The organism is Salipiger marinus (assembly GCF_035481585.1).
GTDB lineage: Bacteria > Pseudomonadota > Alphaproteobacteria > Rhodobacterales > Rhodobacteraceae > Salipiger > Salipiger marinus.
This window is the reverse complement of record NZ_JAYKSL010000001.1, coordinates 100,200-195,051: the sequence shown is the minus strand read 5'-3', so window position 1 is coordinate 195,051 and position 94,852 is coordinate 100,200. Positions and strand designations below refer to the sequence as shown.

95 protein-coding genes and 1 tRNA gene (1 of these 96 running past the window's edge) are annotated in these 94,852 nt (G+C 67.3%); 46 read left to right on the top strand and 50 right to left on the bottom strand.

The annotated features are described in order from the left end of the window. Positions 1–85 precede the first annotated feature (85 nt). Together fmt and VK682_RS01000 are read left to right on the top strand one after the other, a co-directional pair. A complete protein-coding gene (gene fmt / locus VK682_RS01005; RefSeq protein ID WP_324781318.1) occupies positions 86–994 on the top strand; it encodes a methionyl-tRNA formyltransferase in 909 nt (302 codons plus the stop codon). Between the two features lie 103 nt (positions 995–1,097). Then, positions 1,098–2,078, top strand: coding sequence for a glutathione S-transferase family protein (locus VK682_RS01000; RefSeq protein WP_324781317.1), 981 nt, complete (start codon positions 1,098–1,100; stop codon positions 2,076–2,078). Here VK682_RS01000 and VK682_RS00995 read toward each other — a convergent pair. After that, a complete protein-coding gene (locus VK682_RS00995; RefSeq protein ID WP_089842312.1) occupies positions 2,075–2,458 on the bottom strand; it encodes a response regulator transcription factor in 384 nt (127 codons plus the stop codon). The two genes, VK682_RS01000 and VK682_RS00995, sit on opposite strands and share 4 nt — an antisense overlap. 217 nt (positions 2,459–2,675) lie before the next feature. Here VK682_RS00995 and VK682_RS00990 point away from each other — a divergent pair, with 217 nt between their 5' ends. Together VK682_RS00990 and VK682_RS00985 are read left to right on the top strand one after the other, a co-directional pair. Further along, a complete protein-coding gene (locus tag VK682_RS00990; RefSeq protein WP_324781316.1) occupies positions 2,676–3,851 on the top strand; it encodes a lytic murein transglycosylase in 1,176 nt (391 codons plus the stop codon). Positions 3,852–3,887: 36 nt separating this feature from the next. Beyond that, complete coding sequence (locus VK682_RS00985) at positions 3,888–4,283, top strand: hypothetical protein (protein ID WP_324781315.1); 396 nt, start codon at positions 3,888–3,890, stop codon at positions 4,281–4,283. 6 nt (positions 4,284–4,289) lie between these two features. Here the strand turns inward: VK682_RS00985 and ade are convergent, their stop codons facing one another. Beyond that, entirely contained in the window at positions 4,290–5,987 is a 1,698-nt protein-coding gene (ade, locus tag VK682_RS00980) for an adenine deaminase (protein ID WP_324781314.1), read from the bottom strand. A gap of 143 nt (positions 5,988–6,130) precedes the next feature. On the opposite strand from ade, the gene choX reads away from it, so the two are divergent. The 3 genes from choX to choV all read left to right on the top strand — a co-directional run bounded on the left by choX (position 6,131) and on the right by choV (position 8,991). Beyond that, positions 6,131–7,051 (top strand): choline ABC transporter substrate-binding protein, encoded by a 921-nt coding sequence (gene choX, locus VK682_RS00975; RefSeq protein ID WP_324781313.1) that lies wholly within the window; start codon positions 6,131–6,133, stop codon positions 7,049–7,051. 93 nt (positions 7,052–7,144) lie between these two features. Next, on the top strand, positions 7,145–7,975 hold the full coding sequence (choW, locus tag VK682_RS00970; RefSeq protein ID WP_230794691.1) for a choline ABC transporter permease subunit: 831 nt from the start codon (positions 7,145–7,147) through the stop codon (positions 7,973–7,975). Next, the gene (gene choV, locus VK682_RS00965; protein WP_230794690.1) at positions 7,972–8,991 is read left to right on the top strand and encodes a choline ABC transporter ATP-binding protein; all 1,020 of its coding nucleotides are present in this window, start codon (positions 7,972–7,974) and stop codon (positions 8,989–8,991) included. Before choW ends, choV begins: the two co-directional genes overlap by 4 nt. Positions 8,992–9,071: 80 nt before the next feature. Here the strand turns inward: choV and VK682_RS00960 are convergent, their stop codons facing one another. Beyond that, positions 9,072–9,680, bottom strand: a complete 609-nt coding sequence (locus tag VK682_RS00960; RefSeq protein WP_230794689.1) for an enoyl-CoA hydratase/isomerase family protein — start codon at positions 9,678–9,680, stop codon at positions 9,072–9,074. Further along, positions 9,677–10,426, bottom strand: coding sequence for an SDR family oxidoreductase (locus VK682_RS00955; protein WP_230794688.1), 750 nt, complete (start codon positions 10,424–10,426; stop codon positions 9,677–9,679). Before VK682_RS00955 ends, VK682_RS00960 begins: the two co-directional genes overlap by 4 nt. Before the next feature lie 136 nt (positions 10,427–10,562). On the opposite strand from VK682_RS00955, the gene VK682_RS00950 reads away from it, so the two are divergent. Next, complete coding sequence (locus VK682_RS00950) at positions 10,563–12,125, top strand: DUF2125 domain-containing protein (RefSeq protein WP_230794687.1); 1,563 nt, start codon at positions 10,563–10,565, stop codon at positions 12,123–12,125. Between the two features lie 54 nt (positions 12,126–12,179). Here the strand turns inward: VK682_RS00950 and VK682_RS00945 are convergent, their stop codons facing one another. Then, complete coding sequence (locus tag VK682_RS00945; RefSeq protein ID WP_230794686.1) at positions 12,180–13,397, bottom strand: UbiH/UbiF/VisC/COQ6 family ubiquinone biosynthesis hydroxylase; 1,218 nt, start codon at positions 13,395–13,397, stop codon at positions 12,180–12,182. 82 nt (positions 13,398–13,479) lie between these two features. On the opposite strand from VK682_RS00945, the gene VK682_RS00940 reads away from it, so the two are divergent. The 4 genes from VK682_RS00940 (at position 13,480) to VK682_RS00925 (ending at position 20,417) form a co-directional block, all read left to right on the top strand. Further along, positions 13,480–14,808, top strand: coding sequence for an amidase (locus VK682_RS00940; RefSeq protein WP_089842279.1), 1,329 nt, complete (start codon positions 13,480–13,482; stop codon positions 14,806–14,808). Positions 14,809–15,013: 205 nt separating this feature from the next. Then, positions 15,014–16,195: an aminotransferase class I/II-fold pyridoxal phosphate-dependent enzyme gene (locus VK682_RS00935; RefSeq protein WP_230794684.1), complete on the top strand. Its 1,182-nt coding sequence runs from the start codon at positions 15,014–15,016 to the stop codon at positions 16,193–16,195. A gap of 19 nt (positions 16,196–16,214) precedes the next feature. Continuing rightward, on the top strand, positions 16,215–19,568 hold the full coding sequence (locus VK682_RS00930) for a DNA translocase FtsK 4TM domain-containing protein (RefSeq protein WP_324781312.1): 3,354 nt from the start codon (positions 16,215–16,217) through the stop codon (positions 19,566–19,568). A 261-nt stretch (positions 19,569–19,829) separates the two neighbouring features. Further along, positions 19,830–20,417, top strand: coding sequence for a LolA family protein (locus tag VK682_RS00925; RefSeq protein ID WP_089842270.1), 588 nt, complete (start codon positions 19,830–19,832; stop codon positions 20,415–20,417). Positions 20,418–20,438: 21 nt separating this feature from the next. Here VK682_RS00925 and VK682_RS00920 read toward each other — a convergent pair whose 3' ends face one another. Beyond that, entirely contained in the window at positions 20,439–21,029 is a 591-nt protein-coding gene (locus VK682_RS00920; RefSeq protein WP_230794682.1) for a transglycosylase SLT domain-containing protein, read from the bottom strand. A 238-nt stretch (positions 21,030–21,267) separates the two neighbouring features. On the opposite strand from VK682_RS00920, the gene hspQ reads away from it, so the two are divergent. Further along, positions 21,268–21,594, top strand: a complete 327-nt coding sequence (gene hspQ / locus VK682_RS00915; protein WP_089842265.1) for a heat shock protein HspQ — start codon at positions 21,268–21,270, stop codon at positions 21,592–21,594. 32 nt (positions 21,595–21,626) lie between these two features. Here hspQ and VK682_RS00910 read toward each other — a convergent pair whose 3' ends face one another. From VK682_RS00910 to VK682_RS00880, 7 genes are all read right to left on the bottom strand, one after another. Further along, the gene (locus VK682_RS00910) at positions 21,627–22,670 is read right to left on the bottom strand and encodes a threonine aldolase family protein (RefSeq protein ID WP_230794681.1); all 1,044 of its coding nucleotides are present in this window, start codon (positions 22,668–22,670) and stop codon (positions 21,627–21,629) included. Then, a complete protein-coding gene (locus VK682_RS00905) occupies positions 22,670–23,146 on the bottom strand; it encodes a YcgN family cysteine cluster protein (protein ID WP_089842260.1) in 477 nt (158 codons plus the stop codon). Before VK682_RS00905 ends, VK682_RS00910 begins: the two co-directional genes overlap by 1 nt. Next, positions 23,143–24,075: a bifunctional riboflavin kinase/FAD synthetase gene (locus VK682_RS00900; protein WP_230794680.1), complete on the bottom strand. Its 933-nt coding sequence runs from the start codon at positions 24,073–24,075 to the stop codon at positions 23,143–23,145. The genes VK682_RS00905 and VK682_RS00900 overlap by 4 nt, the downstream gene beginning before the upstream one ends. 11 nt (positions 24,076–24,086) lie before the next feature. Next, positions 24,087–25,556: an aminotransferase-like domain-containing protein gene (locus tag VK682_RS00895; protein ID WP_230794679.1), complete on the bottom strand. Its 1,470-nt coding sequence runs from the start codon at positions 25,554–25,556 to the stop codon at positions 24,087–24,089. Positions 25,557–25,760: 204 nt separating this feature from the next. After that, positions 25,761–26,414, bottom strand: a complete 654-nt coding sequence (locus tag VK682_RS00890) for a YggS family pyridoxal phosphate-dependent enzyme (protein ID WP_230794678.1) — start codon at positions 26,412–26,414, stop codon at positions 25,761–25,763. Then, entirely contained in the window at positions 26,405–27,865 is a 1,461-nt protein-coding gene (locus VK682_RS00885; RefSeq protein ID WP_089842955.1) for a tetratricopeptide repeat-containing sulfotransferase family protein, read from the bottom strand. The genes VK682_RS00890 and VK682_RS00885 overlap by 10 nt, the downstream gene beginning before the upstream one ends. A 67-nt stretch (positions 27,866–27,932) precedes the next feature. Then, entirely contained in the window at positions 27,933–28,964 is a 1,032-nt protein-coding gene (locus VK682_RS00880) for a porin (RefSeq protein ID WP_230794676.1), read from the bottom strand. A gap of 270 nt (positions 28,965–29,234) precedes the next feature. On the opposite strand from VK682_RS00880, the gene VK682_RS00875 reads away from it, so the two are divergent. Next, positions 29,235–29,744: a DUF3576 domain-containing protein gene (locus tag VK682_RS00875; protein ID WP_089842243.1), complete on the top strand. Its 510-nt coding sequence runs from the start codon at positions 29,235–29,237 to the stop codon at positions 29,742–29,744. Between the two features lie 20 nt (positions 29,745–29,764). Here VK682_RS00875 and VK682_RS00870 read toward each other — a convergent pair whose 3' ends face one another. Beyond that, entirely contained in the window at positions 29,765–31,024 is a 1,260-nt protein-coding gene (locus VK682_RS00870; protein ID WP_324781311.1) for a glycosyltransferase family 4 protein, read from the bottom strand. A gap of 187 nt (positions 31,025–31,211) precedes the next feature. Between VK682_RS00870 and leuS the strand changes: the two genes are divergently transcribed. The 4 genes from leuS to VK682_RS00850 are packed head-to-tail and all read left to right on the top strand — an operon-like array spanning position 31,212 to position 36,216. Continuing rightward, positions 31,212–33,779, top strand: coding sequence for a leucine--tRNA ligase (gene leuS, locus VK682_RS00865; RefSeq protein WP_230794674.1), 2,568 nt, complete (start codon positions 31,212–31,214; stop codon positions 33,777–33,779). Next, positions 33,766–34,254, top strand: coding sequence for an LPS assembly lipoprotein LptE (gene lptE / locus VK682_RS00860; RefSeq protein ID WP_089842235.1), 489 nt, complete (start codon positions 33,766–33,768; stop codon positions 34,252–34,254). Before leuS ends, lptE begins: the two co-directional genes overlap by 14 nt. After that, the gene (holA, locus tag VK682_RS00855) at positions 34,251–35,279 is read left to right on the top strand and encodes a DNA polymerase III subunit delta (protein WP_089842232.1); all 1,029 of its coding nucleotides are present in this window, start codon (positions 34,251–34,253) and stop codon (positions 35,277–35,279) included. The genes lptE and holA overlap by 4 nt, the downstream gene beginning before the upstream one ends. A 1-nt stretch (position 35,280) precedes the next feature. Beyond that, on the top strand, positions 35,281–36,216 hold the full coding sequence (locus VK682_RS00850; protein WP_230794673.1) for a LysR family transcriptional regulator: 936 nt from the start codon (positions 35,281–35,283) through the stop codon (positions 36,214–36,216). On the opposite strand, the gene VK682_RS00845 is transcribed toward VK682_RS00850, so the two are convergent. The 6 genes from VK682_RS00845 to pyk form a co-directional block, all read right to left on the bottom strand. After that, positions 36,213–36,509 (bottom strand): YrhK family protein, encoded by a 297-nt coding sequence (locus tag VK682_RS00845; RefSeq protein WP_230794672.1) that lies wholly within the window; start codon positions 36,507–36,509, stop codon positions 36,213–36,215. The genes VK682_RS00850 and VK682_RS00845 overlap by 4 nt on opposite strands. Positions 36,510–36,546: 37 nt before the next feature. Beyond that, positions 36,547–37,617 carry a phenylalanine--tRNA ligase subunit alpha gene (gene pheS / locus VK682_RS00840; protein WP_230794671.1) on the bottom strand — a complete coding sequence of 357 codons (1,071 nt, stop codon included), beginning with the start codon at positions 37,615–37,617 and terminating at the stop codon, positions 36,547–36,549. 236 nt (positions 37,618–37,853) lie between these two features. Next, entirely contained in the window at positions 37,854–38,219 is a 366-nt protein-coding gene (rplT, locus tag VK682_RS00835; protein ID WP_089842220.1) for a 50S ribosomal protein L20, read from the bottom strand. A gap of 15 nt (positions 38,220–38,234) precedes the next feature. Further along, positions 38,235–38,435: a 50S ribosomal protein L35 gene (gene rpmI, locus VK682_RS00830; RefSeq protein WP_089842216.1), complete on the bottom strand. Its 201-nt coding sequence runs from the start codon at positions 38,433–38,435 to the stop codon at positions 38,235–38,237. 121 nt (positions 38,436–38,556) lie between these two features. Then, positions 38,557–38,781, bottom strand: coding sequence for a hypothetical protein (locus tag VK682_RS00825; RefSeq protein ID WP_230794670.1), 225 nt, complete (start codon positions 38,779–38,781; stop codon positions 38,557–38,559). Positions 38,782–38,852: 71 nt separating this feature from the next. Then, positions 38,853–40,298: a pyruvate kinase gene (gene pyk / locus VK682_RS00820; RefSeq protein WP_230794669.1), complete on the bottom strand. Its 1,446-nt coding sequence runs from the start codon at positions 40,296–40,298 to the stop codon at positions 38,853–38,855. 157 nt (positions 40,299–40,455) lie between these two features. Between pyk and VK682_RS00815 the strand changes: the two genes are divergently transcribed. Both VK682_RS00815 and VK682_RS00810 read left to right on the top strand, forming a co-directional pair. Further along, entirely contained in the window at positions 40,456–41,193 is a 738-nt protein-coding gene (locus tag VK682_RS00815; RefSeq protein ID WP_230794668.1) for an N-formylglutamate amidohydrolase, read from the top strand. Positions 41,194–41,205: 12 nt separating this feature from the next. Continuing rightward, positions 41,206–41,520, top strand: a complete 315-nt coding sequence (locus tag VK682_RS00810) for a DUF1244 domain-containing protein (protein WP_089842202.1) — start codon at positions 41,206–41,208, stop codon at positions 41,518–41,520. 75 nt (positions 41,521–41,595) lie between these two features. Here VK682_RS00810 and VK682_RS00805 read toward each other — a convergent pair whose 3' ends face one another. Beyond that, positions 41,596–42,720 carry an aromatic ring-hydroxylating oxygenase subunit alpha gene (locus VK682_RS00805; RefSeq protein ID WP_230794667.1) on the bottom strand — a complete coding sequence of 375 codons (1,125 nt, stop codon included), beginning with the start codon at positions 42,718–42,720 and terminating at the stop codon, positions 41,596–41,598. A gap of 189 nt (positions 42,721–42,909) precedes the next feature. Between VK682_RS00805 and VK682_RS00800 the strand changes: the two genes are divergently transcribed. Then, entirely contained in the window at positions 42,910–43,515 is a 606-nt protein-coding gene (locus VK682_RS00800; RefSeq protein ID WP_324781310.1) for a glutathione S-transferase family protein, read from the top strand. Here the strand turns inward: VK682_RS00800 and VK682_RS00795 are convergent. After that, positions 43,512–44,303 carry a helix-turn-helix transcriptional regulator gene (locus VK682_RS00795; protein WP_089842194.1) on the bottom strand — a complete coding sequence of 264 codons (792 nt, stop codon included), beginning with the start codon at positions 44,301–44,303 and terminating at the stop codon, positions 43,512–43,514. The genes VK682_RS00800 and VK682_RS00795 overlap by 4 nt on opposite strands. Positions 44,304–44,390: 87 nt before the next feature. Between VK682_RS00795 and VK682_RS00790 the strand changes: the two genes are divergently transcribed. The 7 genes from VK682_RS00790 (at position 44,391) to VK682_RS00760 (ending at position 50,773) form a co-directional block, all read left to right on the top strand. Then, positions 44,391–45,461: an ABC transporter ATP-binding protein gene (locus VK682_RS00790; RefSeq protein ID WP_324781309.1), complete on the top strand. Its 1,071-nt coding sequence runs from the start codon at positions 44,391–44,393 to the stop codon at positions 45,459–45,461. After that, on the top strand, positions 45,461–46,384 hold the full coding sequence (locus tag VK682_RS00785; protein ID WP_230794663.1) for an ABC transporter permease: 924 nt from the start codon (positions 45,461–45,463) through the stop codon (positions 46,382–46,384). Before VK682_RS00790 ends, VK682_RS00785 begins: the two co-directional genes overlap by 1 nt. Beyond that, entirely contained in the window at positions 46,381–47,178 is a 798-nt protein-coding gene (locus VK682_RS00780; RefSeq protein ID WP_324781308.1) for an ABC transporter permease, read from the top strand. The genes VK682_RS00785 and VK682_RS00780 overlap by 4 nt, the downstream gene beginning before the upstream one ends. Before the next feature lie 24 nt (positions 47,179–47,202). Next, positions 47,203–48,228 (top strand): extracellular solute-binding protein, encoded by a 1,026-nt coding sequence (locus tag VK682_RS00775; protein WP_089842185.1) that lies wholly within the window; start codon positions 47,203–47,205, stop codon positions 48,226–48,228. Positions 48,229–48,230: 2 nt separating this feature from the next. Continuing rightward, positions 48,231–48,992 carry a carbon-nitrogen hydrolase family protein gene (locus tag VK682_RS00770; protein WP_230794661.1) on the top strand — a complete coding sequence of 254 codons (762 nt, stop codon included), beginning with the start codon at positions 48,231–48,233 and terminating at the stop codon, positions 48,990–48,992. Between the two features lie 3 nt (positions 48,993–48,995). After that, positions 48,996–50,360: an aminotransferase class III-fold pyridoxal phosphate-dependent enzyme gene (locus tag VK682_RS00765; protein WP_089842181.1), complete on the top strand. Its 1,365-nt coding sequence runs from the start codon at positions 48,996–48,998 to the stop codon at positions 50,358–50,360. An 89-nt stretch (positions 50,361–50,449) separates the two neighbouring features. Next, positions 50,450–50,773 carry a phasin family protein gene (locus VK682_RS00760; RefSeq protein WP_230794660.1) on the top strand — a complete coding sequence of 108 codons (324 nt, stop codon included), beginning with the start codon at positions 50,450–50,452 and terminating at the stop codon, positions 50,771–50,773. A 6-nt stretch (positions 50,774–50,779) separates the two neighbouring features. Here the strand turns inward: VK682_RS00760 and VK682_RS00755 are convergent, their stop codons facing one another. Next, entirely contained in the window at positions 50,780–51,607 is an 828-nt protein-coding gene (locus tag VK682_RS00755) for a DUF6473 family protein (RefSeq protein WP_324781307.1), read from the bottom strand. A 155-nt stretch (positions 51,608–51,762) separates the two neighbouring features. Here VK682_RS00755 and VK682_RS00750 point away from each other — a divergent pair, with 155 nt between their 5' ends. Then, complete coding sequence (locus VK682_RS00750) at positions 51,763–52,638, top strand: 3-hydroxybutyryl-CoA dehydrogenase (protein WP_230794658.1); 876 nt, start codon at positions 51,763–51,765, stop codon at positions 52,636–52,638. 94 nt (positions 52,639–52,732) lie between these two features. On the opposite strand, the gene VK682_RS00745 is transcribed toward VK682_RS00750, so the two are convergent. The 7 genes from VK682_RS00745 to VK682_RS00715 are packed head-to-tail and all read right to left on the bottom strand — an operon-like array spanning position 52,733 to position 58,148. Then, complete coding sequence (locus tag VK682_RS00745) at positions 52,733–53,608, bottom strand: lysophospholipid acyltransferase family protein (RefSeq protein ID WP_230794657.1); 876 nt, start codon at positions 53,606–53,608, stop codon at positions 52,733–52,735. A gap of 37 nt (positions 53,609–53,645) precedes the next feature. Further along, positions 53,646–53,927 carry an HPr family phosphocarrier protein gene (locus tag VK682_RS00740; protein WP_089842168.1) on the bottom strand — a complete coding sequence of 94 codons (282 nt, stop codon included), beginning with the start codon at positions 53,925–53,927 and terminating at the stop codon, positions 53,646–53,648. A gap of 33 nt (positions 53,928–53,960) precedes the next feature. Next, complete coding sequence (locus VK682_RS00735; RefSeq protein ID WP_089842167.1) at positions 53,961–54,359, bottom strand: PTS sugar transporter subunit IIA; 399 nt, start codon at positions 54,357–54,359, stop codon at positions 53,961–53,963. Beyond that, positions 54,356–55,279, bottom strand: a complete 924-nt coding sequence (gene rapZ, locus VK682_RS00730; protein ID WP_089842163.1) for an RNase adapter RapZ — start codon at positions 55,277–55,279, stop codon at positions 54,356–54,358. Before rapZ ends, VK682_RS00735 begins: the two co-directional genes overlap by 4 nt. Further along, positions 55,276–55,713, bottom strand: coding sequence for an HPr kinase/phosphorylase (locus tag VK682_RS00725; RefSeq protein WP_230794656.1), 438 nt, complete (start codon positions 55,711–55,713; stop codon positions 55,276–55,278). Before VK682_RS00725 ends, rapZ begins: the two co-directional genes overlap by 4 nt. Before the next feature lie 3 nt (positions 55,714–55,716). Then, the gene (locus tag VK682_RS00720; protein WP_324781306.1) at positions 55,717–57,444 is read right to left on the bottom strand and encodes a sensor histidine kinase; all 1,728 of its coding nucleotides are present in this window, start codon (positions 57,442–57,444) and stop codon (positions 55,717–55,719) included. 2 nt (positions 57,445–57,446) lie between these two features. After that, on the bottom strand, positions 57,447–58,148 hold the full coding sequence (locus VK682_RS00715; RefSeq protein ID WP_089842151.1) for a response regulator transcription factor: 702 nt from the start codon (positions 58,146–58,148) through the stop codon (positions 57,447–57,449). A gap of 367 nt (positions 58,149–58,515) precedes the next feature. Between VK682_RS00715 and VK682_RS00710 the strand changes: the two genes are divergently transcribed. From VK682_RS00710 to VK682_RS00685, 6 genes are all read left to right on the top strand, one after another. Continuing rightward, entirely contained in the window at positions 58,516–60,114 is a 1,599-nt protein-coding gene (locus VK682_RS00710) for a phosphoenolpyruvate carboxykinase (RefSeq protein ID WP_324781305.1), read from the top strand. A gap of 120 nt (positions 60,115–60,234) precedes the next feature. Next, positions 60,235–60,756, top strand: coding sequence for a DUF3859 domain-containing protein (locus tag VK682_RS00705; RefSeq protein ID WP_230794654.1), 522 nt, complete (start codon positions 60,235–60,237; stop codon positions 60,754–60,756). A gap of 250 nt (positions 60,757–61,006) precedes the next feature. Next, entirely contained in the window at positions 61,007–61,507 is a 501-nt protein-coding gene (locus VK682_RS00700) for a type III secretion system chaperone family protein (RefSeq protein ID WP_089842144.1), read from the top strand. A gap of 183 nt (positions 61,508–61,690) precedes the next feature. After that, complete coding sequence (gene proC / locus VK682_RS00695; protein WP_230794653.1) at positions 61,691–62,503, top strand: pyrroline-5-carboxylate reductase; 813 nt, start codon at positions 61,691–61,693, stop codon at positions 62,501–62,503. Then, the gene (locus tag VK682_RS00690; RefSeq protein WP_089842140.1) at positions 62,496–62,834 is read left to right on the top strand and encodes a tRNA-binding protein; all 339 of its coding nucleotides are present in this window, start codon (positions 62,496–62,498) and stop codon (positions 62,832–62,834) included. Before proC ends, VK682_RS00690 begins: the two co-directional genes overlap by 8 nt. Beyond that, positions 62,831–63,784 (top strand): 2-hydroxyacid dehydrogenase, encoded by a 954-nt coding sequence (locus tag VK682_RS00685; RefSeq protein ID WP_230794652.1) that lies wholly within the window; start codon positions 62,831–62,833, stop codon positions 63,782–63,784. Before VK682_RS00690 ends, VK682_RS00685 begins: the two co-directional genes overlap by 4 nt. A gap of 19 nt (positions 63,785–63,803) precedes the next feature. Here VK682_RS00685 and VK682_RS00680 read toward each other — a convergent pair whose 3' ends face one another. Then, positions 63,804–64,400, bottom strand: coding sequence for a thymidine kinase (locus VK682_RS00680; RefSeq protein ID WP_230794651.1), 597 nt, complete (start codon positions 64,398–64,400; stop codon positions 63,804–63,806). Positions 64,401–64,631: 231 nt separating this feature from the next. On the opposite strand from VK682_RS00680, the gene VK682_RS00675 reads away from it, so the two are divergent. Then, positions 64,632–65,516 carry a helix-turn-helix transcriptional regulator gene (locus VK682_RS00675; protein WP_089842133.1) on the top strand — a complete coding sequence of 295 codons (885 nt, stop codon included), beginning with the start codon at positions 64,632–64,634 and terminating at the stop codon, positions 65,514–65,516. 389 nt (positions 65,517–65,905) lie between these two features. Here VK682_RS00675 and rimO read toward each other — a convergent pair whose 3' ends face one another. From rimO to VK682_RS00660, 3 genes are all read right to left on the bottom strand, one after another. Then, positions 65,906–67,303 carry a 30S ribosomal protein S12 methylthiotransferase RimO gene (gene rimO / locus VK682_RS00670; protein WP_230794650.1) on the bottom strand — a complete coding sequence of 466 codons (1,398 nt, stop codon included), beginning with the start codon at positions 67,301–67,303 and terminating at the stop codon, positions 65,906–65,908. A 324-nt stretch (positions 67,304–67,627) separates the two neighbouring features. After that, positions 67,628–69,409 (bottom strand): SLC13 family permease, encoded by a 1,782-nt coding sequence (locus tag VK682_RS00665; RefSeq protein ID WP_230794649.1) that lies wholly within the window; start codon positions 69,407–69,409, stop codon positions 67,628–67,630. Between the two features lie 130 nt (positions 69,410–69,539). Next, on the bottom strand, positions 69,540–70,202 hold the full coding sequence (locus tag VK682_RS00660; RefSeq protein WP_230794648.1) for a GcrA family cell cycle regulator: 663 nt from the start codon (positions 70,200–70,202) through the stop codon (positions 69,540–69,542). Positions 70,203–70,322: 120 nt separating this feature from the next. Between VK682_RS00660 and VK682_RS00655 the strand changes: the two genes are divergently transcribed. After that, complete coding sequence (locus VK682_RS00655) at positions 70,323–71,132, top strand: ABC transporter permease (RefSeq protein WP_230794647.1); 810 nt, start codon at positions 70,323–70,325, stop codon at positions 71,130–71,132. Here the strand turns inward: VK682_RS00655 and VK682_RS00650 are convergent. The 4 genes from VK682_RS00650 to dapF all read right to left on the bottom strand — a co-directional run bounded on the left by VK682_RS00650 (position 71,086) and on the right by dapF (position 75,108). Further along, a complete protein-coding gene (locus tag VK682_RS00650; protein ID WP_089842110.1) occupies positions 71,086–72,000 on the bottom strand; it encodes a DMT family transporter in 915 nt (304 codons plus the stop codon). The genes VK682_RS00655 and VK682_RS00650 overlap by 47 nt on opposite strands. Before the next feature lie 41 nt (positions 72,001–72,041). Further along, positions 72,042–72,737 (bottom strand): CDP-alcohol phosphatidyltransferase family protein, encoded by a 696-nt coding sequence (locus tag VK682_RS00645; RefSeq protein ID WP_089842105.1) that lies wholly within the window; start codon positions 72,735–72,737, stop codon positions 72,042–72,044. A 287-nt stretch (positions 72,738–73,024) separates the two neighbouring features. Beyond that, positions 73,025–74,278 carry a tRNA (N(6)-L-threonylcarbamoyladenosine(37)-C(2))-methylthiotransferase MtaB gene (gene mtaB, locus VK682_RS00640; RefSeq protein ID WP_230794646.1) on the bottom strand — a complete coding sequence of 418 codons (1,254 nt, stop codon included), beginning with the start codon at positions 74,276–74,278 and terminating at the stop codon, positions 73,025–73,027. Further along, complete coding sequence (gene dapF / locus VK682_RS00635; RefSeq protein ID WP_089842099.1) at positions 74,275–75,108, bottom strand: diaminopimelate epimerase; 834 nt, start codon at positions 75,106–75,108, stop codon at positions 74,275–74,277. The genes mtaB and dapF overlap by 4 nt, the downstream gene beginning before the upstream one ends. 129 nt (positions 75,109–75,237) lie before the next feature. On the opposite strand from dapF, the gene VK682_RS00630 reads away from it, so the two are divergent. Beyond that, positions 75,238–75,313 (top strand) — tRNA-Lys (locus tag VK682_RS00630). 385 nt (positions 75,314–75,698) lie between these two features. Here the strand turns inward: VK682_RS00630 and VK682_RS00625 are convergent. From VK682_RS00625 to VK682_RS00600, 6 genes are all read right to left on the bottom strand, one after another. After that, entirely contained in the window at positions 75,699–77,363 is a 1,665-nt protein-coding gene (locus VK682_RS00625) for an ABC transporter ATP-binding protein (RefSeq protein ID WP_230794645.1), read from the bottom strand. 5 nt (positions 77,364–77,368) lie between these two features. Then, a complete protein-coding gene (locus VK682_RS00620; protein ID WP_230794644.1) occupies positions 77,369–78,214 on the bottom strand; it encodes a metallophosphoesterase family protein in 846 nt (281 codons plus the stop codon). 83 nt (positions 78,215–78,297) lie between these two features. Further along, entirely contained in the window at positions 78,298–79,848 is a 1,551-nt protein-coding gene (locus tag VK682_RS00615; RefSeq protein ID WP_230794643.1) for an ABC transporter substrate-binding protein, read from the bottom strand. A 60-nt stretch (positions 79,849–79,908) separates the two neighbouring features. Next, positions 79,909–80,793 carry an ABC transporter permease gene (locus tag VK682_RS00610; RefSeq protein WP_324781304.1) on the bottom strand — a complete coding sequence of 295 codons (885 nt, stop codon included), beginning with the start codon at positions 80,791–80,793 and terminating at the stop codon, positions 79,909–79,911. A gap of 11 nt (positions 80,794–80,804) precedes the next feature. Next, a complete protein-coding gene (locus tag VK682_RS00605; RefSeq protein WP_324781303.1) occupies positions 80,805–81,731 on the bottom strand; it encodes an ABC transporter permease in 927 nt (308 codons plus the stop codon). After that, a complete protein-coding gene (locus VK682_RS00600; protein ID WP_324781302.1) occupies positions 81,728–82,474 on the bottom strand; it encodes an HAD hydrolase-like protein in 747 nt (248 codons plus the stop codon). The genes VK682_RS00605 and VK682_RS00600 overlap by 4 nt, the downstream gene beginning before the upstream one ends. 143 nt (positions 82,475–82,617) lie before the next feature. On the opposite strand from VK682_RS00600, the gene VK682_RS00595 reads away from it, so the two are divergent. The 3 genes from VK682_RS00595 (at position 82,618) to VK682_RS00585 (ending at position 84,550) form a co-directional block, all read left to right on the top strand. Next, positions 82,618–83,502, top strand: a complete 885-nt coding sequence (locus tag VK682_RS00595) for a LysR substrate-binding domain-containing protein (protein ID WP_324781301.1) — start codon at positions 82,618–82,620, stop codon at positions 83,500–83,502. A 134-nt stretch (positions 83,503–83,636) separates the two neighbouring features. Further along, a complete protein-coding gene (locus tag VK682_RS00590) occupies positions 83,637–84,119 on the top strand; it encodes an RNA pyrophosphohydrolase (protein ID WP_230795114.1) in 483 nt (160 codons plus the stop codon). Further along, on the top strand, positions 84,116–84,550 hold the full coding sequence (locus tag VK682_RS00585; protein ID WP_089842064.1) for a hypothetical protein: 435 nt from the start codon (positions 84,116–84,118) through the stop codon (positions 84,548–84,550). Before VK682_RS00590 ends, VK682_RS00585 begins: the two co-directional genes overlap by 4 nt. Here VK682_RS00585 and VK682_RS00580 read toward each other — a convergent pair. Both VK682_RS00580 and rnr read right to left on the bottom strand, forming a co-directional pair. Next, complete coding sequence (locus VK682_RS00580) at positions 84,547–85,824, bottom strand: lytic murein transglycosylase (RefSeq protein WP_230794639.1); 1,278 nt, start codon at positions 85,822–85,824, stop codon at positions 84,547–84,549. The genes VK682_RS00585 and VK682_RS00580 overlap by 4 nt on opposite strands. 93 nt (positions 85,825–85,917) lie before the next feature. Beyond that, positions 85,918–88,236 carry a ribonuclease R gene (rnr, locus tag VK682_RS00575; protein ID WP_230794638.1) on the bottom strand — a complete coding sequence of 773 codons (2,319 nt, stop codon included), beginning with the start codon at positions 88,234–88,236 and terminating at the stop codon, positions 85,918–85,920. A gap of 210 nt (positions 88,237–88,446) precedes the next feature. Here rnr and dapE point away from each other — a divergent pair, with 210 nt between their 5' ends. Then, entirely contained in the window at positions 88,447–89,592 is a 1,146-nt protein-coding gene (gene dapE, locus VK682_RS00570; RefSeq protein ID WP_324781300.1) for a succinyl-diaminopimelate desuccinylase, read from the top strand. A 153-nt stretch (positions 89,593–89,745) separates the two neighbouring features. Here dapE and VK682_RS00565 read toward each other — a convergent pair whose 3' ends face one another. The 4 genes from VK682_RS00565 to dapD form a co-directional block, all read right to left on the bottom strand. After that, positions 89,746–90,096: a DUF8846 family protein gene (locus VK682_RS00565; protein WP_089842049.1), complete on the bottom strand. Its 351-nt coding sequence runs from the start codon at positions 90,094–90,096 to the stop codon at positions 89,746–89,748. A 53-nt stretch (positions 90,097–90,149) separates the two neighbouring features. Next, entirely contained in the window at positions 90,150–91,181 is a 1,032-nt protein-coding gene (locus VK682_RS00560) for a sodium:calcium antiporter (RefSeq protein WP_230794636.1), read from the bottom strand. A 15-nt stretch (positions 91,182–91,196) separates the two neighbouring features. Further along, positions 91,197–91,442 carry a GlsB/YeaQ/YmgE family stress response membrane protein gene (locus VK682_RS00555; protein WP_230794635.1) on the bottom strand — a complete coding sequence of 82 codons (246 nt, stop codon included), beginning with the start codon at positions 91,440–91,442 and terminating at the stop codon, positions 91,197–91,199. Positions 91,443–91,540: 98 nt separating this feature from the next. Then, positions 91,541–92,368: a 2,3,4,5-tetrahydropyridine-2,6-dicarboxylate N-succinyltransferase gene (gene dapD, locus VK682_RS00550; protein ID WP_089842038.1), complete on the bottom strand. Its 828-nt coding sequence runs from the start codon at positions 92,366–92,368 to the stop codon at positions 91,541–91,543. Positions 92,369–92,561: 193 nt separating this feature from the next. On the opposite strand from dapD, the gene VK682_RS00545 reads away from it, so the two are divergent. From VK682_RS00545 to VK682_RS00530, 4 genes are all read left to right on the top strand, one after another. After that, a complete protein-coding gene (locus tag VK682_RS00545) occupies positions 92,562–92,852 on the top strand; it encodes a ribbon-helix-helix domain-containing protein (protein ID WP_089842035.1) in 291 nt (96 codons plus the stop codon). Positions 92,853–92,952: 100 nt separating this feature from the next. After that, on the top strand, positions 92,953–93,348 hold the full coding sequence (locus VK682_RS00540; protein WP_324781299.1) for a VOC family protein: 396 nt from the start codon (positions 92,953–92,955) through the stop codon (positions 93,346–93,348). A gap of 67 nt (positions 93,349–93,415) precedes the next feature. Beyond that, entirely contained in the window at positions 93,416–93,940 is a 525-nt protein-coding gene (locus VK682_RS00535; protein ID WP_230794633.1) for a twin-arginine translocation signal domain-containing protein, read from the top strand. A 14-nt stretch (positions 93,941–93,954) separates the two neighbouring features. Further along, positions 93,955–94,852, top strand: partial view of a GMC family oxidoreductase gene (locus VK682_RS00530; RefSeq protein WP_230794632.1) — the 5' portion only. Its footprint extends 674 nt past the window's final position; only the first 898 of its 1,572 coding nucleotides appear in the window; it begins with the start codon at positions 93,955–93,957; the stop codon falls past the right edge of the window.

Below are 94,852 nucleotides of genomic sequence, written 5' to 3'. Positions count from 1 at the left end.
GTGGCGGCGAGGGGTAGGGGGGGGGGCTTTGCCCCTCCCGCTCCCCGGGATATTTGGGGTCAGAAGAAGAGCGGAAGGAGCCGGCATGCGCGTGATCTTCATGGGAACGCCCGAGTTTTCGGTACCGGTGCTGGACGCGCTGGTGGCAGGCGGGCACGAGATTGCCGCCGTCTACTGCCAGCCGCCGCGCCCCGCGGGCCGGGGCAAGAAGGACCGCCCCTCGCCGGTGCAGGCGCGGGCCGAGGCGCTGGGTCTGCCGGTGCGGCATCCGATCTCGCTGAAAGGTGCAGAGGCGCAGGCGGAATTTGCGGCATTTGGCGCCGAGGTGGCGGTGGTGGTGGCCTATGGGCTGATCCTGCCGCAGGTCGTGCTGGACGCGCCCGCGCGCGGCTGTCTGAACATCCATGCCTCGCTGCTGCCGCGCTGGCGCGGGGCGGCGCCGATCCATCGCGCCATCCTGTCGGGCGATGCCGAGACCGGCATCTGCATCATGCAGATGGAGGCGGGGCTGGATACCGGCCCGGTGCTGCTGCGGCAGGCGGTGGCGATCGGCGCCGAGGAGACCACGGGCGAATTGCATGACCGGCTGTCGGCGCTGGGGGCGGATCTGATCGGGGTGGCGCTGGCGCGGCTGGACGATCTGGTGCCCGAGCCGCAGCCGGAGGCGGGGATCACCTATGCGCAGAAGATCGACAAGGCGGAGGCGGCGCTGGACTGGACCCGTCCGGCGGCAGAGGTCGACCGGCTGATCCGGGGGCTGTCGCCCTTTCCCGGCGCATGGACCACGCATCAGGGCGAGCGGATCAAGCTGCTGGGGGCGAGGCAAGCTGCAGGCGCTGGCGCGCCGGGGGCGGTGCTGGACACGGGCTTTACCGTCGCCTGCGGCAGCGGCGCCGTGCAGGTGACGCGGGCGCAGCGCGCGGGCCGGGGCGCGCAGGAGGCGGAAAGTTTCCTGCGGGGGCTGCCGCTGAGGCCGGGGGACGTGCTGGGCTGACCGGCATCTGTGCGCTGCTGCGGGGGCTGCTGCGCGCGGGGCGCGGTTGCGGGTGGGCCCGAGGGCGCTAGCTTGCCCCTCGACACCGGAAAAGGAGCACGTCATGGGCCAGCTGATCGACGGCCGCTGGAGCGACCAGTGGTATGACACCGAAAAGACGGGCGGGAAATTTCTCCGGTCCGACACCGCCTTCCGCAACTGGGTGACGCCGGACGGCGCGCCGGGGCCCTCGGGCGAGGGCGGCTTTGCCGCCGAGGCGGGGCGCTATCATCTTTATGTCAGCTATGCCTGCCCTTGGGCGCATCGCGCGCTGATCTTCCGCGCCCTCAAGGGGCTGGAGGATCTGATCGAGGTCAGCGTGGTGCATCCCGACATGCTGTCCGACGGCTGGACCTTCGATCTGGATTTCCCCGGCACCACCGGCGACCGCCTGCACGGGCTGCGCTTCCTGCGCGAGGTCTATCTGCGCGCCGATCCGCAGATCTCGGGGCGGGTGACGGTGCCGGTGCTCTGGGACAAGAGCCGCGGCACCATCGTGTCGAACGAAAGCGCCGAAATCATCCGCATGTTCAACAGCGCCTTTGACGGGCTGACCGGCAATACCGATGATTACTGGCCCGAAGCGCTGCGCGCGGAGATCGAGCCGGTCAATGACCGCATCTATGACACCGTGAACAACGGCGTCTACAAGGCGGGCTTTGCCACCACGCAGGAGGCTTATGACGCCGCCGTGGTGCCGCTGTTCGAGACGCTGGACTGGCTGGAGGCGCGGCTTGCCGGCCAGCGCTATCTGATGGGCGACAGGCTGACCGAAGCGGACTGGCGGCTTTTTACCACGCTGATCCGGTTCGATATGGTCTATCACGGGCATTTCAAATGCAACCGGGCGCGGATCGTGGATTACCCCAGCCTGTGGGGCTATCTGCGCGAGCTGTATCAATGGCCCGGCGTGGCCGGGACGGTGCGGTTCGACCACATCACCCGGCATTACCATTACAGCCATGACACCATCAATCCGCACCGGATCGTGCCCATCGGACCGGATCTGGATCTGGAGGCGCCGCACGGGCGCGGCGGGCTCTAGACGGAGCGGCCCGCCGCCACGCGCTGCCCGGCGTAATGTTCGACCATGGCGGCCAGATCGGCGGGTTCGGTCTGGCTTTGCAGATAGGCGCAGGCATTGGCGCAGTGCCGGAAGATCGACCCGTCCGAAAAGAACGAGGTGTTGGTGACAAAGATCACCCGGCAGTCGGGGCGGCGGTAGCTGGCAAAATCGGCCACGGCCAGCGCGCTGCCGTGGTCCAGCACCAGATCCAGCACCATGATGGAAAAATCGCGCCGCTGCAGCAGCGTGGTGGCGCTGTCCTGATCATGGGCAATCGCCACGACCGCTCCCAGCCGTTCAAGATGCCGACGCCAGAGCGCCGACAGCTCCTTGCTGCTCTCGACGATGAGCACCTTCATTCCGACCTCCGCCGTCCCACAACCCCGTTTTCGCCCCAGCCTCACGTCTATTTCTTTTCGTCGCCAACCCTAAACAAATGATTAATACTCTCGTAAACTTCGTGAACGAAATGCAAACAGCGCCTTCCTGCCGGTGCATTGGGCGGCACCCCGCCTGCCCGTTGCGCGCAGAAAGAGCGGTGTTAGGTTGCGGCACAACCAAGCAGATAGGTGGTCCATGCGCGCCCTGATCCTGAGCCTTGCCCTTGCGCTGCCTGCTCCCGCTCTGGCGCAGACGGTGCCCTGTGGTGGCGATTTTGCCGCCTTTCTGGACGGGGTGCGGGCCGAGGCGGTGGCGGCGGGCATCGATCCGCAGGCGGCGCAAAGCTTTGTGGCGGGGCTGCGGCCCGATCCGGCGGTGCTGCGCGCGGATCGCGGGCAGGGCATCTTTCAGGCGCCGTTCATCGAGTTTTCGCGCCGCCTGATCAGTCAGGACCGGCTGGACCGGGGCCGCCGCAAGGCGGAGGAGTGGGATGCCGTCTTTGACCGGATCCAGACCGAACTGGGCATAGCCCCGGGGGTGCTGCTGGCCTTCTGGGCGTTCGAGACCGATTACGGCGCGGTGCAGGGCGAGTTCAACACCGCCAACGCGCTGGCGACGCTGGCGCATGACTGCCGCAGGCCCGGCCTGTTCCGGCCGCAGCTTCTGGCCGCGATGCAGCTTCATGCGCGCGGCGAATTCGACCCCGCCACCACCCGCGGCGCCTGGGCCGGAGAGATCGGCATGGTGCAGATGCTGCCGCGCGACATTCTGGAGCATGGCACCGATGGCGATGGCGACGGGCAGGTGCAGTTGAAAACCTCGGTGCCGGATGCGCTGATGTCGGGGGCGGCGATGCTGTCCTCGCTGGGCTGGCGCCCGCGCGAGCCGTGGCTGCAGGAGGTGGTGCTGCCTGCCGATCTGGATCTGCGGCTGACCGGGCTGGAGGTGACGCGCAGCGTGGCCGAATGGGAACGGCTGGGCGTGGCGGCGCGGCAGGGCGCGCTGGATGACGGACGGCTGGAAGCCTCGGTGATCCTGCCGCAGGGGCGGGGCGGACCCGCCTTTCTGGCCTATCCCAACTTCCGGGTGTTTTTCGACTGGAACCAGAGCTTTACCTATGTGCTGACCGCCGCCTATTTCGCCACGCGGCTGGAAGGAGCGCCGGTCTATGACGCGGGCAGCCCGCAGCCGGGGCTGGACGGCGCGCAGATGAAGGCGCTGCAGCAGCGCCTGCAGGCGCGCGGCCATGACGTGGGCGAGGTGGACGGGATCCTTGGCGCGGGCACCCGCGCCGCCGTGCGGGCGGTGCAGGCGGATCTGGGCCTGCCGGTGGATGGCTGGCCCACCCCGGCGCTGCTGTCGGCGCTGTAGGGTGGAACTTTTGCGCGGGCGGGAGCGTTGAATAAGATGAAGAAGTTTTTGATACCCGCCACCGTCATTGCCCTTGCCGCCGCCTGCCTGCCGCAGGACCGCCCCTCCGCCGCCGTGCCCGAAGGCACCATTCCTGCCGCGCTGCAGGGCCAGTGGGGCCTTGTTGCCGCCGATTGCGAGCCGGGCCGCGACGATGCCAAGGGGCTGCTGACGGTGGAGCCGGAGCGGCTGGTGTTCTACGAATCCCGCGCCACCTTGGGCGAGGTGACCGAAGCCACCCCCAGCCGCATCGCCGCCCGGTTCAACTTCAGCGGCGAGGGCATGACATGGTCCCGCGACATCCTGCTGGAGCAGAGCGGCGACACCCTGACCCGCCGCGAAACCGGCGAGGGCGCGATCCCCGAGCCGCTGGTCTATACCCGCTGCCCGTGACGCGGCCTAGCCGGGGATGATCTCGAATTTCGTGACATCCACCATGCCGCGGTCGGTGATCTTCAGCGCGGGGATCACCGGCAGCGCCAGAAAGGCCAGCTGCAGGAACGGCTCTTCCAGCGTCACGCCAAGGCTGCGGGCGGCGGCGCGCAGATCGGTCAGCCGGTCGCGCACCGCCTCGAACGGTTCAAGGCTCATCAGCCCCGCCACCGGCAGCGCCAGTTCCGCCAGAATCTGCCCGGCCTCGGCCACGACAAACCCGCCTTCGATCTCGGCCAGCCGGTTGGCGGCCAGCGCCATGTCGGCATAATCCGCGCCGACGCAGGCGATGTTGTGATGGTCGTGACAGACGGTGGAGGCGATGGCGCCGCGCTGCAGCCCGAATCCCCGCACGAAGCCGGTGGCGATGTTGCCGTTGCGCCCGTGGCGTTCCACCACCGCGATCCGCATCAGGTCGCGCGCGGGATCGGGGCGCTTGTCCCCGTCGCTGAGCGCGATGTCCTCGTGCAGATGGTCGGTCAGAATCTGCCCCTCGCGGATGCCGATGACATCCGTGGCGGTGCGGTTGGCGGTGCTGCGGAAATCCTCCGCCCGCAGGCGCGGCGCATGCACGGACTGCCGCCCGACCTCGGGGATATGGCCACGCGCGGCAAAGGCCGCCTGATCCACCCGCACCCCGCCCGCCAGAACCAGCTGCGCATGGCAGCCCTCCAGCGAGTCGAGCACCACGATGTCGGCGCGCTTGCCGGGCGCGATCATGCCGCGATCCTTCAGGCCGAAGGCTTCGGCGGCGGACAGCGTCGCGGCGCGATAGGCGGCAAGCGGCGGCGTGCCAAGGGCGATCAGGGTGCGGATCATGTAATCCAGATGGCCATGCTCGGCGATGTCCAGCGGGTTGCGGTCATCGGTGCACAGGCACATGTAGGGCGAGGTCCGTTCGTCCAGCAGCGGCTGCAGCGCGTGCAGATCCTTGCTGACCGAGCCTTCGCGGATCAGCACCCGCATGCCCTTGCGCAGCTTTTCCAGCGCCTCCTCGGCGCTGGTCGCCTCGTGTTCGGTGCGGATGCCCGCCGCCACATAGGCGTTCAGATCCCGCCCCGACAGCAGCGGGCAGTGCCCGTCCACATGCCCGCCCTCGAAGAGCCGCAGCTTGGCCATGGCCTGCGGATCGCGGAAGATCACGCCGGGATAGTTCATGAACTCCGCCAGCCCGATGCCCGAAGGGTGCCCGCGCAGCGCCGCGATGTCTTCGGCCAGAAGCTCTGCCCCTGCCGTTTCCATATGCGTCGACGGCACGCAGGACGACAGCTGCACCCGGATGTCCATCAGCGTGTGTTCAGAGGCCTGCTGGAAATAGCGGATGCCCGCCGCCCCGACCACATTGGCGATTTCATGCGGGTCGCAGATGGCGGTGGTTACCCCGCGCGGGGTCACGCAGCGGTCGAATTCGAACGGCGTGACCAGCGAGCTTTCGATATGCAGATGCGTGTCGATGAAGCCGGGCACAAGGATCTGGCCCGTTACGTCGATCACCTCGCGCCCTTCATAATGGTCGAGGATCCCCACGATGGTGTCGCCGCAGATCGCCACGTCGCCCTCCAGCAGCGCGCCGGTGACAAGGTCGAACAGCCGTCCGCCGCGCAGCACCAGATCGGCGGGGGCATCGCCCCGGCCCTGTGCGATGCGTGTTTCAAGCTCGGCCATGGCAGTCTCCTTCTGACGTCGCCGCAGCATGCCATGGCCCAAGGGGCGAAGGCGAGGGGGCTTGGCCCGGCGATTGGTTGCAAAACGGGGAATTTCCGCGCTTACTGGCGGCCATAAAGACCAACATCACCGGGGAGATCACCATGACCACATCCCGCCTTGCCCTCGCGGCGGCGCTGCTGTCCGCAGGGGCCGCCCATGCGGACTGCGACTCCGTCACCTTTTCCGATGTGGGCTGGACCGACATCACCGCCACCACTGCCGCCACCACCGTGGTGCTGCAGGCCATGGGCTACGAGACCGATGTGAAGGTGCTGTCGGTGCCGGTCACCTATACCTCGCTCGCCAATAACGACATCGATGTCTTCCTTGGCAACTGGATGCCGACGATGGAGGCCGACATCGCCCCCTATCGCGAGGCGGGCACCGTCGACAGCCTGCGCGCCAACCTGACCGGGGCGAAATACACGCTGGCCACCAATGCGGCGGGCGCCGCCGCAGGCATCGCTGATTTTGCCGACATCGCCGCACAGGCCGAGGCGCTGGACCAGACCATCTATGGCATCGAGCCCGGCAATGACGGCAACCGCCTGATCCTCGACATGATCGGCGCCGATGCGTTCGGCCTGTCGGAATTCGAGGTCAAGGAAAGCTCCGAACAGGGGATGCTGGCGCAGGTGGGCCGGGCGACCAACCGCGACGAGCCCATCGTGTTTCTGGCATGGGAGCCGCATCCCATGAACGCCAATTACGACCTGACCTATCTCACCGGCGGCGATGACTGGTTCGGCCCGGATCTGGGCGGCGCCACCGTGCACACCAACACCCGCGCGGGCTATGTGGAGGAATGCCCCAATGTCGGCCAGTTCCTGACCAATCTGGAATTCTCGCTCCAGATGGAGAACGAGATCATGGGCGCCATCCTTGATGACGGCGCCGATCCGCAGGAGGCCGCGCGCGACTGGCTCGCTGCCAATCCGCAGGTGCTGGATGGCTGGCTGGTCGGCGTCACCACCAAGGACGGCGCCGAGGCGAAGCCCGCCGTTCTGGCCACCCTGCAGTAATCCAAGGCAGGCGCGGCGCGGGGGCTGACCCGCGCCGCCGCTCCGGCATCTCATGGCGCCCGGTTTTGCGGGCGCGCGGCACAGGGTCTGCGCATGGACTGGCTTACCGCCTACAAACTTCCCGTCGGGGATGCCGCAGAGGCCGGGTTCGGCTGGCTGCAGCGCCACGGCACATGGGCCTTTGACGGGCTGGCCGAGGCCATGGAGGCGCTGATCGAGGCGATCCTCTGGGTGCTGCAGACGCCACCCGAACTGCTGGTGATCGCCGTCTTCGCCGCCCTGACATGGGCGCTGCACCGCAGCTGGAAGGTGCCCGCGCTGGTGGGCTTCGGCTTTCTCTTCATCGTCAATCAGGGCTATTGGGAAGAAACCACCGAAAGTCTGACGCTGGTGCTGTCGGCCTGCGTGGTCTGCATGGGCTTCGGCGTGCCCATCGGCATCGCCGCCGCCCACCGGCCCCGGCTTTACCGGACGCTGCGCCCGGTGCTCGACCTGATGCAGACCCTGCCCAGCTTCGTCTATCTGATCCCCTCCATCGTGTTCTTCGGCATCGGCATGGTGCCGGGCCTGATCGCCACGGTGATCTTCGTGCTGCCCGCACCGATCCGGCTGACCCATCTGGGCGTCACCTCCACCCCGTCCGCGCTGATCGAGGCGGCAGAGGCCTTCGGCGCCACCCCGCGCCAGAAGCTCTGGAAGGTGGAACTGCCCTGCGCGCTGCCGCAGATCCTTGCCGGGCTGAACCAGACCATCATGCTGTCGCTGTCCATGGTGGTGGTGGCGGCGCTGGTCGGCGCGGACGGGCTGGGCGTGCCGGTGCTGCGCGCGCTCAACCGCGTCGATACCGGGCTCGGGTTCGAGGCGGGGCTGGTCATCGTCGTGCTGGCCATCCTGCTGGACCGCGCGCTGCGGGGCCGCACATGACGCGGGCGGTGATCTTCGACGAGGTCTCCATCGTCTTTGGCGATGATCCCCATGGCGCCCTGCCGCTGGCCGATGAAGGCCGCAGCCGGTCCGAGATCGGCAAGGAAACCGGGCAGGTGCTGGGCGTGCATGACGCCTCGCTGGAGGTGGACGAGGGCGAGATCGTGGTGCTGATGGGCCTCTCCGGCTCGGGCAAATCAACGCTGCTGCGCGCGGTCAACGGGCTGAACCCGGTGACGCGGGGCAGTGTCCGGGTGCATGACGGCAGCGCCATGGTCGATGTCACCACGTGCCGCCCCGCCACCCTGCGCCAGCTGCGCCAGACCCGCGTCGCCATGGTGTTCCAGCAGTTCGGCCTGCTGCCATGGCGCAGCGTCGCCGAAAATGTCGGCTTCGGGCTGGAACTGGCGGGGGTCCGCCCCGCCGACCGCGCCCGCCGCATCGCCGAGCAGCTGGCGCTGGTCGGGCTGGACGGCTGGGCCGACCGCCCGGTGGCGGAACTGTCGGGCGGCATGCAGCAGCGCGTCGGCCTTGCCCGCGCCTTTGCCACCGACGCGCCGATCCTGCTGATGGACGAACCTTTCTCGGCGCTGGATCCGCTGATCCGCACCCGGCTGCAGGACGAACTGCTGGATCTGCAGCGCAAGCTCCGCCGCACCATCCTCTTCGTCAGCCATGATCTGGACGAGGCGTTCAAGCTCGGGGGCCGCATCGCGCTGATGGAGGGCGGGCGCATCGTCCAGACCGGCACCCCGCGCGAGATCTTCTCCGATCCCGCCTCGCCCTATGTCGCCGAATTTGTCGCCAACATGAACCCGCTCGGGGTGCTGACCGCCCGCGACGTGATGACCGCCGCGCCGGGCGCCGACCCCGCCGCCCCCGAGGTCGCGCCGGAAACCCCGGTGCGCGCGCTCATGGCGCAGCTGCAGCAGGCGCGCCACCTCACCGTCACCGACCAGGGCCGGACGCTTGGCCAGATCACCGCCGAAAGCATCGTCGCCCGGCTCTGCCGCTAGGCGCCTTTCATCTTGCCCCTAAACTCCGGGGGTGAATTGGCGCAAAGCGCCAAGAGGGGGCAGAGCCCCCTCCCTTCACCTCAGGGGATCAGCGCCTTGATCGCCCGCACATGCGCGGCCTCCGCCCCCAGACAGTCCGCCGCCAGCGCCCGCGCCGTGGGCAGCAGCGCCTCGGCGGGCACCACCCGGTCGACCAGCCCCCAATCCCGCGCCTCCTCGACCGGCACCTTCTGCCCGGCCAGCAGGATCATCTTGGCGCGGGCGGGCCCGACCAGCCGCGCCAGCCGCACCGGATCAGACGGCTGCGGCAGAAAGCCCAGCTTCATCACCGGATAGAAAATCCGGGCGCCGGGCACCGCCAGCCGCAGGTCGCAGGCCAGCACCATGCCAAGCGCGCCCCCCGCCGCCGTGCCGTTCAGCGCCGCGATGCTGAGCCCCGGCAGGGCGGCGATGGCCGCCGACAGCCGCTCCCACAGCGGCGAGGTGGCAAGCCCGCTCCGCACCGCCTCCAGATCGGCGCCGGCGGAAAACACCGGGCCCTCTCCGGTCAGCACCAGCGCCCGCGCTTCCTGCGCGTCTTCGGCGATCTCGCAGAGCCGCTCCAGCATCTCCGGGGTCAGCGCGTTCGCCCGCTCGGGGCGGGTGATCCGCGCGGTCCAGAATCCGCCGCAGCGGTCCAGCGCGATCATTCCAGACCCAGCCTCCGGCGCAGGTCGGGATCGCGCAGCGAGGCTTCGCCGCCCAGATAGCCGTCGGCCTCGGCGCCGCACATCCAGACCAGCGCGCGCGCCACCCAGTCGGGCGGGATGTGATCCTCCCAGTCCAACTGGCTGACCGGGTTGATGCCAGAGGCCTTGATCTCGCGCTGCATCTGCGTGGCCACCGTGCCCGGCGACAGCGACAGCGCGCGGATGCCCTGCGCGCGGTTTTCGGCATCAGCCATCTTGGTCAGCATCAGCGCCCCCGCCTTGGAGGCACAGTAATGCGACCACGCCTCCACCGGGTTCTGCGCCGCGCCCGATCCGATGGTCAGGATGGTGCCGCCGCCCGCCGCCAGCATCACCGGCAGCGCCGCGCGCATGCCGTGGAACACGCCTTTCAGGTTCACGTCGATGACCTGCCCCCATGCGTCGGGATCGGCTTCGGCCAGATGCGCGATCGGCTCGATGGCGCCCGCGTTGTTCACCAGCACGTCCAGCCGTCCGAAGGCGGTCAGGCAGGCCTGCACCGCCTGCGCCATTTCCCAGTAGCGCGAGATGTCGCAGGGGATGGCCACGGCGCGCGGCCCGATTTCGCCCGCCAGATCGGCAAGGGCGGAACGGCTGCGCGCCACCAGCGCGACATTGGCGCCCTCTGCGGCAAAGGCGCGCGCGGCGGCGGCGCCGATGCCACGGCTGGCGCCGGTGATCAGCACGCTTTTTCCGGTCAAATCCATGTGCAAGCCTCGTCAGTCAGGGTTTCCTCCTTGGTAAAGGCAGGAATACCCCCGGTCCAGCCCCTTGACCCCGGGGGCGGGCGGACCGAAGTTGACGGCAGCACAACCGCTTTTGGCGATGAGGAAAGGAACGATGATGCGGGTTCTGACAGGGCTTCTGGGGGCCGGAGCCACGGCGCTCTGCCTCGCCGCTCCGGCTGCAGCCGATGTGACACCGGATCAGGTCTGGTCCGATCTGCGCAGCTATCTTGAAACCTTGGGCTATGAGATCGAGGTTGAGGAAACCGCCAGGGGCGGCTCCCTGACGCTGAGCGGGCTGTCGGTCACCTCCGATCTGCCCGAGGAGGGCGGCACCTCCGAGGTGACGCTGGGCACGCTGATCCTCGAGGATCGCGGCGATGGCACGGTCGAGGTGATCCTGCCCGAGATGCTGCCCATCGACACCATCGTCCGCCCCACCGGGGAGCAGCCGGTGGAAATCGGGCTGCATTACACCTCGCAGGGCGGCGAGATGATCGTCTCGGGCACCCCCGAAGACATGCGCTACAGCTATTCCGCCGCCTCTGCCGCGCTGGATCTGGTGCGGCTGGTGGCCGAAGGCCGCGAGGTGCCCCGGTCCGAGGCCAGCGCCCGGATCGAGATGGGCCAGACCGACAGTGAAACCCGCGTCACCACGGCTGACGGGATGCGCGGCTACAGCCAGTCCAGCAGCATCGAGGATCTGGCCTATGACATCACCCTGACCGATCCCGAAACCGGCGGCAGCGGCGCCTTCAGCGGACGGTTCGTGGATGTGACCACCACCTCCGGCTCCGAAGTGCCGGAAGATGCAAGCGGCGAGGATATTGCGGCGCTGGTGGGGGCGGGCTTTGTCTCGGAACTGGCGTTCCGGCATGAAGGATCCGAAGGCACCTTCAGCTTCACCGAACCCGCCGCCCCGGGGCCGGAGGGCACAGCGCCCGGCGCGCCGCAGACCAGCAGCGGCACCAGTTCCAGCACCGGCGGCACGCTGTCGGGCGCCCTGTCGGACAGCGGCTTCCGGCTGGAAACCTCCGGCACCGGCGTCGCCTATGCCATGACGGGCGGCGATCTGCCGTTCCCGATCAGCGTTTCCGCCGAAGAGATGGGGTTCTCGCTGGACCTGCCGCTGGCCGCCGATGGCAGGTCGCAGGACATGGCGCTGGGGCTGACGCTGGACGGGCTGACGCTGTCGGACGAGATCTGGGGCGTTTTTGATCCCGCTGCGGTGCTGCCGCGCGATCCGGCCACGCTGCAGATCGATCTGGCGGGCAAGGTCACGCCGCTGGTCAACGTCTTCGACCCCGAAGAGATGGCCACGCTTGAAGCAGGCGACCAGCCGCCCGCGCAGCTGGACGCGCTGACCCTGCGCAACCTGACGCTGGATGCCGCAGGCGCCCGCGTGACCGGCGAAGGCGCCTTCACCTTCGACAATACCGACCTGCAGAGCTTTGACGGCATGCCCCGCCCCGAAGGTCAGGTGGAACTGCGGGTGCAGGGTGCCAACGCGCTGCTCGACCGGCTGATCGAGATGGGCCTGATGACCAACGAGGATGCCATGGGCGCGCGCATGATGATGAGCATGTTCGGCGTGGCCGGATCCGAGCCCGACAGCCTCTCCTCGCGGATCGAGGTGAACGGGCAGGGGCAGGTCTTTACCAATGGCCAGCGCATCCGCTGACCCAAGCCGAGGGGCGCGGGCCTTCGGGCCCCGCCCCCCTTAGGGTCCCGCGCCTCAGCGCGCCATCAGGTCGGGCAGGTCGCCGGTCAGGCCCGCCGCTTCGCGCAGGAATCCCCGGCGCAGGTCGGGCAGGCGCTGCACCAGCGACATGCCCAGATCCCGACCCAGCCGCAGCAGCGGGTTGTCATTGGAAAACAGCCGGTTGAACAGATCGGTCGCGGTGGCGAGCGTGGCGGTGTCAAAGCGCCGCCACTGCTGGTAGCGCGCCAGAACGGCGGCAGAGGCCACATCCTCGCCGCGCCGCTGCGCATGGGACAGCACATGCGCCAGCGCCGCCACGTCGCGCAGCCCGGCATTCAGCCCCTGACCCGCGATCGGGTGCATGCCATGCGCGGCATCGCCCACCAGCGCCAGACGGTCGGCGACGAAGGCATTGGCCAGCGTCAGCCCCAGCGGATAGGTGTAGCGCGGCCCGGCCAGCGTGATCTGCCCGAGGAAATCGCCGAAGCGCGGGCGCAGCACCTCCAGATATTCGGCATCGGGCAGGGCGTTGATGGCTTGGGCCTGCGCGTCCCGCTCGCTCCAGACGATGGAGGAGCGGTTGCCGGTCAGCGGCAGGATCGCCAGCGGGCCGGGCGGCAGGAACAGCTGATGCGCCGTGCCCTCATGCGGCTTCTCATGGGCGATGGGGCAGACCAGCGCGGTCTGGCCATAGCTCCAGCCGGTGCGGCGGATGCCTGCGCGCGCGGCGGTGCCGCTTTGCCGCCCGTCCGCGCCGACCAGCAGCCGTCCGGTCAGCGTGCTGCCATCCTCCAGCGTCACCGACACGCCCGAGGCGGTGACGGTCTGCGCGGTGACGCGGGCGGCGGGGCGGTGGGTGACCTGCGGCGCGGCCTCCATCGCGTCGAGCAGGGCGCGGCGCAGATAGCGGTCTTCGACCATATGGCCCATCGGGCCTTCCTCGATCTCTGCCGAGGAGAAATCGAGCCCCAGAAACACCTCCGCCTCGCCGACGCGGCCATCGCTGACGCGGATCCCGGTCATCGGCTGCGCGTCCGGGGCCAGCCGGTCCCACAGGCCCAGATTGGCCAGCAGCCGCACCGAGGCCAGCGCCAGCGCATAGGCGCGGCCATCAAAATCCGGCTCGGCCCGCGTGTCGGCGGGCAGGGCGTCAATCACGATGGAGCGCAGCCCGGCCTCAGCCGCGGCAAGCGCCAGCGCGGGGCCGTTGAGCCCGCCGCCGATGATGAGAAGATCGCTGTCCTGTGTCATGCTCCAACTATGGCGCTGTGCGCGGGATTGTCCATGCGCCGCTCTGCCGCTACCGTTCGCCAAAACCAGAAAGGGACGGGTCATGACGGACTGGACAAGCAGAAGCGCCGCGGCGCTGGGACGTGGCATCGGCAGCGGCGAGATCGATCCGGTGGCGCTGACGCAGGCCTTTCTGGACCGCATCGCGGCGCATCCGCTGCGCGACCGCATCTATGCCCGCCTGACCCCCGACCGCGCGCTGGCCGAGGCCGAGGCGGCGCAGCGCCGCGCCAAGCTGGGGAGGCGGCTGTCGCCGCTGGATGGCGTGCCGGTCAGCTGGAAGGATCTGTTCGACACGGCGGGCGTGGCCACCGAAGCGGGCAGCGCGCTGCTGAAAGGCCGGGTGCCCGAGGCCGACGCGCCGGTGCTGCGCACCGCCACCGCCATGGGGCTGGTCTGTCTGGGCAAGACCCATATGTCGGAACTGGCGTTTTCGGGGCTGGGGCTGAACCCGGTCACCGCCACGCCGCCTTCGGTCAATGATCCCGAGGCGGTGGCGGGGGGATCCTCCTCGGGGGCTGCGGCCTCGGTCGCCTTTGGCCTTGCCGCGGCGGCGGTGGGGTCGGATACCGGCGGATCGGTGCGCATCCCGTCGGTCTGGAACGATCTGGTCGGGCTGAAGACCACCTCGGGGCGGATCAGCATCGAGGGCGCGGTGCCGCTGGCCGCGCGCTTTGACACGGTGGGCCCGCTCTGCCGCACGGTGGAGGATGCGGCGCTGATGCTCGCTGCACTTGAAGGCCGGGCGGCGCCCGACCTGCAGGGCGCCTCGCTGAAGGGCGTGCGCTTTGCCAGCCTGTCGAACGTGGTGATGGACGACATCCGCGATGCGCCGCGCGCCGCCTATTGCAGCGCGCTGGACCGGCTGGCCGATGCCGGAGCAGAGATCGTGCCGCTGACCGTGCCGGAACTGGAGATTCCCATGGGCGATGCGGGAATCCTGTTCACCACCGAAGCCTGGGCCACATGGGGTGATCTGATTTCGCGCCACGGCGAGGTGATGTTCCCGCCGATCCGCGCCCGGTTCGAATCCGGCAAGGCCTTCGGCGGCGCCGACTATCTGGCCGCGTGGGAGCGGATGATGGGCGCGCGCGCCGCATGGGCGCAGGCCACGGCAGGGTTTGACGCCGTGCTCTGCCCCACCGCGCCGATTCTGCCGCCCAAGATCGACAAGCTGATGGAGCAGGGCGAATATTACGTCACCGCCAACCTGCTGGCGCTGCGCAACACCCGGGTTGCGAATGTGATGGGGCTTTGCGCCACCTCGCTGCCCACCGGAGTTGCCTCCTGCGGGGTGTCGGTCATGTGTGCGCCCATGGCCGAAGACCGCCTGCTGCGTCTGTCTGCTGCCGCCGAAACCGCTCTGTCCTGACGGCGGGGCAGGGGGGCTGTCCCCGGGGATCACCCGCCAAAAGCGGGCGATCCGCCACCGGTCCGGAGGGTTTTCGAGAGTCTGAGGCTTTCGCGCCACAGCCCCTGTGTGGCTTGGACTTCCGGTAGACGAAGCGGCCCGCCTTGCGTATCCTTCAAGCCAAACGGGGCGTCCATGATCCCGGATTGACAAAGGCAGTGCAGGCATGTTTCCCGACCGGTTCTCCAACCTTCCGGCCTATGCGTTCCCGCGCCTGCGGGCGCTTCTTGACGTGCATGCGGCGGGCGGCTCGGTGGTTCACATGACCATCGGCGAGCCGAAGCATCCGTTCCCGTCCTGGGTGGGGGAGGTGCTGGCCGAGAATGTCGCCGGTTATGGCGTCTATCCCCCCAATGACGGCACGCCGGAACTGCGCGGCGCCATCGCGGACTGGATCGCGCGGCGCTATGGCGTGCGCGTCGATGCCGACACGCAGGTGATGCCGCTCAACGGCACGCGCGAGGGGCTTTACAACGCCGCCATGGCGCTGTGCCCGGAAGCCAAGGGGGGCAGGGCGCCGCTGGTGCTGATGCCGAACCCGTTCTATCAGGTGTACGCCGTGGCCACCGCCTCTGTCGGGGCGGAGCCGATGTTTGTGCCCGCCACCGCCGAAACCGGCCATCTGCCCGACTTTGGCGCGCTGCCCGCCGAGGTGCTGGACCGCGCCGCGCTGGTCTATATCTGCTCTCCGGCCAATCCGCAGGGCGCCGTGGCCGACCGCGCCTACTGGACCAGCCTTCTGGCGCTGGCCGAACGGCACGATTTCCGCATCCTTGCCGATGAATGCTATTCCGAGATCTACCGGGGCGAGGCGCCGGTGGGGGCGCTGCAGGTCGCGCAGGAAACCGGCGCCGATCCCGAACGGGTGGTGATCTTTCATTCGCTGTCGAAGCGGTCCAACCTGCCCGGGCTGCGCTCCGGCTTTGTGGCGGGGGGGCCTGAAAGCCTGCGCCGCATCCGCCAGCTGCGCGCCTATTCCGGGGCGCCGCTGCCGCTGCCGATCCAGCGGGTGTCGGAACGGCTCTGGGCCGACGAGGCGCATGTGGAGGAAAACCGGGCGCTCTATCTGGAGAAGTTCCAGATCGCGGATCGCATCTTTGGCAATGTGCCGGGCTATCTGCCGCCGCGCGCAGGGTTCTTCCTGTGGCTGCCGGTCGAGGATGGCGAGGCGGCGGCGCTGAAGCTGTGGCAGGAAACCGGCGTGCGCGTGCTGCCGGGCGCGTATCTGTCGCGCGAAACGGACGCGGGAAATCCGGGAAAGGGATATATCCGGGTCGCTCTGGTGGCCCCGAAACACGAGACCGAACAGGGGCTGACCCGGATCCGGGACTGCCTTTACGGGCAATAAGAAAAAGACGAGGCGAGCGATGGCATATCAGGTGCGGGGGCGTGATCCCCTTTTCGACAGCAACATGCAGGCCGCGATCGAAAAGCGGGGCAAGGAGCTGGCCGGACTGGCCCTGGTTGTGCTTGGCCTGATGGCGGCGGCGATGATCGGGTCTTATACGCCCGATGATCCCAGCTGGCTGTCGGCCACCGATGCGCCGGTGAAGAACTGGCTGGGGCGGCTTGGCGCCTCGATCTCGGCGCCGCTTTACATGATCGTGGGTCTGGGCAGCTGGGGGCTGGCCGTGGTGCTGGTGGCATGGGGCCTGCGCTTCGCCCTGCATCAGGGCGAGGACCGCGCGCTGTCGCGCGTCGTGTTCGCGCCGATCTGGATCGCGCTGGCCTCTGTCTATGCGGCGGGCATCGCCGTGGGTCCGACCTGGCCGCACAGCTTTGGCATGGGCGGGCTGTTTGGCGACATGATGATGGGCTCGGCGCTGGGTCTGCTGCCCTTTGGCGCAGGCTTCGGGCTGAAGCTGCTGATGGTGGTGCTGGGTCTGGGCCTGCTGGCGCTTGGCGCCTTCGTCACCGGCTTTACCCGGGCGGAACTGGGCAACATCGCGCGCTTCCTGCTGGTGGGGCTGGTCATGGTCTATGCCACCATGCTCAACCTGCTGGGCCGGGGCGCGGGCAATGCGCTGAGCGCGGCACAGGGCCTGCAGGCCGCCCATTCCGAACGCCGTGCCCGCCGCGCCGAAGAGGCCGCCGAAGCCGCCGCATGGGCCGCAAGCCAGCAGGGCGCCGTGATGCCCGAGGCAGTGCAGGCCCCGGTCACCCGCGTGCACCGTGCGGCGCCGCCGCCTGCCGTGCCGCCCGCGCCGCAGCCGCGCCTGCGCCATCCGGAACCCGAACTGGATCTGGATGTGGAGCCGATGGGCCTGCTGGACGAGGACGACGCGCCGCAGGTCTGGACGCCGCAGCTGCAGGCGCAGCCTCAGGCCCATCACGTCAAGAAGCCGGGGCTGCTGGGGCTGGTGCCCGCGCTCATCAAGCGCGCCGACCCGATGCCGGAGCCCGAGCTTTATGCGCCGCACAACTTCGAAGACTATGTGGATCCGCCCGGCGAGGACCGGATCCGGGCCAAGATCGCGGATGTGGTCAAGGCGCGCCGCCGGGTTCAGCCCGCCTTTGCCGCGGCACCGGCCTTTGACCCGACCAAGCCGCTGACAAAGGGCCGTGGCCGCGGGCCGGATCCGCTGATCTATCGCGCCGCCCCCGCCGCAGCAGGGCCGATGCGGGCCGAGCCGCCGGTCACCGCCGCACAGGCGCAGCCCGCGCAGCGCCGCACCGAACCGCCGCTGACCGCCGCGCGGGCCGCTGTGCCGCCCGTGGCCCCGGTCGGGCCCGCCCGCCGCGATCTGCCGCCCGCGCCCGAAGCGCTGCGGCCCGAGCCGCAGCAGGACTGGGCGCAGCAGCACTGGCCGGAAGAGGACGGCTTTGCCCCCGAGGCGGGCTGGCTGCCGGAACCCGACCTGCCGCCCGCGCCGCCCGCAGCCCCGGTGCAGAGCTATGCCGCAGCGCCGACCCCGGTGCTGGAGCGTCCGCGCGCCGTCCCCCCTGCCCCGGTGGAGGAGGATCTGGCCGAGGAAGAGGGCTATGACGATCTGCGCGATTTCGACGATTACGGCGACGAGGACAGCTACGGCTATCGCGAGGAGGAGGAAGACGACCTGCCGCCGCTGCCGCGCGCGGCAGAGTCCGAGCCGGTGATCGCGCGCCGGGCGCCGCCGCCGCCGCCCGAGGCGATGCCGCCGCAGCCGCCGCGCCCCGCCGCCCGGCAGGAAGCCCCCGCGCCGCGCAGCTTTGACGCGCGGCAGGTGGAGTATGAACTGCCGCCGCTGCATCTGCTGGCCAGCCCCGAACATATCGAACGCCACATCCTGTCCGACGACGCGCTGGAAGAAAACGCGCGGATGCTGGAATCGGTGCTGGAGGATTACGGCGTGAAGGGCGAGATCGTGTCGGTCCGGCCCGGTCCCGTGGTCACCATGTATGAACTGGAACCGGCGCCCGGTCTGAAGGCCAGCCGGGTCATCGGTCTGGCCGATGACATCGCGCGGTCCATGTCGGCGCTGTCGGCGCGGGTGTCGACCGTGCCGGGCCGGTCGGTGATCGGGATCGAACTGCCCAATGAAAAGCGCGAGATGGTCAGCTTCCGCGAGATCCTGTCCAGCCGCGATTATAGCGACGGTACCCACAAGCTGCCGCTGGCGCTTGGCAAGGATATCGGCGGCGATCCGATGGTGGCCAACCTTGCCAAGATGCCCCACCTGCTGATCGCGGGCACCACGGGCTCGGGCAAGTCGGTGGCGATCAACACGATGATCCTGTCGCTGCTCTACAAGCTGACCCCGGATGACTTGCGTCTGGTGATGATCGACCCCAAGATGCTGGAACTGTCGGTCTATGACGGCATCCCGCATCTGCTGAGCCCGGTGGTGACCGACCCCAAGAAGGCGGTCGTGGCGCTGAAATGGGTCGTGGGCGAGATGGAGGACCGTTACCGCAAGATGTCCAAGATGGGCGTGCGGAACATCGACGGCTATAACGGCCGCGTCGCCGAGGCGCTGAAAAAGGGCGAGATGTTCAAGCGCACCGTCCAGACCGGCTTTGACGACGAGACCGGCGAGCCGGTGTTCGAGACCGAGGAATTCGAGCCGAAGAAGATGCCCTATATCGTCGTCATCGTCGACGAGATGGCCGACCTGATGATGGTGGCGGGAAAGGAGATCGAGGCCTGCATCCAGCGTCTGGCGCAGATGGCGCGGGCCAGCGGCATTCACCTGATCATGGCGACGCAGCGGCCCTCGGTCGACGTCATCACCGGCACGATCAAGGCGAACTTCCCCACCCGGATCTCGTTTCAGGTGACCTCGAAGATCGACAGCCGCACCATTCTGGGCGAGATGGGCGCCGAGCAGCTTCTGGGCATGGGCGACATGCTGTACATGGCGGGCGGCGCGCGCATCACCCGCTGCCACGGTCCCTTCGTGTCGGATGAAGAGGTCGAGGAGGTGGTGAACCATCTCAAGGCCTATGGTCCGCCGGAATATGTGGGCGGCGTGGTGCAGGGGCCGGATGACGACAAGGCCGAGGACATCGACGCGGTGCTGGGCCTGAACACCGGCGGCAACACCGATGGCGAGGACGCGCTTTACGATCAGGCGGTGGCCATCGTCATCAAGGACCGCAAATGCTCCACCTCCTATATCCAGCGCAAGCTGGGCATCGGCTACAACAAGGCCGCGCGTCTGGTGGAGCAGATGGAGGATGAGGGCGTGGTCTCTGCCGCCAACCATGTTGGCAAGCGCGAGATCCTCGTCCCCGAGCAGTGACCCCCCTGCCCCGCCGGGGTGGGGCACACATGCCCCGGCGGGGGGCGGGCGGCACGGGCCGGCCTGCCTCCGGCGGGGATATTTTCAGCCAATGGAAGCCGGCAGGGCAGGCGGGCGGCATCAATCCGCCGTGGCGGCGCCGTGAGCGGGCTTTGAAGAGGGCCCTCGCGGCCCTAGATAGCCGGAAACACGGCGCTGCTATCGCATGACCGCGCGCGGAATGCGACAAGGCCGCAGACTTGCACCACGAAGGACGCACATATGATCCGATTCCTTTCCGCCGCGCTGCTGGCGCTTGCCGCATGGGCGCTGCCCGCACAGGCACAGCAGCTGTCGCTGTCCGAACTGTCGCGTTACCTGAACACGATCCAGTCGGCGCAGGGGCAGTTCACCCAGATCAACGGCGACGGCACGATTTCCACCGGCACGATTTCCATCAAGCGGCCCGGCAAGGTGCGGTTCGAATACAACCCGCCGGATCAGGCGCTGGTTCTGGCATGGTCGGGGGCGGTCTATGTCTTTGACCGCAAGCTGGGCGGCCAGCCCGAGACCTATCCGCTGAGCCAGACGCCGCTGTCGATCATTCTGGCGCGCAACGTCAATCTGGGGCAGGCGGGCATGGTGACGGGTCACAGCTATGACGGCACCGCCACCACGGTGACGGCGCAGGATCCGCGCCGTCCGGAATATGGCTCCATCCAGATGAAGTTCACCGGCAACCCCACCCAGCTGCGTCAGTGGGTCATCACCGATGGCAATGGCAGCCAGACCACGGTGGTGCTGGGCGCGCTGGATGACGCGACCCTGCCGAACCGGCTGTTCGACGTGGATCAGGTGGCGGGGCGCTGAGCGCCCCACCCATCGCGGCGGTCAGCGCGCCGCGCGGCAATTGGCGAGCTGCACCTCGTAGATGACCGCGCGGTTGCCCACTTCCTGCGCGACGCGGACCAGCCATGCCTTGCTGTTGTAGCTGCCGCGCAGATAGCCGGTGCGGCCCTCGTGATAGGCCAGATACTGGTTGCGCGCGTCGCGGGTGGTGATGCCGAGGCTGTCGCGGGTGCCCGCCATATACCAGCCCATGAAATCCGTGGCATCGCGGATGTCATCGCGGCGGGCGCGGTTCTTGCCGGTGGCGGCGAGATATTCATCCCAAGTGCCGTCCAGCGCCTGACTGTAGCCGAAGGCCGAGCTTTGCCGGCCATAGGGAATCACCCCCAGCGCGTAGCGGAACGGTGTCCGCGCGTCCGAGATGAATTTGCTTTCCTGATAGATCGTCGCCATCTGCACATGCACCGGCACGCCCCAGCGCCGTTCCACATCGCGGAAGGCCCGGAAGTAGCCGGGCCGCTGTTCAAGGATGGAACACGCATCGTCTAGATTTCTGGGCGACTCTCCGCCGCCCCCGCCGCCGCAGGACGCTGCCAATAGAACAAGTGCTGCCGCGCGAAGCCATCTGCTCATCTGCCTCTCGCTTTTTCTGGTTTTTTTGTGGTTCTTGCCTCCGGTCAAATTACCCGATTGTGACCGTGGTTGGAATCACATTTCCTCGGGGTGGGGGCTGCGGCGGGAAGATGCCGGTGCCGGTGCCCGCGCGGCGACGGGCCCTGACGCATAAGGTTTACACAGTGTTTCCGTGGACCGTCTGGATGTGGTTGGACAAACCGCCTAGAAAACGGCTAAAATCGGCCCAGAGGTGACCATGCACACACAGCGCGCGAAATACCATCTGGGACAGGTCGTCCGCCATCGGAAGCATCCCTTCCGTGGCGTGATCTTTGACGTCGACCCGGAATTCAACAACACCGAAGAATGGTATGAGGCCATTCCCGAAGACGCGCGGCCTTCGCGGCAGCAGCCGTTCTATCACCTTCTGGCCGAGAACGAGCAGAGCTTTTACATCGCTTATGTGTCAGAACAGAACCTGATCGCCGATTATTCCGGGGAGCCGGTGGATCACCCCGACATCCCCGATCTGTTCGGCGCGTTTCAGGACGGCAGCTACGAGCTTCATTTCCAGATGAACTGAGCCGTGCTGCCGCAGGGCAGGGCCGGGGGCGGTCAGCCCGCCGCCTGCACCGCCGCCAGAAAGGCGCTGACCGCCTCGGGCTGCACCGACCAGTCGCAGACCAGCCGCCCCATCAGCATTTCATCCGCCGGGCCGTCAAGGCTGCCCCAGACGTGATAGGTGGCGCCCGCGGCCATCACCGCGCGATGCGCGCCGCGCGGCAGGTCGAAAAACACCATATTGGCATGGGTGTCGTTATGGACCCGCACCCCGGCCTGCGTCAGACCCTGCACCAGCTGCGTGCCGCGGGAATTGGCCCGGCCCGCCAGATCGCGCCACAGGTCGTTCTGCAGATAGGCCTCCATCTGCGCGGCCAGATAGCGGTGCTTGGAAAACAGATGCGCGGCGCGCTTGCGGCGGAATTCGAACTCCTGCGCGCGGGCGGGATCGAAGATCACCACCGCCTCCACGCCCATCAGCCCGTTCTTGGTGCCGCCAAAGACGCAGACATCGACGCCGATCTTCCAGCTCATCTCTGCCGGGGTCACGTCCAGCTTGACCGCGGCATTGGCAAAGCGCGCGCCGTCCAGATGCACGGGCAGGCCGAACTCCTTTGCCACGGCGGTCAGGGCGCGCAGTTCGTCCATGCTGTAGACATTGCCGCGCTCGGTCACCTGCGTGATCGAGACCGGGCCGCGCAGCGGGCCGTGCACGCCCCGGGTTTCCTCGGCGGCGATGGTGGCGCGCAGCGCCTCCGGGGTCATGCGGTCGCCGCCGGGCACCAGCGTCAGCTTGGCGCCGCCGGAATAGAATTCCGGCGCGTTGCATTCGTCTTCGTGGATATGGGCCACCGGAGAGCAGAACACCGTGCCATAGGGCGGGCAGAGACAGGCCAGCGCCAGCGCATTGGCGGCGGTGCCGGTGGGCACCAGATAGACGGCGGCGTCGGGCGCCTCGAACAGGGTGCGGATGCGGTCGGCCACATCCTGCGACAGCGCGTCGCCGCCATACCCTATGGAATAGCCGTCATTGGCGCGGGTCAGCGACTCCAGAACGGGGGCGGGCACGGGGCCGGAATTGTCAGAGGCAAAAAACATCAGATGGGCTCCTCGATGATGTGGTCTTCCCAATCGTCTTCGTCGATCTCGAATTCGGGCACGGTCCGGTCGCGCATGGACACGCCCGCGTCATGCACCGACTCAGCTGTGCCCGAAATCAGCGGATGCCAGTCAAAAAGCGGCTTGCCCTGCCAGAGCAGCCGGTAGGCGCAGGTTTCCGGCATCCAGTAGGCGTGCTGGTCGATATTGGCCGGGGTCAGCACGATGCATTCCGGCACGAACTGATGGCGGATCTCATACTGGGCGCAGCGGCAGGTGCCGTCATCGAACAGACGGCAGGCGACATTGGTCAGCGCCACCTCGCCGGTCTCCTCGTCCTCCAGCTTGTTCAGGCAGCATTTGCCGCAGCCGTCGCACAGCGCCTCCCATTCGCGGGGGCTGAGCTTGGTCAGCGGCTTTCTCTCCCAGAAACGCGGGGTCAGGCCGGAGCGGTTGATGGGGTCATCGTCCGTCATAGCGCGGTCAGGATCGCGCGGGCCTGCGCGCAGTCGCGGTCCATCTGGGCGATCAGCGCCTCCAGCCCGTCGAATTTCTCTTCGGGGCGCAGGAACTCCACCAGCCCCACCGACAGGGTGGCCCCATAAAGATCGCCGCTGAAATCGAACACGAAGGTTTCCAGATTGGGACGGTTTTCGCCAAACATCGGGCGCACCCCCAGCGAGGCGGCACCGTGATAGCTGCCCTTGTGCGGGCCGTCGCGGACATCGACCAGCACCGCATAGACGCCAAAGCGCGGCGGGTGCAGCCCGTTGATGGACATGTTGGCGGTGGGATAGCCCAGCGTCCGGCCCAGCCTTTCGCCGCCGATCACCTGCCCCTCGATCCGGTGCCAGTGCCCCAGCTGTGCTGCCGCCTCGCGCGGGCGGCCTTCGGTCAGGGCGCGGCGGATCGCGGTGGAACTGATCTGCGCGCCCGCCTGATCCAGCAGGTCGGCGACGGTGACGCGGAACCCCATGGCGGCGCCGAAGCGCTGCAGGTCGGCGACGCTGCCGCGCCGGTCGCGGCCAAAGCAGAAATCCGCCCCCACCACCACATGCGACAGGCCCAGCCCCTCGGCCAGCACCTCGCGGGCAAATTCCTCGGGCGTCAGCGCCGCAAGCGCGGCGTCAAAGCGCAGCTCGTAAAGGTGGTCCACGCCGAGCTTTTCCAGCCGGGAGGCGCGGGCCGCCTGCGACATCAGCCGGAAAGGCGGCGCGTCGGGCTGGAAATATTCGCGCGGATGCGGCTCGAAGGTCAGAACGCCATAGGGGGCACCATTGGCGCCCGCCTCGGCCATGCGGATGACGGCCCTGTGGCCCAGATGCACGCCATCGAAATTGCCTATGGCAACGCTGGCGCCCCGGTCCTCGGGCGCGATTGAGGTATGATCCCGGATGATCCGCATGGCGCCAAGCCCTAGCCCCGACCGCAGGCGCGTGCAAGCGCCTCTGCGATGCGGGTGATGCCCGGGCCGATGCGGTCGGTCGGGATGGAGGTGTAGCCCAGCCGGTAATGGCTGCGCGGCGGATCGAGGCGCAGGAAAAACGGCGCGCCGGGTTCGATCAGCACGCTGTCGGCGCGCAGGGTCTCGGCCAGCGCGCCGGTATCGATGCCGGGGGGCGCCATCATCCAGAAGCTCGATCCGCCATGCGCGCCCACCCCGGCGATGGTCAGCCCGGCGCGGGCGATCTCGGCCTCCATCACCGCGCGCCTTTCGGTCAGGGCGCGCCCGATGCGCCGCACGAGGCTGTCGTGATGCCCCAGCCGCAGGAAATGCGCGGCGGTGCGCTGCACATGGCCGGGCGGATGCCGGAAGACGGCGGCGCGCAGCGCGCGCGCCTCGCGGATGAAGGGCTCGGATCCCACCAGATAGCCAAGCCGCAGGCCCGGAAACAGCGATTTGGAAAAGCTGCCCACATGCACCACCCGCCCGTCTGGATCGAGGCTTTTCAGCGCGGGCAGGGCGGGGGTCAGATAGGCCATCTCGAATTCGTAATCATCCTCGACCACGATCGCGTCCAACGCGCGGGCGCGCGCCAGCAGCGCCTCCCGCCGCGCCATGGGCAGGGTGGCGGAGGTGGGGCACTGATGGCTGGGCGCGGTGAAGATCACGCCGGTGCCGTCGGGAATCGCCTCGGGCGGAAGGCCCTGCGCATCCACCGCCACCGGCGCGATGCGGCAGCGGGTCTGGGCAAGGATCGCGCGCAGCGCAGGATAGCCCGGATCCTCAAGCGCTGCGGTCCGCTCCGGCGTCAGCAGCACCTGCGCCGCCAGCCACAGCGCGTTCTGCGCGCCAAGCGTGATCAGCACCTCCTCGGGCCGGGCCGAGATGCCGCGGCGGGGCAGGGTCTGGCGGGTGATGAACTCCACCAGTTCGGGGTCGTCGCGGTCGTAATAATCCTGCGTCATGGCGCGGAAATCCCGCGCCCCCAGCGCCTGCACCGCGCAGAGCCGCCAGCTGGCATGGTCAAAAAGCTGCGGATCGGTCTGGCCGTAGATGAACGGATAGCGGTAGCTTGCCCAGTCCTGCGGCCGTTCCGGCACCGCCCCCCCGGCGAAGCGCTGGCCGATGGCGCGCGCCCAGTCCACCCGCTCCTGCCGCGCGGCCGGCGGAAAGCCGGCGGGGGCCGGCGCGTTGTCCGAGATGAAATGCCCGGAGCGCTGCCGCGAGGTCAGATAGTCGCTGGCCAGAAGCTCGGTATAGGCCAAGGCCACGGTCAGACGGCTGACCCCCAGATGACGGGCCAGCGCGCGGGTCGAGGGCATCTTTTCGCCGCGCCGCAGACGGCCCGACAGCACGCCTTCGGCCACCATCTGCTGGATGCGGGCCTGCAGCGTGCCGGTCGCGCCGGGATGCAGGAAAAAGGTCTGGACCGGGATCGCCATGGGAGAAGATTAGGCGGCGCGCCCTGTGCCCGCAATCCGTCCCGGTGGCACGGAGGAGGGGGCGCTGCCCCCTCTTGGCCTGCGGCCAATTCACCCCCGGAGTTTAGGGGCAAGATGAAAAGCAGGCCCCGTCTTCATCTTGCCCCTTAAACTCCCGCCGGAGGCAGGCCGGACCGTGACGCAGGCGCGCGTCAGGGCAGGGGCTCAGCCGTAGTCGCGTTCGCCAAAAATGGCGGAGCCGACGCGGATATGGGTAGCGCCATGGGTGATGGCCTCTTCAAAATCCGCGCTCATGCCCATGGACAGATCTGCAAGCCCGTTGCGCTCTGCAAGGCGGGCGAGATGGGCGAAATGCGGACCCGGCGCCTCGTCCACGGGCGGGATGCACATGAGCCCCGTCACCGGCAGGTCGAGCGCGCGGGCCTCGGCGATGAAGGCATCGGTCTCGGCGGGTAGGATGCCTGCTTTCTGCGGCTCCTCCCCGGTATTGACCTGCACAAAAATCTGCGGGCAGTGGCCCAGCTCCTGCGCCAGCCGCGCGAGGGTGCTGGCGAGTTTCGGGCGGTCCAGCGTCTGGATGGCGGAGAACAGGGTCATGGCCTGTCGCGCCTTGTTGGTCTGCAGCGGGCCGATCAGATGCACCTGCGCGTCGGGGAAGCGCTGCTGGAAGTCCGGCCATTTGCCTGCCGCCTCCTGCACCTTGTTTTCCCCGAAAAGCCGGTGCCCCTGATCCAGCACGGCCTCGACCCGCGCGTCGGGCTGCACCTTGCTGACGGCGATCAGCTGCACCGATCCGGGGGCGCGGCCTGCCGCGGCCTCGGCCTTGGCCACGCGGGCGGTGATGTCGGTCAGTCCCATGTCTCGTCTCCCCATGCGTCGAAGAAGGGCGCAAGTTCGCTTGCGTATTTTGTCCAGCCCTGCGCCGCGCCCGCGTGGATGGGCGCGCGGGCCTGCGCCACGCTGAGCGTGCGCACCGCACCTGTCGTCCTGTGCGACGAGAGGCAGGCGTCTTCCCAGTCCAGCCCGGCGGCGGCGACCAGCGCGCGGGACTGCGGTTCGGGATCGCGCACCAGATCCTCGTAGCGCAGCAGATGCAGCCGGTCGGGCATCCGGTCCTGCCAGTGGCGCAGGCTGCGGCGGAAGCGTTTGATGGCCCCGGCGATCATCGCAAGATCGGTGGCGTAGCGGTGGGTGCCGGTGGTGAAGTGGTTCTTGTAGATCGACACCGCGACATCGCGTGGGTCGCGCAGCACCACGACGATCCGCGCGCCGGGCAGGCTCTGCGCCATCAGGCCAAAGATCAGATGGCAGAGAATCGATTTGTCGGTGAAGGCGCCGGTGCTGCGGTCGGTGTCACGCGCGGCCAGCGTCAGGTAGCGCTGCGCGAAGCTGCCGGTCTGGCCGGGGGCGATGGGGCGCATCGCCTCGCCCGCGCCGTAAAGGTGATAGGCCAGCTTCAGCGCGTGGCCCAGTTCCCCCCCGGCGCTGACCCCGCTATGGGCGGCGAGGATGCGTTCCACCAGCGTGGTGCCAGAGCGCGGCATACCGGTGACGAGGATGGGGCGCAGCGGTGCCCCGGCGCTGTCGGGCAGGGGGGCAAGCTTCTGCTGCGCGGCCAGCACGGCGGCAAATTCGCGGTCCTGCGCGGCTTCGTCAAAGGGCGCCGCGCGGGCCTGCAGGGCATTGGCACGGTGCAGATAGGGGAAGACCCGGTCAAACTGGCCGGTATCCTCCATCGCCTTGGCCAGCGCATAGCCCAGATGCAGCCGCTTGCCCTCGGGCAGGTCGCGGCGCGCCCAGAGCTGTTCCATGGCGCGGATCAGCGGATCCCCGGCAGGCAGCTTCTGCGTGGCAAGGAAGATGCGGTAGAGCTCGGCCTCGGCGGGGTGGCGGCGGATCAGCGCGCGGAAGATCGTTTCGGCCTCGGCGAAGCGGCCCAGCAGCTGCAGGTAATGCGCCTTGTCGGCCTGCGGCTTGATCGCGCGGGGATCGGCGGCGATCCGGCGGTCATACAGCGCCAGCGCCTCTTCGGCGCAGCCCAGATGGCGGAACCGTTCGGCGGCGCTTTGCTGCAGGCGGACATCGTCGGGGGACAGCTGCAGCGCGCGGCGCAGATGGTCCAGCGTGGCGGCGCGGTCGCCCAGTTCGAAACAGATCCGCGACATCTGAAAGGCCAGATCGGCGCGCTGCGGCTCGGCGCGGATCAGCTGGTCCAGCGTGGCGCGGGCCTGTGCCAGATCGCCGCGCGCAAGATGCTGTTGCACGGCGTGAAGCAGGCTGGATTTGCGGGCGGCGGAAAGCGGCAGCATCGCGTCCTCGGACAAAAGAAAAGAGCGGGCACAGGCCCGCTCTTTCCATAACCGATCTCGGGAGAGATCAGAAGTTCATGCGCAGACCGAGCGACCAGGTGTTGTAGTCGTCGCCGCCCACATCGCTGAAGTCGTTCTTGCCGTAGCCCAGACGAGCGGACAGACCGCCACCGAGGTCATAGGTGCCTGCCAGGCCCCAGCCTTCGATGGTGTCGCCGTCCTGATCGAACTGACCCCAGTTCACGCCAACTGCGACAGCGTCCATGGAGTAGCCGACGCCCACGCCGACGTGCTCGATGTCATCGAAGCCGTCGATGTCGGAAGCGAACTGGGTGTAGGTCGCGCCGAGGGACAGACCGTTGGTCAGTTCGCCGGTCACACCAACGCTGGTGATGTCGCCGATGTCTTCGATGGTCTGGTAGCCCAGACCGGCGGTCAGAGCGACGCCCGACAGGTCGCCGGAGTAGCTGACGCCCACGCCCCAAACAGTCGAGCCGAGATCGAAGGTTTCGGTGCCGACGGTCACTTCGACGTCATCACCGTTTGCCAGCTGTTCAGCCGAGACCGAGAAGGTGAAGGCGTCGTAGGAGTAGTCGAAACGGGCAACCTGACCGTCGCCTGCGCCGTCGAAGGCCAGACCGGAGTCATCGGCAACGCCGAAGATCGTGCCGTCAAGGAAACCGTCAGCGTCGTTGAAGCCGGCGTGTGCGGTTTCGTCGTCGTTCAGCGAACCACCTGCAAGGCCCATTTCCGGCACTGCGAAGTCAACGGCACCGTCGGTGTCGCCCATGGTCAGGCGTGCGCCGCCGAAGGCCACGAACATGTTTTCGCCGCCCTGGGTGTTCGGGCTTTCGAACTTGCCGGGGTTGGAGCGGTCGGCAGCTTCGTCCAGGTCGATGGTCGCACCGAAGGTCAGGCCGTTGTCGGCTTCACCGGTCATGGTGAAACGCACGTCGAGGTCGGTGAAGAACTGGGTTTCCTGTGCTTCGGTGTTCGGGTTGTAGATACCCATTTCCGCTTCACCGGTGATGGCGACTTCTGCTGCGGCGAAGCCTGCGGTTGCAACCAGCGCGGTGGTAGCAAACAGAATCTTTTTCATTGTTTCCCTCATGTGTTCTAAGGCACGTACCAATCCGGATAGCCCGGCCTTGATGCAGTTTCTATGCGCTTTGCCGCCCGGTTCTGGCAACCCGCAGGTGCCCCTGTGGTCCAACAAGCGGTTCAGTGATGCGCAATTGCCACAAACCATGCGACAGGGCGGGACGGATGGCGCGCGGGGCTCCGCAGGCCGGGGCGATGACGGCTTGTCGCGCGGCCTGCCCGCAGGTATGCAGGAGCGAAGGAGCGGACGGGCAGGAGCTTGGAACACATGGGTAAGACACGGATTGCGAAGGGTCTTGTGCTCGCCACCGGGATGCTGGCGATGTCCGGCTGCGGGATGTTTGGCGGCGGGCGCGAGAATGCGCGGCCGGTGCAGACCCCTTCCGCCGACGAGATCATCGATCAGGAGCTTTATGGTCGGGAGGGGCGTCCCACCTCGACCATCTGGGATATTTTCCGCGCGCGGCCCGATGCGGGCCAGATCGGCGCGGTGAACAAATACATCTGGAATGCCTCGCTGGAAGTGCTGGATTTCCTGCCGGTGGAATCGGTCGATCCGTTCACCGGCGTCATCACCACCGGCTTTGGCACGCCGCCGGGCGGCGGGCGCGCCTATCGCGCCACCATCCTCGTGTCGGATCCGGCGCTGGACGCGCGGTCGCTGAACGTGGCGCTGATGACCTCTTCGGGGCCGGCGGACGCGGCCACCGTGCTGGCGGTGGAGGATGCCATCCTGACCCGCGCGCGGCAGCTGCGCGCGCAGGACAGCCGCATCTGAACAGGCTTTGATCCCGCGCGTCAGTCGCGCGGGGCCCGCGGGGTCCGCGCGGCCAGACCCTCGACCCAGGCCAGATGCTGCGGCAGGCAGATGCGCCGCAGATCATAGGTGTCCTGCGCAACCCTGCGGGCCTTGGCGCCAAGCCGCGCCCGCGTGGCGGGATCATCCAGCAGCGCGCAGAGCCGGTCCACCAGCGCCGCGCGGTCGAAAAAATCCACCATCCAGCCGGTTTCATCCTCGGTCAGCGCCTCGCGCACCGGGGCGGTGTCGCTGGCAAGGATGGCGCAGCCCGCGCTCATCGCTTCGAGCAGCGACCAGCTGAGCACGAAGGGGTAGGTCAGGTAGACATGCACCCGGCTGACCTGCATCATCGACAGGAAGCGGTCATAGGGCACGCGGCCCAGAAAATGCACGCGGGCCCAGTCTTCGGGGGTGATCTGGTCCTTTACCTCGTCGATGAAGATCTGCTTCCACGTCTGGCCTTCGGGCGGGCGCGACCCATAGCTGACCTCGTCGCCGCCGATCAGCGTGACATGGGCGTGGGGGCGGCGGCGCAGGATCTCGGGCAGCGCGCGCATGAAGACGTGATAGCCGCGATAGGGTTCCAGATTGCGGTTGATGAAGGTGATGACCTCGTCGTCGCGGGTCAGGATGCGGCCCCCCGTCACCTCCAGCTTGGCCTGCGGATCGGGCTTCACCAGATCGGTGTCGATGCCGTCATGGGCGACGGTGATGCGGTCGCGCCAGTGTTCCGGGAAGGTGCCCGCCTGAAACCGGGTGGGGCTGATGCCTGCATCCATGACTTCCTCGTGCAGGCGGTTGTTGAGGTTCTTCATGCGGATGCGCAGCGGTTCGGTCACGGAATCGATCTGCGAGAATTCCGGATCGAAGGCGATGAAATCGGCGCTGGTCAGGTGGTAAAGCTCGCAATAAAGCCCCAGCCGCGCCTTGGGCCACACATCCTTCAGGAACAGGCTTTCGCCCCAGCCGTGATGCGCCAGAATCACGTCCGGCTGGAAACCCTGCTGCCGCAGCGCCAGCGCCGCCTGATAGCAGCTGGTGCCGCGCAGGATCTTCGTTTCGAAATCGGTGAGAAAGGGGTGGATGCCGCGCGTGCTGCCGCCGCTGATCGCATAGGGCAGAAGTTTGACCCCGTTCCACAGCGCGGGCTTTTTCACCTTGGGGGTCAGCGCCACCACCTCGTGCCCGAGCCGGGCCAGTTCGGGGGCAAGGTGTTTATACTGTCCAGGGAAATTCTGATGGATCAAAAGCAGTTTCATGGCGCCCAGTTTCATTGCCTGACGGGTGGCCCAGCTTGCCACGCGCCCGGCCTTTACGCCAATGGCGCAAATCCGCACCTTGCCTGCATTTCCCCCCTCCGGTGGCCGAAATGTCGCCTTGCACTGGACGCTGACCGGGCTTGGCCCTATCACCCGCCCAGACCCATCCGTTCCGAGGGACCGCAAGATGCAGCGCTATGACCCCGCCTTGATCGAGCCGAAATGGCAGAAAGTCTGGGACGAGGCCCTGACCTTCAAGGCCATCCGTTCCGCCGACAAGCCGAAATATTACGTGCTGGAGATGTTCCCCTATCCATCGGGGCGCATCCATATCGGCCATGTGCGCAATTACACCATGGGCGACGTGATCGCGCGGTATAAAAAGCAGAACGGCTTCAACGTGCTGCACCCGATGGGGTTTGATGCCTTCGGCATGCCCGCCGAAAACGCCGCCATGGCCAGCGGCGGCCATCCCAAGGACTGGACCTATTCCAACATCGACACGATGGTCGAGCAGATGAAGCCCTTGGGCTTCGGGCTGGACTGGTCGCGGATGTTCGCCACCTGCGATCCGGAATATTACGGCCAGCAGCAGGCGCTGTTTCTGGACATGCTGCAGGCGGGGCTGGTCTATCGCAAGAACGCGGTGGTGAACTGGGATCCGGTCGACATGACCGTGCTTGCCAACGAGCAGGTGGAGAACGGGCGCGGCTGGCGGTCGGGCGCGCTGGTGGAGCGCAAGGAACTGACGCAGTGGTTCTTCAAGATCTCCGATTTCTCCGGCGAGCTTCTGGATGCGCTCGACAGTCTGGATGACTGGCCCGCCAAGGTGAAGCTGATGCAGGCCAACTGGATCGGGCGGTCGCGCGGGCTGCAGTTCGCCTTTTCCACCATCGAGGCCCCCGAGGGCTTTGACCGGATCGAATGCTACACCACCCGGCCCGACACCCTGCTGGGCGCAAGCTTTGTCGGCATCTCGCCGGATCATCCGCTGGCCCGGGCGCTGGAGGAGGAGAATGCCGAGCTTGCCGCGTTCAACGCCGACTGCCGCCGCATGGGCACCTCCGAGGAGGAGCTGGAAAAGGCCGAGAAGCGCGGCTTCGACACCGGGCTGCGGGTGCGCCATCCCTTTGACACGGCATGGGAACTGCCGGTCTATGTGGCGAATTTCATCCTGATGGATTACGGCACCGGCGCCATTTTCGGCTGCCCGGCCCATGACGCGCGCGACCACGAATTCGCCACCAAATACGGCCTGCCGATTGTCGCCACCTTCACCCCGCTGGAGGGAGAGCATGACATTCAGGCGGCGCCCTTCGTGCCGATGAAGTCGGAAAAGGTGCGCTACACCCGGCTGGTCGCCGGCGAGGAAGAGCAGACCGGCGATGCGGCGGTCGAGGCGGCGGTGGCCTTCTGCGAAGCCAATGGCGTGGGCCATGGTGTGACCAAATACCGGCTGCGCGACTGGGGGCTGAGCCGCCAGCGCTACTGGGGCTGCCCGATTCCGGTGGTGCATTGCGACACCTGCGGCGTGGTGCCCGAGGCCAAGGAAAACCTGCCGGTCCTGCTGCCCTATGACGAAGGCGGCACGCCCATCGATTTCTCCATCCCGGGCAACCCGCTGGACCGCCACCCGACATGGCGCGACTGCACCTGCCCCACCTGCGGCGCAGCCGCGCGGCGCGAGACCGACACGATGGACACATTTGTGGACAGTTCGTGGTATTTCGCCCGCTTCACCGCGCCTGATGCCGACACGCCCACCGTGGCCGAAGACGCCGCCTACTGGATGAATGTCGACCAGTATATCGGCGGCATCGAACACGCGATCCTGCACCTGCTGTATTCGCGGTTCTTCGCGCGGGCCATGAACATCACCGGTCATCTGCCCGAGCAGTGCCGCGAGCCGTTCAATGCGCTTTTCACGCAAGGCATGGTGACGCACGCGATCTACAAGACCGAAAAGGACGGGCGCCCGGTCTATCACTACCCCGAAGAGGTGGAGCTGCGCGACGGCGGCGCCTTCCTTGCCGATGGCCGCGCGGTAGAGATCATCCCTTCGGCCAAGATGTCGAAATCCAAGAACAACGTGGTCGATCCGGTGGCGATCATCGGCCAGTATGGCGCCGATACCGCGCGCTGGTTCGTGCTGTCCGACAGCCCGCCGGAACGCGACGTGGAATGGACCGCCGCCGGGGCAGAGGCGGCGCACCGCCATCTGGCGCGGGTCTGGCGGATCGCGGCGGAGGTTGTCGCCGCCGACGCGCCCGCCAGCGCCGAGGACGAGGCGCTGCTGCGCGAGATGCACAAGGCGATCCATGACGTGACGCTGGGGGTCGAAAGTTTCGGCTTCAACGCCGCCATCGCCAAGCTTTACGGCTTCACCAACACCCTGTCGAAATCGCAGGCGGGATCCGGGGCCAAGCGGCAGGCGGCGCGGGTTCTGGCGCAGCTGATGTCGCCGATGACCCCGCATCTGGCAGAAGAGCTGTGGCAGATGCTGGGCGGCGAGGGGCTGATCGCAAATGCGGACTGGCCCAAGGCCGATCCGGCGATGCTGGTCGAAGACAGCGTGACGCTGCCGATTCAGGTCAATGGCAAGCGCCGGGGCGAACTGACCGTGCCCAAGGACATGGCGAAGGAAGAGATTGAAAAACTTGTGCTGGCACACGAAGCTGTGGTGCGGACGCTGGATGGCGCCGCGCCGAAGAAGCTCATCGTGGTGCCGGGCCGGATCGTCAATGTGGTTGCCTGACCGAAGAACCTTTCTGATCTCGCTCGCAGCCCTTGGCGGCTGCGGGTTCACCCCGGTCTACGGGCCGCAGGGCGGCGGGTCTGCATTGCTGGACAATGTCGCCCTGCCGGAACCCGACAGCCCCGAGCAGTATCTGCTGCACCGGCGGCTGGAGGAACGGCTGGGCCGCGCGCCCGGTGGCGCCTATCTGCTGCAGGTCGCGGTGGAGACGGAATCGCAGGGGCTGGGCGCGCTGGCCGATGGCAACATCACCCGCGTCCGCCTGCAGGGCACCGCCGTTTACACGCTGCGCGACCGGGCCAGCGATGCCGCACGGCTGCGGGGAACCACCGAATCCTTCACCGCCTATTCCACCACCGGCTCCACCGCCGCCACGCAATCCGCCGAACGGGATGCCGAAGAACGGCTGATGGTCATTCTGGCCGACCAGATTCTGGACGAGCTGCTGCTGCACGCGGCTGAACTTGCGCAATGAAGCTGTCGGGCCGCGACGCGCAGGCCTATTTCCGGCGGCCTGATCCCGACCGGGCGGGCGTGCTGTTGTTCGGCGAGGATGTGATGCGCATCGCGCATCGGCGGCAGGAGATCATCGCGGCGCTGGTCGGCCCCGAAGGCGAGGCGGAAATGCGCCTGACCCGCATGTCGGGGGCGGATCTGCGCAAGGATCCGGCGCTGCTGCTGGATGCGGTCAAGGCGCAGGGGTTCTTTCCCGGCCCGCGCGTGGTCTTTGTCGAAGAAGCGACCGATGGTCTGGTCAAACCGCTGGGGGCCGCGCTGTCGGACTGGCGTCCGGGGGATGCGCAGATTCTGGTCACCGCCGGATCGCTGACCGCCAAATCCGCCCTGCGCAAGCTTTTTGAGAGCGCGCCGCAGGCCTATGCCATCGGCATCTATTCCGACCCGCCCGGCCGGGAAGAGATCGAGGCGGCGCTGCGCAAGGCCGGGCTGGACCGGGTGGACCGCGCCGCATGGGACGCGCTGGAGCATCTGGCCCGCGCGCTGGACCCGGGCGATTTCCGGCAGGTGCTGGACAAGGTGGCGCTTTTCAAGCTGGACGATCCCGCCCCCCTCACCCCCGAAGAGGTGGAGGCCTGCGCCCCCGCCTCCATCGAGGCGGAGCTGGACGACATCCTGAACGTGGTGGCCGAAGGCCGCACCGCCGATATCGGCCCGCTGATGCAGCGGCTGAGCGGGCAGGGGGTGGCGCCAGTCACGCTGCTGATCATGGCGATGCGGCATTTCCGGGTGCTTTACGCGCTGGCCGCCGCCCCCGGCGGACCGCAGGCCGGGGTGCAGCGCCTGCGCCCGCCGCTGTTTGGCCCGCGCCGCGACCGGATGCTGCGGCAGGCCTCGGGCTGGACCGCCGACCGGCTGGAGGATGCGCTGGCCATGCTGATGGACACCGACCTGACGCTGCGCTCCGCCGGGCAGCGCGCCCCGGCCATGGCGCTGGTCGAACGCAGCTTCGTGCGGCTGGCATGGCTGGGCTCGCGGCGCTGAGATGGCGCGGCGCTTCACCCTCCGGCAGCTGGACTATCTGGTGGCCGTGGGCGAGGCCGGTTCCATCGCCGGGGCCGCCGAACGGCTGAACGTCTCCTCTCCGTCGATCTCTGCCGCCATCGCCCAGCTTGAGGCAGAGTTTGGCCTGCCGCTGTTCATCCGCCGCCACGCGCAGGGGCTGCTGCCCACGCAGAGCGGCCAGCGGCTGATCGCGCAGGCCCGCGTGGTGCTGGCAGAGGCTGCGGCACTGACCACGCTGGCCGGCGAGATTTCGGGCACCGTGCGCGGCCCGCTGCGGGTGGGCTGTTTCCTGACCTTCGCGCAGTTCGTCCTGCCGCAGCTGCGCCGCAGCTTCACCGATACTTGGCCCGAAGTGGCCTTCACCCAGCAGGAAATGACCCAGCCCGCCCTGATCGAGGCGCTGCGCCGTGCCGATCTGGACGTGGCGCTGACCTATGATCTGGATATCCCCGACGATCTGGAGTTTCTGCCGCTGGTCAGCCTGCCGCCCTATGCCCTGCTGGACGAGGCGCATCCGCTGGCCTCGCGCACCAGCCTGTCGGTGGCCGATCTGGCGCCCTGTCCCATGGTGCTGCTGGATCTGCCGCAGAGCGGCGCCTATTTCCTGTCCTTCTTCACCGCGCAGGGGCTGGTGCCGCAGATTGCGGAACGGACGCGGGATTTCGCCACGATGCGGTCGCTGGTGGCCAATGGCTTCGGCTATTCGCTGGCCAATATCCACCCCCGCTCCGATCTGGCCCCGGACGGGCGACCGCTGCGCTATGTGCCGCTGACCGGGGCGCCACGGCCTCTGGCGCTGGGGCTGGTGCTGATGCAGGGGGCACAGGCGCCGCGCACCGTGCGCGCCTTTGTGGACTTCTGCCGCAGCCAGATCACGGCGCGCAGCGTGCCGGGCATCCGCCTGCCAGAGCCCTAGCCGTCTTCCTCGTCATCTCCGGCGCGCCGCGCCAGCTGGCCCACGCGGCCCATGCGCAAAAGCTGCAGTTCGCGGGCCAGCCGCAGCGCGGGCTTGCTGAGAAACAGCACCGACCCGATCACGAACAGCCATGTGGATCCGGTCTTGGCATCGTCCACGAACATCAGGAGCGCGCCTGACAGAAAGCAGACCGCCGCGGCAAAATCCACGACGGTATAGACAAGCTCGAACAGCGCATAGACGCGCCGGGTTTCGGCATTCCGGGTGCGGTTGCTGTGATGAAAGAGCCTCATACCGCGCGAACGCATGAACGCCGCGCGGGTTCACCGGTCAGCGCGACAAACCGCCATGCAGGGTGGGCATGTCCAGCGCGGCAAAGCCGTAATGCCGCAGCCAGCGCAGATCCGATTCGAAAAACGCCCGCAGATCCGGGATGCCGTATTTCAGCATGGCGATGCGGTCGATGCCCATGCCGAAGGCAAAGCCCTGCCATTGCGCGGGGTCGATTCCGCCCGCTGTCAGCACCTTGGGATGCACCATGCCGGATCCCAGAACCTCCAGCCAGTCGTCGCCTTCGCCCACGGTCACGGTGCCGTCTTTCCACTGGCACTGGATGTCCACCTCTGCCGAAGGTTCGGTGAACGGGAAATGCGAGGCGCGGAAGCGGGTCTTCACCGACCGTCCGAAATAGGCGGAGAAGAATTCCTCCAGCACCCATTTCAGATTGGCCATGGAGATTTCGCGGTCGATGGCCAGACCCTCGATCTGGTGGAACATCGGCGTGTGGGTCTGGTCGTAATCGGCGCGATAGACGCGGCCCGGCGCCACGATGCGGATGGGCGCGCCCTGCGCCAGCAGCGACCGGATCTGCACCGGCGAGGTATGGGTGCGCAGCACATGCGGGGGGCGGTTGTCGCCTTCCGCGCGGTGCATGTAGAACGTGTCCATCTCGGCGCGGGCCGGGTGATGGCCGGGGATGTTCAGCGCGTCGAAATTATACCAGTCTTCTTCGATCTGCGGACCTTCGGCCACGGCAAAGCCCATATCGGCGAAGATCGCGGTGCATTCTTCCCAGACCTGACTGACCGGATGCAGGCTGCCCATGCGGCGCGGGCGCCCGGGCAGGGTCACGTCCAGCCATTCCGCCGCCAGCCGCTCGTTCAGCGCGGCATCGGCCAGCGCCGCCTTCTTCAGCGCCAGCGCTTCGGTGATCTCGTCCTTGAGCGCGTTCAGCTTCGGCCCCATCACCTGCCGCTCTTCGGGGCTCATCCGCCCCAGTTCGCGCATCTGCAGGCTGATCTCGCCCTTCTTGCCAAGGGCCTGCACCCGCAGATCCTCCAGCGCGGCCTCGCCTGCCGCGGTGCCAATCAGGTCCAGATACTTGTCGCGCAGATCGTCCATCGGGGGCCTCTTCGGTGCATCACTTGCGCGCCTGACCTACCGGCTGCGCCCCGTCTGCGCAAGAAGCGCCGCCGCGCGCCCGGCATCTTCTGACCGAAAATATCCCGGGGGAGGCTGCGCCTTGGCGCAGACGGGGGCAGAGCCCCCTCTGCCCGACACCGCAGGCACGGGCCGCAAACGGAAAACGCCGCCCGGAGATCCGGACGGCGTTGTATCTCAGCACAGGGCTGCTCCGCTTAGGCGGCCAGCGCGCCCTTGGCCTGATCGACGATCGCGCCGAAGGCTTCCGGCTCGTGCACGGCCAGATCGGCCAGCACCTTACGGTCCACTTCGATGCCGGCCTTGTTCAGGCCGTTGATGAAGGCCGAATAGGTCAGCGCTTCGTCATGTGCGCGGACGGCGGCGTTGATCCGCTGGATCCACAGCGCGCGGAAGTTGCGCTTGCGGTTCTTCCGGTCGCGCGTCGCGTACTGGTTGGCCTTGTCGACGGCCTGGGCTGCCACCTTGAAGGTGTTCTTGCGACGGCCATAATAGCCTTTCGCAGCCTTGATGACCTTCTTGTGACGGGCGTGGGTGACGGTACCACCTTTGACTCGGGACATGTCTCTGGCCTCCTATCAGCGGTCGTAGGGCATATAGCCCTTGACGATCTTGGCGTCCTGGGGGGACAGCGTGGTGGTCCCGCGGGCGTCGCGGATGAATTTCTTGGTGCGCTTGATCATGCCGTGGCGCTTGCCGGCCTGAGCGGTGATCACCTTGCCGGTGGCGCTCATCTTGAAGCGCTTCTTCGCGCTCGACTTGGTCTTCATCTTGGGCATTTTCGTCTCCTTCACGAGTGCGTGACAAAACGCGACTCGGCATGCCACTCCGGCCGGCCGCGCAGTTGGAAGCGCCCCTATAAAAGCCCGCTCCCGCCTGTGCAAGCCCTTCCGGCGCAGATCAGCGGATCAGATCGCCGATCACCCCATAGATGACATCGGGCAGGTTTTCGGCGGTATAGCCGCCGGGCTTGCTGACATGGGCGTGCAGCGCCAGCGCCAGACCTGCCACCAGCAGCACCGCCCCAAGCCGGGGCACCCGGCCATCGGCCCATGCCGCAATGGCCGCCGCAACCCCAAGCACGCCCAGAACAAACCCGAGCACCAGAAACTGATCCGTCGACATGAAAAGGCCCGCCCATGGTCCGACGCATCAGCGTAGACCGGGGCGGGCCCGTCTGGCAACGGCGCTGCGGCCTATTCCGGATCGGTGGAGTAGATCAGCCGTTCGTCACAGGGCGCGACGCGCAGGATGTTGGTGGTGCCCGACATGTTGAAGGGCACGCCTGCCGTCACGATGATGTGGTCTTCCGCCCCGGCATAGCCCTGCGCGCGGGCCGCGCGTGCGGCATTGACCACGGCCTGCTTGAACCGCTCCAGCTCGCCGGTCATCACGCAATGGGTGCCCCATGTCAGCGACAGCCGCCGCGCGGTGCCGCGCAGGCTGGTCAGGGCGATGATCGGCACCCGCGGACGCTCGCGCGCCACCAGCGCCGCCGTGGTCCCCGAGGAGGTGAAGCAGCAGATCGCCTTCACATCGGCGGTTTCCGCGATCTCGCGCGCGGCGGCGACGATGCCATCGGCCACGGTGGTGCGCTTGATGTTGCGGCTGGCCTCGATGATCTCGGTATAGGTCGGATCCTTCTCGACGCTGATCGCCACGTTGTTCATCGTGGTGACCGCCTCGACCGGATACTGCCCCGCCGCCGATTCCGCCGACAGCATGATCGCATCGGTGCCTTCATAGATCGCGGTGGCCACGTCCGACACTTCGGCGCGGGTGGGCATCGGGCTTTCGATCATCGATTCCAGCATCTGCGTCGCCACGATCACCGGTTTCCCGGCAGAGCGGCATTTGCGGATCAGCCGCTTCTGGATCGGCGGCACGCTCTGCACCGGCAGTTCCACACCCAGATCGCCGCGCGCCACCATGATGCCGTCCGACACGGCAAGGATGTCGTCGAACCGCTTCACGGCGGTGGGCTTCTCGATCTTCGACAGGATCGCGGCGCGCCCGTCACAGAGCTTGCGCGCCTCCTGCACGTCCTCGGGCCGCTGCACGAAGCTCAGCGCCAGCCAGTCCACCCCGAGGGCTGCGGCGAATTCCAGATCGTCGCGATCCTTGGCCGACAGCGCCGCCAGCGGCAGTTCCACATCGGGCACGTTCACGCCCTTGCGGTTGGAAATGGTGCCGCCCGCCTCGACCACACAATTGGCGAAATCGGGGCCGCATTCCTCGACCCGCATGCGGATCTTGCCGTCATTGACCAGCAGATGCGCGCCCACGCCAAGGGCCGCAAAAATCTCCGGATGCGGCAGGCAGACGCGCTGGCTGTCGCCTGCAGCGTCCTCCAGGTCGAACCGGAAGGTCTGGCCCCATTCCAGCTCCTCGGAGCCATTGGCAAACTCGCCCACGCGCAGCTTCGGCCCCTGCAGGTCGGCGAGGATGGCGATGGGGCTGTCCAGATCCTTTTCGACCTGCCGGATGGCGCGGTGAATCTTGGTGATGTCCTCATGCGTGCCATGGCTCATGTTCAGCCGGAACACGTCAGCCCCGGCCTCGTGCAGGGCGCGGATCATCTCGTAGGTGTTGCTTGCCGGGCCCAGCGTGGCCACAATCTTGACTTTGCGCAAACGTCTCATCTTCGTCTCCCTGGCTCGGCACAACACGCGGTGCGGCGGCGATGGTTTACCGTTGAACGATCTCGCGGACGGTTATCGCTAACGCCGCCGCCGTTATTGTCGAATTCCCTTTGCCGCGCAACTCCTCTATGAAATGACGGCAAACTGCGAAGGTATCATGACCCACAAGCCCGTCCATATCGAAGGCGCGGGACGGCAAGGCCGGTTTCTCGTCACCTGCGACCACGCCACCAATGCCGTGCCCCCGGATCTGGGCGGATCGCTGGGACTCCCGGACGAGGACATGGCCCGCCACATCGCGTGGGATCCGGGCGCCCTGGGCGTGGCGCGGGCGCTGGCTACGGCGCTCGACAGCCCGGTGGTCTGGGCGGGGTTCTCGCGGCTGGTGATCGACCCCAACCGGGGCGGGCGCGACCCGACGCAGCTCATGCGGCTTTACGACGGATCGGTCATTCCCGGCAACCGCCACGCCGGACCGGAAGAGCGCGCGCGCCGCGTCGCGGCCTACTGGCAGCCCTATCACGACGCCATCGCGGATCTGGCCGCCCGCCAGACCGACCCGGTGATCGTCGCCCTGCACAGCTTCACGCCGCAGCTGCGGGGCCGCGCGCCGCGGCCATGGCAGGTGGGGATCCTGCATGCCTCCGACAGCCGCCTCTCCGATCCGCTGATCGACCTGCTGCAGGCGGAGCCCGATCTGGTGGTGGGCCGCAACCAGCCCTATCCCGGCCACCTTCCGGGCGATTCCATCGACCGGCACGCCCTGCGCCATGGCCGCCACAACACGCTGATCGAACTGCGCAACGACCTGATCGCCACGCCCGCAACCCAGCAGCACTGGGCAGACCGCCTCGCGCCGCTGCTGCGCCGGGCCCTTGCCCGCATCCCCGACTGACAGGAGACCCCGATGGACGACCAGACCCGCCTCGAACTCGAAGCTGCCGCCTTCCGCCGCCTGCGCCAGCACCTGATGGAAGACCGCCCCGATGTGCAGAACATCGACCTGATGACGCTGGCGGGCTTCTGCCGCAACTGCCTGTCGCGCTGGTATCAGGAAGCGGCCAATGCCCGCGGCCTCGACATGGACAAGGACACGGCGCGCGAGATCTTCTACGGCATGCCCTATGAGGACTGGCGGGCGCAGACCCAGACCGAAGCCAGCCCGGACCAGCAGGCCGCCTTCGACAAGGCGTTCCGCGAAAATGTCGGTCCGCGCGATTGATCCGTCCTTCATCTTGCCCCTAAACTCCACGGGGGTCCGGGGGTGTGAAACCCCCGGCCTCCTCTCCGCCCGGGCTCAGGCCGGGAGTTTCGAGGCGATCCAGCGGGCGAATTCATAATTCGGCCGCTCCAGATGCGACAGCGCGCCGGGGGTCGCATGGCGCGACTGCATGCCCTTCCAGACCCGCTCGGTGCAGCCGCGATCCTCGTCATTGACCGCATCCAGCAGGGCTTTCAGCGTGGCGAAATGCTGGGGCGCCTCGGCATCATTGGCAAAATCCGGATGCAGCCCGCCGCCATAAAGGATCTTCACATGCCCCGGCCCGTCCGGGGTCAGGCACAGATACCAGAAATAGCCCGGGGTCAGCGTGATCAGCAGCGACGGATAGATCGCCAGCAGCCATGTGCGGTAGCGGTCCTCGCCCTGCAGCTCGGTATTGTCCTTGTGGGCAATGGAGAGCGCGATGCTGTCGTCTTTCAGGATGTGGTGGTAATTGAAGCCCGCAAAGCCTTCGGGGCAGGTCATCTTGCGCAGATCCACCGCCCCGCCGATGGTGCCGCCATGGCACATGGGCAGGTGGTAGCTTTCCATGAAATTCTCGGCGAGGATCTTCCAGTTGGTGTTCCAGCGATGCTCCTCGCGGAAGGTTTCCACATAGTCCTGCATCGGCAGGTAGCCCACCAGATCGTCGACCTCGCGCAGCCCCGCGCCGGGGTCGGGCAGGTCGGGATCAAGCGTGACCATGATCCAGCCCTTCCAGTCCACGCAGCGGATCTGCGGCAGGCCAAGCGCTTCCTTGCAGAAGCTCTGGTTCAGATCCATCGCGGGGGCGCCGCGCAGGCTGCCATCCAGATTGTAGGTCCAGGCGTGATAGGGGCAGGTGATGGCGCGCACATGGCCGCGCCCTTCCAGCAGGATCGACATGCGGTGGCGGCAGACATTCGACATCGCCCGCAGCGCGCCGTCGCGGTCGCGCAGCACGATCACCGGCTCGCCCGAAATCTCCATGGTCAGGTAATCGCCCGGCGCTTTCAGCGCATCGGCCCGCCCGGCACAGAGCCAGCTTTGCGCAAAGACATGGCGCTCCTCCAGCGCCAGAAATTCGTCCGAGGTATAGACCGACACCGGCATCGCGTGTGCCGCCTCGAACGGCGTGGCGACATTGGCGCGCAGGGCGGCGGCGGGATCGTGGATGGTCATGGCGGCCTCCGGCTGTGTGGCGGCACGTCCCGGCACCGCGCTGCGCGGCATTCCGCGCCTTTGCCCCGGCTGCGTCAAGCCCCCGCGCGCAGGCGCCATCACGGGGGGTGACGGAGCGCCCACAAAACGGAATTTGACAGCGGCGCCGCCTCCCGGCTTGGCTGGGGGCCACAGGATGCGGAGCGCGCGATGACAGAGCTTGTTCTTTACGGCCACCCCGACAGCGGCCATGCCAACAAGGTGGCGCTGGCCCTCGCGCTGGCGGGGGTGCCGCATGAGCTGCGGCGGGTCGACATCTGGGCGCCCACGGCCACCCGCCCGGCGGAGTTTCTGGCGGCAAGTCCGCTGGCGCAGGTGCCGCTGCTTATGGCCGATGGCGTGCCGCATCTGCAGTCGGGCGCCATCCTGATGGAGGTGGCGCGGCGCTGGCCGCTGCCGGGGCAGCAGCCCCATGACCTGCGCCGCGGCGCAGAACTGATCCTGTGGGAGGCGAACCGCATCGGCATGTGCCTGCCGCAGCTGGTGGAATCGCGCCGCCCCGGCGGCGACAGCTTCCCGCCCGGCGCGCTGGACTGGCTGCGCGCCCGCTATGCCACCGACCGGGACAATTTTGACCGGCTGCTGGGGGCGGGGCCGTTTTTCCACGGGGCAGCGCCCGGCATCGGCGACTGCGCCATCTGGGGCTATGTCCGCTGGATCGACAGGGCAGGCGTGGCGCCGTCGCCTGCCATGGCCGACTGGCGGACGCGCATGGCCTGCCTGCCTGCCATGCCACGCGATTTCTTCCCGGCCTAGTCGGAGAGCAGCGGCAGGATCAGCGAAAACAGCTCCCCCTGCGAGGAGATGCGGCATTTCCGGTAAAGCTGCTTGCGGAACACCTTGACCGTCTGCGGGCTGATTTCCAGCCGCAGGCTGATCGAAACGGAGCTGTGGCCGCGCAGGATCAGCAGCGCCACCTCTGCCTGCCGGGGGCTGAGCGTGATGGCATGGCGGCGGCGCAGCGCCTCGATCAGCCGCCCGGTCAGCGCGGCTTCGGTATAATCCCCCGAAGAGGACAGGCCCTGCCATTGCTTTTCGCACAATCCGCAGGCAATCGGGGCTATTCTTTGGGCATGATCCAGATCGCGCGGCGAAAACCCCTGTCCGGATGTGGCATCGCGGCCAAGGCAGACATGCACCGAAACCCCCTCGGCGGGATAGGCGACATAGGCGATCTCGTCGATCAGGGTGGTGCGCCGGTAATAGGCGGCGAAATATTCGTTCCGCTGAAAGGCGTCGGGGGCGATGTCGCGCAGCCGGTAGATCCCCGGACGCACCCGCCGCACATGCAGGTCATGGAACGGGTCCAGAAGGTAAGCACCTGACAGATAATCCGTTTCCAGCTTTTCATGCACCCGCTTCTCGCGCGACTGCGTGAACAGCACCTGCGGGCGGTGCTGCTGGAAATAGGCCAGCATCGTGGTGTTGTCGATTTCAAAGCAGCGCGACAGCCAAAGGTAAAACGCGGGGGCAAACCCTTCGCCGCCAAGCGCCGCGATAGCGCGGCCCAGATGCTCTTCGGCAGAGTTGGGAAGCTCCCGCATGATACCTCCTTGGGGGTATATACCCCTCGATTTCGGGGACCTTAGCCTGAATCACCAGAAACCGGGGGTATGGTTCAAGGGGATTCGATGCTGGACGTGGCACAGGCGGTGGAAATCGACAGCGTGGTGAAGCGGTATGGCACCGTGACCGCGCTGCATGGCGTCTCGATGGCGATTGCAGAGGGAGAGTTCTTTACCCTGCTCGGGCCCTCGGGCTGTGGCAAGACCACGCTGCTGCGCTGCATCGCTGGCTTCGAGCAGGTGTCGGGCGGCGCGATCCGCCTGCATGGCGAGGACATCGCGCCGCTGCCGCCGCACAAGCGGATGGTGAACACCGTCTTTCAGAATTACGCGCTGTTTCCGCATATGACCGTGCTCGACAACGTGACCTTCGGCCTGCTGCGCCGGGGCTGGGGCACGCGGGATGCCGAGGCGCGGGGCCGCGAGGTGCTGCGGCTGGTGCAGCTGTCAGAGTTTGCGCAGCGCCGACCGGGGCAGCTGTCGGGCGGGCAGCAGCAGCGCGTGGCGCTGGCCCGGGCGCTGGCGCCCCGGCCCAAGGTGCTGCTGCTGGACGAGCCGCTGTCGGCGCTGGATCTGAAGCTGCGGCAGGCGGTGCGCAGCGAGCTGAAGGCCATTCAGCGCGAGACCGGCATCGCCTTTGTCTTTGTCACCCACGATCAGGAAGAGGCGCTGACCATGTCCGACCGCATCGCGGTCATGTCGGCGGGCCATGTGCAGCAGGTGGGCCCCCCGCGCGAAATCTACGAGGCGCCGCAGACCCGCTTTGTCGCCGATTTCATCGGCGAGACCAACCTGATCGACGTGACCGTGACGCAGGTCAGCGGCGCCGTAGCGCGGCTGCAGCTGCCGGGCGGTGCTGCGATGGACTGTCCCGCCGCGCCGGGCGCGCGGCCCGGGCCGGGGCATCTGTCGGTGCGGCCAGAGCGGCTGTCGCTCTGCGCTGCGGGGCAGGGCGATCTGGCGGCGGTGATGCAGGATCACGTCTATCTGGGCACCGACACGCAGCTGCTGATGCGGCTGGCGGACGGGGCGCGGCTGGTGGTGCGGCAGCAGGCGGGCAGCGGCGCCGTGCCGGACCCGGGCGCAGCCCTTGGCCTGCGGATCGAGGCGGGCGCCGCGCGCCTGCTGGCGGACTGATGGCGGGCGCCGCGCCACAGGGCGCCTCCGCCGGGTCGGACATCTATCGCGGCAACGGGCCGCGCCTGCTGCTGCCGGTCTGGCTGTGGGTCGGCATCTTCCTTGTCGCGCCGGTGCTGATCATGGCGGTCTATTCCGTGCTGACCAAGGAATTCCGGGGCGGGGTCATCTGGGACTTCACGCTGGCCGCCTATGACCAGTTCTTTCTGGACCGCGGCCTGTTCGGAGACGAGCCGCCCCGCATCGAATGGACCTATATCGGCATCTTCTGGCGGTCGATCTGGCAGGCGGGGCTGGCGACGGTGCTGTGCCTGCTGATCGGCTTTCCCACCGCGTGGTTCATCGCCACCCGGCCCGCGCGGGTGCGGTCGGTCTGGCTGTTCCTCATCACCATTCCTTACTGGGTCAACCTGCTGATCCGCACCGTGTCGATGAAATTCCTGATCCGTGACACCGGGCCGCTCAATGAATTCCTGCTCTGGACCGGGATCATCGACACGCCGCTGGCGCTGGTGAACACCAATTTCGCGGTGCAGCTGGGGCTGTTCTACAGCTACCTGCCTTTCATGGTGCTGCCGATCTATGCGGCGGTGGAACGCTATGACTTCTCGCTCTCCGAAGCCGCGGCGGATCTTTATGCCGACAGCTGGACCACGCTGCGGCTGATCATCCTGCCGGTGGTCAAGCCCGGCATCGTGGCAGGCTGCATTCTGGTCTTCGTGCCCTCATTGGGGGCGTTCCTTGCGCCCGACCTGCTGGGTGGCGCCAAGACCTTCATGATCGGGTCGCTGATCGAGGAACAGTTCAAGGGCGCTGCGGGCAACTGGCCGTTCGGGGCCGCCGCCTCGATGATCCTGCTCAGCATCGTGATGGCCGTGCTGCTGCTGCATGCCCGGGCCCAGACCAAGGGAGACCGGACATGACCGACCTGCGCCATTTCACCGGCTTCCGCCCGCTGACCGTGCTGTGCCTGTTCATCCTTTATGCGCCGCTGGTCATCGTCGCGGTCTACAGCTTCAACGAAAGCACCTCGATCACGCGCTGGGGCGGGTTTTCGCTGAAATGGTATGTGGACGTGTTCACCGGGCCAGAGGCACCGAAATTCCGCGATGCCGCCCTCAACAGCTTCACCATCGCCATTGGTGCCGCCACCTGCGCCACGCTGATCGCCACCGCCGCCGCCGTGGCGATGACCCGGGCGGGGCGGTTCCGGGGCAAGCTGGCCAGCCTTGCGCTGATCAACCTGCCGCTGATGGTGCCGGAGATCGTGACCGCCGTCGCCTCGCTGGTGTTCTTCATCACCATCGGGCTGACCACCGGGCTGCTGACCATCTTCCTTGCGCATGTGGTGTTCTGCATCCCCTTCGCCTACCTGCCGATTTCGGCGCGGATGCAGTCGGTGCCCGATGTCTATGAACAGGCGGCGATGGATCTTTACGCCACCCCGTGGGAGGCGTTCCGGCTGATCCTGCTGCCGCTGATGGCGCCGGGCATCCTGTCGGGCTTCCTGCTCGCCTTCATCATCTCGCTTGACGATTTCCTCATCACCAACTTCGTCAAGGGGGCGGGGGTCGAGACCCTGCCGACCGCCATCTTCGGATCGGTGAAACAGGGCATCAAGCCCAACATCATGGCCATTTCGACGCTGCTCCTGGGCGTTTCGGTGGTCTGCGTCACGCTGTCCTGGCTGATCGGACGGGCGGGACAGAAACGATAAAACCCCAACAGCGGAGACCAAGACATGAAGACCCTTCTCACCACCTCGCTGCTGGCGCTGACGCTGGCAGGCGCCGCTCAGGCCGAAGGCAAGCTGTCGATCTATCACTGGTTCGAATACATCCCGCAGGAGCTGCTGGACAAGTTCGCCGCCGAATACGACGTCGAGGTGACCATGGACACCTTCGACAGCAACGAGGCGCTGCTGGCCGCGCTGAAAGCCGGGCGGCTGGGCAGCTATGACGTGGCGGTGCCCGGCGATTACATGGTCGACATCCTGAAACAGGAAGGCATGCTCGACAGCTTCACCCCCGAAGAGCTGCCCAACCACGGCAATATCGAAGACCGCTGGCTGGACGTGGCCTTTGATCCGGGCCGCACCTCCTCGATCCCCTATCAGTGGGGCAGCACCTCCTTTGCGGTCAACCGCGAGGTCTATGACGGCACCGCCGACAGCCTTGGCCTGATCTTCGCGCCGCCGCCGGAACTGGCGGGCAAGATCAACGTGCTGGACACCAGCGGCGAGACGCTGACGCTGGCCTCGCTGTATCTGGGCATCCCGCAATGCAGCGCCGACCGCGCGCAGCTCAAGGCGCTCAACGATCTGGTGATGGGCGCCAAGGCGGAGTGGGCGAGCTTTGGCTCCGATGTGGCCAAGGATGTGCTGGTGTCGGGCGACGCGGCGGCGGGCATGATCTGGTCGGGCTTTTCCGCCAAGGCCCGGGCCGAAGGCGCGCCCATCGAATACGTCTTCCCCAAGGAGGGCATGATCGTCTGGATGGACAATGTGGTGCTGCTGAAGGATGCGCCCAACCGCGACAACGCGCTGAAGTTCATGAACTTCCTGCTGGAGCCGGAAAACGCCGCCGCCGTCACCAATTACGCCCAGTATTCGGCGGGGGTGAAGGGCGTGTCGGAGTTTCTGGCGCCCGAGGTGGCCAATTCCCCGGAAAGCAACCCGCCCTCGGACGTGACCGGCGTGTTCGTGCAGCCCTGCCCGCAGGAGGTGCAGGTCATGTATGACGCGATCTGGACCAACCTGAAGAAGTGACCATGCGGCTGGCGCTTTATCAGGGGCCGCCGGGCACGGGCGATCCCGAGGCGGGGCTGACCCGGCTCGGGGCGCTGCTGGAGGCTTCGGCACGGGCAGGGGCGCTGATGCTGGTCTGTCCCGAACTGTTCCTGCCGGGCTACAACCGGCCGGATTTGCACGGGGCGCTGGCGCAACCGCGCGGCGGGGCCTGGACGCAGCGCCTGTCCGCCATGGCGCGGGCGGCGGGCTGCGGGCTGGTGCTGGGCTGGGCGGAACGGGACGGGGCGGCGGTCTACAACGCCGCCACCGCGTGGGACGCGCAGGGGCAGGAACTGGGCCATTACCGCAAGATCCAGCTGTTCGGCCCGATGGAAAAGGCCAGCTTCCGCCCCGGCGCCAGCTACTGCCTGTTCGATCTGGCCGGGGTCCGTGCCGCCCTGCTGATCTGCTATGACGTGGAATTTGCGCCTCATGTCGCGGCGCTTGCCGCGCAGGGGGCGCGGCTGATCCTCGTGCCGACCGCCAATCCCGAAGGTTTTGGCCATGTGTCCACCGCGCTGGTGCCCGCCCGCGCGGCAGAGGCGGGGGTGACCATCGCCTATGCCAATTACTGCGGCGCCGAAGCCGGGCTCGCCTATGGCGGGCTGTCGCTGATCGTGGGGCCGGACGCGCGCCCGCTGGTCAGCGCGGGCCGGGGCGAGGCGCTGCTGATCGCGGATCTGGACGTGCCTCTGGCGCCCGAGCTCCGCTCAACCCAACAACAGGACTATCTGGAGATCTGACCCATGTCGCTTGATCTGGACATCACCACCGACGGCGTGCTGACCGCCGACACCCATCTTGTGCAAAGCTGGGCCGATCTGGATTTCCTCAAACAGTCCGGGCAGCGCACCGTGATCGTGGGGGCCGAAGGCGCCTATGTCCGCGACAGCGAAGGCAACCAGCTGATCGACGGCATCGGCGGGCTGTGGTGTGTCAATGTCGGCCACCGGCGGCGCGAGATCATCGACGCCATCACCGCCCAGCTCGAGACGCTGGATTTCTATTCGACCTTCTACAACTTCACCCATCCCGCCGCCGCGGCGCTCGCCACCAAGCTGGCGGACCTGGCGCCCGGCACGCTCAACAAGGTGCATTTCGGCAATTCCGGCTCGGTTGCGAATGAAACCGCGATCCGCATCCTGCATCATTATTACAACCGGCTGGGCCAGCCGCGCAAACGCCGCATCCTGTGCCGCCATGGCGCCTATCACGGCTCCACCCACCTGACCGTCGCCATGACCACGCCCGGCTATTCCCAAGGCTGGAGCCGCGAGGACAGCCTTGTGCATCACCTGCGCTGCCCGCATCACTGGCGCGAAGGGCAGGGCATGACCGAGGCGGAGTTCCTCGAGGTGCTGAAACAGGATCTGCGCGACACCATCCAGCATTACGGCGCCGAAACCATCGCCTGTTTCTTCGCCGAGCCGATCATGGGCGCGGGGGGCGTGATCGTGCCGCCCGAGGGCTATCATCAGGCGATGTTCGAGATCTGCCGCGACCATGACATCAAATACGTGACCGACGAGGTGGTGACCTCTTTCGGGCGGCTGGGGCACATGTTCGCGTCAGAAGACGTGTTCGGCATCGTGCCCGACATCATCACCACCGCCAAGGGCCTGACCTCGGGCTATCAGCCGCTGTCGGCCACGATCCTGTCCGACGAGATCCACGAGGTGATCTCCGGCCCCGGCGGCATGTTCTTCCACGGCATGACCTATTCCGGCCACCCCGCCGCCGCCGCCGCCGGTCTGGCCAATATCGCGCTGATGGAGGCCGAGCAGATCCCGCAGCGGGTGCGCACCACCGGCAAGCGCTTCGAAGGCCTGCTGCGGCAGCTGGACCGGCATGACATCGTGGGCGAGGTGCGGGGCAGCCATTTCATGATGGGCCTCGAATTCGTGAAGGACAAGGCCACCGCCGCGCCCTTCGCCCCCGAAGACCGAATCGGCCTGCGCCTTGCGCGCGAGGCGCAGAAGCGCGGGCTGATCGCGCGGCCCTTGGGCAATATCCTGATCCTGTCGCCGACGCTGGTCATGGATGAGGCGCTGATCGACCGGACTGCCGCAATTCTGGACGACAGCATCGCGGCGGTGCAGGCGAGCCTGTGACCGCGCGGCGCCGGGTGACGGGAATCACCGCGCGCGGGGGCGAGCCGTGTTAGGCTCCTCTCAGGCTTTTCGCTTGGGAGGATCAGACCATGACCACGCATCTGCGCGACATTCCCCTGACCGGCGCCCCGCCCCCACCACAGGAGGTCCGGCTGAGCTGGAGCTTCGGCCCCTATGCCGCCACAGCACTTGTGGAGGGCTGGCTGGACATCGCCGAGGAGGTGCAGGAATTCTACGCCTCCCGGCTGCGGCAGGACATGGCCCTGCAGCACCGGCTGCTGCATTGCACCGATCCCGGCACGCTGTTTGCGGTGCAGGCGGAGTTCGTCCAGACCGCCATTGCGGGCTATCGCGGCCATTTTGACCGGCTGACAGCCCTTGGCCAGCGGATGATGTCCCCCGCCGCCGCCTGAGCGCGGTCATGGCCGGAGCGCTGCCAGCACCGGCCCCAGCGCCTCGGCCACCTCGGCATGGGCCAGCGGCCCCAGCGATTCCGCCGCCGCCCCGGCTTCGAGCGGCGCGAACACCTTGCCTTCGGTGTCGCGCTGCCGCGCCGCCTCCGACAGTTCGACCTCCAGCAGCGCCGCCGCCCGGGGGCGCAGCGCCTCCAGCATGGCGCGGTCGACAAACAGCGGATCCCGCGCCAGCCCCTCCTGCGGGGTCTCGGGCGGCAGATGCTCCGCCACCCAGAGCAGCACCACCCGCCCGCGCAGCAGTGCCAGCAGATGCTTCATCCGCGCGACCCAGGCCAGCCGCAGTTCGGCGGTGATCTGCGCGAACCGCTCCGGCGACAGGTCGTGCAGCCGCCCCAGCATGTGCCGGTTGAAGTGGAACTCGGTGAAATCCACCTCCGGATACAGCGCCAGCAGCCGGTCGGAGCCGCGCAGGAACCGGTCGTTGCGGCGCGGATGCACGCTGTAGAACCGGTTGGACATGTTCTGCGCGCCAAGGATCTGCAGCACCACGGTTTCGGCCCGCTCCGCCGCCTCCAGCACGGCGGGATCGCTGAGATACAGGTCCAGCCCCGCATTGGGGATGCCGAAATTCACGCAAGGAAGGCCCAGCTGCGGCTCCACCCGCGCGGGAAAGGGCAGGTCCACGAACCGCCCATAGGTTTCCGATCCCCCCAGAAAGGCGAGATAGGGCAAATCAAGCGGCCGACGCGGGCCGCGAAACAGGACGCGCGAGCGCCCGTAACGACAGGGACAGTAATTCAGGCCCCCCGGAGCCCCACCGGCGAAACTCATGTCTCCACCCATTTTAGTCCACACCCGCCGCCAGAGTCGGTCATGAAGCTTGCCATTTCGCTAATCCTAAAATGCCACAAAAATTGCCCGCTGCCGCCTTGCGGCCCGCCCGCCCGCGCGCCTATTGTTGCGGCGGAAAAACGGGGATCCGCGCCATGGAAATCAACAGCATCGGGATCATCGGGGCAGGGCAGATGGGCAATGGCATCGCCCATGTCATGGCACTGGCCGGTTACGAGGTGCGGCTTTCGGATGTCAGTCAGGACACGCTCGACAAGGCGGTGGCCCTGATCGAGCGCAATCTTGACCGTCAGGTGAGTCGCGGCAAGATCTCCGCCGAAGACCGCGATGCCGCCTGCGCGCGCATCCGTCCCACGCTGGACGTGGTCGACGTGGCGCAGACCGATCTGGTGATCGAGGCGGCGACCGAACAGGAAGCCATCAAGCAGAAGATCTTCGACGGGCTGCTGCCGCATCTCAAGCCCAACACCATCCTGACCTCCAACACCTCCTCGATCTCGATCACCCGGCTGGCCTCGCGCACCGATCGTCCGGAAAAGTTCATGGGCTTCCACTTCATGAATCCGGTGCCGGTCATGCAGCTGGTGGAGTTGATCCGCGGCATCGCCACCGACGAGGAGACCTATCGCGCCTGCCTCGCCGTGGTGGACCGTCTGGGCAAGACCGCCGCCTCCGCCGAGGATTTCCCGGCCTTCATCGTCAACCGCGTGCTGATGCCGATGATCAACGAAGCGGTCTATACGCTCTACGAAGGCGTGGGCAATGTCCGCTCCATCGACATGGCGATGAAGCTGGGCGCCAACCACCCGATGGGCCCGCTGGAGCTTGCGGATTTTATCGGGCTCGACACCTGTCTTGCGATCATGAACGTTCTGCATGACGGGCTCGCCGACACCAAATACCGCCCCTGCCCGCTGCTCACCAAATATGTCGAGGCGGGCTGGCTGGGCCGCAAGACCCAGCGCGGCTTCTACGACTATCGCGGCGAAGAGCCCGTGCCCACCCGCTGAGCCGCCTGCGGCTTCCAGCGGCCAAAAATATCCCGGGGGAGTCCGCGTCAGCGGACGGGGGCAGAGCCCCCCTGCGCCCTGACCTGTGGCAGCCTCAGCTGCCCTTCAGCGCCAGCGTCGTCTCGCGCAGCCATGCCACGAATTCGCGCTGCTTGCCGGACCAGCTGCGCACCATGTCGGGGGTGATCGGCTCACCCACCACCGGCGACTGCGGCCGCCCGCAGGCATGCATCACCTCGTGGATCAGCAGCCCCTGCCGCAGCGTCGGAGAGATGCGGTTGGCCAGCTGATAGGCGCGGGAATTCTGCCCCGGGAAATAGACCGGCACCACCGTCGCGCCCGAGCGCTGGATCATCTTTGCGGTGAACGGGTTCCAGCCCGCCTCCACCGCCGGGCCAAAGGCGGTTTCCGAAGCCGCCACCACGCCCGAGGGGAAAAGCGCGATGAGCCCGCCGGTCTTGAGATGCTCCATGGCGAGGGCGCGCATCGCCAGACCCTTTTCCCGCGCGTTCTCTTCATGCGGGAAGGGCACGGGGATCATGAACTGGGTGATCTCCTTGACCCCGGTCAGCAGCGACCGCGTCAGGATCTTGTAGTCGGTGCGCACCCGGCCAATGATCTCGGCAAGGATCATGCCGTCCACCAGCCCGTGCGGATGGTTGGCGACCACGATCACCGGACCCTTGCGGGGAATGCGCGCGATCTGCTCCAGCGGCGTCTGCAGGTCGATCCGCATATGCGCCAGCGCCTGCGGCCAGAAGGCCTGCCCGTCGGGAACACCCGCGCGCTCGAACCGGCGCACCAGCTGGATCAGCGGGATTTTCCCCGTCGCCCATTCAAGCGCACGGATGGTGTTGGCCTTCCACGGATTCGTGAAGGTGTTGGCATAGCTCAGCTTGCGCTTGTCATAGGGGGCGTGGTCGGGAGGGGTTGCTCCCTGTCCGGCCGAAGCCCGATAGCTGTCCACCATGCGCCACTCTGATCCTACAGGCTCCCCGCAGGGAGTCTCAGTTGTCCTCGCCGAAACGATTCGCCACCAGAGCTTCAAGCGCCTCAGCCAGCGCCTCGGCATCCGGGCCCGAGGTTTCGACCTCAATAGAGGTTCCTTTCGAGGCTGCCAACATCAAAAGCCCCATGATGCTGTCGCCAGAGGCGCTCATCCCGTCGCGCGTGACCTCGGCACGGGCGTCGAAGCCTTCGACCACCTCCACCAGCTTGGCGGAGGCGCGGGCATGCAGCCCCTTCTCGTTGACGATCTTCAGCCTGCGGGTGGCGGTGCTGTTGCTCATGTCGGGCACTTTCGGATTCCGGGTCTTTCGGCCCTACGGGGCATCAGGCTTGACGTTCTGACTGTCAATATACTTTCGCCCCGCCTCCAGCGCCCCCCGGACCGCATCCGGAACGGTCAGCTGGCGGCTTTTTGCCAGCTTGATCAGCATGGGAAGGTTCATGCCGTAAAGGATGCGGCGGTTCTCGGGCTGGCAGGCCATGAGGCTCAGATTGGAGGGGGACCCACCGAACAGGTCGGTGACCAGAACCACCCCGTCGCCGGTATCGACACGGTCGGCGGCGTCGCAGATTTCCGCCTGCTTGATCGCGCGATCGTGATCGGCTTCGATGGAAATGGCCAGCACGCCCGCCTGTGCGCCCACGACATGTTCCACCGCCGCAAGATATTCCCGCGCCAGACCCCCATGGGCCACGATCACTATGCCGATCACGCCTGCGACCTCTCGTCCAGTCCCTCGCGCCCGCCAGTTCCGGTCAGGCTGCGCCGCTCCAGCTCCCTGTGTCTAGTTGACACCTGCCAGCCATGCTCTGCAAGGGCACGGGACATCGTTTCTGTGACAGTCACCGAACGGTGTTTGCCGCCGGTGCAGCCGAAACCGAAGGACAGATGCGCCTTGCCCTCGGTCTTGCAGGCGGGCAGGGCGAACAGCGCCAGATCCACAAGCCGCGTCACGAAGGGGTCGAACAGCGGATCCGCCTCGACATGCGCGCGCACCCGTGCATCCAGCCCGGTCAGCGGGCGCAGATCCGGCTGCCAGTGCGGATTGTCCAGAAACCGGCAGTCGAACACCCAGTCGAGCCCCTGCGGCAGGCCGCGCTTGTAGGAAAAGGACTGCAGCGACACCGCCATGCGCAGATCCAGCCGCTGGGCGAACCAGTGCTGCAGCTGGTCGCGCAATTCGTGCGGGGAAAGCTCGGAGGTGTCGATCAGGATGTCGGCCACCGCGCGCGCCTCGTCCAGCAGGGCCAGTTCCCGCGCGATTCCTTCGGTAAAGGCCGCATCCGGCGCCAGAGGATGCCGCCTGCGGGTTTCGGAATAGCGCCGTGCCAGCACCGAAGGCGAAGCATCCAGATACAGAAGCTGCGGGGCAAGCCCGGGCCGGGTGCCAAGGTCGCGATGCAGATCCAGCAGGCCCTGCACGCTGAAATCCCGGTTGCGCACATCCACCCCCAGCGCCATGGGCCGGGTCAGGGCCGCGCCGTCCAGCAGGCGCGGGATCAGCCGCAGCGGGATGTTGTCGATCGCCTCGAAACCCAGATCCTCCAGCACGTTGATGGCCGTGGACCGGCCAGCCCCGGAGGGCCCCGTCACGAGGACAACGCGTTGATGGCCTGGCGGCTGCTCGGTCATGTTTCCGGATCCCTTCGACCACCCTTCACATATTGAAGAATGGCTGCGGGAAAATAGGGATGCGCGGCTTTGTGAAGCAAGGGGATATTTCGCCCGTGCAGCATGGTTTCACGGCGCTGCGGCAAGCGCGCCGCTTCGGTCTGGTCCAGATCCACGACCAGCGCCAGTGCAGCGCGCGGCGCGGGCGTGGCGTGCAGGAGGCCGATGCCGCGCGCCTCGATCAGGCCGGCGATTGCGGCGGGGGCCGAAAGCCAGAGCCGGGGGCCCTCGGCGGTGATCACCACCCGGTCATCGGCCACCAGCTGCGCGCCGCGCGACATCAGCTCCAGCGCCAGTGCCGATTTGCCCGACCCCGCAGCCCCGCGGATCAGCAGGCCGTGCCCCTCCACCGCCACGGCGGTGGCGTGCAGGATCAGGGGCTTCGGCACCTCCATGGCTCAGACCGGCAGGCCCACGACAAAGCGCGCGCCCAGCGGTTCCGAGGTCACGTCGGCTTCGGTCGGACGGATGTTCTCGGCCCAGATCACCCCGCCATGCGCCTCGACGATCTGCTTGGAGATGGCAAGGCCAAGGCCGGAATTGTTGCCGAAGTCATTTTCGGGCCGGTGCGAGTAGAAGCGTTTGAAGATCTTCTGCAGCGCCTCTTCGGGGATGCCGGGGCCGGTATCCTCGACCACCACCAGCACGCGGTTGTCACGGCGCCGCGCCCAGACCCGGATCGCGTCGCCATCTTCGCAGAAGCTGACGGCATTGGTGATGAGATTGACGAAAACCTGCGCCAGCCGCGGCTCCAGCCCGCTGATCAGAATGGGTTTTTCGGGCAGGTCGGTGATGAATTCGATGCCCTTCTTGCGCGCGTCCTCTCCCAGAAACTGGGTCAGGTTGCCGATCATCTCCAGCAGGTTGAATTCCTGCTCTTCTTCCTTGACCAGTTCGCTGTCCAGCCGCGAGGCATTGGAAATGTCGCTGACCAGCCGGTCCAGACGCCGCACGTCATGTTCGATCACGCTCAGCAGCTTTTCGCGATGCTCTTCCTTGCGGACGATGCGCAGGCTGCCGATGGCGGAGCGCAGCGAGGCGAGCGGGTTCTTGATCTCGTGCGCGACATCGGCGGCGAACTGTTCGTTGCTGTCGATCCGGTCATAAAGGGCGGCCACCATGCCGCGCAGCGCGCCGGACAGCCGCCCGATCTCGTCGGGGCGGGCGGTCAGGTCGGGGATGCGGATGCGGCGCGAGGTGTTCTTGCTGCGGTTGCGGTCGCGCCCGATTTCGGCGGCATCCGCCAGATCGGAAATCGGATTGGCGATGGTCGAGGCCAGAACAAGGCTCAGCCCGATGGAGACCAGCGTGGCGATCACGAACATCTGCAGCACCCGCTCGCGCTCGGCGCTGACGGCGGCGTCGATCTCGGAGGCGGGGGCGACCATGGCCACGGTGCCCAGCACCACATCCCCCTGACGGATCGGCGAAAAGGCGGTGAATTCGATGCCGCCCTCCGGCCCGCTGCCAGAGCGCACGCGGGTCTGGGTCGGGTCATCCGCCTCCATCATGCGGCGCAGCCGGTCTTCGGTCCCCAGCGCGGGACTGTCCTCGAAATAGGAAAAGAACCCCGCGACCATGCGCCATGTCCGGTCAAGGAAATCCGAAATCAGCGTGGACCGGTCATCGGGCTGCAGCGCGCTCAGCATCGGGTCGGGCAGGGTGCCGCTGGTCTCTCCCACCAGAAAGCTGCCGGTGTCAAAGACCAGAAGTTCCACCCCCTGATAGAGGTCGATCCCCTCCAGAGTCGCGGACATGTCGATCCCGTCGGAGGATCCAAGGCTGACCGGCGCCCCCGCGGGCAGCTGCGCCTCGAACACGTCGGCGACCAGTTCGACCTGCGCGGTCATCGCGCTGGCCCGCTGCAGCGCCAGCGTATCGCGCGAGGAATTGAGCCAGAGGATCCCCGCCACCAGCACGTTCAACGCGATCAGGTTGAAGGTGATGATCTTGCGGGTCAGCGGCGAGCGGTTGAGCGAAAACAGGGTGCGCCGCGCGCGGCTGTCGCGCAGCTCTTTTTCTACCGTGCTGTCCGGGGCGATCCAGTCATCGCCCAGAACGACATCGGCGTCCTGCTGGTCGCCCGTGCGGTCGCCGCGCATCGAGATCCTCTCGGCGAAGGTCATCGTTATTCTTCGTTGTAACGATAGCCGATGCCGTAGAGCGTTTCGATAGCGGAGAATTCCGCATCCACGGTCCGCATCTTCTTGCGCAGGCGCTTGATGTGGCTGTCGATGGTCCGGTCGTCCACATAGACCTGATCGTCATAGGCCACGTCCATCAGCTGGTCGCGGGATTTCACGAAGCCGGGCCGCTGCGCCAAGGCCTGCAGCAGCAGGAATTCGGTCACGGTCAGCGACACGTCCTGACCTTTCCACGACACGGAATGGCGCAGCGGATCCATTGTCAGCGACCCGCGGAGCATCAGCTTGGTGTCTTCGGTATCGCCCACCACGTCACCCGCCACCGCTTCCTGACGGCGCAGCAGCGCGCGGATGCGTTCGACAAGCAGCCTCTGGCTGAACGGTTTTTTGACATAATCGTCGGCGCCCATGCGCAGGCCCAGAACCTCGTCGATCTCGTCGTCCTTGGAGGTCAGGAAGATGACCGGCATCCGGGATTTCTGCCGCACGCGCTGCAGCAGATCCATGCCGTCCATGCGCGGCATCTTGATGTCAAACACCGCCATATCCGGCATTTTCTTGTTAAAGGCGTCCAGAGCCGCCTGTCCGTCATTATAAGTCTCAACCTCGAAGCCCTCGGCCTCGAGCGTCATGGAGACGGATGTCAGGATGTTCCTGTCATCGTCCACGAGCGCGATTCTGGACATGGCAATGGTTCCTCATACTGCTCTGGAGCTGACTTTTTTGTCATCACTATGCGGGGTTTCGCCTTTTTCAACAATCCGAATCTGCGAATCAGGTCTATCTCCGGGCTGGATTGCAGCGGAAATGTGGTAAGGAATGACTAAAATGCCTCAGTCGGCTGGCGCCAGCGGGCGCTGCTTGCGCTCCCATTCCCGGTGCTAACGCTAAAGGTGATTTGGTTGCGCTAACCTCTCCTCAGCCTTCTGTTCTTGGCGGCAAGCCCCGTGTTAAAGCATCCGGTACCGGCGGCGCGCGTCTCCGGGGGACGGAGACGGTTCCGTCCGGATAAAGACCGCCGCCCCCTCTCGCGCGGCTACAGGAGCTTGGCAGATGACATTTGGACGGGTGAACCCGCAATTCCGCCTTGAAGATCAAGGGATCGAAGGGCTGGGCAATGTCTATTACAATCTTATGGAGCCGGCGCTGATCGAGGCCGCGCTGAAACGCGGGGAAGGCACGCTGGGCAAGGGTGGCGCCTTTTACGTCACCACGGGCAAGTTCACCGGCCGGTCGCCGCAGGACAAGCATGTGGTGCGCACGCCCTCTGTCGAAGACAAGATCTGGTGGGACAACAACCGCGCCATGACCCCCGAAGGGTTCGACGCGCTGCATGCCGACATGGTCGAGCACATGAAGGGCCGCGACTATTTCGTGCAGGATCTGGTGGGGGGCGCCGATCCCGCCCATTCCATCAAGGTGCGGATGGTGACCGAACTGGCATGGCACGGCCTGTTCATCCGCCACCTGCTGCGCCGCCCCGAGCGCGAGCAGCTGGACGAATTCCTTGCGGATTTCACCATCATCAACTGCCCCAGCTTCAAGGCCGATCCCGCCAAGCACGGCTGCCGCAGCGATACGGTCATCGCGCTGAACTTCGACCGCAAGATGATCCTGATCGCCAACACCGAATATGCGGGCGAGAACAAGAAGTCGGTCTTCACCCTGCTGAACTACCTGCTGCCGCTCAAGGGCATCATGGCGATGCACTGCTCGGCCAACCATGCGCCGAACAACCCGGTGGATACGGCAGTGTTCTTCGGCCTGTCCGGCACCGGCAAGACCACGCTTTCCGCCGATCCCGAGCGGGTGCTGATCGGCGATGACGAACATGGCTGGTCGGATCGCGGCACCTTCAACTTCGAAGGTGGCTGCTATGCCAAGACCATCAACCTGTCGCCCGAGGCCGAGCCGGAAATTTTCGCCACCACCTCGAAATTCGGCACCGTGATCGAGAACATGGTCTTTGATCCCGAGACCTTCGAGCTTGATTTCGAGGATGACAGCCTGACCGCCAACATGCGCTGCGCCTATCCGCTGGAGTATATCTCCAACGCTTCGGCCACCGCGCTGGGGGGGCATCCCAAGAACATTATCATGCTGACCTGCGACGCCTTCGGCGTGCTGCCGCCGATCGCGCGGCTGACCCCGGCACAGGCGATGTATCACTTCCTGTCCGGCTTCACCTCCAAGGTGGCAGGGACCGAGCGCGGCATCACCGAACCGCAGCCGACCTTCTCCACCTGCTTCGGCGCGCCCTTCATGCCGCTGCGCCCCGAGGTTTATGGCAACCTGCTGCGCGACAAGATCGCCAAGCACGGCGCGACCTGCTGGCTGGTGAACACCGGCTGGACCGGCGGCGCCTATGGCACCGGCCACCGCATGCCGATCAAGGCCACCCGCGCCCTGCTGCATGCCGCGCTGAACGGGTCGCTGGTCAAGGTGGAATTCCGCAAGGATCCGAATTTCGGCTTCGAGGTGCCGGTGCAGGTGGAGGGCGTGCCCGAACTGCTGCTGGATCCGCGCCGCACATGGTCCGACAAGGAAGCCTTTGACGCGCAGGCGCAGAAGCTGGTGAAGATGTTCTCTGACAACTTCGCACAATATGTCCCCTATATCGACGAGGACGTGAAGGCCGCCGCCATCGGCTGAGCCGGAGAACCTGACAGTCTGCAGCCTCTCCCGTCACGCGGGGGAGGCTGTTTCATGTGAAGCATCCTGCGGTTGCCGCAAGCCCCGCGCGGCCCCATATAGGCTGCGATGGAGATCCGCTTGCGCCTTGCCCCGATCCTGACCGCGCTGTGCCTTGCCCTGCCTGCTTCGGCACAGGAGGCCGGGCTGCGGCTGTTGGATCATGGCGTGATCTGTCAGGTCACCTCCGAAGGCACGATCGCCGCCCCCCAGACCGAACAGGGCCGTCTCAACCTGATCGCGCAGGACCGGGACATCGACGTGACCACCACGCTTGTCCCTGCCGAGCTTGGGATAAGTTTTGGCATCCGTTTCATCTCCGAAGGCGGCAGCGCGCCGCAGCCCGTGAGTGTGGTGCTGACCCATCCGCCGATGGGGCCACGGGGCGTGACGCGGCAGAGCTGGGTCACCGTGCTGCATCCTGATGATCCGGGACTGGCGCTCTTCACCTTTGAATTTCCTTACGAAATGGTGACCGGGCGCTGGACCCTCGCGCTGGAGGGCGAAGGGGTGCGGCTGGCGGAACAGGGGTTTGACGTGGTGCCCGCCGAGGCCGCCGCCACCGTGCTTGCCGCCTGTCCCGGCCCGGTGCCCATGTCCTGATCCGGCTTTCTGTGGACAGGTCCGGGAAAGGCCCCCACCTGTCCACAGGGAATCACTGGGCACAGGTTGAACGATCCCCGGTCTGATCCACAACTTATTGTAGGCGTCAAGAATATTTCGCTTTACAGCGGGGCCATGGCACAGGCACGATATGTGGTAAGAGGAACGGGGTATGCCCCACCCTCTGGAGCAGGCACCTAGTTTTTGGGGCGCTGTCGGGCCCAAAAACTACAACCATAAGAGGTGGCGCATGGCACTCTCCGAAGTGTTCCTGAGCGACGACATTCATCCCATCGACATCGTGGAGACGCTGGCCGAACATCACGACTGGGATTTTGACCGGATCGCCGAGGATCAGATCGCCATGGCCGTCGTGGGCCAGTGGCGCAGCTATTCCGTCACGCTGGCCTGGTCGCCGCGCGACGAGACGCTGCGGCTGATCTGCACCTTCGAGATGGAGCCGCCGGAGGCGGCGCTGTCGGAGCTTTACGAAGGGCTCAACGCGGTGAACGACCAGTGCTGGGCCGGTGCCTTTACCTACTGGGCCGAGCCGAAGCTGATGGTCTACCGGTACGGGCTGGTCCTGACGGGGGGGCAGACCGCCGCCCCCGAACAGATCGACATGATGATCACCAGTGCCGTCACCGCCTCGGAGCGGTATTATCCCTGTTTCCAGCTGATCGCATGGGCGGGGAAATCGGCGCAGGAGGCGCTGCAGATCGCCATCGCCGAAGCCTACGGCCGCGCCTGAGGGGAGGGTTGCCGGGGGCTCTGCCCCCAGCCGCCTGCGGCGGCTTCCCCCGGAGTTTAACAGGCAAGATGAAGGGCGTGCCGCCGCGAGGAGGCGCGCCCGTTCTGTCTGTGGCGGCATTGCACCGCAGTCGGGGGCCGCGTATCACGGCAGCAGAGCGGGACCGGACGGGAGAGCGGGACGATGGATCAGGAGATTGCGCGGCGCGGGCTGGTGCTGCTGGGCTGCGGCAAGATGGGGTCGGCGATGCTGGAGGGCTGGCTGGCGCGCGGCCTGCCCGCAGCATCGGTCTGGGTGCGGGATCCGCATCCTTCGGACTGGCTGCAGGTGCAGGGCGTGCATCTGAACGAGGCGCTGCCTGCGGATCCCGCCATCGTGCTGGTGGCGGTGAAGCCGCAGATGATGGCCGGGGCGCTGCCGGATCTGGCGGCGCTGGGCAATGGCGCCACGCTGTTCCTGTCGGTGGCTGCCGGGGTGACCATCGCGCAATATGAGGCGATGCTGGGCGGGGCGACCCCGGTGATCCGCGCCATGCCGAACACGCCTGCCGCAGTGGGGCAGGGGATCACCGCGATCATCGGCAATGCCCATGCCACCGCCGCGCATCTGGATCAGGCCGAGGCGCTGCTGTCTGCCGTGGGGCAGGTGGTGCGGCTGGAGGCGGAGGCGCAGATGGATGCGGTGACCGGGCTGAGCGGCTCTGGTCCGGCCTATGTGTTCCACCTGATCGAATGTCTGGCGGCGGCGGGCGAGGCCGAGGGGCTGGCACCCGATCTGGCGCTGCAGCTGGCCCGGGCCACGGTGGCGGGCGCGGGCGCGCTGGCCATGGCATCGGGCGCCGATCCGGCGGAACTGCGGCGCAACGTGACCTCGCCCAATGGCACCACGCAGGCCGGGCTGGAGGTGCTGATGGATGCAGAGCGCGGCCTGCCGCCGCTGGTGCGCGCCACGGTGGCCGCCGCCACCCGCCGGTCGGAGGAGCTTGCCCGTGGCTGAGATCAGCTATGACGATTTTCTGGCCGTCGACATCCGCGCGGGCCGGGTGATCCGGGCCGAACCTTTTCCCGAGGCGCGCAAGCCCGCCATCAAGCTGTGGATCGATTTTGGCCCAGAGATCGGCGAGAAGAAAAGCTCGGCCCAGATCACCGTGCATTACACCCCCGAAGCGCTGGTCGGCACGCAGGTGCTGGCGGTGGTGAATTTCCCGCCGCGCCAGATCGGGCCGTTCCGGTCCGAGGTGCTGGTGCTGGGGGTGATGGACGAGGGGGGCGCCGTGGTGCTGGTGCGCCCGGACATGGATGTGCCTTTGGGAGGACGCCTGCATTGACCAAGATTCTGATCGCCCGCAACCTGCCTGACAGCGTGGTGGCCGAGGCCCGCGCGCTGTTCGACGTGACCTACCGGGACCGTCCCGAGCCGCTGAGCCGCGACGAGATGTGCTCTTCGCTGGCCTCGTATGACGGGGTGCTGATGACGCTGGGCGATCTTTATGACGCGTCGGTCTTTGCCGAGGCGGGGGCGCCGCGCGCCCGGATCCTTGCCAATTTTGGCGTGGGCTACAACCATGTCGACGTGGCGGCGGCCAAGGCGGCGGGGCTGGTGGTGACCAATACCCCCGGTGCCGTCACCGATGCCACCGCCGACATCGCGCTGACGCTGATGCTGATGTCCTGCCGCCGTGCGGGTGAGGGCGAGCGGCTGCTGCGGTCGGGCGCGTGGCAGGGCTGGCATCCGGTGCAGATGCTGGGGCTGCACCTGTCGGGCAAGACCGTGGGCATCCTTGGCATGGGGCGCATCGGGCAGGCCATCGCGCGGCGCTGCCATTTCGGCTTTGGCATGAAGGTCGCCTATGTCAGCCGCTCCGAAAAGGCGCTGGAGTTTCCCGCCACCCGCATGGACAGCGCCGAGGCGCTGGCGGCGGCGGTGGACGTGCTGGTGACCGCGCTGCCCGGCGGGGCCGAGACCCGGCACACGGTAAATGCCGGGGTGCTGGCGGCGATGAAACCCAGCGGGCATTTCATCAACATCGCGCGTGGCGATGTGGTGGACGAGGCGGCGCTGATCGCCGCCCTGCAGGACCGCCGCATCGCGGGGGCGGGGCTGGATGTCTACGAGCAGGAGCCGCGCGTGCCCGAGGCGCTGCGCGCGCTCGACAATGCGGTGCTGCTGCCGCATCTGGGCACCGCCGCGCTGGAAGTGCGCGAGGAGATGGGGCGGATGGCTGTGGCCAATCTGCGGGCGTTTTTTGCCGGAGAGGACGTGCCGAACCCGGTCTGATCCCGGTCCGGAGGCGCGGTCAGGCGCTGGCGGGGGAAACGGGATCGCCTGTGGCGTCCCGCCAGTGCTTCCGACAGAGCGAAACGTAGGTTTCATTGCCGCCGATCTGCACCTGATCGCCTTCGGTGGCGGCGCGTCCCGCCGCATCCTGCCGGATCACCATTGTGGCCTTGCGCCCGCAATGGCAGATGGTGCGCACCTCGCGCAGCGTGTCGGCCAGCGCCAGCAGCGCCGCCGAGCCGGGAAAGAGCTTGCCGCGAAAATCCACCCGCAGCCCGTAGGCCATCACCGGCAGGTGCAGGTCATCCACCACCCGCGCGAGCTGCCAGACCTGCGCTTCGGTCAGGAACTGCGCCTCGTCGACAAAGATGCAGGCCAGCGGCTGTGCCGCCGCCTGGGTGATGCGGGTGAAAAGGTCATCTTCGGGGCCGAATGTCTCTGCCGCCTGTCCCAGCCCGATGCGCGAGCCGATGCGGCCCGGCCCCGCCCGCGTGTCCAGCCGCGCGGTCAGCAGGAACACGTCCATGCCCCGCTCGCGGTAGTTGTGCGCGGCCTGCAGCAGCAGCGTGGATTTTCCCGCATTCATGGTAGAATAGTGAAAATGCAGCTTGGCCATGGCGCCCCTCTGCCAAAGCTTCGCGGGCAGCGCAAGGGCGCGATAGGGTAGGCAAGCTGTGCGTTTGGAGTAGCTTCCTATATCTTTTGACATTTGCCAGTGACCTTAAAAGGCGTCAAACTCTGGCAAGCGCCTGATCCAAGAGGCCCGTCGCCCGATCCGACGGGTGCGTCCGCGGATGCACCTGACCGCGACACCGGCCCGCCCGGCCCCGACTTGTTGAGAGGGATTGTGACCGACCTGCGCCCTTCCAGCCGCCGCCGTCCCATGATGGCTGCCGAGCAGCACGTGCCCGAGCTGCTGCAGCGATTCCTGATCGATCTGGAAACCACGCAGGGATCGGAAGAGGTCTGGCGGCTGATCGTCTGTCTGGGCCGCGAACTGAAGCTGCCTTGCGTGGATTTTATCGGGGCCAGCGCCTATCGCAACTGGAAGAAGACGCTGTTCCTGCGCACCTCTTACGACTCCGCCTGGCTCAGCGCGTATAACGCCGATCCGGATCTGGCGCGCTGGTCCTATTTCCGCAGCCATGCCATGGACCGGCTGACGCCGATCGCGGTCGGGCTGGAGTTTCTGGACGATTACCATCCTCTGCCCGAGGCGCGGGTGGCGGTCCTGCGCGAGGCGGCGCGGCGCGGCATGCGGGCGGGGTTCTCCATTCCGCTGCGCCAGAACGCGCCGTCGCAGGTCGGCCTGCTGACCTTCACCGGCAACCATTCGCGCCGCGACATGCAGCGCATCATTCAGGCCCATGGCTGGACACTCAGCATGGCGGCGCTGACCGCGCATCAGCGCTACATGTATCATTTCACGCGCGAATTTCCCGAGCGCAACCAGATCACCGGCAAGCAGCTGGAGCTGCTGGAGATGATCGGCGCGGGCCATCAGGACAAGCAGATCGCGGCGCAGCTGGAGATCTCGGTCTCTGCCGTGCGGCAGCGGCTGAACGCGCTGATCCAGAACACCGGGCTCAGCTCGCGCACCGAACTGGCGGCGCTGGCCATGTCGCTGGGCGTGCTGCCCGATCCGCTGCACAAGGCCTGTCAGGCGCAGGTCGACACGCAGGGCGCGCTGGAGGACGAGGCGCTGGATCTGCTGATCCTGTCGGGCACCTGAGGGCAGACAGGCAGGGTGCCGGCAGTCCGCGTAAAAACGGGATGCCCCCGGCAATGGGCGGCATCCCGTAACCTATCAATCCACAGCTTTAATGTCTTGCCCCCGAAGGGAAAATCGATGCCGCGCCCGACGGGGGCTTACGGGATCGCGCATGGCGCCCCGGTGCTCCCCGGCGCTGCCGGATCTGCGTGACCCATCCTGGATGGACCCTCCCTGCCGAACCGACCGAACACCAGAAGGTTACCGCATCGTGAAGAGTTTGTCGCGGATCCGAAGCGGTTGCACCCGGGCAGGGCACCGGGCCCGCCCGCGATTTTTGCCGGGTCACCTGTCATTTCTTGCAGGTTTTGGCCGCGCCACCCCTTACGGGCGGCGCGGATCGGCGCGACTCAGACGCGGGGGGAGGCGATCATGCGCCCCCACAGATCATATTCCCCGGCCTCCTCGACCTCGACCGTCACCAGATCGCCGGGCTTCAGCGTCTCGAACCCTTCGTCGATGAACAGGTTGCCGTCGATCTCGGGCGCGTCGGCCATGGTGCGGCAGGTGGCGGCCTCGTCATCCACCTCGTCGACCAGAACCTGCATCTGCCGTCCGACTTTTGCGGCCAGCTTCGCCTCGGAAATCGCCTGAGCCTTTGCCATGAAGCGGTCCCAGCGGTCCTGCTTGACCTCGGGCGCGACGTGATCGGGCAGGGCATTGGACCGCGCGCCCTTCACGTCCTCGTACTGAAAACAGCCGACCCGGTCCAGCTGCGCCTCGTCCAGCCAGTCGAGCAGGGTCTGGAACTCCGCCTCGGTCTCGCCGGGATAGCCCACGATGAAGGTCGACCGCAGCACGATCTCCGGACAGTCGGCGCGCCATGCCGCGATCTCGTCCAGCGTGCGCGCGGCGGCGGCGGGCCGGGCCATGCGCTTCAGCGTGTCGGGATGGGCATGCTGGAACGGAATGTCGAGATAGGGCAGGATGCCGCCCGCCCCGCTGCCGGAGGCGCCCGCCATCAGCGGGATCAGCTCGCGCACATGCGGATAGGGATAGACGTAATGCAGCCGCACCCAGGCGCCAAGGCTGCCCAGATCCCGCGCCAGATCGAGGATGGGAAACTTCGCCTCCCGGTCCTTCCAGTCGGTGCCATAGGCGCTGGTGTCCTGACTGATGACCAGCAGTTCGCGCACCCCGGCTTCCACCAGCTTTTCCGCCTCGCGCAGCACGGCGCGATGCGGACGGCTGCTCAGGCGCCCGCGCATGTCGGGGATGATGCAGAACTTGCAGGCGTGATTGCAGCCCTCGGAAATCTTCAGATAGCTGTAATGCCGCGGCGTCAGCTTCACGCCCGCCGCAGGCAGCAGGTCGACAAACGGATCGGGCGAAGGCGGCACGGCGCGATGCACCGCATCCAGAACCTGCTCGTATTGATGCGGGCCCGTCACCGCCAGCACCCGGGGATGCGCGCCGGTGATGTAGTCGGGCTCGGCGCCAAGACAGCCGGTGACGATCACGCGCCCGTTCTCCGCCAGCGCCTCGCCGATCGCCTCAAGGCTTTCGGCCTTGGCGCTGTCCAGAAAGCCGCAGGTGTTCACGATCACCGCATCCGCCCCGGAATAGTCCGGCGAGATGCCATAGCCCTCGGCGCGCAGCCGGGTCAGGATGCGCTCGCTGTCCACCAGCGCCTTGGGACAGCCAAGCGAGACCATGCCGATGGTCGGCTGGCCGGCACGGCGGGTGTCGGAAATGCGCGCGCGCGCGAGGTCGGGGCGAAGATCGGGCGGATTCTGCATCCCGCGCATATACGCCCTCTCCCCGGCGCCGCAAAGCCCCTCCGTCGCGCTTCCATTGGCTGAAAATATCCCGGGGGAGTCCCCGCAGGGGACGGGGGCAGCGCCCCTTGTCTTTATATTGTCCGCCTGTGGCGGCCAGGCGGGCAGCGCCCCCTGTCTTTATATTGTCCGCCTGTGGCGGCCAGGCGGGCAGCGCCCCCTGTCTTTATATTGTCCGCCTGTGGCGGCCAGGCGGGCAGCGCCCCCTGTCTTTATATTGTCCGCCTGTGGCGGACGGGCGGGCAGAGCCCTCTGTCTTTCTTTGTCCGCCTGTGGCGGCCGGGCGGGCAGCCCCTATGCCGCCAGCCACAGGATCGCGGCGCAGGCTGCCAGTGCCGCCACCCCGTTCATCGGCAGACCGATGCGCAGGAAATCGGCGAAGCGGTAATTGCCCGCGCCATAGACCAGCGTGTTGGTCTGATAGCCGATGGGCGTGGCGAAGCTGGCGCTTGCGCCAAACATCACTGCCATGGCCAGCGCGCGCGGATCAAGCCCGGTCGCCTGCGACAGGCCGATGGCGATGGGGGTGAACACCACCGCCACCGCGTTGTTGGTGACCATCTCGGTCAGGATGGAGGCGATCAGATAGACCGCCAGCAGTGCCAGATAGGGCGGCAGGCCGGACACGAAGGGCGCCACCAGATCCACCACCAGCGCCACGGCGCCGCTGTTCTGCAGGCCCAGCCCGATCACCAGCATGGCAAAGATCAGCACGAGGATGGAGCCGTCCAGCGCGCCCCATGCCTCGTCGGCGTCGATGCAGCGCAGCATCAGCATGGCCGCCACCGCCAGCATCGACAGCACCGCGATGCTCATCACCCCCATCGCGGCCAGCACGACGACCACGGCCAGCGCCACCAGCACCAAGGGCGCGCGGCCCCGGCGGAAGGCGCGCCCGGTGGGACGGCTGACAGAGATCAGCTGCGCCTCCTCCTCCAGCGTCTCGAAGGCCGAAGCGGGCCCTTCCAGCAGCAGCTTGTCGGCGGGTTTCAGCCGCACCGCGCCCAGATCCGGCCCGGGATTGTGCTCGTGCCGGTGCGCGCCCAGCACCCGCACCCCGAAGCGGCGGCCCAGCGACATCTCGCGCAGCGACCGGCCCAGATTGGGCTTGCGCGGCGCCACCACCACCTCGACCGTCACCAGTTCGCCTTCGGCGGGCTCGCCCCGGCGCAGGCCGACGCGGAAGCCGGGATCGGCATGCAGCGTCAGCAGTTCCGAGGTGGGCGCGCGCAGCACCAGCACGTCGCCCTTTTCCAGCACCTGATCGGCCACGGTGCCGCGCAGCGGCTCTCCCTTGCGGCGCAGGCCCAGCACCCGCAGCCCGCCCCGCGACAGCGCCGCCACCTCGCTGACCGTCTTGCCCGCATGGGTCTCGTCGACAAGCGCCGCCTCCGACAGGAAGGTGGTCTCGCCCAGCATCTGGTCGGGGTTGCTGGCATCGCGGTCGGGCAGAAGCGCGCGGCCAAGGGCGCCCAGCGTGGCAAGCCCTGCCAGCGCCACGACAATCCCCACCGGCGTGATCTCGAAGATGCCGAAGGGCTCCAGCCCTTCGCGCTGCGCCACCCCGTCCACCAGCAGGTTGGTGGAGGTGCCGATCAGCGTGCAGGTGCCGCCCAGAATCGCCACATAGGACAGCGGGATCAGCAGCCGTGTCGGCGCCACCTTCAGCGCGCCCGCCAGCCGGATCACCACCGGAATCAGCACCAGCACCACGGGCGTGTTGTTCACGAAGGCCGAAGCCAGCAGCGTGACCGCCACGATCAGCCCCAGCGCCAGCCCGGCCCGACGCTCTGCCTGTGCGATCACCATGTCAGAGATCGCCTCCAGCACGCCGGTGCGCACCAGTGCGCCGGACAGCACGAACATGGCGGCGATGGTCAGCGGCGCGGGGTTGGAAAAGACCGACAGCAGGTCGTCCTGCGACACGAAGCCAAGGATCACGAAGACCGCGGCAAGGCCGGTGGCGGGCACTTCGGGCGGATAGACCTCCCACAGGAAAAACCCGAACAGCGCCACGATCAGCAGCAACGCAAGCGGCGCCTGATAGGACGCCCCGATCTGAAGGAACTCTGCCATCTGCCCGTTTCCATCTCTGCCCAACGGACTCAACGCCGCGACGCGGCATCGCGTTGCTCCGTGTCGCAGAAAAAGATGCGGGCCCCGCAAAAGGGGGCCCGTCGGGTCGGCAGAGGAGGGCGCGCGGCGCCTAGCGGCGGCGGTCCCGGCGCGAGGACATGGGCTGGAACGCCACGCCCACATGCGCCTCGCAATAGGGTTTGCCCTGCTGCACGGGCAGGCCGCAGAACCAGAAATCCGGCGTCGCGGGATCGCCCACCGGCCATTTGCAGGTGCGTTCGGTCAGCTCCATCAGGGTCAGCCGTTTGGCCTTCTTTTCGATCTCGCTGACCTTGGCCAGCGCCTCGGGGCTGATTTCATTGGCCGAAGGCTGCGGCGGCAGGGGCTGTCCCGCAGGCACGATGGCCTTGCGCGCGGGGCTGGGCACGGGACGGGTTTCCGCCTCGTCCATGTCCTCGTCCATGTCGATATCCACCGGAGCGCGCTTTGCGGGCGCGTCATCTTCCAGTTCGGCCTCTGGCTGCGGGGCGGGTCTGCCCTTGGTTTCCTTGATGATCTTCGCCTCCTTCGCGGGCGGTGCGGCGGGCGCCGCGGGCGGGGCTGCGGGCGCCTGTGCCGGCACCGGGCCGGGAGCGCCGCCGGGCCCCGTCCGGTTGGACAGGCCAAGCCGATGAACCTTGCCGATCACCGCATTCCGGGTGACGCCGCCCAGTTCCTTGGCGATCTGGCTGGCCGACTGGCCTTCGGCCCACATCTTCTTCAGCAGCTCGACGCGCTCATCCGTCCAGGACATATCGGATCCTCAGCTTGAAAAAAGCGGCCTCGCTGAGGGCCGCCTGGAAATTCCATCGGAGGCCCTATTGTAGTCATCGCCTGCGGAGTTACAAGCCGGGGCAAAGGAAAGGACCGCCCCATGACCACGTCCCGACGCATCGCCCCCGGCACCCGCCGCTTCGGCAGAGTCAACTGGCTGGGGCTGGCGACGCTCTGCCGCCGCGAGATCCAGCGCTTTCTGGCGGTCTGGACCCAGACCCTGCTGGCGCCGCTGGTCACTGCCGGGCTGTTTCTGGTGATCTTCACCATTGCCATCGGCCCCACCCGGGGCGAGGTGCTGGGCGTGCCCTTCACCGAATTCATCGCCCCCGGCATCCTGATGATGACGGTGATCCAGAACGCCTTCGCCAACAGCTCCAGCTCCATCGTGATTTCCAAGGTGCAGGGCAATATCGTCGACACGCTGATGCCGCCGCTGGCGCCGTTCGAACTGGTCATCGGCTATCTGGCGGGCGGTGTCGCGCGCGGCATTGTGGTGGCGCTGGCGATTCTGGCGGGGCTGTTCGTGGCCACGGGGCAGGTGCCCGCGCATCCGCTGCTGCTGGCGGTGTTCGTGGTGCTGGGCGCGGCCTTCCTGTCTGCCGTGGGGGTGGTGGCCGGGCTTTTCGCCAACAAGTTCGACCAGATGGCGGCGATCACCAACTTCATCGTGACCCCGCTCGCCTTCCTGTCGGGCACCTTCTATTCGGTGGAGGCGCTGCCGCCCGGGCTTTACGAGATCACCCATGTGAACCCGGTCTTCTACCTGATCGACGGGGCGCGCTATGGCATGATCGGCGTGTCGGACAGCAGCCCGATGCTGGGGCTGGCCGTGGCGGTGGGATCGACCGCGCTGGTGGCGCTTATGGCTTGGGGGCTGTTCCGGACCGGCTGGCGGCTGAAGGCCTGAGCCGCGCCTCCCGCCACGCCAGCAGGGCGGCGCCCGCCACGATGATCACCGCGCCCGCCGCCGACACGGCGTCGGGGATCACGCCGAACAGCGCCAGATCGTAAAGCGCCGCAAAGACCAGCGTCGCATACCAGAACGGCGCCACGAAGCTGGCATCGGCACGGGCGATGGCGGTGATGAAACAGGTCTGCGCCAGCGCCATCAGCCCGCCGATTCCCGCCAGCGCCGCCCATTGCGCCGGGGTCGGGGCCTGCCAGACAAAGGCCGCGGCAAGGCTGGCAAGGACCACGCCGATCACGTTGTTGACCAGCAGGATCTGGAAAGCGGGCTCGCGCCCCGACAGCCGCTTGATGACGATGGTCTCGCAGCCCAGCATCAGGGCGGCACCAAGCGCCAGCAGCGCCTCGGGGCGGAAGGCCTCCGGGGTGGGGCGCAGCAGGATCATCGCGCCCGCCAGCGCCAGTGCCGCCGCCGACAGCCGCACCGGCCCCACTTTTTCGCGCAGGATCAGCGCCGCCAGCAGCAGCGCCACCACCGGGTTCAGAAAGCTGATCGCCGTGGCATCGGCCAAGGGGATGAAGGCGGCGGCGGCGAACATGAAGCTGACCCCGCCCCAGCCGAACACCACGCGCAGCGTATGGGTGCCCCATGCCGGGCGGTGCAGCCTTGGCCGCAGCACCGCCGCTGCGGTGGCAAAGGCGAGAAAGGCGAACAGGAACCGCCCCTGACTGACCTGCAGCGGGTGCAGCGCGGGCCCCAGCGCGCCGGTGCCGACGGCCTTGGCCAGAAGCGTGGTGCCCGCCACAAGGCTGGAGGCTGCGAGCGTCAGCAGCGCCGCCAGCGCGGTATTCGGAGCAGGGGGAATCATGGCGTGCGGCGCGGGCGTGGCGGCGGGGGTCGCGCTGCGGCTCACCGCGTCCGCGCGGGAATAAGCTGCTGCGCGATGCCCGCGAACAGCAGGTAAAGCGAGGTGGCGACCAGCCCCCAATGCGCCCAGCTTTGCGGATGGAATTCGACCCATGCCGCCCAGCCCGCAAAGAAGGTCCATGCCAGCGCCATGGGCAGCGACACCGCGCGCCAGCGTTCGGTGCGCACGGGGTGGATGAATTTCATCGGCAGGAACATCGCGATGGCCAGCACCGAGACCAGCGTCAGGATCACCCAGAAATTCGGCTGCAGCGCAAAGAGCACCAGCACCAGCATGTTCCAGCAGCCGGGAAACCCGCTGAAGGAATTGTCCGCCGTCTTCATCCGGCTGTCGGCGAAATACAGCGCGCTGGCAAAGGTGATGATGATGATGGCGATCCAGCCGGTCCAGCCGGGCAGCAGATCCGAATGGAACAGCGCAAAGGCCGGGATGAACACATAGGTCAGGTAGTCGATGATCAGATCCAGCAGCACCCCGTCAAAGCGTGGTGCGTTGGTCTTGACGTCATAGCGGCGGGCCAGCGGACCATCGATGCCATCAACAAAAAACGCCACCACGAGCCAGAGGAACATCAGCGCCCAGTCTTCGCGCGCGGCGGCCAGTAGCGCCAGCATGGCAAAGACCGCGCCTGTGGCGGTGAAGAGATGGACCAGAAGGGCACGGCTTTGGCGTTGCATGACCGTCCTCATGACTCAAACCGGGGACTCATGCAACGGGTGCAGGCATCCCCCCCTCGGGCAGCGGATCGCGGACAGGGTTGGCGCGCGTGGCAGGCTCCTGTCCGACGCCTTCGGCCAGAGGTGCCGCAGGATCGCCGAGACCGCACCAGATGCCGGTGGGCATGGTCCGCCCGGGCGCCAGCAGGACCAAACGTGCCTATGTCGGCGCGGCGGCAAGGCCCGGTCATGGACCAAGCCGATGCCGCGCCCGGCCTGCATGCGCCGGAATTCGGATCCGGGTCGTGTCAGGCGGTCAGACGCGCGCCGTCATGGCCGGTGATGGTGGCGGTGATGATCGCACCTTCGGTCTGCGGCGCGCGCAGCGTCACCTCGGTGAACTGCTCGGTCCGGCCCATATCGGGCGCCTCCATCAGGATGCGGTGGGTGACACCCTGCTGTGCCGCCAGATGGCGCTGCACCGCCGCCTCGCCTGCGGCGCGCAGCCGGGCGGCACGTTCCTTGATCACCCGGCCATCGACGCGGGCGGGAATGCGCGCGGCGGGAGTGCCGGGGCGGGCGGAATAGGGAAAGACATGCAGCCATGTCAGGCCGCAGTCTTCGACCAGCTTCAGCGAATTGTCGAAATGCGCCTCGGTCTCGGTGGGGAAGCCCGCGATGATGTCGGCTCCAAAGGTCAGGTCGGGGCGCAGCCTGCGCGCCTCCTCGGTAAAGCGGATGGCATCGTCGCGCAGATGGCGGCGCTTCATCCGCTTCAGGATCAGATCGTCGCCATGCTGCAGGCTCAGATGCAGATGCGGCATCAGGCGCGGTTCGGTGGCGATGGCCAGCATCAGGTTGTCGTCCGCCTCTATCGAATCGATCGAGGAGATCCGCAGCCGCGGCACATCCGTCAGCCGCAGCAGCCGCATCACCAGATCGCCCAGCCGGGGCGTGCCGGGCAGATCCGCCCCCCAGGAGGTCAGATCCACCCCGGTCAGCACCACCTCGTTATAGCCCTGCTGCACCAGCCGCTTGACCTGATCCACCACCACACCGGCAGGGACCGACCGCGAATTGCCCCGGCCATAGGGGATGATGCAGAAGGTGCAGCGATGGTCGCAGCCGTTCTGCACCTGCACATAGGCGCGGCTGCGCGTGCCGAACCCGTCGATCAGATGACCTGCGGTTTCGGTCACCGACATGATGTCATTGACCTGTACCCGCTCGGTGTCGCCGATAAAATCGGGACGCAGCCCCTGCCACGTTTCCGGCGCCATCTTTTCGCTGTTGCCGATGACGTGATCGACCTCCGCCATGGCGGCGAAGCTGTCGGGGTCGATCTGCGCGGCGCAGCCGGTGACGATCAGCCGGGCCTCGGGGTTTTCGCGGCGCAGGCGGCGGATTTCCTGCCGGGCCTTGCGCACCGCCTCGGCGGTCACGGCGCAGGTGTTCACGATGACCGCATCCTGCAGCCCGGCCTGATCGGCCAGCGCCTTCATCGCCTCGGTCTCGTAGGCGTTGAGCCTGCAGCCCAGCGTGGTGAATCGCGGCGCGCTCATGCCACCTGCTCCAGCCATGCGGCGCTGAGCGTGCCGTCGAACACATGCGCGGTGGCGCCGGTCATCCAGACGCCATCCTCGCGCCAGTCGATGATCAGCGTGCCGCCATCCAGATCCACCGTCACCTGCCGCCCGGTCAGGCCGCGCCGCGCCGCCGCCACCGCCGTGGCGCAGGAGGACGAGCCAGAGGCCAGCGTCACCCCGACGCCGCGCTCCCAGACCCGCATCCGCAGATGATTCGGCCCGGTCAGGCTGGCGACCTGCACATTGGTGCGCTGCGGAAAGAGCGGGTGATGCTCATGCTTGGGGCCGATCTGCTCCAGCGTCACGGCTTCGGCATCCGGCACGAAGAAGGTGCAGTGCGGATTGCCCATGCCGGTGGCGGTGGGGGAGCCGTCGATGGGCAGCTCCAGCGTGTCCATGGCATGGGCCAGCGGAATCTCCTGCCAGTCAAGCTGCGGAGCACCCATATTGACCGAGGTCAGCCCGCCGCCCGCATCCACCGCGCGCAGGGTGCCGCGTTCGGTGACCAGATCCAGCGCGTCGCGCCCGGTTTCGTCCATCAGCCAGCGCGCGATGCAGCGGGTGGCATTGCCGCAGGCGCCTGCGGTGGATCCGTCGGCGTTGTAGAAGGTCAGCCGGGCATCGCCCGCGCCATGGGTGACCAGCGCAAGCTGGTCGAATCCCACGCCGCGATGCCGGTCGGCCAGCGCACGCGCCAGCGCCGGTGTCACCTCGATCTGGCGGGCACGCCCGTCCAGCACGACGAAGTCGTTGCCAAGCCCGTGCATCTTGAGAAAGGGCAGAGTCTGTGCGCGTGTCTGATCCATCCGCGGCCCTATACGCCTGTTGCGAGGCCCTTTCCAGAGTCTGGACCCGTCCCGAAACACGGATGTTGGAAAAATGTGATTTTTCGGGTTGACCCTACCCTCCGCTCTTTCTAGAAGCGCCCCCACAGTGGGCCGTTAGCTCAGTTGGTAGAGCAACTGACTTTTAATCAGTGGGTCGCAGGTTCGAATCCTGCACGGCTCACCACTAAACTCCTGAAAGTTGAGAAAAGTTTTCCCCTTCGGGGGCCGTCTTCCGCGTGTCGTGGTATCCTCGCGCGGGAGGGTCCGGATTAGGGCGAAATCAGCGGATTCTGCCGCATCAGCCTGCCTTTTGCGGGGGCCGCTGGCCCGTGTCGCAGCGCGGGCAGGTCAGGCTGCGCCGATGGCCGATTCGTCCGCGTTCCTGCCCGAATCGTTCTGAGCCGCCCGGCGGAGGGTCCGCATCCTTCCCATTCCGCGAACCAACCGGCGCGGGGCGGGTGAGTCGGACCGACTCACCGCCCCTGAACCGGCCGCAGGCTCTGCCCGCCCGTGATGCGGCAGGCGCGGTTTGGCCCCGGCCCGGCCTCAAACCTGCGGGCACGCCGGGGTCAGGTGAGCGCCAGAGCGTCCTGCCGAATCCCTGCCGCGGCAGTCCCGATATCGGCTCGCGGCACGGCGGCCATCAGGCGGCGGGTATAGGGATGGCGGGGGGCATGCAGAACCTGCGCCGTCTCGCCCTGTTCCACGATCTCGCCCTTGAACATCACCGCGATGCGGTGGCTGACCCGTTCGACCACGGCGATGTCATGGCTGATGAACAGAAAAGAAACCCCCTCCTCGCGCTGGATGCGGGCCATCAGATCCGTCACCCGCCGCGCGGTCGAGACATCAAGCGCCGAGACGGCCTCGTCCGCCACGATGATCTGGGGCGTCACCGACAGCGCCCGCGCGATGCAGATCCGCTGCCGCTGCCCGCCCGAAAACTGGTGCGGATAACGTTCCGCCGCATCGGACGGCAGACCCACACGCTCCAGCAGGTCGCGCGCCATGGCGTCGCGTCCCCTTGGGGTCACCATGCCGTGCAGATGGGCCGGTTCGGTGATCAGATCGCGGATCGACATGCGCGGGTTGAGCGCGGCATAGGGATCCTGAAACACCATCTGGATCCGCGCCCGGTGGGGTTTCAGCGCCGCCGCGCCAAGCGTGTCGATCCGGGTGCCCAGCAGGTCGATCTCGCCGGAGGCAGGGTCAACCAGCCGCATCACCGTGCGCGCCAGAGAGGACTTGCCGCAGCCGCTTTCTCCCACCAGCCCCAGCGTTTCGCCCCGCCCCAGCGTGAGGGAGACGCCGCGCACCGCCTGGACCGGCGCCCTGCGGGAAAAAATCCCCCCGCCGCCATAAGTCGTCACCACATCGCGCAGCACCAGCACCGGCTCGGCCCCTGTCAGCGGGGCAGGGGAGCCGCCGCCAAGCCGTGGCGTGGCGGCCAGCAGTTCGCGGGCATAGTCGGATTTCGGCGCGGCGAAAAGATCGGCCTTGCGCCCCTCCTCGACAAGGTGGCCATCCTTCAGCACCAAGACCCGGTCGGCGATTTCGGACACGACGCCAAGGTCGTGGGTGATAAAAAGCACCGCCATCCCCAGATCGCGCTGCAGCCCCGCGATCAGGGCCAGAATCTCGGCCTGCGTGGTGACGTCCAGCGCGGTGGTCGGCTCGTCCGCGATCAGCACGTCGGGTTCGCAGACCAGCGCCATGGCGATCATCACCCGCTGCCGCAGCCCGCCGGACAGTTCATGCGGATACTGGTCCAGCCGCTGGTCCGGTTCGGGGATCTGGACCCGCTCCAGCGCGGCGCGGGCGGCGGAGCGGGCGGCGCGGCCCCGCAGGCCGCGATGCAGGGCCAGCGTTTCGGCCAGCTGCGCACCGACCGTCATCACCGGGTTGAGCGAGGTCATGGGTTCCTGAAACACCATTGCGATCCGGTCGCCCCGGATCGCCCGCAACGCGGCGGGGGGCAGGGTGGTGATCTCGACCGTGGTGCCGGGGGTCTTTGCGCAGGCCAGCCTTATGTGCCCTCCGGTGATCCGCCCGCCCTCGCGTTCGATCAGCCGCAGGATCGACAGCGCCGTGGCGCTTTTGCCCGAGCCGCTTTCACCCACCAGCGCAAGCGTCTCGCCCCGATGGATGTCGAAACTCAGCCCGTGCACCGCCTCGGTGGAGCCGAAGGCGACGCGCAGGTTCTTGACGGACAGGACGGGAGGCTGGGGCAGCATCGGGCTCACTCCGCCGCGAGATCGGCAGGACGCGGGGCCAGCGCCGGTGTCCAGCGGAGCCGCGCGGGGGTCAGGCGGGTTTCGAAGGGATCGTCCCCGAAGACCTGCCAGTGCACCGTGTCGCCAAGCTCCAGCATCCCCCAGGCGCGGGCCGGCTCGCCCGCGGTGGTGAAGCTTTCGGTCAGGCTTTGCTGGGTCATGTGCGGGATGCCGTCCACGGTGGTGACGGTGTTCCAGTGGACATGCCCGGCGATGGCCGCAACAGGCACACGGGCTTGTGCGAGCGCGGCCCGGGCGCGTTCGGCCTGCGGATAGGTGGACAGGCCCGGGCTGCGCTGGAAGTAGTAATTGCCGGTCTGGGCATGGCCGGAAATCGGCACGTGAGAGGCCAGCAGCGTCGGCTTCTCCGCCTGCTGCGCCATGCGCGACAGCCACAGCAGGTCGCTTTCGGGCAGGTCGAACCCGGGGCGCGGCACGTTGCGGTGAATGCGCGCATCCGCCCGCCACAGCGCCAGCTGCCACGCGCCAAGGTCGATCACCTCGGACACCAGCGGCACGCCAAGGATCTCCTCGTTTTCGGCCACGCTCAGATGGTCGCGGTCATGATTGCCGCAGACATGGTGGACGGGCGCATCGATGCGGGCAAAGATCCCGGCCACCTCACGTTCCAGCCGGGCATCGGTCTGGCTGTCCACGTCCGAGATCCGGTCGCCGAGGTCGAGCACCATGTCGGGTTTCTGGCCGTTGGTCCATTCCGCGAAGGCGGCGAGCAGCTCCAGCGCCGTGTCGCCCCGTTTGGTATGCGAGGGGGCGCCGTGGTGGATGTCGGTGACGATGGCGATCCGGGTCATGTCGGTCTCCGTATTGGGGCGTGAGGGGGTCTTGCTGAACGGATGGCGTGGGACCGGGCCCGCAGGCCCGGCCCCTTTCTGGGTCAGCTGTCGGCGAGGGAAATGCTGCCGGCGCGGAAGTCGAGCACATAGGGGATGTGACCGGGCATCGGCGCCCAGTTCACGGCGTTCTGCATGCCCCAGCTTTCGAACGGGCGATAAAGCGGCAGCACCGGCGGATCCTGCCTGATCTCCTCCATCAGTTCGGCATAGGCGGCCTTGCGGGCCTCGACATCGCTGGAAAAGCGGAAGCGGTCCCACTTCTCTGCATATTCGGCATCAGTGTTGAACCGGCCTTCGCTTTCCGAGGGGCCCGCCGGCGCCCACATCACGCCGAAGGAGCCGAAGGGGTCGGCGAAATACATCGGATTCGACCAGTTGCGGGTCATCATTTCCGCGTCGCCGCCGGACCACTGGTCCTGCACGTTCACGCGGCCATTGACGCCCACGGCGGCCCACATCTCCATGATCGCCTGCGCGGCCAGCAGGCCGTTGGTGTAGTAGGTGGCGGCGGTGTCATAGGTGATCTCGAACCCGTCATAGCCTGCCTCCTGCAGCAGGGCCTTGGCGCGTTCGGGATCGTAGTCGAAGGTCTCAAGGTCGGGCTGATGCAGCGCGCCCATTTCGGCCATGGTGTGGGTGGAGGGCACGACAGCCTTGCCCAGCCACAGCGCCTCGTTGAGCGCGTCCCGGTCGATGGCCAGCGACAGCGCCTGACGGATGCGCGGATCCTGCAGCTTGGGGTGGTTCTGGTTCATGATCATGACATGAAACAGCGCTGTGGCCGAACCTTCGGTCTTCAGGGTCTGGTCACTGTCGATCAGCGACAGCTGGTCGGGGGCCACGTTGGTGACGATGTCAGCCTCGCCGGTCTTGAGCGCGGTGATGCGGCTGGCGGTCTCGGCGATCTGCACCACGGTCGCGCGCTCCAGCGGGGCAGGCTGGCCCCAGAACCCGTCGAACCGTTCCCAGACCAGCTTTTCGCCCGGCTGGAACGAGGCGATCTTGTAGGGGCCGGTGCCGACCGGGGCGAGCGAGAAGGCTTCAAAATCGCTGTCCTCGGCCACTTCGGGATCCCCGGTCAGTGCCTTCGTATAGGCCTCGGGGATGATCATCGCCTGCTGCATCGAGATCAGCGTCTCCCACAGCGGTTCCTCGCGCTCGACATGGATGCGGATCGTGTGGGTGTCGACTTTCTCGGCGCTGGTGAAGTTGGCGAACCGGTCCTTGGCGCGCACGACATAAGGCGGGAAGGTCGCCTGAAACATGCGGTTGAGCGAGAAGACCACGTCATCGGCGGTCATCTCGTCGCCATTGTGGAACGTCACGCCTTCGCGCAGTTTCAGCTCCATCACGGTCGGCTCGACCAGCTCCCAGGAGGTGGCGAGGCCGGGGGTCCATTCGGGCTCCAGCTTGGTGTGGTCGCGGTCGATCAGCGTGTCGAAGCTGTTGTAGTAGAACTGCGAGCCGACATTGGAATGGTCGCGGCCCGGATCGACATAAGGCGTCACGTTTGCGGCGCCGACGGTGATGTCCTGCGCGGCGGCAATCAGCGGCAGCGCGGACAGGGCGGTGGTAAGCATCAGGCGGAACATGGGTGTCTCCGGTGTGTGTGAGGAAAGGTCGGGCCGGTTGTCCGGCTCTTGGCTATGGGGTCAGCGGTCATTCAGGCGGACATCGGCGCGGTCGCGCAGCCAGTCGCCCAGAATTTGCACGGTGAAGGTCAGCAGCACGATCAGCGCGGCGGGGGTGAGCACGATCCACGGTGCGGTCGGCATGTAGTCGCGGCCCAGCCCCACCATCGACCCCAGCGAGGGCTGAGGCGGCTGCACGCCGAGACCAAGGAAGGAAAGCGTGCTTTCAAGGATGACGATGTTCGACAGGGCGAGCGTGAACTGCACCACCAGCGGCGAGACGAGGTTGGGCAGCACATGGCGCCACGCGGTGTAGAACGGCCCGGCACCGGCGGCGCGCGCCGCCTCCAGATAGGGCTGTGCCGCGATCCGGCGCACCTCGCCGCGGACGATGCGGGCATATTGCTCCCACCCGGCGACGCCAAGGACGAAGACCAGCACCGTCAGGCTGGAGCCCATCAGCGCCAGCACCAGCAGGGCCACCAGCGTGAACGGGATGGCGATCTGCATGTCCACCAGCGCCATGATGCCGTCTTCGGCCCAGCCCCGGCGCAGGCCCGCGACCAGCCCCAGCAGCCCGCCGATCACAAGGCCGATCACCGCCCCCGCAAAGGCCAGCGCCAGCGTCAGCCGCAGCCCGTGCAGCGACCGTGACAGCACGTCGCGGCCCAGCTCGTCGGTGCCCGCGAAATGGCCCGCCGAATAGCGGTCAAACCCGACTGGCGGGCGCAGGCGCGCCAGCAGGCTCTGCTGCAGCGGATCGTAGGCCGTCAGCAGCGGGGCGAAGATCGCGGCGCCCACCAGCAGCAGGGCCAGAGCCATGGCGACCTTCTGGATGATGTCGGCGCCCTGCGCGCTGCGGGCCTTGCGGCGGCGGCGCGGGATGGGATCGGCGAGGGTGACCATGTGTTCTCTCCTCAGGCTCGGGCCAGCCGGATCCGGGGATCGGCGAGCGCATAGGCGATGTCGGTGAGCGTGTTGATGGCGACCACGGCCACGGCGACGGCGATCACGCCGAACTGCAGCACCGGGTAGTCGCGCAGGATCGCGGCATTGACGAGCATCTGTCCGACGCCCGGCCACGAGAAGATGCTTTCCACCACGACCGATCCGGCGGCGGCCAGCCCCGCGATCTGCAGCCCGATGACGGAGATCACGGTGATCGACGCGTTCCCCAGCCCGTGTTTCAGCACCACCCGCGTCTCGCGCAGGCCCTTGGCCCGGGCGGTGCGGATGAAATCCTGTCCCAGCACGTCCAGCATGGCATTGCGCGTGAAGCGGGTCAGGGCGGCGATCAGGACGCCCGCCATGGCGATGGTGGGCATGATGAAATGCTGCCACGTGCCGTTGCCGACCACCGGCAGCCAGTTCAGCCAGTAGGAGAAGGTCAGCACCATGACGATGGCCAGCACGAAGGACGGCACCGCATAGCCGGTGAAGGCCACGACCATGATCGCCGACCCGATCCAGCTGCGCCGATGGACGGCGGCCAGCACCCCCAGCGGCAAGGACACGGCAATCGTCAGCGCCACGGAGGCCAGCAGAAGCTGCCCCGAGGGCCAGAGCCGTTCCGCCACCACCGTCGTTACCGGGCGCCGGTCCACGAAGCTGAGCCCGAATTCACCCGAAACGACCCCGCGCAGATAGGCAAGATACTGGTGCCAGAGCGAGCGATCGAGGTCGAAATATGCGATCAGCGCTTCTCGGCCCTCGGTGGTCAGCCCCTCGCCCAGAAAGGTGTCGATGGGATTGCCTGACAGGCGGGTGGCGACGAAGGTCACCGTGACGATCGCAAAAAGCGTGACCACCGCCTTTACGGCGAGGCGCAGCAGGTAAGGGATCATTGTCCGGACCTCCGATGGATGTGAATGAAGGGCATGCCCGCCGCTGCGGCGGCCTTGCCATCGGTCAGCGCGTTGTCGCCGACAAAGACCGCGTCCGCGGCGGTCAGCCCGGCCTCGGTCAGGGCATGGGTCAGCATCGCGGCATGGGGTTTGCCCAGACTGCGCCAGACCAGCCCGGGGCGGATCGCCAGCAGCGCCGCCAGCAGCGCCCCGGTCTCGGCCACGGGCTGGCCTGCGTGATCGGGATGCGAGACATCCTCGTTCGCCACCCAAAGCCGCGCGCCTTGCGCCAGCTGGGTCACCAGCGGCCCCAGCGTATCGACGTTCTGGCCCGGATCGCGGCAGAGCAGCACCGCCTCGGGGTCGGGGGCCTCCGTATCCAGCCCCAGCGCGCGGGCGCGCTCCACCAGAATTGGCGCGGCGCAGAGCGTCAGCCGCCGCACGCCCTGCCGGGCGAGATGCGCCAGAGTGAACTCTCCCGCCAGCAGGACATGCGCTGCGGGCACGCACAGGCCAAGATCGGACAGCTGACGGGACAGGGCCGCGGCGGTGCTGTCGGACCGGTTCGAGACAATGCGCAGCCGGGCGCCGCAGCTTTCGACGAAGTCCGCCGTCTCTGCAAAGAGCCGCCCCTCCGACATCAGGCACCCGTCCAGATCGCAAAGCACGATCCCCGCGTCCTGCACGGCCTGAGGATCAAGCCTTGCGTGGTGTCGGGTGTCCGGAATGGAAAATGTGGTCACGGCGGCCAAGTCCTGGTTCTCCTGCTTTGGCGCAGCCGGGCCGTCACTGGCCAGCTGTCGGAGTGACCAATGGGCGCGCTTTGTAACAGCGCCGACACGAACGAAAGCTAAAGCTTGGGAAAACCAAGCTCGGAGTTTGAGAGATGGCGCTTTCTCTGCAAAGACTGGACGCCGTGAGGGCAGTGGCCGAGGCTGGCTCCTATGCGGCAGCCGCGCGGGCGCTTGCGGTCAGCCAGCCCAATATTTCCGCGCAAGTGCGTGGACTTGAAAAGGAATTCGGCGTCCGCCTGTTCCGGCGCGAATCGGGTCGGCTGCTGCCAACGGACCTCTGCCTCAAGATCTGCGATTCGGCGGAACGCATGGCCGAAGCCTGGCAGGAAGCGGAGCGGCTGCTGCTCAGCCGCGCTTCGCTGCGCGAAGGGCAGATCATCGTGGGACTGGGCAACGCGATGCCCGGCATGGCCCTGATCGCGGCGTTCCACCGCGCCTATCCCGGCGTGTCCCTGAAGGTGGAAACGGGCTCGCATCAGAAGATCACCCGCGCCGTGCTCAACCATGAATGCGACATCGGCGTGCTGCCCGATGTGCCCGCCGACCCCCGTTTCCGCAGCGCGCATCTTGCCGAAGCCCGCGTCGTGGCGATTGCTCCGCTGGGTCACCGGCTGGCGCGCCACGGCGAAGTCACCGCCCAGATGCTTTGCGACGAGCCGCTGATCTTCCGCGCGGCGGGGTCCTCCACCCAGCGGGCTGTCGACCGGATGTTCGCCCGCGCCGGGCTGTCGCCTCGGCCTTTCCTGACGCTGGATGCCCGCGACGGGCTTTACGAGGCTGTGGCCAACGGGCTTGGCATCGGGTTTCTCTGGCAGGGATCCACCGGGCGCACCGATGGCGTGACCCAGCTTCGGATCTCGGAAATGCAGGGGCAGGCCATCCACGAAACGGTCTTCAGTCTTCGCGAAGCAAACGGCCAGATTGTCGAGGCGTTTTTCAACCTCATCGCGCATGAGGCCGCCCCGACGGCAATCTGACAGGTCGGGGACTGGTCCTTGCGTCACCTCCACCCCTTCGGCGGACGGAGGCCTGCGGGCGCCACTCGGGGTCTTTCCATTCGTGCCCCCCGGCGCTAGCGTCCGCGCAGCAGCAGGAGCGCGCCGTGACAGCCATGACCCCCGAACAGATCGCAGCCTTGCCCTATCGCCGCAATGTCGGCGTGATGCTGGCCAATGGCGCGGGCCATGTCTTTGTCGGCCAGCGCTATGACAGCGAGGTGCCCGCGTGGCAGATGCCGCAGGGCGGCATCGATGCGGGCGAATCCCCGCGCGAGGCGGCGCTGCGCGAACTGGTGGAGGAAACCGGCGTTTCCCCGGATCTGGTGACGGTCGAGGCCGAAACCGACGGCTGGCTCAGCTATGATCTGCCGCATGACATCGTGCCCCGCATCTGGAAGGGCCGCTATCGCGGGCAGGAGCAGAAATGGTTCCTGCTGCGCTTTCACGGCAGCGACGATCAGGTGAACATCGCGACGGAGCATCCCGAATTCTCGCGCTGGTGCTGGCTGCCTGCGGATCAGGTGCTGGACCAGATCGTGCCGTTCAAGCGCCCGGTCTACGAGCAGGTCATCGCCGCCTTCGGGGCCCGGCTGTGATCCGGCTGCCGCTGCTGGCCCTGCTGCTGCTGACCGCCAGCCCGGCGCTGGCGCTGAAATGCCTTGCCCCCGATCCCGCGCGCGATTTCCGCGCCGCAGAGGCCGACAGCGCCACATGGTCCGGCGTCTATGGCTGGCTGGAGGTGCTGTCGCATCCCGAGGGCGCGGGGACGGGGCAGGCGCGGCTGACCGGACGGTCGCTGACGACCGAAGGCTTCAGCCAGCCCTTTGACCGGGACATCGCGCTGCAGGTCAGCTGTCTTGGCCCGTGGTGCGGGCAGGTGGAGTCGGGCCCGGTGGCGGCGCTGCTGCGCCATGGTCGCGCCGGGCTGGTGCTGCAGGTCGAACCCTGCCGCGCCAATCTCTGGCCCGATCCCGAACCTGCGCAGATTCAGAGCCTGAGCGCCTGCATGGCCGGGGCCTGCGACTAGCGCAGCCCCTCCAGCACCCGCAGCGAGGCATAGCCATCCGGCACATGGCCGGTGGACTGCTGCCATGCGCGCACCGCGTCGATGGTCTTGGGCCCGATGCGCCCGTCGATGCCCTGCGGATCGAATCCCGCCTGCTGCAGCAGGGTCTGCATCTCCACCCGCTCGTCATAGGTCAGGGCCCGGTCATCCTGTGGCCAGCCGCCCTGAAACGGCTCCGCGCCCAGAATGCGGTCGCTGAGATGGCCCACCCCGATCACATAGGCATCGGCGGTGTTGTAGCGCTCCAGCACCGCGAAATTGCCAAAGACCAGCAGCGCCACGCCGCGATGCCCGGCAGGCAGCAGCAGGGCGGCGGGCCCGGCCTCCTCCGGCACGGGTGTCACCGGCACCACGCCAAGCGCCGCCCAGTCCGCCAGCGGCTTTTCGATGCCGCGATCGGCCTGCGCGTAATCGAAGCCCTGCGGCAGCGTCACCTCCACGCCCCAGGGCTGGCCCCGGGTCCAGCCGTTTTCGGCAAGGTAATGCGCGGTGGAGGCCAGCGCGTCGGCGGGATCGTCCGACCAGATGTCGCGCCGCCCGTCGCCGGTCCAGTCCACCGCCAGCGCAAGGAAGGATCCGGGCATGAACTGCGTGTGCCCCATCGCCCCGGCCCAGCTTCCGGTCATCTGGTCGGGGCTGGTATCGCCATTCTGCAGGATGCGCAGCGCGTCGATCAGCTGTGTTTCGAAAAACGCCGCCCGTCGCGAGGAGGAGGCGAGCGTTGCCAGCGAGCTGATGATCGGCTTGGTGCCGCGAAAGGTGCCATAGGCGCTTTCCAGCCCCCAGATCGCCACCACCACCTGCCGGTCGACGCCATAGCGCGCCTCGATCTGGCGCAGCAGCGCGTCATGCTCGGCCAGCGCGGCGCGGCCATTCTGCACCCGCAGGTCGGACACGGCGCTGTCCAGATAATCCCACAGCGTCTTGGTGAATTCGGCCTGCGAGCTGTCGCGGCGCAGCACGTCCGCGTCGAACACCGCGCCTGCCAGTGCTGCGTCCAGCGTGGCAGGGGTGATCCCCGCCGCTTCGGCACGGGGGCGGAACGCGGTGATCCAGCCGTCAAAAGCCGCAGCCTCTGTCGCGAAGCTCGCCTCGTTCGGGGGCGACACGGCGGGGCGCGGCACCGGGCGGGCAGAGACCTGCGGCGCCACCTCCGCCGCCACCGATCCCGTCAGTCCGGCCTGTGCCAGACCCGCAAAAACACTCAGGGCAAACCCCGCGCCAAACCGTTTCATGATGTCACCTGCTGCTCTTGTCTTTATCCGCAGGCTAGCAGGACTCGGCCCCGTTGCGAAGCGGGGCCGGGGGCATGAGCGGGCAGGCGCGGGTCACCCTTTCGTGGGGCGGCTGCGGCTGACCTTGCGCGCGGTCTTGGCGGTTTTCTTGCGCGCCACGGTTTCCTTGGGCCGCGCCGGTCCCTTGCCCTTGGGGCTGCCGCCGGGAGACTTGCGGAACCGGCCAAAGCCTGCGGGCTTGCGATGCCCGCGCGGCTTGGCGATTTCGGCATTCTCCAGCTCCAGAAGCTCCAGCCCGATGCCGCCGGTGACCGGCGCCGCCTCGACCAGCCGGACCTTCACGCGCTGGCCCAGCGTGATGAGCAGCCCGGTATCGGACCCCATCAGCGTGCCGGCATCCGCGTCGAAATGGAAAAACTCGTTGCCCAGCGACCGGATCGGCACCAGCCCGTCGGCCCCGGTCTCGTCCAGCTTCACGAACACGCCAAACCGCGCGATGCCGCTGATCCGCCCGCCGAATTCGGCCCCCAGCCGGTCCGACAGATAGGCGGCAAGGTAGCGGTCGGTGGTGTCACGCTCCGCGATCATCGACCGCCGCTCGGTGTCCGAGATATGCTGCGCGGTCTTTTCCAGCTGTTCGATCTCCTGCACCGACAGCCCGTCATCGCCCCAGCCATGCGCGGCGATCAGGCCGCGATGCACGATCAGGTCGGAATAGCGCCGGATCGGCGAGGTGAAATGCGCGTAATTCTTCAGCGCCAGCCCGAAATGGCCAAAATTCTCGGGGCTGTAATAGGCCTGCGTCATCGACCGCAGCGTCGAGATGTTGATGAGCTCGGCATCGTCCCGGCCCGCCGCGTCATGCAGCAGCTTGTTCAGATGCCGGGTCTGCAGCACCTGCCCCTTGGCCAGCACCAGACCTGCGGCCTCTGCCGTCTCGCGCAGCGCCTCCAGCTTTTCGGGGGGCGGCTCCTCGTGGACGCGGAACAGCAGCGGCGTGCGCTTGGCGGTCAGCGTCTCGGCAGCGGCGACATTGGCCAGCACCATGAATTCCTCGATCAGCCGGTGCGCGTCCAGCCGTTCGACAAAATTGACCGACACCACCTTGCCTTCGGCGTTCAGCATCACGCGGCGTTCCGGCAGATCCAGATCCAGCGGCTGGCGCCGCTCGCGCGCCGCCTTCAGCGCGGCATAGGCGGCGTAAAGCGGGCGGATCACCGGATCGAGCAGCGGCCCGGTGCGGTCATCGGGCGCCCCGTCCATCGCCGCCTGCACCTCGCCATAGGTCAGCGAGGCGGGCGAGCGCATCAGCCCGCGCACGAACCTGTGGCTGCGCTTGGCGCCTTCGGCATCGATCACCATGCGCACGGCAAGACAGGCGCGGGGCACGCCCTCATGCAGCGAACACAGATCGCCCGACAGCCGGTCGGGCAGCATCGGCACCACCCGGTCGGGGAAATAGCTGGAATTGCCGCGCCGCCGAGCCTCGCGGTCCAGAACCGATCCGGGCCGGACGTAATGCGCCACATCGGCGATGGCGACCCAGACCACATGGCCGCCCGGGTTCTTGGGGTCGTCATCCGCCTCGGCATAGACCGCGTCGTCATGGTCGCGGGCATCGGCAGGGTCGATGGTCACCAGCGGCAGGTCGCGCAGATCCTCGCGCCCCTTCAGCCCGGCAGGTTTCATGCGGTCGGCCTCGGCCAGCACCTCGGCGGGGAAATCGTCGGGGATGCCATGCTGGTGGATGGCGATCAGCGACACCGCGCGCGGCTCGCTGGGATCACCCAGCCGGGCCACGATGCGCGCCTTTGGCAGACCCAGGCGCGTGGCGCGGGGGCTGGCCTGCTCGGCCTCGACCAGTTCGCCCTCCTGCGCGCCATGGGTGGCGTCGGGGGCCACGGTCCATTCCTTGTCGGATCCCTTGTCGATGGGCACGATCCGCCCGCCTTCGGCGTTCTTGCGGAAGATGCCCACCACCTTGCGCGGGCTCAGCCCGATCTTGCGGATCAGCCGCGCCTCGTAATTGTGGTCCTCTTCATGGACCACCTGCAGCTTGGCCAGAATGCGGTCGCCCTCGCCAAGCGCGGGATCGGTGGCGCGCGGCACCATCAGCACGACGGGCTCCACGCCCTCGCCATGCCATTCCAGCGGCTGCGCGTAGATGTCGCCATTCTCGTCCGGCGCCTTGACCTGCAGCACCGTCACCGGCGGCAGCCGGTCCGGATCGCGATAGGTCTTGTGGCGCTTTTCCAGATGGCCTTCGGACTCAAGCTCCTTCAGCAGGCGCTTGAGGTCGATCCGGGTCGCGCCCTTGATGCCAAAGGCCTTGGCGATCTCGCGCTTGGAATTCTGGGTCGGGTGGGCGGAAATCCAGTCGAGGATCTCTGCCTTGGAGGGCAATGTGCTCATGTCCTCTCCCTACCATGGCCCCAAGGCAGCGTCATCGCGATTCTGAGGCTCCGCCCCGGCTTCCTTCGGCCTCAAATATCCCGGGGGAGTCGCGCATCGCGCGACGGGGGCAGCGCCCCCGCGCTCCTCTCCGCCGCGCGCGACGCCGGAGCGTTTGCGCTTGGCCCGCCGCCGCGCTAGCCAAGGGGCTGAACCTGCCGGAGACCTGCCATGACCCCCCTTGATCCCGTTGCCCTGACCGCCGCGCTGGTGCGCTGCGACTCCGTCACCCCCCGCGAAGGCGGCGCGCTGGTGCTGCTTCAGGGCGTGCTGGAAGAGGCGGGCTTTGCCTGCACCCGCGTCGACCGCAACGGCATCGCCAATCTTTTTGCGCGCTGGGGCGCGCAGGCCCATCCCCGCAGCTTCGGCTTCAACGGCCATACCGATGTGGTGCCGGTGGGCGATGCCGCCGCATGGACGGCGGATCCCTTCGGTGCCGAAATCCGCGACGGGGTGATGTATGGCCGGGGCACCACCGACATGAAATCCGGCGTGGCGGCCTTTGTCGCGGCGGCGGTGGATTTTGTGCGCAGCACCCCGCCCGAGGGCGCGGTGATCCTGACCCTGACCGGCGACGAGGAGGGCGATGCCAGCGACGGCACCGTGGCGCTGCTCGACTGGATGGCCGAGGCGGGGGAGCGGATGGAGGTCTGTCTGGTGGGCGAACCCACCTGCCCCGAGGAAATGGGCGACATGATGAAGATCGGGCGGCGCGGCTCGATGAACGCATGGATCACGGTGACCGGGCGGCAGGGCCATTCCGCCTATCCGCACCGCGCGCTGAACCCGCTGCCCGCGCTGGCGCGGCTGGTGGACCGGCTGTCAAGCCATGTGCTGGACGAGGGCACCGCGCATTTCGACCCCTCGACGCTGGCGGTGGTCACGCTCGACACCGGCAATCCCGCCACCAACGTGATCCCGGCGCAGGGCCGCGCCACGCTGAACATCCGCTTCAACGACCGGCATAGCGGTGCCGCGCTCTGTGACTGGCTGCGCGCGGAGGCGGCGGCGCTGGATGCGGAATTTGGCACCGTGACCGAACTGCGTTTTCGGATTTCAGGGGAGGCCTTCCTGACCCCGCCCGGCGCGCTGTCGGATCTGGTGGCGGCGGCGGTGCTGGCAGAGACCGGGCGGCAGCCCGAACTCTCCACCACCGGCGGCACCTCGGATGCGCGGTTCGTGCGGCATCACTGCCCGGTGGTGGAATTCGGGCTGGTGGGCAAGACGCTGCATCAGGTCGACGAGCATGTGGAGGTGGCGCAGATCGGCCAGCTCAAGGCCATCTATGGCCGGATCCTGCGCGACTATTTCGCCTGACGCGGCTCGCCTTGCAGGGAGGCGGGGGCGCTGCCCCGGGCGGAGGGAAAGAGAGGGGGCTCTGCCCCCGGTGGAGGGAAAGAGAGGGGGCTCTGCCCCCTCTTGGCTTCGCCAATTCACCCCCGGAGTTTAGGGGCAAGATGAAGCTGCGGCTCAGTCCTCGTCGTCTTCCGCCTCGTCATCGTCATAAAACGGGGTGACCTGCGCCACGATGACGGAGTTTTCGGCGAGCGCGCGCGCCATCAGGCTGCGTTCACCTTCGTCGATGTCGAAGCCTTGCGCCACGCGCTCTTCCTCGGTGCCGTAGCCGGTGACGTCGAGCGGCGCCATGTCGGCCTGTTTCAGGATGGCGACGGTTTCGCGCACCGCCTCGGCCTCGTCGACGCCGGAGGCATAGCAGAGCAGGGCGGCACCGGTGGCGGCCTTGGGCAGGCCGTCGCCTTCCTTGCGGCCGACTTCGACCAGAAGCGTGTAGACCTGCTGTTTCGACGGGGGTTTGGCCATGATCTGCTCCGCTTCGAGGTTTGGCCCGCACTAGGGCGCGCGCTGCGCCGCTGTCAAGCGCGCAGCAGTTCCACCGCCACCGCACAGCCATAGACCGCCATCAGCAGCACGCTTTCGATTCCGATGCGCGCGGGGCCTTCGCGTTGGCGCAGGATCAGCCCGGCGAGCAGGATCGCGGTCATCAGCAGCCCGGTCGCCAGCCAGTAAAGATCGGCGGGGCCTGCGGCGTGATAAAGCGACCCGTCCCGCCATGCGACATCGGAAAACACCAGAAACAGCGTGTCGAAGGTGTTGCCGCCGATGATGCCGCCCACCGCAAGCTGCAGCGCGCCCCGGCGCACCGCCACCATGGTGGTGACAAATTCCGGCAGCGAGGTCACCACGGCGGTGACCAGCGCGCCCACGAGGCTCGACCCGAGGCCGAAGCGGGAGATCAGCGTGCCACCCACCTGCGCGATGACCCAGCCGCAGAGGCCCATCACCGTGACAAGGGCCGCGAAGACCAGCGCCGGGCGCAGCACCGAGGCCTGCGGATCGCTGTCCGCATCGGGCGTGTCATGCCGCGTTTCGCGGGTTTCCACCGGGCGCCACATCGGATGCTGCCGCACCGAAGACGACAGGCGCACGCCGCAGACATAGGTCAGGAACATCACCACCGACACCGGATGCACACCTGCCACCGCCACGTCCGGCCCGGCCATGGCGGCGATGGGCAGGCTGAGCAGGATCAGCAGCATCACCGCCTGAAACAGGTTGGCGGGTTCGGCTGCGGCATGTTCAAGATTTGCGCGGCGGTGCAGCAGGTCGGCCACCGCCAGAAACAGCGTCTGTGCCGCGATGCCGCCCACGGCATTCGACAGCGCGAAGCTGGCATCGCCGCTGGCTGCGGCACTGACCGAGACCACCACCCCCGAAAGCGAGGTGGCGCCGCCCAGCACCACCCCGCCCACCAGCGCCTCGCCCATGCTGGTGCGGTCGGCGATGAGATCGGCAAGGTGGGTGGCGCGGATAGAGGCCGCAATGACAATCGCTCCCGCCAGCGCGAACAGCGCCAGCAGGAGCGGCAGGGATAATCCGGAAATCACGAAAGGGCTATGGCGTCAGGATTTGAGCTTGCGGTAGCCCCAGATCAGCACCGAGGCGCCGATGACGCCCACGATCAGCTGCGGCACCCATGTGTTGGCGGCGTAAATACCCATCAGGGCCAGCACCGCGTTCAGCACCACGGCGCCGACAATGCCCAGAAGAATGTTGGTCAGAAGGCCGGTATCGGCCTTCATGATCATCGAGGCGATCCAGCCCGCCAGTCCGCCCACGATGATCGATGCAATCAGTCCCAGTCCCATGGAATAGTCTCCGCTTTAATGACACAGTTCCAAGGCAACGCGCGCCGGGGCGGCGAAGTTCCCGGCCCCCGCAAAGAGGCCGGGCCGGGCGCGCGGGATCAGTCGCGCAGCAGCTCGTTGATGCCGGTCTTGGAGCGGGTCTTTTCGTCGACGCGCTTCACGATCACCGCGCAGTAAAGGCTGACGCCGTTCTTCGACGGCATGGAGCCTGCCACCACCACGGAATAGGGCGGCACCTCGCCATACATGACCTCGCCGGTCTCGCGGTCGACGATCTTGGTGGACTGGCCAAGGAAGACCCCCATGCCCAGCACCGAGCCTTCGCGCACGATCACGCCTTCCACCACTTCGGAGCGGGCGCCGATGAAGCAATTGTCCTCGATGATGGTCGGACCGGCCTGCATGGGCTCCAGCACGCCGCCGATGCCCACGCCGCCCGACAGGTGCACGCCCTTGCCGATCTGCGCGCAGCTGCCCACCGTGGCCCATGTGTCGACCATGGTGCCGCTGTCGACATAGGCGCCAAGGTTGACGAAGCTGGGCATCAGCACCACGCCCGGGGCGATATAGGCGGATTTGCGGACCACGCAGTTCGGCACGGCACGGAAGCCTGCGGCGCGCCACTGGTTGTCGCCCCAGCCCTTGAACTTGCTGTCGACCTTGTCCCACCAGCCGCCGCCCTGCGGGCCGCCATCCTGACGTTCCATGTCCTTGATGCGGAAGCCAAGCAGCACCGCCTTCTTGGCCCACTGGTTCACATGCCAGTCGCCATTCTCCTGCCGTTCGGCCACCCGCAGCGCGCCGGAATCAAGCGCGTCAAGCGTGGCTTCGATGGCCTCGCGGGTTTCGCCGGTGGTGGCGGAGGTGATGCTGTCGCGCGCGTCCCAGGCGGATTCTATGGCGGCTTCAAGCTGGGCGTTGGACATGGGGTCGGCTCCTTCGTGCGGTCGGGATCGGTCGGGGTTTCGGCTGTCATAGCGGCGTGGAGGGCGCGGGACAATCCGCGTGATGGGACGGCGGCGCGCTGTCCGACCTTTGGCGGCTGTGCGCCGCCCGCGTTCTGCGCTAGACTTTGCGGCACCATCCGGCCCATGCGGCGGGTGGCAGGGAGGGTTTGCCATGTGTCACGTCTTTGCCGGACAGGATCCTGTCCGTTATGCCACCACCACCCGGCGCCTGCGGCTCAACGGCCAAAGCACCAGCATCCGGCTGGAAAATTCCTTCTGGGCCATTCTGGACGAGATCGCGGCGCAGGAGGGCGTGACCACCCCCGCCTTCGTGTCGAAACTGCATGCCGAGGTGCTGGAACTGCGTGGCGAGCCGGAGAATTTCACCTCGCTGCTGCGCTGCGCCTGTCTGGTGTTTCTGGAACAGCGGGCGGCGGCGCCGCGTCTGCTTGCGGCGGAATGATCGCCGGGGCGGGCCGCGCCGGGTAGTAAGGTGATACTACCCGCAGGGCCCGCAGCCTTGTCAGTCTGGACGAACCGACACGACTGACAAGGAGACGCTTGTGGCAAAAGCCATCCACAGCATGATCCGCGTTCTCGACGAGGCGCGGTCGCTGGATTTCTATGACCGCGCCTTCGGGCTGAAGATCGCGGACCGGCTCGATTTTCCCGACTTCACGCTGATCTATCTCAGCAATGCGGAGACCGGGTTCGAACTGGAACTGACCGTCAACAAGGACCGGACCGAGCCCTATGACCTTGGCGATGGCTATGGCCATCTGGCGGTGTCGGTGGCCGATCTGGACGCCGAACATGCCCGCTTCGAGGCGGAGGGGCTGAACCCGCGCAAGCTGGTCAGCTTTGCGCCCGCGGGCACGCTGGTGGCGCGGTTCTTCTTTGTGGCCGATCCTGACGGATACCAGATCGAGGTGCTGGAACGCAGCGGAAGGTTCACCTGACACAGCCACCGGGGCGCTGCGGGAGAGGAGGCCCGCCCGCCCCGGCACATCAAGGGAGGAGGAAAGAATGACACCAAGTGCAAGCCACCGGGGCCTGACCCGGCGCCAGCTTCTGTCGCGCGCCACTGCGGCGGGCGCGTCTTTTGTGGTGGGGACCGGATTTGTCGCGGCCCCCGACGCCGCATGGGCTGCCGAAACCAGCCATCTGGAGCCGCGCGTCTTTGCGACGCTGGTGCAGATGGCGCGCGACATCTACCCGCATGACCGCATCGCGGATGCCCATTACGTCATTGCCGTGCGCGGCTATGACACGCCCGAGACGGCGCCCGCCATCACGGCGGGCATCGCGGCGCTGGACGCTGCGGCGCAGGGGCGGGGCTTTGGCAGCTATCTCGACACCGGCTGGGAACGCGACCGGGTCGACCTGCTGCGCGGCATGGAGGAGAGCGCCTTTTTCCAGCAGATCCGCGGCGGGCTGGTGACCGGGCTTTACAACCAGAAAGAGGTCTGGCCGGTCTTTGGCTACGAGGGCGAGAGCTACTCCTTGGGCGGCTATATCGACCGTGGTTTCAACGACATTGCGTGGCTCTGAGGGAGGATCGGAAGATGGCAGCGGTTTTTGATCTGAACGACGACAGCGTGGTCGTCATCATCGGCACCGGCGCGGGCGGGGGCGTTCTGGCCAACGAACTGGCGCAGAAAGGCGTCAATGTCGTGGCGCTGGAAGCGGGCGGGCGGTACCTGCCCGAGGATTACGTCAACGACGAATGGGAAAGCTTCGGGCAGCTGGCCTGGACCGACCCGCGCACCACCAGCGGCGACTGGCGCGTGGCGCGGGATTTTTCGGGCCTGCCGGCATGGATCGTAAAGGCGGTGGGCGGGACGACGACCCACTGGGCGGGGGCCTCGCTCCGGTTTCAGGACCATGAATGGAAGGCCGCCACCACCTATGGCCCGGTGCAGGGTGCCAACCTGCTGGACTGGCCAATTGATGCCGCCGAGATGGCGCCTTGGTATGACAAGGCCGAGGAAAAGCTGGGCGTGACCCGCACCGGCGGGCGCGAGGGCCTGCCGGGCAGCAACAATTATCTGGTCTTCGAAAAAGGCGCGCGGGCGCTGGGCTATACCGAGGTGCATACCGGGCGCATGGCGATCAATTCGGCATGGAACGATGACCGCATGGCCTGCCAGCAGACCGGGTTCTGCTTTCAGGGCTGCAAATGGGGGGCGAAATGGTCCTCGGCCTATACCGACATTCCGCGCGGCGAGGAGACCGGCCATCTGGAGGTGCGCGAGCGGGCGCATGTGGCCCGCATCCTGCACAATGACGAGGGCCGCGTCACCGGGGTGGAGTATTTCGACAAGGACGGCGCGCTGCAGATGCAGAAGGCGCGGATCGTCTGCGTGGCGGGCAATTCCTTTGAAAGCCCGCGGCTGCTGCTCAACTCCGCCTCGGCGATGTTCCCCGACGGGCTGGCCAACAGTTCCGGTCAGGTGGGGCGCA

Excerpts from the sequence above, each read along its gene's own strand:
- fmt (WP_324781318.1), top strand. The coding sequence starts at position 86 with ATGCGCGTGATCTTCATGGGAACGCCCGAGTTTTCGGTACCGGTGCTG.
- VK682_RS01000 (WP_324781317.1), top strand. The coding sequence starts at position 1,098 with ATGGGCCAGCTGATCGACGGCCGCTGGAGCGACCAGTGGTATGACACC.
- VK682_RS00995 (WP_089842312.1), bottom strand. The coding sequence starts at position 2,458 with ATGAAGGTGCTCATCGTCGAGAGCAGCAAGGAGCTGTCGGCGCTCTGG.
- VK682_RS00990 (WP_324781316.1), top strand. The coding sequence starts at position 2,676 with ATGCGCGCCCTGATCCTGAGCCTTGCCCTTGCGCTGCCTGCTCCCGCT.
- VK682_RS00985 (WP_324781315.1), top strand. The coding sequence starts at position 3,888 with ATGAAGAAGTTTTTGATACCCGCCACCGTCATTGCCCTTGCCGCCGCC.
- ade (WP_324781314.1), bottom strand. The coding sequence starts at position 5,987 with ATGGCCGAGCTTGAAACACGCATCGCACAGGGCCGGGGCGATGCCCCC.
- choX (WP_324781313.1), top strand. The coding sequence starts at position 6,131 with ATGACCACATCCCGCCTTGCCCTCGCGGCGGCGCTGCTGTCCGCAGGG.
- choW (WP_230794691.1), top strand. The coding sequence starts at position 7,145 with ATGGACTGGCTTACCGCCTACAAACTTCCCGTCGGGGATGCCGCAGAG.
- choV (WP_230794690.1), top strand. The coding sequence starts at position 7,972 with ATGACGCGGGCGGTGATCTTCGACGAGGTCTCCATCGTCTTTGGCGAT.
- VK682_RS00960 (WP_230794689.1), bottom strand. The coding sequence starts at position 9,680 with ATGATCGCGCTGGACCGCTGCGGCGGATTCTGGACCGCGCGGATCACC.
- VK682_RS00955 (WP_230794688.1), bottom strand. The coding sequence starts at position 10,426 with ATGGATTTGACCGGAAAAAGCGTGCTGATCACCGGCGCCAGCCGTGGC.
- VK682_RS00950 (WP_230794687.1), top strand. The coding sequence starts at position 10,563 with ATGCGGGTTCTGACAGGGCTTCTGGGGGCCGGAGCCACGGCGCTCTGC.
- VK682_RS00945 (WP_230794686.1), bottom strand. The coding sequence starts at position 13,397 with ATGACACAGGACAGCGATCTTCTCATCATCGGCGGCGGGCTCAACGGC.
- VK682_RS00940 (WP_089842279.1), top strand. The coding sequence starts at position 13,480 with ATGACGGACTGGACAAGCAGAAGCGCCGCGGCGCTGGGACGTGGCATC.
- VK682_RS00935 (WP_230794684.1), top strand. The coding sequence starts at position 15,014 with ATGTTTCCCGACCGGTTCTCCAACCTTCCGGCCTATGCGTTCCCGCGC.
- VK682_RS00930 (WP_324781312.1), top strand. The coding sequence starts at position 16,215 with ATGGCATATCAGGTGCGGGGGCGTGATCCCCTTTTCGACAGCAACATG.
- VK682_RS00925 (WP_089842270.1), top strand. The coding sequence starts at position 19,830 with ATGATCCGATTCCTTTCCGCCGCGCTGCTGGCGCTTGCCGCATGGGCG.
- VK682_RS00920 (WP_230794682.1), bottom strand. The coding sequence starts at position 21,029 with ATGAGCAGATGGCTTCGCGCGGCAGCACTTGTTCTATTGGCAGCGTCC.
- hspQ (WP_089842265.1), top strand. The coding sequence starts at position 21,268 with ATGCACACACAGCGCGCGAAATACCATCTGGGACAGGTCGTCCGCCAT.
- VK682_RS00910 (WP_230794681.1), bottom strand. The coding sequence starts at position 22,670 with ATGTTTTTTGCCTCTGACAATTCCGGCCCCGTGCCCGCCCCCGTTCTG.
- VK682_RS00905 (WP_089842260.1), bottom strand. The coding sequence starts at position 23,146 with ATGACGGACGATGACCCCATCAACCGCTCCGGCCTGACCCCGCGTTTC.
- VK682_RS00900 (WP_230794680.1), bottom strand. The coding sequence starts at position 24,075 with ATGCGGATCATCCGGGATCATACCTCAATCGCGCCCGAGGACCGGGGC.
- VK682_RS00895 (WP_230794679.1), bottom strand. The coding sequence starts at position 25,556 with ATGGCGATCCCGGTCCAGACCTTTTTCCTGCATCCCGGCGCGACCGGC.
- VK682_RS00890 (WP_230794678.1), bottom strand. The coding sequence starts at position 26,414 with ATGGGACTGACCGACATCACCGCCCGCGTGGCCAAGGCCGAGGCCGCG.
- VK682_RS00885 (WP_089842955.1), bottom strand. The coding sequence starts at position 27,865 with ATGCTGCCGCTTTCCGCCGCCCGCAAATCCAGCCTGCTTCACGCCGTG.
- VK682_RS00880 (WP_230794676.1), bottom strand. The coding sequence starts at position 28,964 with ATGAAAAAGATTCTGTTTGCTACCACCGCGCTGGTTGCAACCGCAGGC.
- VK682_RS00875 (WP_089842243.1), top strand. The coding sequence starts at position 29,235 with ATGGGTAAGACACGGATTGCGAAGGGTCTTGTGCTCGCCACCGGGATG.
- VK682_RS00870 (WP_324781311.1), bottom strand. The coding sequence starts at position 31,024 with ATGAAACTGCTTTTGATCCATCAGAATTTCCCTGGACAGTATAAACAC.
- leuS (WP_230794674.1), top strand. The coding sequence starts at position 31,212 with ATGCAGCGCTATGACCCCGCCTTGATCGAGCCGAAATGGCAGAAAGTC.
- lptE (WP_089842235.1), top strand. The coding sequence starts at position 33,766 with ATGTGGTTGCCTGACCGAAGAACCTTTCTGATCTCGCTCGCAGCCCTT.
- holA (WP_089842232.1), top strand. The coding sequence starts at position 34,251 with ATGAAGCTGTCGGGCCGCGACGCGCAGGCCTATTTCCGGCGGCCTGAT.
- VK682_RS00850 (WP_230794673.1), top strand. The coding sequence starts at position 35,281 with ATGGCGCGGCGCTTCACCCTCCGGCAGCTGGACTATCTGGTGGCCGTG.
- VK682_RS00845 (WP_230794672.1), bottom strand. The coding sequence starts at position 36,509 with ATGAGGCTCTTTCATCACAGCAACCGCACCCGGAATGCCGAAACCCGG.
- pheS (WP_230794671.1), bottom strand. The coding sequence starts at position 37,617 with ATGGACGATCTGCGCGACAAGTATCTGGACCTGATTGGCACCGCGGCA.
- rplT (WP_089842220.1), bottom strand. The coding sequence starts at position 38,219 with ATGTCCCGAGTCAAAGGTGGTACCGTCACCCACGCCCGTCACAAGAAG.
- rpmI (WP_089842216.1), bottom strand. The coding sequence starts at position 38,435 with ATGCCCAAGATGAAGACCAAGTCGAGCGCGAAGAAGCGCTTCAAGATG.
- VK682_RS00825 (WP_230794670.1), bottom strand. The coding sequence starts at position 38,781 with ATGTCGACGGATCAGTTTCTGGTGCTCGGGTTTGTTCTGGGCGTGCTT.
- pyk (WP_230794669.1), bottom strand. The coding sequence starts at position 40,298 with ATGAGACGTTTGCGCAAAGTCAAGATTGTGGCCACGCTGGGCCCGGCA.
- VK682_RS00815 (WP_230794668.1), top strand. The coding sequence starts at position 40,456 with ATGACCCACAAGCCCGTCCATATCGAAGGCGCGGGACGGCAAGGCCGG.
- VK682_RS00810 (WP_089842202.1), top strand. The coding sequence starts at position 41,206 with ATGGACGACCAGACCCGCCTCGAACTCGAAGCTGCCGCCTTCCGCCGC.
- VK682_RS00805 (WP_230794667.1), bottom strand. The coding sequence starts at position 42,720 with ATGACCATCCACGATCCCGCCGCCGCCCTGCGCGCCAATGTCGCCACG.
- VK682_RS00800 (WP_324781310.1), top strand. The coding sequence starts at position 42,910 with ATGACAGAGCTTGTTCTTTACGGCCACCCCGACAGCGGCCATGCCAAC.
- VK682_RS00795 (WP_089842194.1), bottom strand. The coding sequence starts at position 44,303 with ATGCGGGAGCTTCCCAACTCTGCCGAAGAGCATCTGGGCCGCGCTATC.
- VK682_RS00790 (WP_324781309.1), top strand. The coding sequence starts at position 44,391 with ATGCTGGACGTGGCACAGGCGGTGGAAATCGACAGCGTGGTGAAGCGG.
- VK682_RS00785 (WP_230794663.1), top strand. The coding sequence starts at position 45,461 with ATGGCGGGCGCCGCGCCACAGGGCGCCTCCGCCGGGTCGGACATCTAT.
- VK682_RS00780 (WP_324781308.1), top strand. The coding sequence starts at position 46,381 with ATGACCGACCTGCGCCATTTCACCGGCTTCCGCCCGCTGACCGTGCTG.
- VK682_RS00775 (WP_089842185.1), top strand. The coding sequence starts at position 47,203 with ATGAAGACCCTTCTCACCACCTCGCTGCTGGCGCTGACGCTGGCAGGC.
- VK682_RS00770 (WP_230794661.1), top strand. The coding sequence starts at position 48,231 with ATGCGGCTGGCGCTTTATCAGGGGCCGCCGGGCACGGGCGATCCCGAG.
- VK682_RS00765 (WP_089842181.1), top strand. The coding sequence starts at position 48,996 with ATGTCGCTTGATCTGGACATCACCACCGACGGCGTGCTGACCGCCGAC.
- VK682_RS00760 (WP_230794660.1), top strand. The coding sequence starts at position 50,450 with ATGACCACGCATCTGCGCGACATTCCCCTGACCGGCGCCCCGCCCCCA.
- VK682_RS00755 (WP_324781307.1), bottom strand. The coding sequence starts at position 51,607 with ATGAGTTTCGCCGGTGGGGCTCCGGGGGGCCTGAATTACTGTCCCTGT.
- VK682_RS00750 (WP_230794658.1), top strand. The coding sequence starts at position 51,763 with ATGGAAATCAACAGCATCGGGATCATCGGGGCAGGGCAGATGGGCAAT.
- VK682_RS00745 (WP_230794657.1), bottom strand. The coding sequence starts at position 53,608 with ATGGTGGACAGCTATCGGGCTTCGGCCGGACAGGGAGCAACCCCTCCC.
- VK682_RS00740 (WP_089842168.1), bottom strand. The coding sequence starts at position 53,927 with ATGAGCAACAGCACCGCCACCCGCAGGCTGAAGATCGTCAACGAGAAG.
- rapZ (WP_089842163.1), bottom strand. The coding sequence starts at position 55,279 with ATGACCGAGCAGCCGCCAGGCCATCAACGCGTTGTCCTCGTGACGGGG.
- VK682_RS00725 (WP_230794656.1), bottom strand. The coding sequence starts at position 55,713 with ATGGAGGTGCCGAAGCCCCTGATCCTGCACGCCACCGCCGTGGCGGTG.
- VK682_RS00720 (WP_324781306.1), bottom strand. The coding sequence starts at position 57,444 with ATGACCTTCGCCGAGAGGATCTCGATGCGCGGCGACCGCACGGGCGAC.
- VK682_RS00715 (WP_089842151.1), bottom strand. The coding sequence starts at position 58,148 with ATGTCCAGAATCGCGCTCGTGGACGATGACAGGAACATCCTGACATCC.
- VK682_RS00710 (WP_324781305.1), top strand. The coding sequence starts at position 58,516 with ATGACATTTGGACGGGTGAACCCGCAATTCCGCCTTGAAGATCAAGGG.
- VK682_RS00700 (WP_089842144.1), top strand. The coding sequence starts at position 61,007 with ATGGCACTCTCCGAAGTGTTCCTGAGCGACGACATTCATCCCATCGAC.
- proC (WP_230794653.1), top strand. The coding sequence starts at position 61,691 with ATGGATCAGGAGATTGCGCGGCGCGGGCTGGTGCTGCTGGGCTGCGGC.
- VK682_RS00680 (WP_230794651.1), bottom strand. The coding sequence starts at position 64,400 with ATGGCCAAGCTGCATTTTCACTATTCTACCATGAATGCGGGAAAATCC.
- rimO (WP_230794650.1), bottom strand. The coding sequence starts at position 67,303 with ATGCGCGGGATGCAGAATCCGCCCGATCTTCGCCCCGACCTCGCGCGC.
- VK682_RS00665 (WP_230794649.1), bottom strand. The coding sequence starts at position 69,409 with ATGGCAGAGTTCCTTCAGATCGGGGCGTCCTATCAGGCGCCGCTTGCG.
- VK682_RS00660 (WP_230794648.1), bottom strand. The coding sequence starts at position 70,202 with ATGTCCTGGACGGATGAGCGCGTCGAGCTGCTGAAGAAGATGTGGGCC.
- VK682_RS00655 (WP_230794647.1), top strand. The coding sequence starts at position 70,323 with ATGACCACGTCCCGACGCATCGCCCCCGGCACCCGCCGCTTCGGCAGA.
- VK682_RS00650 (WP_089842110.1), bottom strand. The coding sequence starts at position 72,000 with ATGATTCCCCCTGCTCCGAATACCGCGCTGGCGGCGCTGCTGACGCTC.
- VK682_RS00645 (WP_089842105.1), bottom strand. The coding sequence starts at position 72,737 with ATGCAACGCCAAAGCCGTGCCCTTCTGGTCCATCTCTTCACCGCCACA.
- mtaB (WP_230794646.1), bottom strand. The coding sequence starts at position 74,278 with ATGAGCGCGCCGCGATTCACCACGCTGGGCTGCAGGCTCAACGCCTAC.
- dapF (WP_089842099.1), bottom strand. The coding sequence starts at position 75,108 with ATGGATCAGACACGCGCACAGACTCTGCCCTTTCTCAAGATGCACGGG.
- VK682_RS00625 (WP_230794645.1), bottom strand. The coding sequence starts at position 77,363 with ATGCTGCCCCAGCCTCCCGTCCTGTCCGTCAAGAACCTGCGCGTCGCC.
- VK682_RS00620 (WP_230794644.1), bottom strand. The coding sequence starts at position 78,214 with ATGACCCGGATCGCCATCGTCACCGACATCCACCACGGCGCCCCCTCG.
- VK682_RS00615 (WP_230794643.1), bottom strand. The coding sequence starts at position 79,848 with ATGTTCCGCCTGATGCTTACCACCGCCCTGTCCGCGCTGCCGCTGATT.
- VK682_RS00610 (WP_324781304.1), bottom strand. The coding sequence starts at position 80,793 with ATGGTCACCCTCGCCGATCCCATCCCGCGCCGCCGCCGCAAGGCCCGC.
- VK682_RS00605 (WP_324781303.1), bottom strand. The coding sequence starts at position 81,731 with ATGATCCCTTACCTGCTGCGCCTCGCCGTAAAGGCGGTGGTCACGCTT.
- VK682_RS00595 (WP_324781301.1), top strand. The coding sequence starts at position 82,618 with ATGGCGCTTTCTCTGCAAAGACTGGACGCCGTGAGGGCAGTGGCCGAG.
- VK682_RS00590 (WP_230795114.1), top strand. The coding sequence starts at position 83,637 with ATGACCCCCGAACAGATCGCAGCCTTGCCCTATCGCCGCAATGTCGGC.
- VK682_RS00580 (WP_230794639.1), bottom strand. The coding sequence starts at position 85,824 with ATGAAACGGTTTGGCGCGGGGTTTGCCCTGAGTGTTTTTGCGGGTCTG.
- rnr (WP_230794638.1), bottom strand. The coding sequence starts at position 88,236 with ATGAGCACATTGCCCTCCAAGGCAGAGATCCTCGACTGGATTTCCGCC.
- dapE (WP_324781300.1), top strand. The coding sequence starts at position 88,447 with ATGACCCCCCTTGATCCCGTTGCCCTGACCGCCGCGCTGGTGCGCTGC.
- VK682_RS00565 (WP_089842049.1), bottom strand. The coding sequence starts at position 90,096 with ATGGCCAAACCCCCGTCGAAACAGCAGGTCTACACGCTTCTGGTCGAA.
- VK682_RS00555 (WP_230794635.1), bottom strand. The coding sequence starts at position 91,442 with ATGGGACTGGGACTGATTGCATCGATCATCGTGGGCGGACTGGCGGGC.
- dapD (WP_089842038.1), bottom strand. The coding sequence starts at position 92,368 with ATGTCCAACGCCCAGCTTGAAGCCGCCATAGAATCCGCCTGGGACGCG.
- VK682_RS00545 (WP_089842035.1), top strand. The coding sequence starts at position 92,562 with ATGTGTCACGTCTTTGCCGGACAGGATCCTGTCCGTTATGCCACCACC.
- VK682_RS00535 (WP_230794633.1), top strand. The coding sequence starts at position 93,416 with ATGACACCAAGTGCAAGCCACCGGGGCCTGACCCGGCGCCAGCTTCTG.